This window comes from Nocardia sp. NPDC047654, assembly GCF_043205035.1.
In the GTDB taxonomy this organism is placed as follows: Bacteria; Actinomycetota; Actinomycetes; order Mycobacteriales; family Mycobacteriaceae; genus Nocardia.
The window spans coordinates 1-115343 of sequence record NZ_JBIDDF010000008.1 but is presented as its reverse complement, the minus strand read 5'-3'; the positions used below and the strand labels follow the sequence as shown (position 1 = coordinate 115343).

The window sequence follows — 115343 nt, the reverse complement described above, 5'->3', positions numbered from 1 at the left end:
GCGCCTTGGTCTGCTCGTGGGCAACCATCTCGGCGGTCGTCTGCACCGGGGCGACGGGAACACCGAAGTCCTGCAACCGTTTCCGCCAGTATTCGCGCGGGCGCTCTGCCATCCGATCACCGATCAAGCGGTCGATTTCCGCCCGGTTGACCAGGCGAGCCGCGTTCGTGGCGAACCGATCGTCACTCGCCCACTCGGGCCGGTCCAGCGCCTGGCTCAGGCGGGCGAACAAGCCGTCGTTACCGCAGCTGACGATCAGATCTCCATCGGCGGCGGAGTACGCGCGGTGCGGGACGATGAACGCGACACCCGAGCCATGACGTTCGCCGGGCGCGCCGTCGGCGTTGTAGCCCGCGACGCCGATCGACATCCACGCGATCGCCGTTTCCAGCAGCGACGCGTTCACCGCGGCACCGTCCAGTTTGGAACTGCGCCGATGCAGCGCGGCGAGGATGCCGATGGCCGCCCACATCCCGGTGCCGAAGTCGATGATCGACACGCCCGCGCGGACCGGTGGTCCGTCGTGCTCGCCGGTGATGCTCATGATGCCGGAGAACGCCTGCATCAGCGGGTCGTAGCCGGGCAAACCGTTCATCGGCCCGTTGTGCCCGAACGCGCCGACCTCGCAGTGCACGAGCTCGGGTTTGGTCACCCGGAGACTTTCGGCGTCCAGACCGTACTTCGCCGCCGAGCCCGGTCGCAGATTGTGCAGGAACACATCGGCACGTTCGGCGATCAACTGGTGCAGCAAGGCGAGCTGATCGCGATGCTTGATGTCGATGCTGATGGTTCGCTTACCCCGGTTGAGCGCGTGGAACGCCGCGCCGCTACCCTTCCACATGCTCGGGCCCCAGCCTCGCGAGGAATCCCCGGTCGGCCGCTCGACCTTCCACACCTCGGCGCCGAGTTCGGCGAGGATCTTGCCGGTGAACGGCGCCGAGGCGCTGTCACCGAGTTCGACCACGACGATTCCGGACAGCGGAAGTTCGTTCTGCATCGGCTGCTCCTGCCCTGGTCGTGATCGATCGTGTGCTGTCATGGTGCACCCTCTACCCGGGGTTCGCGGCGGTGAAGACGGGGATGGTCTGGACACCGCGTTCGACGAACCGGACGGTGACGTCCTGGTCGATCGCGATGGACTCGGGGTCACCCTCGATCTGGGCGAAGAGCATGTACCCCTCGGCCATCTGCACGAACCCGACGGTGTACGGCGTGATCGACGCCCACACCGGGGTCGGGCCGCGCATCACCGTGCTGAAGGAATAGACCGTGCCGCGCCCGGCTGACTCCTCCCAGTTCAGGGCGGCCGAAGCGCAATAGGGGCAGTACGAGTGCGCGGGCCAGACGGCTTCGGCACAGTCGGCGCAGCGTTGAAAGGTCAGGCGCTGCTCGTCCAGCGCCGCCCAGTACGGTGCGGCGTCGAGCAACTGGTACGGCTGTGGCCAGTCGTGGTGTGCGGTGGTCTCGCTCATGATGTTCTCCGATTCCGCTCAGGCCGCCAGCACCAGGACACTGCCCGCCGCCAGCATGCCGCCCGCGCCCTGGACCAGCGCGGTCTCCGGCTTGCGCGTCGGCGCCAGCCCCAGCGCCTGCCCGCGCAGCTGGCGCACGGTCTCGATGAGGGTGTCCATATTGCAGGAGATGCCGGGCTGGCCGAAGGACAGCCAGCCGCCGTTCGTGTCGGTGGGTAGGTCGCCGTCGACGCCGGTGCGACCCTCGCGATAGACGTCGATGCCCCGGCCCTTCTTCGCGAAGCCCAAGTCCTCCATGACGATCGGGCCCATGTGCGCGAAGTTCACCGACATCTGCACCATGTCGATATCGGAAGGGCCGAGTCCGGCCATCGCATAAGCCTGCCTGGCCGCCTCGATGGTGGCGGTATGGGTCAGGTTCGGCAGGGTGCCGAAGTCGGCGAACTTGCAGGTGCGCATGTTCATCCGGTCCGACAGGTACTCGTGAGTGGTGGCCGACCCGTACCCGTGCAGGTAGACCGGCTGCTGGTGGGGACGTAGATTGTCGGGCGCTGTGACGACCAGCGCGCCGCCGGTGCCACCACCCCAGGTGGAGCACATCCACCGCCGCAGCGGCGTCGCCACGTACGGCGAGGCGAGCACCGTGGCGACATCGATCTCGCCGTGCTTGGCCTTGGCCGCGTGCGGGTGGTGGGCGCCCCAGCGCTGGTTGGCGACGGCGACCTCGGCCAGATCGGCTTCGGTGATACCGAATTCGTGGAAGTACCGGCGCGCGGCCTGGGCGTAGAGCGACGGGATCGTCGGTCCGTACATCACTTCGAACTGCGGATCCGCGTCGGCCTCCGCGCCCATGGCGACCGCGTCGACGAACAACTCCGTCGCATCGCTCTGCAGACAGAGCACATACTCCGCATTGCCCGCGGCGATCATCTGCGAGGCCTGCGCGAGCGTGGCGGTCAGGCCGGCGCCGTGCAGGGTGAGTTCGCTGGTGAACGTCAGCGGCATCTGCATGTGCGAGGCGAAGATGTTGTTCCACTGCGAGCGCTTGTCGGCCCACGGCGAGCGACCGGTGAACAGGGCGTCCACCTGGTTCTTCGTGATCCCCGCGTCGGCGAGCGCCGCCATGGTGGCCTCGACGGCCAGCTGCAGAGGGTCCTTGCGATTCGCGCGCGTGGCATAGGCGTCGCCCATGCCGACGATCGCGGCGACGGGTTGTCTGGTCATGAGGTCAGCCCCGCGCCTTTTCGGTCGGCAGCGACGCGCCGACAAGGGCGTCGAGGTCCTCACGCTTACGTAGCATGAGCAGGCTCCACTCGCTGCGCTGGACCACGTCGCCGTGCTGGTTGAGCGCCTTCATCAGGAAGGTGATGACGCCGAACTTCTCGTCCTTGTCCTTCTTGGCGATGACTTCGGCGGTGACGTAGATGGTGTCGTTGATCAGCACCGGCTTCAGGTAGCGCAGGTTGTCGATGCCGTAGTTCGCCTGGATCGACGGACCGAACTGGATCAGGCCGGTCATCAGCGAGTAGGTCAGCGAACCCTGCACCAGGCGCTCACCGAAGCGGGTCTGCGCGGCGTAGTGGACGTTGGAGTGGATCTCGATCCAATTGCCGGTCAGCGCACAGTAATTCACCACGTCGGCTTCGGTGATGGTGCGTCCGCCGGAGCGGAAGACGGTGCCGACCTCGATCTCGTCGAGCGGCATGTCGATGCGGTTGTTGATGGTGGCCATCGAAGTTCTCCTGAGAGTGCTTGTGGGAGTTCGGATCAGAGGCGCATGGACTTGGCGATGATGGTGCGCTGGATCTGCGAGGTGCCTCCGCCGATGGTCGACTGCACGCTCTCGCGCAGGTACCGCTCCATGTCGGCCTCGGGCAGGTTGGCGTAGCCGCCGAGGATCTGCATGCCGTCGAGGGCGCACTGCTTGAGGGTCTCGGAGCCGTAGAGCTTGGCCATCGAGGTCTCGCGGGCAGCGGGCAGCCCGGCGGCCTTCATCTTGGCGGCGCGGTAGCAGAGCAGACGCGCGGCGTCGACGCGGGTCTGGTTCTCGGCCAGCATGTGCTTGAGCACCTGGAACTCGTAGATCGGCTTGCCGAATTGGATGCGCTCGTGGGCGTACCTGTTGGCCGCGCGCACCGCTTCCTGCGCGTTGCCGACGTACGCGGCGGCCACAGCGCAACGCTCCAGCTCCAGGTGGTCGGTGATGATCTTCCAGCCCTGGCCGACCTCGCCCAGCAGCGCGTCGGCGGGGACGCGGACCTCGTCGAGGAAGATCTCGGTGGTGCCGGTGGCGTGGCGCGACAGGGTCGGCAGCTTGCGGATGTCCAGGCCCGGGGTGTCGTTCGGGATCAGCAGGACCGACAGGCCGCCGTGCTTGTCCTCGGCGTCGGTGCGCACCAGCATCGCGATGACGGTGTCCTTGGCAGCGGCACCCGAGCACCACAGCTTCTGACCCGAGACCACCCAGTCGCCGTTCTCGTCACGCCGGGCGCGGGTCTTGGTGTTGGAGGCATCCGAGCCGGCGTCGGGCTCGGAGATCGAGACCGAGAAACGGATCTGGCCGTCGATGAACGGCTTGACGTAGCGCGCCTTCTGCTCGTCGGTGCCGTACTTCAGGATGTTCATCGCGGTGAACGTGGGGACCAGCACCGAGCAGGCGAAGTCGAAGCCGAACTTGCCCAGGCCCTCGGCCATCAGCGAGTAGTCGAAGATGTCGCCGCCGGAGCCGCCGTCGGCCTCGTCGATCAGGATGCCCAGCCAGCCCTGCGCGGCGATCTTCTCGTACGCCTCGTACGGGTACTCCCGTCCACTGTCGCACTTGCGCACATATTCCACGGTGATCTCGTTGTCCATGAACTTGTTCACGGTGTCGAGCCAGGCGGCCTGCGCCTCGTCCAGGAAGTTCGAATTCATTCTTTGTGCTCCGTATGCGATGGGTTCGGATAGATTTGTTCGCCGAGAAGAACGTTAATTCCGCTCGCCCGATGCGCCAAGTGATGATCTTCGAATTGCCTGTTCGACAGCTCCGAATCGCGGCCATATTCCCGCGAATCAGCAGGTCAGCGGCACATAATAAGCGACAATTCGAGGTTGACCAACGAGCATGGCGTTAGCAAGTGAAAAATTGCGAATCGACGATTCGAAGACAGCGAATTGAATAGCAGTAATAGCCCAACTATGGTCGGAGAACAATCGTCGCCGGACCACAACGGTAGCGCGGCGACGTTGCAACGGCCATTCGGGAGTCATCATGAGAAGTGTTCCTTTCTCGGCGCGGTACTGGAGTGCTGCCGAGACCCTCTCGGCGCAGGAGGCGCGCCGGGTTCAGGACGAGCGGCTCCGCGAGCAGCTCGCCTACCTGACCGCGAACAGCGCGTTCTATCAGGCGAAGTTCGCCGAGCACGGCGTCGACGTGGACACGATCGACACAATCGCCGACCTGGCCGATCTGCCGTTCACCGAGAAGCAGGAATTGCGCGACAGCCTCGCGTCCGCGCCGCCCCTCGGCACCCACGTCGCCGCCGCCGATGCCGACATCGTGCAGATTCAGGCTTCGTCGGGGACCACAGGATCACCGTCCTACGTGGGTCTGACGGAAAGCGACATCCGCACCTGGAGTGAGCTTGGCGCCCGCGCCCTCTACGCCAACGGCTTCCGGCCTGGCGATCGACTGTTACACGGCTTCGGCATGAGCAAAGGCTTCGTCGGCGGCCTGCCGATCGTGCAGATTCTGCAGTACATGGGCATCGTCGACATCCCCATCGGCGCGGAAGCAGGCGCCGAGCGACTCTTGCGCGTGCAGGCCGATCAGCGCCCCAACGCTCTGATCGGCACCCCCTACTTCCTCACCCATCTGGCCGAGCAGGCGCCGCAGATCGTCGGCCGCGCCGCCGCCGAACTGGGTGTGCGCGCGATCAGCGTGGGTGGCGAACCCGGCGGCGGACTGCCGGCGGTGCGCGAGAAGCTCGAGTCGCTGTGGGGCGCCACGGCACGGGAGATGTTGGGCGGAACCGATATCGCGTGCACCTACTGGGGCGAGTGCGAGGTCGGTGACGGTATGCACTTCCTGTCTCCGGATCTGATGGTCGCCGAACTCGTCGACCCCGAGACCGGTGACCAGGTGGCGCCCGTCGAAGGCGCCAGCGGTGAACTCGTCTACACCGCGCTGCGCCGCCAGGCCTCTCCCCTGCTGCGCTTCCGCACCCGCGACCACGTGGTCGTCACCGGCACCGACTGTGCTTGCGGCCGAACGGGTTACAAGGTGCGCTGTGTCGGCCGCACCGACGACATGCTGATCGTGCGTGGCATCAACCTGTTCCCGTCCGCGGTCAAGGAGCTGGTCATGGAACTGGCGCCCGCGACGACCGGCGAGATGCGCATACGCGCCGATTTCGAGGGCCACTCCACCCAGCGTCCGCTGCCCCTGGTCGTGGAATACGCACTGGACCTGACCACCGAACAGCGCGACGACCTGCGCGCCACCATCGAAGGCCGGGTGCGCTCAGCGCTCAACGTGAAGACGATCGTCGAGCTGGTGCCCGACGGCACCCTGAAGCGACCCGACCACGTCAAGGTCGCCCTCATCGAGCGGGTGCCGACCCCCTGAATGCGACATATGAAATATTTCCTCCCCGACCCGCACTATGATCGGAGACACCGGTCACGGCCCGACAGCGGAGGTGACATGGGCACGCTCAACCGGTTGCACCTGATCAGACAGGTCGACCTGTTCACCTTGCGCCTGTTCCTCTCCGCGATCGAGGAACAACAGATCGGCCTGGCCGCGATCCGTGAGAACATCGCCGCGTCCACCGCGACCAAACGCATCCAAGTCCTCGAGAACATCGCGGGCGTCAAGCTGCTCGAGCGCACCCCCAAGGGTGTGGTGCCGAGTCCGGCGGGTGAGATCCTGGCCCGCCACGCGCGGATGATCTTCGACAGTCTCGACGACATGCGCACCGAGTTCGCCTCACTGTCCGAGGGCGTGCAGGGCGAGTTGCGGATCGTCTCGGCCCGGTCGGTGATCGTGCCGTTCCTGGCCCGCGAGCTCGGCGAGTTCAGCCGCGAGTACCCGCTGGTCGACGTGGTGGTGCACGAGGTGGAGAACGCCGACATCGTGCAGGAAGTCGCCCGCGGCGAAGCCGACCTGGGCGTCTTCGCCTCGGCCTACGGTCTCGACCTCGACGGCGTGGAGGTGACGCCCTATCGGCGTGACCGCATCGTCGCCGTGGTGCCGCTCGGCCACCGACTCAGCAGGCTGACCAGCGTGACGATTCGAGACCTGTTGCCGGAGAACCTGATCGCACCGCGTGCGTTGGTCGGAGCGCTGCGAGCAGCGGCGCAGCGCATCGGCGAGAACTACGCGCCCAAACACGTCTTACGCAGCGGTGGTGCCGCGATCAGCCTGGTCAACGCCGGGCTCGGCGTCACCGTGCAACCGGAATGCCTGGTCGGGCACGAATGGACCGGCCGCGTCGCCGTGCTCGACCTCGCCGAGCCGTGGGCGGAACGGCGGATCCACCTCGCCACGGCCCGCGGCCGCGAATTCAGCCCTGCCACCAAAATCCTCATCGAACAGCTGCTGACCCGCCCTGTCGACGAGGACGAGCTCGCCGACGACCTCTGAGCCGCCGCGCAGCGCCGACACGGGGCCTTCGGTCTCAGACCAGCTCCCAGCCCATCGCGACGATGTGGGATCGGTCGTTGCCGGAGGATAGGCATTGGCAAGGCTGCGTGGGAGGGAGTTGTGATCGTCGGATCCCCCCTCCCTGGACCGCCGTGCCAGGAGGCCGCGAGCCGATCACCGCCATCGGCGACTCATCGCGCTGCCCGCACCGGCACCCGATACGACTGCACCGTTACCTTCGCGCCGACAGCCGGACAATTCCGGGCTCGGCGAGCGCGCTGCGGCCACGGCACCGTGCCGGTCGATCGAATGGCCATGTCAAGACAGTGATTCCGCCAGCGAAGGCGACAGACCATAGGACTTGGGCTCGACATATCCGTCGAATCCTTCCAGCCCGGCCTCGCGACCGATGCCACTGCACTTGAAGCCGCCGATGGGCGAGTGGAAGCCCACCGTATTGCCGTTCAATTCCACTGTCCCGGTGCGTATCCGGCGGGCGACCGCCAACGCGTGTTCGTCGTCGGCCGCGAACACCGATCCGTTGAGACCGAACATCGAGTTGTTGGCGATCGCCACGGCCTCGTCCTCGTCGGCGAAGGTGAGCACCGACAGCACCGGGCCGAAGATCTCCTCCTGCGCGATGCGCATATCCGGATGAACCCCGGTGAAAACCGTAGGCTCCACGAACCATCCCCGGTCCAGTCCGGCGGGCCTGCCGCCGCCGATGACGACCTTCGCGCCCTCGTTGCGACCGATCTCGAGATAGCTCTCGATCATCGCGCGCTGGCGCGCGCTGACCACCGGACCGATCTCGGTCGCCGCGTCGGCCGGATCACCGACCGGCATGGATTCGACCATCGCGACCAGCCGTTCGACGAGTTCGGTCTCGCGGGACCGGGCCACCACGATCCGGGTCTTGTTGCTGCAGGCCTGGCCGTTGTTTCGCATCGAGAGCTTGCGGATCTGGCCGATCGCGAGATCGAGGTCGGCATCATCGAGCACGATCGCCGCCGACTTGCCGCCCAGTTCCAGGGTGACGCGCCGCAGATCGCGTCCGCAGAGCTCCGCGACGCGCCGGCCGGCAGCGGTCGAGCCGGTGAACGACACCTTGTCGATATCGGGATGGGTGACAAGGTGTTCGCTGACCCCGCGGTCTGCGGGCAGGATGTTGACCACGCCGTCCGGCAACCCGGCTGCCTGCAGGATCTCGGCGAGTACGTAGGCGTTCAGTGGCGCCTCGGGCGCGGTCTTGAGCACCACCGCGCATCCGGCGAGCAGAGCCGGTCCCAGTTTGAGCATGGTGATCTGCAACGGCATATTCCACGGAATGACCGCGGCGACAACGCCGACCGGTTCCCGTGTCACCAGGCCTGTGCCGGTGGCGGAGCGCCGGATACTGCTCCACTCATAGCTCGGCGCCAGGCCGAGGAAGGCGTCCAGCAGCAGTTTCGCCCCCAGCGATTGGGTACTGCGCGACAGGGTGATGGGGCTGCCCATCTCGGTGGTGATCAGCTCGGCGATCTCCTCCTGCCGCTCCCCCAAACCGGCACTGACGCGGGCCAGTACGTCGATACGCTCGGCCAGCGATATCCGCGGCCACGGGCCGTGATCGAAGGCGTGCCGGGCCGCCGCGACGGCACGATCGACGTCGCTGGCGGCGGAGTTGGGCACGTGCGCCACGGTTTGTTCCGTATACGGCGAGATCACCGCGATCTGCTCGGTGGCGGTGGGATCGGCCCAGCGGCCGCCGATGAACAGCTTCGAGTAGTTGCCCTGATAGACCACGTTCTTCTCCTCGCACCGGCCGAAGCTTCGCTCCCGCCGGTCCTGTCCTGGAGCCGCCGTGTCCCGACACGGTGGGGCGGCTCGGTAGTTGCGCTGCGTGGCGCGCGGTCTCGGGCGTGTCGCAGCGCACACCCGAGGCGATATCGGTCGCCGGTCGTATTCGACTGCGACCTTCAGCCGATAGCGGTCACCGGGTGCCCAACCGGCGCATGACCGTCGCGAAGTCGTCGACGCTCTCGAGGTCGAACACCACTTCGACGATGCTGTCCATCCGCGACTCCGGAATCACCCCGTCGGCGTTGACCCGGAATTTGGCGATCAGTTCCGCGTCGGTCATCCTGGTCTCCGGATCCGGGGTCGGGCTGCCCTTCGGATACACCCGGTCAGCGACGAAAGTCGTTCCGCGGGCGTCTACTTCGATACGAGCGGGCCGCGCGGACGGATGCGCGGAGAGGGCCTCGAAATAGTCCGGATGCGGCTGGAAGGTAACCCGCTCCATAAGATCCATGACAGAACGGCTGAACACGAGCTCCGGATCGTGCCATGCCTTGCTCGGGGTGATGTTGTGCGCCCCGACGGCCAGACCGTGCGCGATGCTGAACTGCGCGTCATGGGTGTGTTCGATGACATCGCTCAACCACAGCGGATGCAGGACCGCGGCCTCGCCCCAGCAACGAATCGCCTCGATCTCCTCCGGCTTCAGATCGTTGTGCTCCACGATCTCGGTCAGCGCGTGCAGCGGCGCGTGCAGGATACGGCAGTGCGGATACGGCTTGAAGGTTTGCTCGGCGGGAAACAACCATTCGCTGCCGAGACCGGCGGTGATGTTCTGCGGTTCCCAGCGCCGGGTGCCGATGAAGCGCCGGTAGCCGAGGTCGGCGTCGTCGAGGACCGGCAGATCACCACGATGACCGAGCTTGGCCATGTAGGCCGCGGTCAGCGAGGCATTGGTGAGGGCGCCGGCCAGCGAGTATTTGATCGTCGCGGTCGGCGCGTGCGCGAGCCACGACCGCATCGAATTCACCGGAGAGGTGCTGGCCGCGATCGCGAGCGCGTTGGCGAGCACCTCGGCGGAATAGCCCTCGAGCTTTCCGATAGCGGCGGTGGCGCCGAAGATCGTGTTGCTGTACCCCAGCACCGGCGACAGGTTCATCTCGGTGTCGGTGCGGTCACGCAGATAGTCGACCGACTTGTAGAAGCGGAACGATATCTCGTGCGACAGCGCGATCGCGGCGAGCACATCCCGGCCCGAACGCTGCTGACTTTCGGCCACCGCCATCGTCTGCGGCAGCACATACGGCGTCACATGACCGGGCGGCAGCACCGCATCGAAGTCGAGGGCGTTGATCAATTCGCCGTTGGCGAAGGCGGCACCGAAGATCGACGTCCGGTCGGCGGTGCCGATGATGGTGGCGTCACCGTCGGCGCCACCGGCCAGTCGCCCGAATTCGATGCCGATCTTTCCCTTGTGCTGGTCGACCGCACCGAGGGCGCAGCCCATCGAATCGAGCAGGATGCGCTTGCATTCGACGACGACCTCTTCCGGCAGGCGACGAGAGTCGACCTCGGTGGTGAAATCGGCCAGTTGTTCGACGATGGTTCTCGACACCAACGGTGGTCCTTCCCTTGCTACCGCGCGGCGGTGACACCGATATAAACGATGGCGCTGATCGGGGTCGACGACATCCGCCGCTGGTCCGATTCGAGTAGGACCTTCGGCCGACTGGTGTCACCAGCGCGAGTTCGTGACATCGATGACAATCCTACCCAATATTAGACATTCTATATTGTGGACTCAAACCGGGCGTGCTGGGCACCCGAGTCCGCCGCGACAGCGACGACCGGGTCATCGACGGCCAGAAGCGCTTCATCACCAATGCCCCCGCTCGCCGATCTGTTCGTAACCTCCGCCCGCAGCGGTGTCCGGCCCAGACGGACCCGAAGGCACCCTGGAAGGACTCCGATCCGCTCGGGTACGCGGCGGCGTCGGCGGACGGCCGGCCGCGCGTTGACCGACTCGCAGGTGCTCAGGGAACGCCGGATGTACGACCAAACCGACGACCTCGCAGCTCGCACCGACGTCGTTTCTCCCCGCAACGGAGCCGCCCCGTCGATGGGTAGCGATCGAAGGATCGCCGCCCGGCCGACCTACGAGTGACGCATATTATGCGTCAAATTTTATGCATCCTGCGATTCGCTCCACGTCCATCGGGTAGGTCTCAGAGGGAGGAAAACCCACAAGCAGAAAGGTGTTACGCGATGACCCGCACAACGGCAAAGGTCAAGGACATACTGACCGACGTCGGCGCGAAGGCTATGGGAGCGGTCGCGCCGAACAAGGTCATCGACCCGATGGTCGAGTTCTGGGCGCACGGAAAGCGGAGTCCGGTGTATCGGCGTCCCGACGAGGTCGGGCTGACCTACGAGGATGTGTTCTTCCCCTCGATGGACGGCCTGACGCTGGAGGGCTGGTTCATCCCCGCCGACTCCGACCGGTTGATCATCCACAACCATTTCCTGCCCGGCAACCGCTACGGCTACGCCGGTCACCTCGACGGGTTCCAGGACTTCGGCGGGTTCGAGGTGAACTTCCTGCCCGAGTACAAAGTTCTGCACGACGCCGGCTACAACATCCTGTGCTACGACATCCGCAATCACGGCCTCAGCCCCGACGGACACGGCCGCACCGTCGGGATCGGTCTGCTCGAATACCGGGACGTGATCGGCTCGATTCGCTACGCGAAGTCCCGGCCGGACACCGCGACCATGACCACCGGACTACTGAGCGTCTGCCTGGGAGCCGACTCGACATTCGTGGCGATCGACAAGCATCCCGCTGAATTCACCGACATCAAGGCGATGATCGCGCTGCAACCCATCTCCGCGCGCGCGTTCGTCGAGCGCACCATCGTCGAGGGCGCGGGCATCGACAACGGTGTCGAGTTGTTCGACGAGGCGCTGCACGCGCGTACCGGCTTCCACGTGGACGAGCAATCGCCCATCCCGCGAGCCGCAGCGGTGCGGATGCCGACGCTGGTGGCGCAGGTGCGCGACGACACCTTGACCTACCCGTCCGATGTGCAGGCGATCTACGACAACATCGGTGCCGCCGACAAGAAATTGCACTGGATCGAAGGGACCGACCAACGCTTCCGCGGGTACAACTACTTCGGTGAGCACCCCGAGGTGATGCTCGATTGGTTCGACTCCCACATGAAGTAGACGCCACCGGCTCCGCACACGCGTAGCGGTGACTGCGGTGGAGGAGGCGCGCCGGTCAAGATCCGCCTTGCTCGGCCTCCTCCACCACCCAGGCCGCGATCTGAGCGCGCGAAGTGAAGCCGAGTTTGGTCAGGATGTGCTCGACGTGGCCTTGCGCGGTGCGCTGCGAGATCACCAGTTTGGCGGCGATCTGCTTGTTGGTGAGTCCTCGCGAGACGAGGTCGGCGACCTGCCGCTCACGTCTGGTCAACTCCGAGGAGCCCGCCGGGGCCGTCGCGCCGCCTGACCGTTCACCCACCGCGTACGCCGCGGCGGCGTTCATCCCCATCGCCAGGCCACGCCGCAATGCCGCCTCGAATCGGCGTTCACCGAGTTCGCGGCGCATGCGCTGTTCGCCTTCGCTGTGAAAACGCGCCATGTTGGGGAACACACTCGCGACGCTGCTACCGGCCGGCCAGGCTCCCTGCGCAGCGCCCATCAGAACGGCGCCACGCTCTTCGTCCCCGTGCTCGACCGTCCACGCCAGCGCCTCGAGGCCGAACGCGGCCACGAACGGGTTGTTCAGCCGCTGGTTGAGACGCAGGGAGTTCTCCAGCAGTCGCCTCGCACGATGCCGCTCGCCTTGTCGCCAGGCCGCGACGCCCAAGCCGCGCAGCGCCGCCGAACGATGCAGAATTTCGCCGCTTGTCTGCGTGGCGGAAAGAATCTGCTGATAGCACGTCGCCGCCCGTGCTGTGTCGCCGCCCAATTCGTAGGCCCAACCGAGCAACGTCAGAGCACTGAAGCGTAGATTGTCCGGCCCCTCCGGACCGAGTGACGTCAGGGCGCGCGCGAAGGCGGCGCGGGCACGGGCGGAGTCGCCCCCGGCGAGCGCGAGAGCACCCTCGGCGTAGGCGATGCGCGCTTCGACCACGGGGGTGGGCGATTGTTCGGCGAGCGCTCGTCCCTGCTCCAGCAGGGCGGTCGCCGCCTGGAAATCGCCTTGCGCCGCGGCCAGCTGACTGTCGGCTCGAAATGCGTTGACGCGATCGGGTATCGAGTGCGCGCGTGGCTGGGCCAGGACACGATCCAGCCAGGCCCGGCCTTCCCCGTACAGACCGCGGAAATTCCAGAACTCGAACAGCGCAGCGGCTGTGCTCATTCCGGCGTCGGCGGCTCCGTCGGCATCGTCGGACAGGAAAGACTCCAACGCTTCTCGAAGGTTGGGTTGTTCGCGATCGAGCCGGGCGATCCACTCCGGCTGCCTGGCGCCGACCCACTCCGATTCCCAATCCAGTGCCAGCTGCCGGTACCAGTTGCGGTGACGTCGGCGCAGATCCTTCTCTTCGCCGGACCCACCCAGTTTCTCCCGACCGTAGTCCCGCAAAGTCTCGAGCATCCGGAAACGTACGATGCCGTCGGTTTCCTCACGGAGCAGAATCGACTTGTCCATCAAGGACGACAACACATCGAGCGCGCTGTGTGCTGCGAGATCGAAGCCGCAGATCTGCTCCGCGGCGTCGAGCTCGAAGCCTCCCGCGAACACCGACAGCCGCGCCCACCACCGCCGCTCCAGCGCGGTGCACAACTCGTAGCTCCAGTCGACGCACCACCGCAGCGTCTGCTGCCGGGTCGGCGCCGTCCTGCTGCCGCGGGTGAGCAATGCGTACCTATCGTCGAGACGCCGCAGGATCTGCTGCGGCGACATCGTCCGTATCCGGGCCGCGGCCAGCTCGATCGCCAGCGGCACTCCCTCGAGCCGGGCACATATTCCAGCTACGGCGGCCTTGTTGTCCTCATCGAGTTCGAACCCTGCCACCGCCGCGGCCGCGCGATCGGCGAACAGCGTCACCGCATCGAAGCGAGCCAGCCCCTGCATCGACGGCTCCCGATCCGGATCCGGGACCGTCAGCGGCGACACCCGCAGCAGCACTTCGCCCGCGACATTCAACGGCTCGCGGCTGGTGACCAGGACCCGCAGGTCAGGACAGGCCCGCAGCAACGTCTCGGTCAGCTCGGCCACCGCGTCGACCAACTGCTCGCAGTTGTCGAACACGAGCAGGAGTTGCCGCGAACTGAGATACCCGACCAAAATCTCGAGCAACCGCTCGGCCGACTCGTCCCGCACGCCCATGGTCGCCGCCACGACCTCGACCAGCAGCGCGGGGTCCGAAACGTCGGCCAATTCGACCAACCACACCCCCTCGGGAAAACCACGCCGCGAATTCGACGCGGCTCGAAGCGCCAGCCGCGTCTTCCCGACGCCCCCGCTCCCGGTCAATGTCACCAGCCGCGACGCCGACAGCAGATTCCGCACTTCGGAGATTTCGGTGCGCCGACCGACGAAACTGGTCAACTCGAGCGGCAGATTGCCAGGCCCGCTCCGACCGACCGACGCCGACGCCGTGACGGATGTGCTCATCTCACGGCGCGTTCGCAGCGGGTCATCGTCGGTCATCGGTGCGAGTCGATCCGGACACCAGGCAATACGCTCACCTTTCGCCGATGCCCAGCGTATCGCCGCGGACCATCGCCGGGGCACAATCCAGCTACGCCATCCTTCCGTTGGAAAGCACGACCAAGATGGATCGGCCGCAGTGCCAGCCCTCCGGGAGGGGCGCGATTGGCTGGGATCGGTCGTCTGGCTATGCCGGTCGGGCAGTGACATCAGATATGCGCGCGTCGGAGTCAACGGTGCAGTCCGGAAATCTGTCCCCGCGGAGGCGTGCGTGGAACCGCACCCGGATCGGTGCGGCCCCGGACGATGGCAGTTCGCCTCGGTTCGTCGTGTACAACCACGGACCTTCGTCGAGTGCGACGCTGGCGATCATCGATCGCTTCACCGCCGCGCGCGGGTTCGCCGCGCAGTGCAGCACCCGCCACGAAACGATCGAATCCACGCCGGAGGATGGCACCCATATTCCAGCTCGGCGGAGCGGCACGACGAACACGTGCCGAACAGCGGCGCCAGTAGTCCGTCTCAGCGCCGGATCATCAAACGCGCAACGGGCGTCCTCGTCCATGGGAGCGGGCGCGCTTCAGGTCGGACTGGCGCAGGAAAGCCTCGTCTCGTGCACCTCATCCCCTCGCGACGGCTGATCGGCCGCGGGCATACCTACTTCTCGCCACTCCCCGCAGTTGCCTCACCAACACGGTGAAGATATTATATATTTCGCATAATGTCTCGCCAGCCGGTGGACCGCCGCCTACGCCCGACGACGGCCACATCGTCGAAGGACCCTGATATGAACGTATTGATCGAAATGACCACACTGTGCCTAACACGCCCCGCCCACGGCGCCGACACGGAATCGCTCGCGGCGTGGTACGCAGCTAAAGCCCGCCTGCACGAACATCTTGCCAGGCAAGGCGGGCCGGACAGCGCCAGAGAACGGGAACTGGCAGCCGCCGCCAAGCGGCACTCGCTGCGCCTTTCCGGTGCCTAGCGGTGCCTGGGTGCAAACTCTCCCACGCACGACATCAGTCGTCGACATAGTGTGAAGTGATGACCCACAAAACGCCCCACCTGCGCGAGCTGGGTGAATTCGTCAAAGCCAGGCGCGGCGAACCGGGGAGCACGTCCCATGAGAAACTCCGCATCCTCACCTCATGGACCGCCCCGCTCCCCCGTGTCTAGTCGGAGTACCGACCGGACTGACACAAGTCCACGAAGATCGAGTCGTCGCTCGCCTCCCCGGACTCGACTCGGCGGAACCGGCCCCGCATAGTTTATATATAATACTTCAACTCCTGGCGCCTAGTGGCGCGCCGGGCAAGCCTCCGGAGTAGAAGCAGTGACAGAGCGAATTCGCACGGACGTCAGCGAGATTCTGGACTACTTCGGCCTATGCGCGGACTGCCACTACCCCGCGTCCGCCTCGCTGCTGATACACCACTATTCGGATGGCAGTACGCAACGCGAGATCATCGCGACCTGTGGACTGCCGTGCGGCTGGCGCGCACCAGTATCGCCGACGAGGATGACCCGCCCACAAGGTTCACGGCCGATGAAGGAGTGAACCGCACCGGCCGCGCCAGAACGGCACGGGGCGTTGCCACTTCGCGCCGCGGAGACGTCGGCCATCGTCGCGGATCGAGCCGCACAGGGCGGCCCCGGCGACACCGGCGGTTCCGCATCGCATGGCCGCGCCGCCAGTGCGCATACGCGATATATTGTATCTGCGATCAGTGCTGCACGAAGCGGTGCCCGTAGGGTGGCGTAGCCGTGTGCCGCGAGCAGAGGAGGAGCAGCCGGTGAAGTCGAACGGGGCCGACATTCCCGCCCGTACCCGTGCCCGGCATCAGCAGTTGCCCGACGAAGTCGCGGCGTATGTCCGCGAACAGATTCTGTCCGGCAACCTGCGTCCAGGTGAGTTCCTTCGCATGGAGCCGATCGCCGAGGCCGTCGGTGTGAGTATCACTCCCGTCCGGGAGGGGCTGTTGTCATTGAGCACCGAGGGACTCATCACCCTGCTCCCACGCCGTGGCTTCGTGGTGGCCGCCTTCACCCGCCAGCACATCCGCGACCTGTTCTGGGCCCAGAGCCAACTGTCCGGCGAGCTGGCCGCACGTGCGGCCGACCGGATCACCCCACACGAGCTGGATCGACTGACCGATCTCGTGGCCGAGTGCGAGGCCGCGATCCAGCGTGGTGACGTGGATGAGATCGGCCGGCTGGGTCACGAGTTCCACCGCACGATCAACTTGGCCGCCGATTCCGATGGCCTGGCCCGGTTGCTGGCCAACATCGTCAAACACCTGCCGAACCATTTCTATGCCTCCATCGAAGCTCATGTGCAAACCGCCGCGCCGCAACATGAAGAGCTCATCGAGGCGTTGCGCAAACAGGATTCGCGTCGTGCCAGGAACCTCACCGAGGCGCACATCATCGAGAACGCCGACTACGTGATCGAGATGCTCGAGAAGCGCGGACTGTGGGCCGATGAGGTGGCCGCAGGCTGACCCGCACACCTCCGGACCTGATCACTCCGGCCGACACGGTCGCCGCCAGGCCGGCACGGGCACTGTCCAAATTGCTGGACATTTCGGCATCCGAACCAACTCTAATGTCGGTTCGAGCCCGAGACGCCACTTGTTCCACCGAGTGGACGTGACGGCTACGTGGGACGTGGCGCGAGTCGGCCCGCGGTACCGGTACCGCAACTCCTCGGAATCGGGACCAAGGGGTACGCGCGGCGCTGGACGCGATGGGAGTCACAAGTGTCAAGGAATCCGGTAACACGCGGCGGGGTAATCGAGGCGGACACCCCGGACACGCGTCCGCCGCTGTCATTCGCGAGCGATGCCGCCGACGAGGTCGGCCCACTCGCACGCAGCGTCATCGACTGCTTCACCACCGGCGTCGCACTGTCAGGCGGGATCGCGGGCGTCGAGAGGGACCGGATCACCCAGCTGGTACAAGAGTGCGTGCGGCTGGCGGTCGGTGCGGTCGACGAGGACGGGACAGAACAACTCGCGGATGCGGCCGCCACCTGGGCGCGCACCGGAATCCCGCTGGAAACGGTCCTGCGTACAGTTCACGAGACTCTGCGAGCGAGCATCGGACAGCTCGCCGTGAGCGGCCGCCACGGTGACGGATTTCATGCGCCGGACGGTAACGACGTCGCCGTAGAACACCTTGCGACCGCGGTGCTCGAGCTTCTCGCGCTGTTGGACTCGACGATCTCCTGCGCCTACGTCCGCGATCTCCGTACCGGGGCAGGACATGTTCACATGATGACAGCGGAGCGCTACATCGCGACGCGGACGTTGGCCGCGGCACTGCTCAGCGGACACGTCACGGCGGCCGCCGCACGCGAATGTGGCATCGAGATAGCCAGAGAATACTGGGTTCTCGCACTCGCGATCCCGCCCGAGCCCGATCGGCCGCGGCACAGCTCCCCGCCGCTGGTCGCCGACCGCCGCATCCCGGGCACCATCGAGGCGGAACTGGCCCGCCGCAGCGACGACCGATCATTGTCGATTCTGTCGGTAGGCGGCGGCACCGTTCTGCTGCCCACCGATATCCCGGACGGTCTACTGGACTCGTTGGTAGGCGACGCCGCCCACGCGGCGGGCGCGTCGATCACCGCGACCGTCGTCCGATCGGCAGCCCCCGATATTCCCGACGGCGCGCGGCAGGCCCATGATCTTCTCGACATGGTGCAGCAGCTCGGTATGACCGGCGGCGTGTATCGGATGCAGGATCTGGCCCTCGAGTACCAGCTGACGCGGCCAGGGCCGGGGCGCACACACCTGGCGGCGTTGCTCGACCCGATCGATGACCATCCGGAACTGCTGGCCACGTTGTCCTGCTATGTCGCCCACGGTTCGGACAGGCGGCTCACCGCGCGGGCACTATATGTACACCCCAACACCGTCGACTTCCGGCTCAAGCGGATCGCTCAGCTGACCGGCCTCGACACCGCTCCCTCCAAGGGGCTGTGGCACCTGCGCTCGGCACTCGTCGCCCACAGCTACCTGAAGACGGCCTCGAACAGCTAGGCAGTGTCTGTGGCCGCGGCGCGGCGGCCACCACGGTTTCCGCGATCAGGCGCCTGTATCGCCACGCCGAAAACGACAAGATCATCCACCCATCCGACAACTCCGCCGTCAAGGTGACCGAATCGCGGCCCTTATCCAGTTCACGGCACGCGCTATCGCTCGAGCAAGTCCACGACCTCGGACACATCGCCTCGACGACCGGAAACGACCGCCCGCTCGACGCGTTGATCTTGCGACCGCTCATCGAAACCGCCTGCCGCCGTGACGGTTTGATTCACCCTTCGATGAACGACCTCAACATCGCAGACTGCCTGGTTCGACTCCGAGAGAAGGGAGCACGATATCGAACGCCAATCGGCATCCCCTGTCGCCGAGCATATGGCAACATCTCAGCAACCCGAATCATGAGGTAACGTATGAACCCACATACGTGGCGAATTCGCTGCGGAATGGGTGTTCTAAGCTGGAATGGACGGCCTATGCCCGGGCAGTAGGGAGCGGATGAACATCGCCAAAGCGCCTCAGCCGGAATACCGGCAGGCCCGCTTCGCCGATATCGAAGACATCGCGGCCATCGAGGCCGAGGTGTTCGCCGAGCCGTACCTGTACCTGATGCTGCGCCAGCTGTTCGACCTGCACGGATCCGAATGGCTGGTCGCCGAGGTGGAAGGCACCGTGATCGGTTATGCGCTGACGCTGGAGAAGTCCGGCCGGGCATTGCTGTTCACCTTCGCGGTGGCCAAGAGGTACCAGGGCGAAGGGTATGGCCACGCCCTGCTGACCCGCACCTTGCAGACCTGCCGCAAGATCGGCGCCGAGGTGGTGTATCTGACCGTGCGGCCGGACAACCAGCTGGCGAGCAACCTGTTCAGGCGAGCGGGATTCGAATTCGTCGAGCGCGACGACCGGTATTTCGGGCCGGGTGAGCCGCGCGACGTTTTCGAGTACCGGCTGAAGGGCCGCCCGCTAGACTCGTGACATGGGGGAGATTTCGCCCTTCGTCGCATCCGTCTCGACCCGGATCACAAGGCGCGCGGACGAATACACCGCCGAGATCGATCGGGGTGACCGTCCCGAGCAGGCCGAGCTGGAGCGGTTCACCGCGCATGCCGAGGCGATCCTCGCCGACTACGACCCGCCCAGTGCGCGGCGGCACTCCGACTCTCTGGTATTCCGGCATCTCTACGCGGCCGCGCGGCACCCGGCGCCGGACGAAGCGGACTGGCGGGTGCCGAGCGCTATCCCGGCGGCACTGCTGGCCGCCGAGATCGAATTCCGCGGTCCGCTCCGGCTGAGCAGCCGGCAGAACACCATGCTGGCCGAGGAGTACGAACTGCTGGGCGCGCAACTGTCGGCGGCCGGATTGCCCGCTCATGCGGCGCTGGCCTACCGGCGAGGGGCGGCGCTGTACCGGATGAACGAGGACGACGAGGCCCAGGATCGCTGCGGTCTGCGATTGGCCCGGGCCCGCACCCTCGCGCTGCCGCCGGGCCCCCGGCGCTGGCCCGGGCAACTGTCGTACGTGCTGTGCGGCTACGGCTATCGGCCGTTCTGGCTACTCGGCTGGGTGGCCGTGCAGCTGGTGCTGTTCACCGTCGCCGCTGTGCTCCTGAGCGGAATCCCCTCGCCGGCTGCCACCGTCTACACGTGCGTGACCGGCTTCATCAATCCACTGGGGCCGGGTGACACGGAGAATCTGCGTCCGGCGGCCCGGCCGCTGTTCGCCGTCCAAGCGTGGACCGGCACGGTGTCGATGTCGGTGTTCTTCGCGCTGCTGGTGCGCAAGTGGTTCCGGATGTAACCGCGGCGGTCGCTACCAGTCGGTATCGAATGCCTTGTGCTGCAAGATATTCAGTGTCGCGACGGCGATCCGGTTCTGTAGCTGGGCGACAAGGGCGTTCCACTGCCGGGACAACCCGGGATCGACTTGCAGCTCTCGCCACAACGCACGCATCGACGCCGGGGTATGCGCTCCCGGCATCCACAGCCCCGCGAGGTCTTCGAGCACCGGGGCGAGGATGTCGGTACGTTCGCGGCTGCGCGAGGGGAAGCGCTGGGCCTCCGCCAGTGCGGCGGCGACGACGGTCAGCAGCCAATCGTGCGCGGCGAGATCCTCGCAGAATCGTTGCGCATCATCCAGATCCGCCTCGTCACGCACGATCATCCGGACCGTGCGAAGGGCGCCGTCATCCAGATGCAGCGCGGCGGCGGGGCCCGCGCTGCCCCCGACGCGGGCAGTCCAGCGCAGCCGGGTGGTACCCGCCCGCACCGAGGGCGTCTGATCCAGCCGGGGGTCGGCGCGCAGGCGATTCAGCAGGCGTTCGCTGATCGAGGCCAGATCCAGTGTGTCCACATCGGCCGGGCCGGTGAGATACCCCTCCATTAGGGCTTCACCGGCGGTGGCCCGTTCGGGAATGCGGCTGATGACCTCGGTCACGCCCTTCTGGCTGAGGTAGTGCGACCAGGTTTGCCTGCGCCGGCCCGCGGCGCGCACCACCCGGGTGCGCGCGGTGGATTGCAGCACGCGTCCGCCGGACAGGACCGCGCTGGTCGCCACGGTTCCGACGATGTGCGCGGTCTGCTCGCCCAAGGCCAGATCACAGTCGACGCCCACCGCGGTGGTCGGCGAGACCGCCAGCGTGCCCGGCCGCTCCCGCCAGCGCACCGTGCAGCCCGGCATGAGCGCCAGCAGATCGCAGGCCTCCGCGCCGGTCAGCGCGGTCGACGACGGCAGCAGGCAGGTGCGCACTTCACCGAGGACGACCAGAGGCGTGGTCGCGGCCATGTCAAGCCCCGTCGAGCAGCAGGTGGGAGAGCCGATCGCTGACCTTGCGCGGCACCGGCACCGGCGGCACCTCGCCCGCGCCGCGGGTGATGGTCTGCTCGACCACGTCGTCGTCGAGGTCGAGGTGGTCGAGCACCAGCCGTACCGCGTGCTCGATGCCGATGTACCGCTTGGGCAGCATCGATAGCGTCTTGTACGCCGCGAACGGCGCGGCGGACGGATTGAGCTGCACCACCGGCGGCAGGTCGGCCCAGCGGCGCGGCGCCGGATCCTCGCGCCGCCAGGGTTGCGGATCCACCACCGCGCCACCGTGATAGCGCAGCATGCCGAGCCGCAGCAGATGCCAGACGGCCGCCAGGAACGGGCACGACCAGCGAGTGACCGTCACCCCGTCGACGACGTGCCTGCTCCACAACTCCACGTCGAGGAAGATCGAATGCTCCCGGCGACCGAACTCCTCCGGTGGCCGATAAGTACGCCGGCGCATGGCTTGATTGTGTTCGTCCTCCGAGGACCGGCGTCCGTTGCACAGCCAGCCCGATTCCGCGGTCGGCGGCCTGCGGCCGGTACTCGGCGGCGCGGGCTCGGCGACGATGCGCGCGGCCACCATCTCCGCCACGGGAATCGGCTCACCCAACGCCACACCCTCGACGAACTTCGAGGCCCGCCAGCAGCCGGACTCGCGCGCCAGGTAGTCGATGACCAGTCCGGATTCCTCCGCGGCGTCCAGCAGCTTGGTGAGGATGGCGGAGGGATCGGTGTCGGGATGGAAGTAGTCGTCGATCAGATAGCAGGTGCTCACGCGGGCGTTCGGGCCGAACTGCACCTTGGCCGACTCGATGAAGGCCGACACCAAGGGCACGATGCGGCGGAACTCCGCGGTGACCCGCTCGATATCGGAGGTGATCTCGTTGAGGTAGAAGTGCCCGACCTCGATAGATAAATGCGACAACGGAACCGAAGCGATCCGAGGCTGCTCGGTCGCCTCGCTGTAGCCCTGTGTATCCCGCATCTACAGCCTCTCCCACGTGGCGATGTCGACCAGTCGGCGAGCCAGTTCGGTATAGGCCAGCGCGGTCTCGGCGTTGGCGATCTGGGCGTTCACGTCGGCGTCGAGGATGAGCTGTTCGCGCCGCTGCAACACCGGTTCCATCGGGGTGTCGCCCAGCTTCGCGGTCGCGCCGAGCCGTTTGGCGGTGGCCAGCCGCCGCAACGCGGTGTCCTGCTCTTGCAGCCACGCCGCCTGCGCCGGGCGCTGGGCCACCCCGTCCCAGTTGGCGTCGGGCACGGCGGTGCGCACATAACGCACCGAACCGAGCAATTCCTCCGGGTCGTGGCCGCATTCGGCGCCCGCCTTCAGCAGACCGTGCGGGCCGTACACCAGACCGGCGGCGGCCACGATGTGCTGGCGAGTCCAGCGGTGGAAGATCAGCCAGCGGGCGGTTCGCCTGCGCAACTGCGGCAACGCGGTGGCTTGCAGGGCGATCTGCAAGGCAGCCGACCGGCCCGCGCTGAGATCCACGATCACAACACGGAACTCCTGATCCAGCGCCACCAGCAGTTCGGCGCATCGCTCCACCACAGCGTCTTCGCCGGTGAGGAACTCGGCGCCGCCCTCGTCGCCGGGCAGCAGCACGAGCCGGCCGGAGTTGGGACCGATCCGGCGCAGGTCCGGCCGATCGGTCGCCGCGCCCACGTCGACGCGGGCCACGGTTCCACTCTCACCGAGCAGGTAGGAATGCACGCCGCCGCGCGGCACACCGCGTTCGGCCGCACCGATCTCGAACAGCGCACCGGCGGTGGGCGAGCCGAGGTCGAAGTCGGCGTAGGCGACGTCGAGGCCGGAAAGACACAGCCGGTAGGCGATGTTGCAACTGGTCACCGAGCGTCCGGTGCCGCCCTTGTCGGAGGTGGAGAACACCAGCATGCCTGCCCCTACCGCGTCGCGTCCCGGCGGGCGTACGCCAGTTCGTCGAGCTGGACCAACGCCTGGGTGGCGAGGCTGTACGCGGTGCCTGGACGCTCGCGCAACACCCGGCGGGCTCGGTCGAGCGATTGCCGGATCCGGTTGACCGCGGCCTGTTTCGGCGAGAAGTCCTGGCCCTCGACCTCCAGTTCCTCCTGATTGAGCAGATGTTCGGCCTCGCTGAGCAGGTCCACCGCGCGGGCGACCATCGCCTGAGGGGCCAGCGGAGGTTGCTCGAAGGTGCTGTAGGCGATGACCAGGCACTCCATCATTCGCTCCGTGACGAACCAGGACGGCCCTTCCAGCCGCGTGTCCGCCGCGCCGACCACGCGGCCGATGTCGTCCCACAGGCCGATCACCGGGCCGTCCCGCAGCACTCGCTGGTCGAGATGATCCATCGCGGCCTCGGCCAGCGCCATCAGCCGGTCGCGGGTGTCCACGTCGGTGCGCAGGCGCGCGGCCTGCAGGCAGCGTTTGAGCAGCATGGTCGCGAAATCCGGCACGTACCAGACCAATTGGGTTCCCGCAGCGGCGTCCTCGCTGCCCGCCAGGTTCAGTCGCACACCCGGATAGTGCAGCGGCGCGGCGGGATCACCCACGGTGAACCGGCTGGTGATGCGTCCGCGGCGGGCCAGTTGGTCGAGCACCGCCACCGTGCGGGTCAGATCCTCGGTGCTCTCCCGATAGACCAGGTCCTGGATCAGCATGGCGGTGACCACGAGACTGAAATACTCCGATTCCTCGCCGTCGGCGGTGCGCCACGGGATGTCCTCCAGCGGCCAGCGGCCGTTGCCGAAGCGAGCCACCCTCGACCAGTAGTTGCGGGTCAGCTCGAAGCGCAGTTGCAACGCGTCGGCGAGAGTGCGCTGCTCGTCGGTCAGCAGATCGAGTTCCCGGATGCGCTGCGACGACAGGTCGATGATGCCGTCGAGGGCGACAGCGGTGAAATACAGGTACGGACGGGGCTCGGCGTGCCCGGTCGCGCTGCTGACCCGGCCCGGCACGAGGTCGATGGGTTCGGCGCTGCGCACGATGCCCCAGCTCCAGCCGCATTCGAACAGCCGCCCGTCGTCGGCGATATCGACCTCGGTGGTCTGGCTGAGCCTGACCTCGTTGGCCGCCTGCACCCGCAGGCGTTCCAGCTGGGCCGACAGCCGTTCGATGATCTCGTCGGGCGGCGTGCGGGTCTGGTTGAGCATGTAGATGATCGACTGCCCGAACTCGGTGGTCGGCTCCGGTGTGTGGATGACGAAACTGCGGACCAGGCCCGCCATCGCGGCGGTGAGCCGCGCGCTGACCAGCTCGATCACCGCGGGGATCCGCTCGCGTAATTGCCTGGCCTCCAGCCGGACCTCGCCGCTGACGAAGCGAAGGAATCCGCGCAGGAACCGCAGCGCCGCGATGCACAGGCTCAGCGACATCGAGTAGGAGTCGACCACCTCCACCGCCGATTGCGCGTCGGTGAGCGTGCCGCCGTCGCCGGAGCGCAGGTAGGAGCCGCTGGCGAAGACCGGCTCGCCATCGGGTGCGGTGTAGCGGCGCAGGTAGTCCTCCACCAGGGCGACCAGAACCCCGCCGATGCGGGTCTCCTCGCCGAACGGGGCGAGCGCGGACCTGACGTCGGGACTCATGTCGTTCGGTTGGTCCAGCGCGAACGCTTCGATCTCGGTCGCGGGATACAACAGGCAGAGCAGCTGCTCGGCGTCGCTGATGGAATTGGCGCCGTCGCGTCCGCCCCAGATCCACGTTCCGTCCGGATAGGAACAGGCGAGCACCGCTCGCCACAGCTCGAGCAACTGCTGCCTCGGCCGAATCCTCATCTGCTGTCGGACCTCGCCCCCGCGTTCGACCGGCCGCGCCGGACGTCGTTACATAGAGTGTGCCCCGCGGACGTTCACTTGGCCAAGCACAGTTTACGGGGGCACGGGTTGCTGCGAGATGTCTTGCGGGCCATGTTCTTCGCGATCACGCGGCGAGAACGATCGCGGCCTGCGATCCGGCGTCACTCCCGTCCCGCGGTGAGGGTGGTGATCACCGCCCGGAACTCCGCGGTCTGGAAGGACAGATCCTCCGCGGTGGTCGCGTAGTCCAGGGTTGCCAGCACCGCGCGTTCCAAGTGCAGGTTCAGCAGGCGCTTGGTGCTCTCGACCGCTTGGCGGGGCAATTCGAGGATGCGTTTCGCGCAGGCCAGCGCCTCGGTGCGCGGATCGGCGACCACGTGGTTGACCAAGCCCATCTCGCGGGCTCGCGCGGCGGGGATCTTCGCACCGGTGAGCGCGTACTCCTTGGCCAGCAGCAGGCTGGTGTGCAGCGGCCAGGTCAGCGGGCCACCGTCCGCGGCGACCAGGCCGACCTGGACATGCGGGTCCTTCAGGTAGGCGGTCTCGGCGATGTAGGCGATGTCGCTCAGCGCGACCAAGCTGCAGCCGAGGCCCACCGCGGGACCGTTCACCGCCGCCACCACCGGCACCCGGCACCGGGCCATGCCGAGCACGATGTCGCGGCCGTGCGCGATCGTCTTGGCGCGCAGCTCGGCATCGCTGCCCAGCTCGGCGAGATAGGCGAAGTCCCCGCCCGCCGAGAACGCCTTGCCCGCGCCGGTGAGCACCGCGACGCGCGCCTCCCGATCGTCGGACAGGCGGGGCCAGAGCCTGGCCAGACCGGTGTGCAGGTCGTCGTTGACGGCGTTGAGCGCGTCGGGCCGGTTGAGGGTGATGATCCGGATCGGTCCGTCGGCTTCGACGTGGATCTCTTCCGGCAAGTCGTACATGGTCAAACTCCTAATCCGAGGATGCGCGAGGCGATGATGTTCTTCTGGATCTGCGAGGTGCCGCCCATGACGCTCTGGGCGCGGCTGTAGAAGTAGCTGCCGAGCAGTTCCGGATCGTCCGTACCGCCGACGGCGAGCGCGGCGTGCCCGACCGACTGGTCCACCCAGGTCATGAGCAGTTTGTCCAGTGATCCGTCGGGACCGTGCACCACGCCGTCCAGCTGTTCGGACAGCCGCCGCCGCACGTGCAAGCGCAGCATCTCGGTCTGCACCGCCGCCCAGGACAGTTCCTCAGGCGCGCGACCGTCGAGCCGGGAAGCCAACTCGCGCACCAGTTTTCCGTAACGGGCCGCGTACCCGAGGGTGGACGGCTCGCGTTCGTGCCCGACGACGGTCATCGCCAGCTTCCAGCCGTCACCGGGCTCGCCGACCATCTGATCGGCGGGCACCGTCGCACCGTCGAAGAGCACTTGCCCGAACTCCCTGGTGACGCCGCTGATCATGGCCAGCGGCCGCTGCTGCACGCCGGGCTGGGCCATGGCGATCACGAACGCCGAGATGCCTTTGTGCCGTGGCGCGTTCGGGTCGGTCCTGGCCAGCAGCAGACACCAGTCGGCGACGTCGGAGTAGCTGGTCCAGATCTTGTGGCCGTGCACAACGTAGTGGTCGCCGTCGCGGGTCGCGGTAGTGCGCAGCGCGGCGAGGTCGGAGCCCGCGCCCGGCTCGCTGAAGCCCTGACACCAGCGCTGGGTGCCGTCGATCATCCCGGGCAGAAAGCGCCGCTGCAGTTCCTTGCCGCCGTGGCGGCCCAAGCCCTGCACGAGGTAGCCGAGGCTGGGGCGCGGCGGCGCGCCGGCGAGCGCGAGTTCCTCGTCCACGATCACGTCGTAGACCGGGGGCAGCTCGTGTCCGCCGAATTCCTTCGGCCAGGACAACCCGAAGAATCCCGCCGCGTACAGCGCGCGATGCCATTCGCCCTGGCGCGCCCAGTAGGCGTCGCCCGAAGTCGGGAACTTCCCGGCCGTCTCGGCCAGCCAGGCGCGCAGCCGCGCGCGAAATTCGGCCTCCTGCGATGAATCACGAAAGTCCAAGGTCGATCTCCTCCAGGCGGACGGGGAACAGTTCGGTCGAGACCAGCGCGCGCCGCAGGTAGACGTGGGCGAGGCACTCCCAGGTGTTGCCGATGCCGCCGTGCACCTGGATCGAGGTCTCGCAGACGGTGCGGGCGGCCCGTGCGGTGTAGACCTTGGCGATCCGCGCGGCCTGTAGTGCTTGCGCCGGAGCCGATTCGTCGACCGCCCAGGCCGCGTGCCGCAGCACGCTGATCGCCCCTTCGATCAGCGCGCGACTCTCGGCCAGCAGATGCGCCACGGCTTGGTAGGACCCGATCGCGCGGCCGTACTGCTCGCGGACCTTCGCGTACTCGACGGCGAGATCTTGCGCGCCGCGGGCGACGCCGAGCAGGTCGGCGGTGGTCGCGGTGAGGGCCAGCGCGTGCCATCGGGTGGCCTCCTCGGCCGCGAGTCCCCCGATGTGCCTGCGCCCGTCCGCGACCGTCGCGGTGCGCCGGGTCAGATCCGCGCCGGGCAGTGTGGCACCCAGTGGTGCGGCCAGGACCTGCTCGCCGGCGACGAGCAGCGCCTCATCGCTGCCGCGCGCGTCGACGGCGCGGTCACCGACCGCGATCGTCCAGCCGCGATCGTCGGCGCCGCAGCGCCTGCGCAGGTCGTCGGCGAGCACCGGGCCGAGGAAGGCGACGTCGACCAGACCACGGCCGAACTCCTCGGCCACGATCGCGACCTCGACCCCGGAAGCGCCGTCGGTGCGCAGGGCGCGCCAGCCGGTGGCCGCGACCGTTCGTTCCAGGCGCGCGAGGCGGTGCTCGTCGTCGAGACCCGCGACCGACCCTGGGCCGAGGTCGTCGGCCAATTTCGCCGCTGCATCGCGCAATTGCCGCTGTTCACTCGACAGACGGACGTCCATAGCGCTCCTTGAGTACTCGGCGCAGCGCCTTGCCCGAGGGCAGGCGCGGGATCTCGGGCACGAACACGACGCGACGCGGCCGCTTGTACCGGGCCAGGCGCTCGCCGACCAGGGCGATCAGCTCGTCGGCGGTGACCGACACCGCGCAGGCCACCGCCGCGACGATCGCCTCGCCGTCCGCGGCGTCGGGCTCACCGAACACGGCGCAGTCGGTCACCTCCGGGTGACTGTGCAGCACGGCCTCGATCTCGGCGGGCGCCACTTGGAAACCGCGGACCTTGATCATCTCCTTGGCCCGGTCGGTGAGCCGGATCCAGCCTTCGGCGTCGACGTAACCGACGTCGCCGGTGCGGTACCAGCCGTCGTCGAAGGCGCGGGCGGTCTCCTCGGCGGGCAGGTAGCCGGCCATCACCGACTCCGCACGGCATTGGATCTCGCCGATCTCCATGGGCGGCAGGACTTCTCCGGTGTCCAGCGCGACCACCCGTACGCGCACGCCGGGTGCGGCCTTGCCCACCGTGTCCAGCCGCGCGTCCTCCAGCGGGTTGCACGCGATCACCGGTAACTCGCTCGCACCGTATGCGGGCAACCAGCGCACTCCCGTGCGCCGGGTGACGGTCTCGGCCACGGCGACCGTCACCGGCGTCGCGCCCCACATGATGTAGCGCAGCGAACTCAGGTCGTAGGACTCGAGCCGCGGGTGCCCGGCGAGGGCGAGAGCGATGGGCGCGACGGCCATCTCGACGGTGATCCGGTCGTCTTGGATGCAGCAGAGCATCGTCTCCAGGTCGAAGCGGCGGTGCAGGCGCATCCACGCACCCGTTCGCAGCGCGGTCACGATGTTGAGCAGCCCCAGGATGTGCGAGGGCGGCGTGGCGATCTGGATCCGGTCGCTCGCGGTGAGGCCGAGAACCTCAGTCCATTGGCGCACCGCGACCGCCAGCGACGCGTGGGTGTGCCGCACCGCCTTCGGCATTCCGGTGGTGCCGGAACTGAACACCAGCACGGCGTCCGAGGCGGGGTCCGGCGGCGCATCACCGCGACGGGCGGGGACGATCGGCGCGTCCAGGTGCCGCATCGGCAGCACCTCGGCCAGCACCGGATTGTCGCCGACGCCCTGGCTCGGCCCGGCGACCGCCACCGCGTGCGCGACCTCGTCGTGCTTCCATGCCGGACTGATCAGCACCGCCGCGGCGCCCAGCCGCCAGATGGCCAGCACCGCGACGACGAACTCCGGCCGGTTCGACGACATGAGCGCAACGCGGTCTCCGGCGCGCACTCCGCGCTCGGCCAGTTCGGCCGCAAGACCGGCCGCGAGATCGTCGAGTTCGGTCCTCGTGTAGGCCCGCCCCTCGAAGACGAGCGCGCTCGAAGCGGTGGTCGAGAACATTTGAGAGATCCCGTCTCGTGAGTGAGAATATAATTCTCATTCGGATAGAATCTTCATACCAGGAGGACGCGGTCCATGGCGAGACCCTCTTTGTTCCAGCGCGCGACCGTGACCCGGATCGTGAAGGAGAGCGCCGATGCGCGCACGTTCGTGCTCGCGCCGCACGACGGGCCGATCCCCTATCGCGCCGGACAGTTCTGCACGTTCAAGATCGCCGTGAACGGGACGGAGCTGTTCCGGTCGTACTCGATGTCCAGCGCGCCGGAGACCGACGGCGAATTGATGACGACGGTCAAGCGGGTGCCGGGCGGAGCCGTGTCGAATTGGATGCACGACAACCTGTCCGAGGGCGACGAGGTGGAGATGACGAAGGCCGCGGGCCGGTTCTGCCTGCGCGAGACCGACGTACCGCTGCTGGGCTTCAGCGGCGGCAGCGGCATCACGCCGATCCTGTCGCTCACCAAGTGCGCGTTGGCCACCACGCGGCGGCGGGTCCGGCTGCTGTGCGCGGACCGCGACGCCGATTCGGTGCTCTTCGAGGCGATTTTGACCGAGTTGGCGCGGCGCTACCCGGACCGGCTCGAGGTGGTCCGGCACTTGGACGCCGAGGGCGGCTTCCTCGACGCCACGGCGGTGTGCGCCTTCGTCGGGACCGATGGCCACGCCGATCACTACGTCTGCGGACCCGAGGCGTTCATGGAGATGGTCGAACTGGCGCTCCCGGGTCCGGGGGTGGTGTTCAGCGAGCGGTTCGGTGCACCCGCGCCCCTTCCCGACGCCGTGGACGACGCCCCGGCCGACAGCGTGACCCGCCCGTCGACGGCTCCTTCCGCACCGCCCACGGCGGCGGGCACCGTGACGATCATCCTCAACGGCAAGAAGAAGACGGTGCCACGCAAGGACGGCGAGACGCTGCTGGAGAGCGCCCGCCGGGGTGGGCTGACGCCGCCGTTCTCCTGCGAGGCGGGCAACTGCGCCACCTGCATCGCCAAGGTGACCACGGGAAGCGCGACGCTACGCCAGAACAACGCACTGACCGACGACGAACTCGACGACGGCTATGTGCTCACCTGCCAGGCCGTCCCGGACACCGACTCGATCACCGTCGACTACGAGTGAGCGGCGAGGCGCGTCCCGCGCAGTCGGGTTCCGCCTCGACATCGGCTGTGCCGCCGCGGCACCCGAGTGCGCTGTCCCGACACCCGACTGCGCCGTCGGCGTGGGACGAGCGCGCCGCGTCGAGTCGGCCAGAGCATGCGGCGCACGGTGCGCAATTTACGCAGCGTCACAACATGATCCGTGGTCGCGTCCACAGGTCCACGATCGGTTTACACATTCTTCCCGCGCGCCCGGGCGACACCTGCGACGGGGATAACGGCCGGGCTGCGGGCGACCGCGGGCGCGGGGTGCCGATGCTGGTGCCGGTCGCCCCCACCGAATCCGGCGTCGCGCTTTTCAGCCCCCGTGCTGGCCCAGTAGAGGCGGCGGCGCGTACTGCGGCTCATAGCCCGCGATCCGGATCGGGCTGCCGACGAGCCGGAAGTGCCCCGCCGTCACCACGGCCTCCGGGCTTGCCTCCAGCGCCTCCGGCAGGTCACGGACCGCGGCGGCGGGAATTCCGAGCGGGCGCAGCCGCGCTTCCCATCCGGTCGCGGTGTCGGCCGCGAGGGCGGCGGTCACCGCCGCCAACACCTCCACGCGACGGGCGACCCGGTCGGCCATCAGCTCGAACCCGTCGACACCCGCCTCCGCGGCGAAGGTCTTCCAGAAGCCGTCGTGGGTCACGAACAGCGCGAGATAGCCGTCGGCGGTCGGGAAGATCTGCGCGGGAACGTAGTACGAGTGCGCCCCGAACGGGCGGCGCTGCGGCCGCTTCCCCTCGTTGAGGTAGGCGGCCGCGTGATAGTTCAGCTGCGAGAGCATGACCTCGTACAGCGACACGTCGATCTGGCCGCCACGACCGGAGACGATCTGGGCCAGCAGTCCCAGCGCGGCCGTCAGACCGGTCGAGTTGTCCGCCGAGGAGTATCCCGGCAGCGTCGGCGGACCCGCGGGATCACCGGTGAGGGCGGCGATCCCGGCCGCCGCCTGGATCACGTAGTCGAAGGCCGGATCGTCGCCGCCGTACAGGCCGTAGCCGGTGATCGCGACGCAGACGATCTTCTCGTTCCACCGGCGCAACGCCTCGTAAGTCAGACCGAGCCGCCGGATCGCCGAGGGTTTGAGGTTCACCAGCAGCGCGTGTGACCCGGCGACGAGTTCGCCGAGCCGCGCTTGTCCCTGTTCGGTGCTCAATTCCACGCGGATGCTGCGTTTTCCGCGGTTCAGGCTCGCGAAATAGCTGTCGCTCACCTGACGGGAGATGTCGCCGCCCGCCGGTTCCAGTTTGGTGACCTCCGCGCCCAGGTCGGCGAGCATCATGGTGGCGTACGGACCGGCCAGCATGGTGCCGACCTCCAGGATCCGGATTCCGGCCAGCGGCCCGGAGCCCGGAGGGCTCACCGCGACTCCCTGGCCAGCTCGGCGATCATCTCCCGGGTACGGCGCTTGGACGCCACCAGTTCGTCCCGGGTTTCGCCGATCGGCAGCAGCCGCACCGAGACATCCGTGGCGCCCGCCTCCGCGTAGCGGCGCAATCCGGCCGCGATCTGCGCTTCGTCGCCGGCCAAGCACAGGTCGCCGATGTCACGGGCGTCGCCTTGGTCGAGCAACCGTTGATAGTTGGGGGAGATCTCGGCCTCGCCCAGAATGCGATTGGCCCGCTCGCGCGCCTCGTCCACCCGGCCGGGCTCGCACAGGCACACCGGCAGTCCGGCGACCACACGCGGAGCCGGACGGCCCGCATCGGCCGCCGCTTTGCTGATCTTCGGGACGACGTGATCGGCGATCGCGCGCTCGTCGGCCATCCACAGCACGGTGCCGTCGGCTTGCTCGCCCGCGATGCGCAGCATCACCGGTCCCAACGCGGCGACCAGCACCGGCACGGGCGCCACCGGCCCGAGATCGAGCGGGTTGTGCACGGTGAACGTGGCGTTCTCCACGTCCACCGAACCCGGTCCGCGCAGTCCCGCGTTCAGCACCTCGAGATAGTCGCGCGTGTAGGCGGCCGGTTTGTCGTAGGGCAGGCCGAGCATGTCCCGCACGATCCAGTGATGCGACGGCCCGACTCCCAGCGCCAGCCTGCCCCCGGCCGCGGCGTGCGCCGAGAGCGCCTGCCGCGCCAGGGCGATCGGATGCTGTGCTTGCAGTGGCACGACCGCGGTGCCCAACTCGATCCGCGACGTGCGCAGCCCCATCGCGGCGATCGTGATCAGCGCGTCGAAATCGGTGGGGATCTGCGGAATCCACGCCGTGTCCAAACCCGCCGACTCCGCCCACTCGATATCGCGCAGCATCCGTTCGAGCTTGCGCCCCGAATCGCCTTTCTCCGGCCCGATCATCACTCCGATGCGCACGATTCCTCCAAGCTGTCCGAAGTCGGCACCCACCCGGTCATGGGGCCGGGTGCCCGGTCAACGCGCGGATCTCGGTGACGAGCGTCTCCAGCGGAGTGCTCGTCGGAAAGACCGCTGCCGCACCGGCTTCCAGTAGCCGCGGTACGTCCGCCTGCGGGATGGTTCCACCGACCACCACCGCGATGTCGCCCGCGTCGGCGGCGCGCAACCCGTCCACCACCCTGGTGGTGAGCGCGACGTGCGCGCCGGAGAGAATGCTCAGGCCGACGACGGCCACATCCTCTTGCAGCGCGATGGCGACGATGTCCTCCACACGCCGGCGGATTCCGGTGTAGATGACCTCGAATCCGGCGTCGCGCAGCGTACGGGCGACGATCTTGGCTCCGCGATCGTGCCCGTCCAGGCCCGGTTTGGCGACCAGCACACGAGCGGGCATCAGAACACCACCGGCTGCTGGAATTCGCCCCACACCGACTTCAGCGCGGCGGTCATCTCGCCGACCGTGCAATACGCGTTCGCGCAATCGATGAGGCGGTGCATGAGGTTCTCGTCTCCTTCCGCGGCGCGCGAGAGAGCCGTCAGGGTCTCGCGGACGGTCCCGGCGTCGCGCTCGGATCGCACGCGGGCCAGCCGCTTCAACTGCCGTTCGCGCCCGTCGGCGTCGAGTTCGTAGGTGCCGATGTCCGGCGCGGGCTCGTCGGAGACGAACGTGTTCACCCCGACCACCGGGCGCTCACCCGATTCCACCGCCTGGTGCAGCCGGTAGGCCTCGTCGGCGATCAGGCCCTGCAGGTACCCGTCCTCGATACAGCGCACCATGCCGCCGTGCTGCTCGAGGTCGTGCATGATCTCGATGATCTTGGCCTCGGTGGCGTCGGTGAGCGCCTCGACGAAGTAGGAGCCGCCGAGCGGGTCGGCCACCCTGGTCACCCCGGTCTCGTAGGCGAGCACCTGCTGGGTGCGCAGCGCCAGCGTCGCGGATTCCTCGCTGGGCAGCGCGAACGGCTCGTCCCACGCGGCGGTGAACATCGACTGCACGCCGCCGAGCACCGAGGCCAGCGCCTCGTAGGCGACGCGAACCAGGTTGTTCTGCGCTTGGGGCGCGTAGAGCGAGGCGCCGCCCGCCACGCAGCCGAAGCGGAACATCGAGGCCTTGTCGGTGGTCGCGCCGTAGCGTTCGCGCACGATGGTGGCCCACCGGCGGCGTCCGGCGCGGTATTTCGCGATCTCCTCGAAGAAGTCGCCGTGCGTGTAGAAGAAGAACGAGATCTGCGGGGCGAACCGATCGATGGTCATCCGGCCGCGTTCGATCACGGTGTCGCAGTAGGTGACGCCGTCGGCCAGCGTGAAGGCCATCTCCTGCACGGCATTCGCCCCGGCGTCGCGAAAGTGCGCACCTGCCACCGAGATCGCGTTGAACCGCGGCACCTCGGCCGCGCAGAACTCGATGGTGTCGGCGATCAGGCGCAGCGACGGCTCCGGCGGCCAGATCCAGGTGCCACGCGAGGCGTACTCCTTGAGGATGTCGTTCTGGATCGTGCCGGTGAGCTTCGCGCGCGGCACGCCCTTCTTCTCCGCGGCCGCCACGTAGAACGCCAGCAGGATCGCGGCGGTGCCGTTGATGGTGAAGCTGGTGCTGATCCGGTCCAGCGGGATGCCGTCGAAGAGCACTTCGGCATCGGCGAGGGTGTCCACCGCGACGCCGACCCGACCGACTTCTTCGCTCACCTCCGGGTCGTCGGAGTCGTACCCGCACTGGGTGGGCAGATCGAGCGCGACCGACAGCCCGGTGCCGCCTTGCTCCAGCAGATACCGGTAGCGGCGGTTGGACTCCTCGGCGGTCCCGAAGCCGGAGTACTGCCGGAAGGTCCACAGCCGCCCCCGGTAGCCGGTCGCGAAATTGCCGCGGGTGAAGGGGTAGGCGCCCGGAGCGGGCGGCCCATCCCGCCGGGCGTCCGGTCCGTAGCTCGGCTCCAGCGGTATCCCGGAGGAGGTCTGCACTTGGTTGTTCATCGTTGAATACCGTACTTGCGAAAAATGAGAATGCCAATACCATTCGAGTGGTACCACCGGGTCGACGCGCCCGCAGCGACCGAGGAGAACGATGCCGGACCAGGACCCACAGCTGACCGATCGCACCGTGGTGGTGTCCGGCGCGAGCCGCGGCATCGGGTTGGCGATCGCCCTCGCGGCCGCCGCCGAGGGCGCGAACGTGGTGCTGCTGGCCAAGACCGCCGAGCCGCACCCCCACCTGCCCGGCACTGTGCATACGGCGGCCGCCGAGGTGGAAGCCGCGGGCGGACGCGCCGCCGCCGTGGTCGGCGACGTGCGCGACGAAGCGGACGTGCGGCGCGTGGTCGACACCGCGGTGCGGCGGTTCGGCGGCATCGATGTGTGCGTGAACAACGCCAGTGCGATCGCCACCGAACCGACCGAGCGGCTGCCGGTCAAGAAGTTCGACCTGATGCACGACATCAACATCCGCGGCATGTTCCTGCTGACCCAGGCCTGCCTGCCGCATCTGCGCGACTCGGCCAACCCGCACGTGCTGACCATCGCGCCCCCGATCAACCTGAACCCCCGCTGGCTGGGCGCCCACCCGGCCTACACCCTCTCCAAGTACGGCATGACGCTGCTGTCGCAGGGCTGGGCAGCCGAATTCGCCGACGCCGGAATAGGTTTCAACTGCCTGTGGCCGCAGACCTATATCGCCACCTCGGCGGTCGCGGCCCTGGCCGACGGCGAGCGGCAACTCGCGGCCGCCCGCAGCCCGCGGATCATGGCCGACGCCGCCGTCGCCATCCTGACCCGGCCCGCGAAGCAGGTCACCGGCAATTGCTTCATCGATGCGGACGCGCTGTCGTTCTACGCGGGGATCGACGATCTGTCCGGGTACGGCGGCGGCGAAAACCCCACGCCGGACTTGTTTCTCGACTGAACGAGCACTCGGCCAGCGACGGGTCGGCGACAGCACCGCCGTGGACGGCCGCCGATACGCCGTTCCCGTGGTCCACCGGCCTGCGGGCAGGTACGCCCGCACTCGGTTCGTGGCGTGTCCCGAGTCAACCGAGCGGCAGTCGTGCACGTCCTGCTCGACGAGCAAGGTGGCGCGTGAGCGGGGCGCGTCGAACGGAGCCGTGATCCACCGGACGCGCCTCCTACGGGCGGCGTCGACACTCATGGCGTCGATCGCGTACGTCAGATCCCGATGGGGTCACCGGTCTCGACGCGCATGACACCGGCATGAATGGGCCGCTCGGTCGCCGACAGCGGCCGCGCGGAGCCGCCGCACCGCACGGCGACGATCTCGGCGCCGACCGCGACGGCCGTCTCCTCGGGCGTCCGGCCGCCCAATTCCAGGCCGATCGGCGAGTGCAGCCGCCGCAATTGCTCCTCGGTGACGCCGGCGGCGCGCAACCGGAGCCGCCGGTCCCGGTCGGCCCGGCGCGACCCCATCGCGCCCACGTAGGTCACGGGCAGTCGCAGCGCTTCGGTGAGCACCGGGACGTCGAACTTCGGATCGTGCGTGAGTACACAGATCACCGTGCGCGCATCGACTCGCGTGCGTCGCAGATACCGCTGCGGCCAGTCCCGGACCACCTCGTCGGCGTCCGGCATCCGAGCGTGATCAGCGAAGGCGGGACGCGCCTCACACACGGTGACGTGGTACCCGAGCAGCCGGCCGACCCGGCACAGCGCGGTGGCGAAATCGGTGGCGCCGAAGATCAGCATGCGCGGTGCGGGGGCGAAGGATTCGACGAACACCGTGCGCTCCCGGTCCGCGCAGCCCACGACACGAACGCCGGTCGCGCCGAGGTCGAGCATCGCGCGTGCTTGGCGCACCACCGCGTCATCGAAGTCCGCGCCGGTCGCGGTCTCGGGCCCGAGCGCGACCACCGCCCCGGAGTCCAAGTCGCGCACGAATGTCATCGGACCGTCCGGATCGAGCACGGCCTCGACGGCCGGATACTCGCTCGGGGTGATCCGGTGTACGAAGATCTCCAGCTCTCCGCCGCAGGTCAGGCCGACCGCGAAGGCGTCGGCGTCGCTATAGCCGAACGTCCGGCGGACGGGCTCGCCGGACGCGAGCACCTCTCGGCACAGCTCGTAGACCGCACCCTCCACACAACCGCCCGACAGGCTGCCGCGCACGTTCCCGGATCCGTCCACCGCCATGGTCGCGCCGGCCGGCCGGGGCGCGCTGCCGGCCACGCGCACCACGGTGGCGAGCACGTACATGGCGTGCGCGGCATGCCAGCGCAGCAGGTGGGCAGCGAGTTCGCGCATGGTGAACCTCTCGGCGATCGTCGCCCCGCTCGGAGGCGCCTTCCGGCCGCCCCGTCCGGCGTATTCGCCTGCCGAGGCTGTGAGAATGCTATTCTCTTTCTATACTAGCGAGATAATCATTTTCGACATAGGCGGAATTGACAGCGTGCGAACCTCGATGCTAAACAGGTGCTCAGCATTCGCGAGCGGCAACCGATCGGCGCCCCGGCACGAGGCTTGCCCAGGCTTCGGGACCCCGCCCCGATGTCCGGATTCGCCGGGGCAACGACCGCCATGTGGGCGCGCCGCACGGCGCCCGAGGTGAACGGAGGACCAACCGGATGACTTCGCCCGAGCCGCCCCGCGGCCGATCCCGCTCGATGCACCAGCGAGCCCACCGATGACCCGGACCGAGTTCAGCACCACGACCGGTGTCGTCGGCACGCGAGTGCCGCGGATCGAGGACGCGCGCCTGGTGACCGGCAAGGGAACCTTCGTCGACGACGTGACCCGGCCGGGTATGGCGCACGCGTGCTTCATCCGCAGCCCGCTCCCCCGCGCCGCGATCGGCGACATCGATGTCTCCGCCGCACTCGAACTCGACGGCGTGCTGGCCGTCTACACCGCCGCGGACCTCAATTCCGGCGTCCACGAGATCTCCTACGCGCTGGACATCGTCGGCTTCCCGCCGGTGCCACGGCCGCCGCTGGCCGAGGAGGAGGTGCGGTTCGTCGGCGACCCGGTGGCCCTGGTGATCGCGGTCGACCGGTACGTGGCCGAGGACGCCGCCGAACTGGTGGTCATCGACTACGAGCCGCTGGAACCTGTGGTCGACTACGTCACCGCGGCGGATTCGCCGAACCTGGTGCACGCCGCGTTCGCCGGCAACTCCGCGGGCGAACTGGGCGGACGCCCCGCCGCCGATCTGGCGCCGGTGTTCGATTCGGCCGCGCATGTGGTGCGGCAGACGATCTTTCAGCAGGCGTACCTGCCGGTCCCGCTGGAGACGCGCGGGATCGTGGCGGACTGGTCGGCGCCGACCGCGGAGATGACGATCTGGAGCTCCACCCAGTCCCCACACGAAGTGCGCGGGTTCTGCGCCCGGCTGCTCGGCATCGCCGAACACCAGGTGCGCGTCATCGCCCGCGACACCGGCGGCGGATTCGGCCTCAAGCAGGTCCCGTTGCGCGAGGACGCCTGCGTCCTGCTGGCGGCACGCAAACTCGGCACCGCCGTGAAGTGGATCGAGGACCGCCAAGAGAACCTGATGGCCGCGGGCATGTCGCGCCATGAGCACGCCGACGTCGGGATGGCATTCGACAGCGAAGGAAAGATCCTCGCCGCCGCCATCGACCACGTGCAGAACGTGGGCGCCTATCCGACGCCGTCGCCGCTCACCGGCGGGGTCGTGGTCGGGATCCTGTTCCCCGGGCCGTACCGGATCACGGACGCCTCGTTCACCGCGAAATTCCGGTACTCCAACACCGTCGGCCGCCTCGCCTACCGTGGCCCGTGGCAGTTCGAATCGGTGGCCCGCGAGATCCTGCTCGACCACGCCGCCCGGCAGATCGGCATCGACCCGATCGAGCTGCGCAGGCGGAACATGCTGCGCCGTGACGAGTTGCCGTGGGCGAATCCGAACGGCATGACCTTCGACAACATCTCACCGCTGGAAACGCTGGAGCAAGCGGTCCGGATGCTGGATTACGAAGGCTTCCGTGAGATGCAACGCCGAGCCCGCGCCGAAGGCCGCTATCTCGGCGTCGGCACCTGCACCTATGTGGAGCCGACCACCGGCGGCAGCCCGTTCCTGAGCACCGAGGGCGCCACCATCCGCATCGAACCGTCCGGCAAGGTGAACGTCTACGTCGCGGGCGGCTCCGCGGGCAACAGCTTGGAGACCACCGTCGTCCAGCTCGCCGCCGACGCGCTCGGGGCGGAGCTGGCGGATGTGCGAACCATCCAGGGCGACACCGCGATCACACCGTTCGGCGGCGGTACCGGTGGCAGCCGGTCCGGCTCGATGACCGCGGGCGCGATCGCCCGCACGGCGTCGATGCTGCGCGAACGCATCCTGGCGATCGCCGCGCACCGGCTGGGCGCGAGCGCCGACGACATCGAGTTCAGCCGCAGCCGGGCCACCGTCCGCGGGACGCCCGACAAGAGCTTGTCACTGGCCGAGATCGCCGAAATCGCCTACTTCCAGACCGATTCGCTGCCGCCCGGGGTACCGCCCGGGCTGGAGGCGAGCGGACGCCACAAGACCCCGCAGCTGGCGATCTGGGCCAACGCCACCCACGTGTGTACCTGCGAGGTCGACATCGAGACCGGACGGGTGAAGCTGCTGCGCTACATCGTCAGCGAGGACTGCGGTCCGATGATCAACCCCAACGTCGTGGAAGGCCAGATCTACGGCGGCACCGTGCAGGGCATCGGCGGCGCGCTCTACGAGCATCTCGCCTACGACGAGAGCGGCAATCCGGTGGCCACCACCTTCCTGGACTACCTGCTGCCGACGGCCACCGAAGCGCCGACGATCGAGGTGGGACACATCGAGACCCCGAGCCCGGGCCCCGGCGATTTCAAAGGCGTCGGCGAGGGCGGGGCCATCGGGGCCACCCCGGCCGTCCTCAACGCCGTGATCGACGCGCTGGCGCCGTTCGGAGTGGAGATCTCGAAGCTGCCGCTGTCCCCGGCCACGATCGTGGCACTGCTGGACGAGGCGCGTGCCGCCGGAAAGGGTCCCGAATGAAGCCGGCGAGCTTCGAATACCACGCACCCGCGACCGCCGAGGAGGCCGTGACCCTCCTGGCCGATCTCGGTGACGAGGCCAAGATCATCTCCGGCGGGCAGAGTCTCGTTCCGATGCTGGCGTTGCGGCTGGCCGTCTTCGAGCATCTCGTCGACCTGCGCCGCCTGGACGAACTGCGCGGCATCGCGACCGAGGGAGATTCCGTCCGGATCGGCGCGGCGACCACCCACGCCGAGGTCGGCCGGTCCGAGGCCGTTCGCCGAGGAGTGCCGCTGCTCGCCAGGGCCACTCCACTCATCGGGCACTTCCAGATCCGCAACCGGGGAACGATCGGCGGCGCGATCGCGCACGCCGACGCCGCGGCCGAATACCCCGCGGTGGCATTGACTCTCGATGCCCGCATCGAGACACTCTCGCCGCGCGGCAGGCGCACGATCCCGGCAGCCGAGTTCTTCACCGGCATGTGGACCACCGACCTGGCGCCCGACGAGCTGGTCACCGCGATCGTCTTCCCTGTGTGGCACGGCCGGTGCGGCTTCGCCATCGAGGAATTCACGCGCCGCAGTGGGGATTTCGCGATGGCTGGCGCGGCCGTGGCGGTCCGGCTGGACGCGGATTCCCGCGTCGAGCGGTGCGCGATCGGCTTGTTCGGCCTGGCACCGACCCCGCTGCGGGCAGCGCGGACCGAAGCCGAGCTGATCGGGCGTCCCGTCGACGCGACGCCGGAGGAGATCGGCCGCAGCGCGACCGCGGGACTGAACGCGATCTCGTCGGATGTGCACGGCTCCGCCGACTACCGGCGCAGGGTCGGAGCGGCAATGGTGGCGCGCGCATGGCGGCGCGCCGTAGAGGAGGCCGGGAATGACTGACGTCGACATCGAGGTGCGCATCAACGGCGCTCTCCGCCGGGACCGCGTGCCGCCCCGGCTCACCTTGGCCGACTATCTGCGCGACAAGTGCGGCCTGACCGGCACCCATCTCGGGTGCGAACACGGAGTGTGCGGGGCCTGCACGGTCATGCTCGACGGACAGGCCGTACGGGCCTGCCTGGTGTTCGCCGTGCAAGCCGACGGCGCCGAACTCACCACCGTCGAAGGCATCGCCGGACCCGACGGCGAACTGTCGCCGGTGCAGGCGGCGTTCCGGGAAAAGCACGGGTTGCAGTGCGGCTTCTGCACCCCCGGCTTCATCGTGTCGGCCACGGCGTTCCTGCGCGACAACCCCGATCCCTCCGAAACCGAGATCCGCGAGGCCATTTCCGGGAACCTGTGCCGGTGCACCGGATATCAGGGCATCGTGCGCGCGGTGCGCGCCGCCGCCGATTCGATGAACGCCGCGACCGGGACCCGCGAGGCACGCGTGAGCACCGAAGGACTTCCATGAAACTCGACAACACGTTCACCATCCCCGTTCCGGCTGCGCAGGCCTGGCAGGTGCTGCTGGATCTGGAGCGCATCGCCCCGTGCGTTCCCGGCGCCATGATCACCTCCCGGGACGGCGACGACTTCCACGGCACGATCAAGGTCAAGCTCGGACCCGTGGGGCTGAGCTACAGCGGCGTCATCAAAGTGGTCTCCCAGGACGAGGCCGCCGGTATCGCCGTGCTGGAGGGGCGCGGGCGCGAAACCCGCGGCAACGGAACGGCCAAGGCCACCATCACCTGCCGACTCGTCGAATCCGACGGCAGCACAGACGTTTTCGTGGACACCGATCTGGCGATCACCGGCAAGCCCGCGCAATTCGGGCGCGGCGCGCTCGCCGACGTGGCAGGCACGCTCATCGGCCGGTTCGCCACCAATCTCGCCGACGAGATCACCGCTTCGGCCACCCCGGAAGCGGACATCGTCGAGGCGGTCTCGAAAGCCGGCGCCGTCGCGACACCGGCCGCCTCCCCTACGGCGACCGCGCCACGCAAGCCGGCCGAGCCGATCGATCTGCTCCGAACCGCCGACGCGAGCAGCGCCACGCGCCTGAGCGGGCTGGCCTTCGCCGGCGTACTCGTCCTGCTGCTCGCCCTCCTGCTGCGCAAACGCTCCGCCCGATCGGCGCCCTGCTGAACCGGCATATCGCGCGCATCCGCCGGATGCGGCACATCCACATCGACACGGGCGCTTTCGCCGTGGACTACCAGGCGGGCGCGGCGCAGATCGCGGACGTGGTCGCCGAGTTGGGCGCCCACACCGGATTCGTGATCACCGTCGACGACAACGTCCGCCCCGGCCTGCCTCCCCTGCCGTGCGGGGAACTCTGGGAATAACGAGGCGTGGAGTGCCCCTTGCCCACCCTCGTCGTCACGGATCTGCACATGGTGGTGTGCTGTGCGCTGTGCACTGTCTCCTGTGCGCGGTGCTGGGCTGCGGTGTGAGAAGGGGAGTCGAACCCCTCGCACTGCCCATCGTGCGCCGGAAAGTGGCCGGAATATCCCGTCCGGCCCCGGGTTCGTGCACGCCTCCGCGACGACTACCTGCTCCACTCCCTCAGGTCAGTCCAGCAGCTCGACCTCCCAGTTGGAGCGCTGGATGCGCACGTCGAGTTCACGCAGCTCCCTGGCGAGGTCGTCGGCCTGCCCGCGCAGTTCGGCCACCGGCAACGCCGACAACATCTTCAGCTCCGACCGCAGCTGGCGCGCGTACCCCGGCTGCCCCTTGCCCGCCGCCGCGTCGGCGGCGGCCGTGACCAGGGAGTGCCGCAGGCGCAACGCGTCCCGGCGGGCCAGTGCGTCGGTCAAGGTGCCGTCGGTTCCGATCCGCGCCGCGGCGTTGGTGCGATTGATGCGCCGGATCAGCGTCTCGTACTCGCCGAGCGCCTCCTGCGCCTCGATGAGCAGTGCCGCCGCGTTCTCGGCGGGCTCCTCCCCCTCCTGGAATCGCGCATTGCTCACCACGCGAGCGCGCAACTGCTCGATCCGCCGCACCGCATCCGCGCGCAACGTCAACGCCTCCGCCAGCTTCAAGTCCCTTACCTCCCCGATTTCGACTAGTGCGGGTCGAGTATGTGTCATTCGGCGGCACGAGTCACGCGAATTAGCTACCGCCACGGGCACATCGAATTCGCGCTCACCGTCGCCACGTGCGTGGCCTCATCGCGCCGGAGCCGATCGCCGAGACCGCGGCGGTCAGTGCGGCAACATGTCGGTCCAGCCCGGGCCAGGCGCGGACGCCAGGTCGCTCTGCTGGTAGAGACGGCCGTCCGGGCCGAGGTAGTTACCGGTCCGGGGGTCGTATCGGGCGATGCCGATCGAGGGGCCCGCGGAGTCCGCGGGAGCCGACGCGGGCGCGGCCGGTGGTGGCGCAACCGGGGACCAGCGTGAATTCGGGGGAACGCCTTGGCCTTCCAGGCCGGGTCGCGGGGTAGGGGCGGATCGCCCGCGGAGACGGTCAGCGCGGCCCAATAGGTCAGCGCGAGGTCAGCGCGCGCGCACGCTGTACGGCGACGTGCATGTCGGCGGCTTTGTGAGCGACCGCTTGGAACGCGCCGATCGGCTCCCGAACTGGCGGCGCACGCCGACATGCTCGACGACCAGGTCCAGCACCCAACTCCAGCAACATCCGATCGTCCTCCTCGACGACTGTCCGGGAAACCAGTTCCCTCGCATCGTATTGAGAATATGGTTCTTCATTCAAGATAATATAAATTTCCCTTCTCAGATGCTAAGCGCCGGAGGCGAAGAATGAGGATTCCGAACGAGCATCATGCGGCGATGCGTGGTCCGCGGCGAGTGCGGGCGAGTCTGCGCGCGGGACGCGGCGACCATGACTGACGTGGAGGGGCGGCGCGAGCCTGCCTGGAAGCAGCGCGCCGTGGAGCGGTCGCTGCGAACAGCGAAGCTGCGGGCCGGGCAGCGCGTGCAACGGTTCCTGGACGCGGCGCAGGCGATCATCACCGAGAAGGGCAGTACGGATTTCACCGTCCAGGAGGTCGTCGACCGGTCGCGGCAGTCGTTGCGCAGCTTCTATCTACAGTTCGACGGCAAGCACGAACTGCTGCTCGCACTCTACGAGGACGCGTTGGGCCGCACCGTGGAGCAGATCCGGGCGGCCACCATCAACAGCGGCGAACCACTGGACCGATTGCGGACGGCGGTGGAACTGCTGTTCCAGTTGTGCCGACCGGATCCGGACGCGCGGCGGCCGCTGTTCACCGAGTTCTCACCGCAGCTGCTCAGCTCCCATCCCACGGAGGTCCGGATGGCGCATGCGTCGCTGTTCGCCCTGTTCACCGAGCTGATGACGGACGCCCAGACGGCGGGAAGACTCACCGCCGCCGCCAATCCACGCCGTCTCGCCGCGATGATCATGCATACGGTGATGTTCACCTCGCAGCCGGCGAACGCGGATCCCGACGCGAAACCGCTCACGCCCGAGGAGGTCTGGACCTTCTGCGCCCACGGCATCACGGGCCGCCTCATGCCTGAGCGAGAATGATATTATCTTAAGGAGATAATTTGACTTGCACTCCCGGTGGACCCTGGCGGTTCGCGCCATACTTCGAGGAGGTCGGCCGGTGGCTTACGTCATCACCCAGAACTGCTGCAAAGACGCCAGTTGCGTGGCCGCATGCCCGGTCGACTGCATCCGTCCCACCGAGGGGACCGACGCACCCGGCACCCAGATGCTGTACATCGATCCGGAGACCTGCATCGATTGCGGCGCCTGTGCCGATGAGTGCCCCGTCGACGCGATCTACTCCGAGTACGACCTTCCGCCCGAATCGGAACGGTTCAGGGAGATCAACGCGGCGTACTTCCGTCGCCACCCCTTGGAGCCGGGGGTGATCGAACCGCCGAGCACACGCGCGCCGATCGCTCAGGGCACCCTGCGCGTGGCGGTCGTCGGCGCGGGGCCCGCGGCCTGCTACGCCGCGGCCGAACTCCTCGAGAGCGGCGTCGAGGTCGACCTCTTCGAGCGGCTGCCAACGCCGTTCGGCCTGATCCGGGCCGGAGTGGCGCCCGACCACCAGCGCACGAAGTCGGTGGTGCGAATCTTCGATGCCGCTTTCGCCGACAATCGCTTCGGCTGCCATCTCAATGTGGAGATCGGACGGACGCTGACCCATGCCGATCTGCTCGCCCACCACCACGCGGTGATCTACGCGGTCGGTGCCTCCGCGAGCCGCGATCTCGGCATCCCCGGCGAGCACCTGCCCGGCCACCACGCGGCCGCCGATTTCGTCGGCTGGTACAACGGCCACCCAGACCATGCCGCGCACCGATTCGACCTGTCGTCACGCCGGGCGGTGATCGTAGGAAACGGGAACGTCGCACTGGACGTGGCCCGGGTACTGCTGATGACGCCGGAGGACCTCGCCGCCACCGATATCGCCGAATACGCCTTGGAAGCCCTGGCGCACAGTCGCATCGAGGAGGTCGTCGTCCTCGGGCGCCGCGGTCCGCGCGACGCCGCGTTCTCGGTGGGCGAGTTCCACGCGCTCGGACACCTCACCGGTGTCGACGTGATCATCGAGGGCGGCGACCTCGCCGCGCACCCGGACGACGACGTGGAGACGGCGCTCAAATTGGAGATCGCGCGCGAATTCGCCGCGCGCCCCGCCACTTCCGGCAACAAGCGGATCGTATTCCGGTTCCTCACCTCGCCCGTCGAGATCGTCGGCGGCGAACGGGTTGGGCACTTGTGTACCGTCCGCAACCACATCACCGCCGAGGGAGCGTTCGTCGCGGCCTCTTCAGACGGCGACACCGACTCGATCGAGACCGCACTGGTGCTGCGGTCGATCGGCTACACGGGAAGTCCGGTCGACGGCCTGCCCTATGACGCGCGCACCGGCACCGTGCCCAACGAGCGGGGCCGTGTCATCGACGGCACCGGCGCCGCGCTGCCCGGCGTCTACGTCACCGGATGGATCAAACGCGGGCCACGCGGTGTGATCGGCGCCAACCGCGGTTGCGCCGCGGAAACCGTCGCGGCGCTGCTGGCCGACTTCCACAGCGGAGCCCTGTCCAGGGAGGTGGCCGACCGGGCGGCTTTGCGCGCACGGCTCGCCGAGCGGGGCGCCGACGCGGTCGGCTGGCCGGGTTGGCGTGCCATCGATGCCGCGGAGCGCGAGCGCGGCGCCGCGGCCGCTCGGCCCCGGGTCAAGTTCTTCTCCGTCGAGGAGATGCTGGCGGTGGCACGGCGATGAGTCACCGGGGGCGACGCCTTCGACGCGCCCCCGGTGGATCCAGTCCGCCGCGTCCCCGTCGCCGCGGGCGCGCCACACCGACACGGCGAGCGTCGAGACATCCAGCGCCTTGCCGAGTCGGATCTCCCCGTTGGCCGCCCGGGCCAGGAACGCTTGCACGACCGTGTCCGGATCGTCGCTCAGCTCGTACACCGCCGAATACCGGTGCGCGGGCGCCTCGCCGTTTCCGCCGGGCAGGGCGGCGGGCACGATCTCGAACCGTTGCCCGCTCGACACGCCCGGCACGTCGACCACCTCCGCGAGATGCTCATTGTCGTACCACTCGTTGAACGCATCGTCCTGGCCCTCCACGGCGTTGGAGAACACAAGCATCTTCGATTCCGCCACGTTGCGCGTCCTTCCGCTCCGCCTTCACACCGGCCGCCCGCCGGAACCGTGAGGCTATGAGAAAATCCGGCCCGCCGTCAGTCGCTGGCCGGGAGGGGCTTTGCTTCCTTCAGCGCCAACGGCGTGGCGCCTACGCTGAGCGTGCCGATCCCGGGCTTCGTCACGAGGATCTCCGCGCCGGAATCGTCGACGTAGCGCTTACCCATCAGATTGCCGTCGGTGTAGCCCGCGGCCGGCTCGGCGCCCGCCGCGCGTTCCGCGCCGATCGGGATCATCGGAACGCCCCCGGCGCGAAGGTCCGCGAGACTGTCGGCCGCCTTCACCACGATCACCTCGGTGTCGCACACCTGGCTGCGCAGGCGAGTGCCGTTCTTGACCATTGTCATCCTTTCCTGACGGTGACTACGTATTGACGGCGACATCCGCCGCGGGCTGCGGGCCGTACTCGTCGACGAGCGCGCGGCGCAGCACCTTCCCGGTCGGTGTCGCGGGCAGCGAATCCCGGAACACGACCCGGTCGGGCGTGCGGGAGCCGCGCAGCCCGGCCCGGACGTAGTCGCGCAGTTGCTCCGGGTCCGGAGCGACGCCGTCGGCGGGCACCACCACCGCCACGATGGTCTGGCCCCACTGCGCGTCCTCCACGCCGATCACCGCCACCTCGCGCACCGCCGGGTGCTCCACCAGCACATCCTCGATCTCGGCAGGCGCGATGTTCTCGCCGCCGCGGATGATCGTGTCGTCGGAGCGGCCGCCGATGAACAGGTAACCGTCCGCGTCGAGCATCGCCACATCCTTGGTCGGGAACCACCCTTCGTCGTCCAGCACCGAGCCGATCCCGGTGTACCGGCCGGACACCTGAGGCCCTCGGACGAACAGCTCCCCGGTCGCACAGGCGGGCAGCACCCGGCCGTGATCGTCCCGGATCTGCACCTCGATGCCGGGCACCGGCTGCCCGACCGAGCCGAGCCGCCGCGCGACCGCCGGGTCTGCGCAGTGGTGCGCGGCCCGGTGCTCCTCCGGTCCCAGCACCGCGATCGTGGAACTGGTCTCGGTCAGGCCGTAGGCGTTGACGAAACCCACTTCGGGCAGCAGGTCGAGTGCTTTGCGAACCAGCGGTAGCGCGACTTTGGATCCGCCGTAGGCGAGGGTGCGCAGGGTGGGCAACCTCGCCCCCGAGCGCTCCAATTCGGTCACGATGCGATCGAGCATGGTCGGCACCACGGTCGCGGTGGTGACCGACGCACCGGCGACCAGCTCGATCCACCGCGCCGCGTCGAAGTTGCGCAGGTACACCATCGTTCGGCCCGCGTACAGGTTGGACAGCGCCGCGCCGATACCGGCGATGTGGTAGGGCGGCACGCAGATCAGCGCCGCGTCCGCGGGTTCGGCAGAGTCGAATTCGACCGTCCCGGTGATGTAGCTGACCAGGTTGTTGTGCGAGAGCTCGACCGCCTTGGGCTTGGAGGTCGTCCCGGAGGTGAACAGCACGACGGCCACCTGATCCGGATCGGGCGGCTCGGCGTCGGTGACCGGATCGACGGCGGCGGCCGCCGCCCCGGCCAAGGCGGACGAGCGCATGATCCTGGCGCCGGAGGTCACCACGATGTCGTGGTACTCCTCGTCGCAGACCACCAGCGGATCCTCCAGCCGAGCCATCAGTTCGGCCAAGGAGTCGGCGGCGAGCCGATAGTTCAAGGGCGTGAACGGAATTCCCGCGCCCGCCGACCCGAAGATCAACAACGGCAGCAGGTGTCCGCCGGTACCCACGTAGGCCACGCTCCGCGCGCCGGAGTTCGCGATCACCGCGGCCGCACCCCGCACACGCGCGCTCAGCTCGGACGTGGTCCAGCGCACCTCGTCGCACACCACCGCGAGCCGGTCCGGGTTGCTCGAGGCAGCCATGTCCAGCAAGAGCGAAACGCTCATTCCGCACCCTCCGCACGACAATATTGTCATTCTCCAATTTGGAGAATAGCATATTCGCACTAGATGACCGGGCGGCCGAGGAGCCCTTTCGCGGCCGCCACCGGCAAGGATGCCGACGCACGAGGAAGGCCGAAGACTGGTGTTCCGAGTAATCGAGGCGACCTCCGCGCCGGACGCGGGGATCGACGCGGCACCACCGGGAGTCGTCGTGGCGGTCGGTACGAACCCCACCGGGCCCGCGGCCGAGCACTGGCTGGAACACGCCAGTTTCACCCTGACCGAAGCGGAGAGCGACGATCCGCGGGTCGTCACCGTCGCTTCGGTCGAGGAGACCGTGGCCGAACTGCGCGAACGCATCGAGCGCCGCCCCATCGCCGCCACGATCTGCGACGACGTCCTGCGCGCCGCGCAGACGACGGACGTGCGGACCGGCCTGCTCACCGAATCGCTGGCGTACTCGACCCTGCAAGGCGGGCCGGAGTTCCGCACCTGGCTGCGGGAACGCGGACCGGCGGCGATCCGGCCGGAGGAATCCGGCCCGCTGGAAGTCATCCGCAGCGGCCACACGGTGACGATCCGTTTCGACCGGCCGCAGCGGCACAACGCGTTCGACAACCGCACCCGGGCCGCCCTGCTCGACGCACTCGCGATCGCCCGGCTCGACCCTTCGGTGCGGGTGGTCGAACTCGGCGGCAACGGTCCGTCGTTCTGTAGCGGCGGCGATCTCGCCGAATTCGGCGCCTTCACCGACGTGGCCGACGCGCATCTGGCGCGCACCCGCCACAGCCCGGCGCTCGCGTTGCACGAGGTGACCGAACGCCTCGGCCGCGACTGCCGCGCCGTCGTCCACGGACGGGTCCTGGGCAGCGGATTGGAAATGGCCGCTGCCTGCGGCACCGTCGTCGCCGACCCCGACACCGAATTCGGCCTGCCCGAACTGAACTCAGGACTCCTCCCCGGGGCGGGCGGGACGGTCAGCGTCACCCGCCGCATCGGCCGCTGGCGGACCGGCTACCTGGTGCTCAGCGGCCGCACCATCTCGGCCTCGACCGCGCTGGCCTGGGGGCTGGTGGACGCCGTCGCGCCGCATCGGCACACTCGACGATCGTGACCACCCTCTCCCCCGAGGCCGCGTGGGCCGCAGGCGGGCTGGCTCGGCTGACCGGGTTGCCCGACGGCCCACCCGATTTCACGCGCGCCGGAATTCTGTCCCGGGCCGTCACCGTCGCCGGCGGATTCACCGCGCACACCGGGGTCCGTATCGACGTTCCCGTCGAACTGGGTGGGCGGGCCGCGCTGTCGGGAGCCTCGCGGCGCGGACGCGTTTCGGTGGGTGGCGCGAGCCGCCTGCTCGCCACCCGCGACGGCTGGTGCGCTCTCACTTTGTCACGTGCCCCCGACCTCGAAGCCATCCCGGCGTTGCTGGAGACGGCGGCGCCGCCGGAAGACCCGTGGGCCGCGGTGGCGGCGTGGGCCGCGCACCGCCCGTCGGCGGCGGTCACCGAACGGGCGAGGCTGCTGGACATTCCCGCCGCGATACTCGGCGAAGCAGTCGCGGCGCCCTCACGCGTCCGCCCGCTGGGTGAGCCCAGCCACCCGCGCCCCGTCGCCGAATGCCTGGTGGCCGACCTCACCTCGATGTGGGCGGGTCCACTGTGCGGCAGGTTGCTGGCCGCGGCGGGCGCCACGGTGGTCAAGGTCGAGAGCCCGCGCCGGCCCGACGGCCCACGCTACGGCTCGCCCGCGTTCTTCGACTGGATGAACTCTGGAAAGCTATGTTACGCAGCGGATTTCGACGCCGACGGCGCGGCACTGCGGGAGCTGCTCGAGGCCGCGGACGTGGTGCTGGAGGGTTCCCGCCCGGCCGCCCTGATGCGCAGGGGGCTCGGTCCCGATCGCATCGCGCGCCGCCCCGGCCGGGTATGGCTGCGCGTCACCGCCTACGGCACCGACGGCCGGGACGCCGACCGCCCTGGATTCGGGGACGACACCGCGGTGGCCGGTGGGCTGGTCGGCGTCGGCGATGCGGACCCCGTCTTCTGCGCCGACGCGATCGCCGATCCGCTCACCGGGTTGGAGTCCGCACGCGCGGTCGCCGAGTCGCTCGCCCGCGGCGGAGGCGAGCTGATCGAGGTGTCCATGGCCGCCGTCGCCGCGACGTACGCGGCGGCGCCACCGTGCCCGGCCGACGCGGCGTACGCCGCCCTCGCACCGACGCCGCCACCCCGCCCCGCTTCGCGCGCCTCCGCGCTCGGCGCGGACACCACGGCGGTCCGGCAGGTCGTCGCGGCGCGACGGTCACGTGAGGATTGATCCGCACGCGCGGACCGGGGGACTGACCGAAGGTGACCGACCGCGGCCCCCTGCGCCTGCGCAAGGTTGACAGCGCATGGCGGATCTCGGCGTTCGACCCGGTCCAGCCGGTCACGACCGCATATGGAAATTTCATTCTCCTTTTACAAGAATCGACATACAATTTAGGCATGCCTGACCTCTGGAGCGAGCTGCTCACCTCCCTCGACCTGCGCCAGCGGCCGACGTCACCGTCATCCGGAGCGGAGCGAACCCGGCCAGGGACCGGCGGCCGCCGCCGCGAGACGCTGACCGTGTACGAGGGTCCCAGCCAGCGGCTCGACCACGGTTGGCTGTACGGCGGGCAGCTACTGGCGCAGATCGTGCGCGCGGCCATGTGCGCCTGCCCCGCCAAGGCGGTCAAATCCCTGCACGCGGTGTTCGCCCACGAGGGAAAGGGCGACTCGCCGGTCTTCTACATCGTGCAGCGCCAGCACGAAGGCCGCTCGTTCGCCGCGCTCACCGTCACGGCCCGGCAGAAGCGGGACGTCGTCGCCACCGCGGTCGTCTCGATGCATGCCCATGAGGACGGTCCAGAGCACCAGACCGTTCCGGCCATCCCGGCTGTGCCCGGACCGCGGCACCGCACCGACGTGCCGATCCTGCCTTGGGAGACCCGATCGACCACCGACCTCGATTCGACCGACGCGCATCCGCCCGACTACGAGCTGTGGATGCGAACCCCACGGGTACCCGAGGGCTTGCACGCCGCTTTGACCGCCTACGCGACCGACCTGAGCCCCATCGGAACGGCGTTGCGCCCGTTGGAAGGATTCGGCCAGAGCGGCAACGGCACCGCGTTCACCTCGGCGACGATCACCCATTCCATCTGGTTCCACCGCGCGTTCCGCACCGACGAGTGGTTGCTGTTGCGCCACCACAGTCCACTCGTCGCACACGGCCGCTGTTTCGGCAAGGGCGACGTCTTCGGCCGAGACGGGACGCTCGTCGCCTCGTTCGCGCAGGAGGGCCTGCTCAGGTTCCGGCCGTAACCCCCCTCTCCGACTACGGAATGGACGCCCCCATGGACCCGAATCGCCGGCCGCACGGTCACGACGCCACGCGAGGCCCCTATCGGGTCATCCAGTGGGCAACCGGCGGCGTAGGGGCGCACGCGTTGCGCGCCGTGCTCGATCATCCCGACCTCGTGCTCGCGGGTGTTCGGGTGCACGATCCCGCCAAAGCAGGCGTCGACGCAGGGGTCCTGTGCGGATCCGGCAGCACCACCGGCGTCGCCGCGACCACGGACGTCGACGAGATCCTGGCACTCGGCGCCGACTGTGTGCTGTACATGCCGCGCCTGTTCGACGTGGACGACGTCTGCCGTCTCCTGGTCGCCGGCGTCAACGTGGTCACCACGCACGGCGATCTGCGGCACCCCGACACCGTGGACCCCGAGGTATGCGCGCGGATCGAGGCGGCGTGCTGGTTCGGCGGGGCCTCGATCCTGAGCACGGGCATCGCGCCGGGTTTCGTGACCGAAACGCTTCCCGTCGCACTCAGCTCGATCCAGCGCAGGATCGACCGGCTGACGATCGAGGAGAGTGTCGACCTCGCCCGCCCGGGTACGTCGCGATTGCTCGTGGAGACAATGGGTTTCGGTACCGCGCCCGCACCGTTCGACGAACAGCGCCTCGCCCACGCCACCCGCACTTTCGGTCCGTCGTTGCGGCTCGTCGCCGACGCCGTCCGCCTGCCCCTCGACGCGTTCGAAGTGGTCGGCGAGGTCGCGCTCGCCGAGCACGACGTGCCCCTGGAGTTCACCACGCTGGCGGCGGGAACCGTGGCCGCACAGCGCATCACGGTCTCCGGACGGGGCGGCGGCCGCGTCCTGCTGCGCTTGCGGTCCACGTGGCACTGCACCTCCGCACTGCGGCCGGGCTGGCCGGTGCGCGAGACCGGATGGCATGTAGCCATCGACGGCGAGACACCGATCGAGATGGATCTGCGCTACCCGGCGGACCCGAGCCGGATGAGCGCCATGTCGCCGCGATACGCGGCCAACCGCGCGGTCAACGCCGTCACCTACCTCTGCGCCGCGCCGCCCGGGATCCGCACCACGCTCGATCTGCCCCCGTTGACCGCCAACCTCGGCTGATTGCGGCTCGTGGGCGCGAACAGCCGCACCGGCGATGCATGCGCGATCCGGCGGACATGTCCACACTCCACCTGATCGGAACGCTACTTTCCAATAAAGAGAATGATATTCTCGCAACATGGAAGAAGGCAGCGCGCCGACTGCGCACAGCGAAACCGGTTTCGCACGAGGACATTCCGTGCCCTTCGGGCATACCGAGGGTTCACCGCGCCGCCCCGAAAGCACCCGGGCGGGTGCACCGCGAGCCCGTGACCTCCGCGCACGCTTATGGAAACACGACCGGCCGAGGAAGGCCACGCCGGACACCGACGCTCCGCTGCGCGTGACGGTGCGGGAGGTGCTCGACTACTTCGCGAAATGCCCCGACTGCGGATACCCCGCCCAGGCGTCGGCGACCGTGCGGGAACTGCGCGACGGCCGGGTCGAGACCGAGGTCAGGCCCAGTTGTGGGCTTCCATGCGGCTGGCAGGGGAACCCTCAGATCTCCACGAGCCCCACCGATCCGACTCCGGCGCGGCCATAATCCGAGTCCCGGGCCGGGCGGGCGAATCCGGCTCCGGTCCGCACTTCTCGCGTTCAGCCAGCCGTGACGAGGTCGGTGCCACCCCACCGTCCGGTCAGTAGCAGTTCCCCGCTGCGGAACACCTCGGCAGCACCGACGTCGGAGGCGGGCACACCCGCCGCCGTCAGCGCACAACTCTTGAAAGCCTGCGCCGCAACGCTCAGCGGGTGACGCACCGCATCGAGCCTGCGGTCGAGTTCCTCGGGTAACCCCTCGCCCCACAGGGCGACTTCGATCAGCCCGTGGTCCAGGCAGTCCAGCACTCCCTGCCGGACGCGAGCGTCGGCGGCGAACAGCTCCGGGGCCACCGCCACCGCATGCGGCCAGGTGTCGTGCACGGGCGTGGCCAGCGAGCGCTCGAGATCCAGGACGGTGGCGCCGAGGATTTGCAGCGCCCGCGCGTCGGAGCAGTCGGCGAGCAGCACAGTCACCTCCCAGCCCGCCATCGTCCGGTCGCACAGCCAGCCGCCGGCATGGCGCACCACATCGACGGCGTTCGCCGCGACCACCGCCAGCCGGTATCGCAGCAGATGCTTGCGCGCGTGGGCGCGCCACCCGGTGACCGAATGCGCTCCACCGAAGCCCCGGTCGACGGATTCGAAGTCTCGAGCAGCCATGCTCACCCTCCCTGCACTGGGCCATCGGCCGATCTCCGAGCGGCGGGGTGATGCCCCGCGGAGGCGGCCGACCACCTTCGGTAACACACTCTCGCCAAATGAAAGGTATCTTCTCTTCAAGAGAGAATCAATACTCGACGACGCCCGGAGCGGCGGGCGGAAGAGAAGGCGGACTTCGCCGACGAACACCCCTGCGTCCTTCGCGACAGTCGGCGCCGAACAGCCGCTTCCCCCGTGCGTTGACTGTGGTCGAAGAGTTTGAAAATGTAGTACTCACATTGGAGAGTTACATTCTCAGCGAGGATAGGAGAAGGCGATGAAGGTGAGCCCACTTCCGGAGGGCCAGTGGGACGACACGGTGAACGCCGCGTTATCCCGCATGCTGCCCGCCGACCGCCGCAACCCCACGGCGGCGGGAAACGCCCTCGCGACCATGGTCCGCCATCCGGCCCTGACGAAGGCCTTCCTCGGCTTCAATGTCCATCTGCTGTTCGGGTCCACGCTGGCGCCACGGCTGCGCGAACTGGCCATCCTGCGGGTCGCCCATCAGCGCGGGTGCGAGTACGAGTGGCATCACCATGCCCGAATGGGCGCCGAAGCCGGACTCACCGAAGGTGATATCGCCGCGGCCCGGGGCGAGGCCGCCGCCGACGACGATTTCGATCGCCTGCTGCTGCGGGCCGTGGACGAACTCGGCGAGAAGTCGGCGCTGTCCGATGAAACATGGGCCGCCTTGGGCGAACGTCTCGACGAGCGGCAACGCATGGATCTCGTCTTCACGGTGGGCGGCTACACGACGCTGGCCATGGCCTTCAATACCTTCGGCGTCCAAGTCGAACACTAGCGCTCGCCGTCGTTGCCGACCCGGCACTTCCGTGTGGAAGGACCGGGTCGGCAACGGTTTCGAGGGTCAGCCGCGCGGCAAGCCGAGCACGCGCTCGGCGATGATCGTCCGCTGGATCTCCGAGGTACCGCCGGCGATGGTGCCCGCGAAACTCCGGATGTAGCGCTCGAACCAACCGGCGGAGAAGTGGTCCAGATTCAGGAAATTCGGGCGGGAGCTCATCGCGGGGTGGGCCAGCCCGTCCACCCCGGCAGCGTTCAGCGCTTGTTCCGACGCTGATTGCACGGCTTCCGACCCCAGCACTTTGAGAATCGAGAGGGCGGGTACATCCTGCTCGCCGCGCGCCTCCCGCGCCAGGGCCGCCGACCCGAGCAATCGCAGGGCGTGCGCGTCCATGACCAGCTTCGCGTACGCGTCGCGGTCGAACACGGTCCGGGGCCGGAAGTCCCCGAGCAGATCCTCCAGCCGGTCGGCGTATCCCAGCCATAGCAGCGTGCGTTCGTGTCCGAGCGAGCCGGTGGCCACCGACCAGCCCTGGTTCGGCGCGCCGATCAGGTTCGCCGCGGGCACCCGGACACCCTCGAAGTAGACCTCGTTGAAATCCAGATCGTCCGGCGAACACACCGAGGGGAACGGGCGTCGCGTCACCCCGGGCGAGTCGGTAGGAATCAGCAGGACACTGATGCCCCGGTGCTTCGGCGCCGTGGGATCGGTGCGCACGAAAGTCAGCAGCACGTCGGCCGCATGGGCGCCGGAGGTCCACACCTTCTGGCCGTCGACGACGTAGTCGTCCCCGTCCCGCACCGCCCTGGTGCGCAGCGAGGCCAGGTCCGACCCGGCTCCCGGCTCGCTCATGCCCAACGCGGCGGTGATCTCGGCCCGCAGGATCGGCACCGCCCAGCGCCGCTTCTGCTCCTCGGTGCCGAACGACAGCAGCGAGGCCGCGACGATCCCGACACCCTGCGGATTGAAGCTGTGGTAGATCCGCCGCTTGGACAGTTCCTCCAGATGCACGTACTGCTGGAGCACCGTGGCGTCGCGCCCGCCGAATTCCGGCGGATTCGCCGGAAGCAGCCAGCCGTTGTCGAACAGCAGGCGTTGCCAGCGCCGCGCCCACTCCGGCACGTGCGCGCTGGAGAGGGAGCGCTCCGTGGCCTCGGCTTCGCTCGGCAGATAGGCGGTGAGGAACGCGACGAATTCGGCGCGGAACGCCTCGACGTCGGGATCAAAGGTGAGCTGCACGGTACTCCTCGGCGATGAGCGCCCGGTGTTCGGCCGCGCCGCCGAGCATCAGCTCGCCGGCCTTGGCCCGCTTGAGCGCGAACTGTAGGTCGTTCTCCCAGGTGAATCCCATGGCGCCGAACAGCTGGAGCCCATGGCGGAAGACCTGCGCCTGGCACTCCCCCGCGGATGCCTTGGCCATGGACGCCGCCATCCGCCGCCGCGGGTCGTCCGCGGCAAGGCACAACGCGGCGAAGAACCCCAGCGCCCGGGCGCGCTCGATCGCGATGTGCATATCGGCCGCCTTGTGCTGCACCGCCTGGAACGATCCGATCGGCCTGTCGAACTGGCGGCGGCCGCGCACGTGCTCCAAGGCGAGATCGAGAATGCGCTGACAGGCGCCGACGGTGGTCAGCGCGAGCCCGGTGAGCGCGTGCTGACGGGCGCGTTCGGGATCGGCCCCGCTGCGGTCCGCGTCGGTGACCCGGACACCGGCGAACCGGACCTCCGCGACGTGCAGCACCGGATCGAAGACCGACGTGCGGTCGGCGGTCACCGCCTCGGCGGGCACCACGAACACACCGGCGTCGGTGACCACGGCGAAACGCTCCGCCCGGTCGCCGTCGACCACGTTGCGCGCGGTGCCGTCCAACCGCCATCCCGAGCCGTCGCGCCGGACGGCGACGCCGGAATGCACCGCCGTGCAGGGTCGTTCGATCCGTCCCGCGCCCGGGACGAGCGGAGCGAACTGGGTCATCGACGCCAGGAAGGGAGTGGGGTCGGTGGCGCGTCCGAGTTCTTCGAGCACGATGGCCAATTCGACGCCGAGGGCCGGATCGGTCAGTTCGGTCCAGCCGACGTCGACATAGGTCTGCCACAACGGGCCGGGTTCGAGGTCCTTGTCCACGATGTCCCGGATCAGGGCGGGTGGACACTGCTTCGCCGTGACCTCACGCGCCGTCTCGCGCAATAGTCGCTGGTCGGCGTCGAACTCGAACAGCATCTCGACTCTCTTCCCTGTCGCAGCATCGCTTACCCGTCCCGAGAATAGCATTCTCATTTTGGAAAGCGACACTTCGGAACGGGTGTCGATCCGCGGTCAGACCGCGTGCGCCTCGGAGACACGGCCGGTCGCGCGGACGAGCGCCGAGTTGACGTCGCGGACGAAAGTCAGCAGGATGAGCAGGGTCGCGTCATCTTCCGGCAGGCCTCCATCGAGCGCGGCGAGCTCACCGAACAGCGGGGCCACCGCCACCTCAGCCCGCACCGCGACGAGTTCCACCCGGACCCGCCGCCGGTCTTCCGAATCCCGGCTCCTTCGCACGTATCCCGCGCGTTCCAGCCGGTCGATGACGGTGGTGATCGCGCCGCCGCGGGTGATGCCGAGCCGATCCGCCAACTGCCCCGGGGTGAGCGGCCCCAGCATGCTCAGCAGGTTCAGCGCACCGAGATCGGTGACCGTGATGCCGAGCCGCGCGGCGACAGCCGAATGGAACACCACCGTCTGGGTCGCATGCCTGCGCAACTCCTCACGCAGCGCATCCATGGTCTCCTCGCGCGTGCTCGGTGCCGACATCACGTCTCCGTCATCCAGATTCTCTGATATCGAGATTCTCTACAAGAGAGAATAGCCTTTCATGCGACGGTGCGGTTCGCCGAGCGGCCCTTGCGGATGACCTCGAAGAGCGAGGTAATCGATCAGAGCGGGTGAGCGCCGAATCCGCTCTGTCGCCGGGTCCAGCCGCCCGGCGGCCCGAGCATCCATCGAGCAGCCGAATTCGCCGGGTAGGCAGGAGCCCGGCACCGACGACAGCGAGGTTCGTCATGCACAAGAAGTTGCGCGCTGGGGCGACAGCCCTGATCATCGCCCCCGCCATCGCCGCCGCTTCGGCCACGGCCACCGCCGAACCCGGGCCCCCACCGGAGCGACAAGAAGTTATGGCCGGGTTCTCGGCCCCGCCGTGCTTACCCTTGATCCTTCCGCCGGCCGTGAACGTCAACGCGTTCCTGATCTGCCTCGCGTGACGTTCGGCGATTTCTCGCCCGGCACCCAGCGATATCAGCTGGGCGGCGTGTCCGCGCTCGCACGCCGCGCCCTGGCACGTCGTTTGCCCTCGTGCATGGCCTGAACCCGGGCGACTGGAATCGTGTGTCCCTCCTCGACCAGATCCGCAGGAAGATGCTGCGGGGCAGGCATCTCCGACTGCCACGGATCGTTGTCGCCGAGCAGGTCCGGCACGGTCCGCACAGTGAAATCAGTCGGCGTCACCTCGTCGAGGTCCGACCAGCGCAGCGGGAACGACACGGTGACACCCGGACGGATACGCGGACTGTAGGCGGCGGCCACGGTGGCACCGCCCGCACGGGTGGCGTCGAGAAAGACCTTGCCGTGGCGATCTTCCCGGATGAACGCGGTCGTGCCGACCGACGGATCGATCCGCTCGGCTCGCGCCGCCACGGCCCGCGTCGCCGCGGCCGCGTCCTCGACGTCTATCCCCGGGACTACGGGCACGAACACATGTAATCCCTTGGAACCGCTCGTCTTCACCGCTCCGGACAACCCGTCCGCGGTCAGCGCTTCCCGGATCAGTCGGGCACCTGCCACCACGTCGGCAAAAGTCTGTCCCGGCGAGGGATCGAGATCGAGCACAAGATGCGTGGGTTCCGGTGCGGATTCCGCGAGGAACAGGGTCGGGTGGTATTCGACCGCCCGTTGATTACCGAACCAGATCAGGGTCCGCAAGTCGTCACAGAGCGCGTAGGAGACCTCCCGCCGCGAACTCGCCGCCCAAACCTTCGTCCGCGCCACCCACTCCGGCGTGTACTTGGGGAGGTTTTTCTGTGTGAACGGCGCTTGTCCCGGCCGCACCCGTACCACCGAGAGCGGCCGTCCGCGCAGCACCCTCAGCAACCGTTCCCCGGCGAACTCCAGATAGTCGACCAGATCCCGTTTGCTCGCCTCAGCCTCGTCGAACAACGGCTGATCGAGATTGGACAGTTCGACCCCGTGACGCAGCTCGCCTCCCGCCATCGCTCCACCCTTCCCCACCACCGGGCGCCGGTCAATCACCGGGACGTGGCGAACTGGTTTTCCCACTCGTTGCTCCGCATTCGCGCAACTTCCGATGCCCGAGCTGGGTGAGCGCATGAACGGCCGGAAGTTGCCCTGCTCTTCCGGACACCAACGGGCGAGGCGAGATGCTCGCCTCACGCTGCATGGCCTCGCGCCGCAGCCCAGAGACCCCAGTCGCTTCAGGTGGCTGTGGCCGGGAGGCCCGGGGTCGCCGCGGTAGGCGGCTCCCGGCCTTCGAGGCGGCTGAGCTCGGCAATTGACTCGGCCGAACATCTCGCGTTCGTCATTTCGATGTGGCGCGAAACTCGCTCGGACGTACGCCCCGGTTCCGTTTGAATGCCGCGCTGAAACCGAAAGCATCCGCATAGCCGACGGCCTTCGCCACCTGTGCCACGGTGAGAGTGCGGTCGGAGAGGAGTTCCTCCGCATCGTCCATCCGGCATTCGGTCAGATACGCCAGTGGCGATTGGCCCATCACCTCGGTGAAACGCCTCGCGAACAGTGCCCGCGACACCCCCGCCGCGGCCGCCAGGGACGCCACGGTCCAGCCGGCGGAGGGTTGCCCGTGCATCGCCTCCAGCGCAGGCCCGACCACCGGGTCGGCGGGTCCGCGATACCATCCCGGCGCCTCGGCGGCCTCCTTTTCGAACCAGTCACGCAGTGTGCACACCAGCGCCCAGTCGAGCAGGCGGTCCATCAGCGCCTGGGCTCCGGCCGGCCGCGCGGCCGCGTCCGCGGCGACGGATTCCATCCAGGCGCATACCTCGACGTCGTCCGACACCACCAGAACGGGTGGCACCGCGCGCAGAAGCCGTTCATGACGCCGGCCCGAGGCCCGATAGGCACCGACGATCAGAGCCGTCTCGCCGGCCGGGTCGTTACCCCACCGTCCGCCTTCCAGACCGGCCTCGCATTCCGCATCCGCCGCGAAGCAGGCGACCTCGTATTCGGCGTGCGGCAGGTCGGCCGAATCAGGTCGGTCCGCGAGGAGGAACGGTTCGGGACCGCGCACGATCGCGGTGTCTCCGGCCGAGATCCGTTGCTGCGCACCGCCGGAAAGCAGCAGCGTGCCACCGCCGCGCAGCACCGTCACCATGGTCAACGGCGCACGGTCGGCGAAGCGTATGGTCCACGGCGCCTCCAGAACCGCGTGGGTGAGTACGGCTCCTTCGGCACGTATGCCACCCAGCAATTTACTCAAAGGATCCACGCCATGAGAGTAGACGAACTCCTATCGAATGTAGATCTTTACCCATAGATCGTCCACCGAATCGGGTGTGGAATACAACTCGACCGCACAATCGATCGTCCGGATACCGGACCGCAATGGAGGACCACGTGCCGAGCAACTCCATCGACGACGCTTCGACCACTCCCACCGCGCTGGTCGTAGTCGCCCACCCCCGCCCCGACTCACTGACCGCCCATATCGCCGCGCTGACCGTCCGCAGACTCACCGCCGCGGGCTACCGGATCGACCTGCTCGATCTGCACGCCGAGGGATTCGATCCCCGCATGACGGCCGCCGACCTACCGGACTGGAACAACCGGGACAAGACCTACTCCCCCGAGGTCGAGAACCATATGCGGCGCATCCTCGCCGCCGATGTCATCGTCGCGGTGTTCCCGGTGTACTGGATGCAGCTACCCGCGATCCTCAAAGGCTGGATCGATCGCGTGTGGAACTACGGATTCGCCTACGGACGCAGCAAACCCCGGCTCGCGGGCAAGCGGATGCTGTGGCTGGGCCTGGCCGGCGCGGCGGACGACGACGGAGTCGTCGACCTCATGCAGCAGGCACTGAGCTCACAACTCGACGACGGAATCGCCTACTACTGCGGCCTGACACAGTCGACGGTGGGACTGCTGCCAGGAGCGGAAGAAAAACCGCAGCGCCTGGACGCCAACGGCAATCTGCTACTCGACAACGCGCTCACCGGCGCCGCGCGCGACGCCCACTTCGCCGCGCTGGAGGACCGGGCCATGCGCTTCGTCGACGAATTCCGCGCCGGCGACCGGGTACCGGCCTGAACCTCGACACAAGAGGAAGAGCGACGTGCCTCACCGCCGCATCGGCGCTGATCGATGCACCGGACCTCGGCCCCCGTGACCGGCGGGGACCACCTCTCGAGTTGCTCCATCCCGCGACGTGAGCGCGCCGAGCTGCCCCGGGACGCAGCCGGTGGACGACGCGCCCGCGCCTCGGCATACGGCGGCGGCGCAGTTCCGGGAAAACGGTCGCGCCGTGGCGGATCGGGTGGCGGACCAGGTACCGGGGCAACGACATCGAGCGCCCGCATCGGCTGGCAGGATGGGTTGATCACCATTCACACCGGAGAGGGCGCAGATGACCATCCTGGTAACCGGGGCCACCGCAAACATCGGCCGCAAGGTCGTCGACCACCTGCTTGCTCTGGGAGCCAACGATATTCGCGCGCTCACCGCCAACCCGCGGAAGGCCGCACTCCCCTCCGGGGTGCAGGTGATCGAGGGTGACTTGCGACGACCGGAGGCCCTGGCCGCGGCGTTCGCGGGTGTGCACCGGATGTACCTGGCACCGGCACCGGACAGTGTCACCGAGGTGCTCGCGCTGGCCCGCGCGGCCGGTGTGCGGCATGTCGTCGACCTGTCCGGTGAACCGGAGAGCTGGTGGGGCAGCGTCTGTACGGCTGTCGAGGACAGTGGCCTGGCCTGGACCCACTTGTGGCCCGGCGATTTCATGGAGAACACCATGACCTGGGCGCACCAGATCCGCGAATCCGGCGCCATCCGGGAGCCGCGGCCCCACGCGGCGAGCGCGCCCATCGCCATGGACGACATCGCCGCCGTCGCCGCCACCGCCCTGCTGACCGACACCCATCTCGGCCGCGCGTTCCCGTTGGCGGGGCCGGAGATCCTCACTCGCGCCGAGCTGGTCCGGCACCTCGCCGACGCACTCGGCCGCGACATCGTCCTGCACCGGTCCTCGCGCGAGGAGGCCATCACCGCCCTGGCCCCCACCATGGGCGACAGCGCGACCTGGTATGTCGACAACGTTCTCTGCGGCTTCGACCCGGACCCCGCGACGCTGCCCATCACCAGCGTCCGAGACATCACCGGCCGACCCGCGACGACGTTCGCTCGTTGGGCTGCCGCCAACGCCCCGCGCTTCACCGCCGACTGAAACCACGCTCGCGCGTTCGCGCCCACTCCGGAGCGCCTCGCCATCACGGCTTGGTGGCCCACAGGATGACATTGGTGCCGAAGAACTTCCCGGTCCACCCGATGTCGTGAAAACCCAATGCACTCAACAGGTTCGCGACTCGCTGTGGCGATTCGAACGCGCGCGTGCTGGATTCGAGATAAGTGTACGACGACCGATCCCGCGCCACTACCCGCCCGAGCAACGGAAACAATGACGCCCATTTCCCACTTCACGACAGGCTTCATCAGTCCACCCGGGGGCAGGTTTCGAGGATGACGACCCGCCCGCCAGGCTCGAGAATCCGGTGCTGTTCGCGAAACACACGCGCAGTCGAGGCCGACACGGCCACCCACTCACCTGAGTGCCGTCGCTGTATCGGATGAATTCGCTTCTCTCGCCGAGACCGTGACGACGCGGCGGTGGCCGTCCATCCGCGGACGCCGATGGCCAGGGGTACCGGGACGGTGAGGACCCCGGACACCGGCTCGAACACGAGACCGAATGCGGTGAGAAGAGCGGTTGCGCGCCCGAGTACGCCGCTCCAGTGCGGCGGCGACCGCACCGGCAGCACCTGCGCGAATTCCGGCTGCGGATGCGCGGCCGCCGCCTCCTGACACCGGATATTCAGGGTTTCTGATCACGACTGTTGTGCGTTCGATCGCGCTGTTCGACCTGGCCGCTGTTGCCGAGATCGGCGGGGCGTAGCCGGTGTGGCAAGGCGTGCGCGAACACCGCGGGGGCCTGGATCGGCGCCGGCGTCATTGCCCTCGGGGTCTACGGGTTCGTCGCCACCCGAATCGCCTGCAACACACCGGCGATCTTGCTGAGATCACGTCGTTGTGACACTGTCTGTCCTGTCTATCTCTGTCTATTGTGATCGGGGGTTGAGTCGTGCCAGAGTTCAACGGGCACAACGGCGCCGGGCAGCTCAGTCTGAGCACAGCGGCCGCGCGCAAGCTGTCGTCGACAACCAAGTCCGTACCGCAGATGCAGGGCATCACCCCGCGCTGGCTGCTCGACCAGTTGCCTTGGGTGGAGGCCAGGGGTGGTGCGTACCGGGTCAACCGGCGGCTGAACTACACGCTGGGCGACGGGCGACTGACCTTCCACGCCACCGGCAATGCGGTACAGGTCATTCCGGCCGAGCTGACCGAACTCCCATGGCTGCGGAATTTCGCCGATACCGACGTGTTGCAAGCCCTTGCCGACAGATTCACCCAACATGAATACGAACCGGGGGAAGTGTTGGTAGCGGCAGGCACTCGAGCCGACCAGCTCCATCTGCTCGTACACGGACGGCTCACCAAACTCAGCGAAGGCGCGTTCGGGGAAGAGTCGATCCTGGAAATCATCGCCGACGGTGACTATTTCGGCAACGAAGCATTGATCGGCCCCGAGAGTGCCTGGAATTACTCGATCAAGGCCACCACAGCCTGCACGGTGATGTCATTGCCGAAGTCGTCCTTTCAGGAGCTGCTCGAACAGTCCGAGGCACTGCGCGACCAGCTGGAGCGCTATCAAGCGACCAGAGGAAAGTCGCAGAACGCTCATGGCGAGGCCGGTGTGGAGGTCATGTCCGGTCATCGCGGTGAGGTTCCCATCGCAGGCACATTCGTCGACTATGAACTCAAGCCACGCGAATACGAGCTGAACATCGCGCAGACCATCCTTCGGGTGCACACTCGGGTCTCCGACCTCTACAACGAACCGATCGACCAGCTCGAGCAGCAACTGCGACTGACCATCGAAGCGGTGCGGGAGCGTCAGGAGTACGAGCTGGTCAACAACAAGGAATTCGGCCTGCTGCACAATGCGGACTTCGGCCAACGGATCTACACCCGTAGCGGCCCACCCACTCCGCACGACATGGATCAGTTGCTCAACACCGTCTGGAAGAACCCCGGTTTCATTCTCGCCCATCCGGATGCCATTGCCGCCTTCCGCGACGAGTGCACCCGACAGGGCGTTTCCCCGGAAACCATCCACGTCCCCGGCGGTCGACTGTCCGCATGGCGCGGTGTGCCCATCTATCCCTGCTTGAAAATCCCGATCAGCGATCGGCGCACCACGTCGATCATGGTGATGCGCACCGGCGAAGCGGAACAGGGCGTCATCGGTCTGCGCAAGACCGGCCTGGTCGACGAATACGAGCCCGGCCTGAGCGTGCGGTTCATGAGCATCGACGAGAAGGCGATCATCAACTACCTGATCACCTGCTACTACTCGCTGGCCGTGCTGGTGCCGGACGCCCTGGGCGTACTGGAGAACGTTCAGCTCGGGAGCGCCCATGGCCCCCACCGCTGATGCGGACCCCTTCGCGCGCGCCCGTGAGCTGATCACCCCCGGCCTACAGGCAGCGGTGGACCAGATGAACCCAGCGACGCGCCAGGTCATCGGTTACCACTTCGGATGGTGGGACGAACAGGGCCGTCCCCGGGCAGAAGGTGCGGGCAAGGCGGTGCGGCCCACTTTGGCGATGCTCGCGGCGCGGGCCGTAGGCGGCACCGCCGAACGCGCGACCAACGCGGCCATCGCGGTCGAACTGGCGCACAACTCCTCATTACTGCATGACGACGTCATAGACTCCGACCGCACCCGGCGCCACCGCCCCACCGCGTGGACGGTCTACGGCATACCCGCAGCCATCCTCGCCGGTGACGCCCTGATAACGCTGGCTACCGAGGCTCTCATCGCCGACGGGCCGCCGCTGGCCACCGAGGGGGTGCCTCGACTCAATGCGGCACTGCTGCGGGTGGTTGACGGCCAAGTCGCCGACACGGCGTTCGAAGGCCGGTCTGACGTGCGGCTCGACGAGTGCATCGAGATGGCAGGCAACAAGACCAGCTCATTGTTCGCCGCCGCGTGCGAGCTCGGCGCGATTGCCGCCGGAGCCACGCCACAACGAGTCCGGCAGCTACGCCAGTTCGGCGAGCACCTCGGCCTCGCGTTCCAACTCGTCGACGATCTCCTCGGCATCTGGGGCGATCCGGCCACCACCGGCAAGCCCGTACTGTCCGACCTACGTGCCCGCAAGAAGTCACTGCCAGTGGTGGCCGCCCTGGTTACCGGCAACAGCGCCGCCAGGCGGTTGGCCCAGCTGTACAATCGCGCCGATCCGCTGAACGATGCGGATCTTCGGACCTGCGCCGAGCTCATCGAGCAGGCTGGGGGACACTCCTGGGCACGTGCGGAAGCGCAGCGCCAACTCGATGCGGCCCTGGAATGTCTACGGGCGGCGAATCCGGAGTCGAAAGCCGCAGCGGAACTAATGTCCATCGCGCACCGGCTCAGCACTGTGCCCAACACGACTGGGCCTGGTACGACGGCACCGGATATCACGGACATCACTGAGGCGATTCCCGTGCGCCCCACCGGTTTCGGCACTGCCACCGCACGGCAAGCTGTTGGCAGGCGCGCGACGGTGACTACCTCTGCTCTGTAGTTCGGCGGGGGTTTCGTTGATCGGGCCGATATCCGCTCACGCACGACCCCCATCGCGCTCGACGACATGGAAGGAACGCAGATGGCTCCGAGTGTTGCGGTCATCGGCTCCGGTGTGTCCGGTATGACCGCGGCCTACTTGCTGCGCAACAAGTTCGAGGTCACCGTGTTCGAGGCAGGCTCCCGACTGGGCGGTCACGTCGACACCGGGCATCCCGAACCCGGCCGGCCTGCGGACATGGCGTTCACGATTTTCAGCACCATCCACTACCCGAACTTCACCCGGCTGATGAAGGACCTCCGAGTCGCGACCAAGCCAGTGGACGTGTCCACGCAGGTGACGTGCTTCCACTGTGGATTCGCCCACCGTAGCGACAAACCCATGGAGCCGGCCGGCCTCCCGCGCCGCCCACCTGGCGTCAGCGAACACGTCTGGCACCGATGCGTCGAGGACTCCAAGCGATTCGTGTCGCACCTGCGAAAGGCCATTCACGCCGAGCCGGACACCACCCTCGAGCAGTTTCTGCTCGAGGAAGAGTTTTCCACTTACTTCGCTCAGCACTTCGTCTACCCCCGGTTGCGGGTATGGCTCCTGTCGGATCTCAGGAACACTCCCATCGGGTATCTGACCAACGTGCTGGACCGCTACGGGCTCCTCGGCGGTGCCGAGGCATTCCGATCCTGGTACGTGCTGCCCGAAGGCAGTGCGGCCTACATGGAGCGCATCGCCGCTACCGTGACCTCGATCAAGACCTCGACACCGGTACGCGCGGTCAGCCGTACCGGCGACGGAGTCGCCATCCGGGACGCCGCCGGGAACGTCCACCACTTCGACAAGGCCGTGATGGCCGTGCACTCTCTACAGGCGCTCGCCTTGCTCACCGAACCCACCGCCGAGCAATGGTCCGTACTCAGCGCGTTCGACTACACGCCGACCGAGGCGGTGCTGCACACGGACAAGAGCATGCTGCCCAGCGGATCAGGCAGCGCCGCTATCTCGATCCAACTGTCCTGTGCTGACCCAGATCTGCCGTTGTTCACCGCCCACGCAAACCTGAATCGAATGCGCGGTGAGATATCGTCCACGACGTACTGGGCGACCTACCTCACCCCCCTCACTGCGGTGAACCCGGCCAGTGCGCTGACCCGTGAGGTATACCGCCACCCGACCCTCACCCTGCAGTCCGCCGCGGCCCAACGCCGCCTGCCCGCGCTGTCCGATCACGTCCTCGCCTTCGCGGGCTCCTACCACGGCGACGGCTTCCACGAATCCGGCTGCACCTCGGGAATCGCGGCGGCGGAGGCACTCACCGGCAAGGACGCCGCAACCCTGTTCGAGGAAGCGGCGTTCAAGCAAGCAGCATCCACGAGCGTGCACACCGCGATTCGAACCTCGGACCGGTCCCGGCCCCAGCCACAGGGCCGCGCGGGACACCTCCTGTCGACAGGCCACCCTCCGATAAGACACCTTCGACCGCCCGGCCTCGACGTCCTTCACTTCTCCGGGCGCCGCGCCCTTGCCGCCATCCCCGACGCCGGCCACCGCGCGGTGGTCGCCAGCGTGCTGGACTCAGGCTTGGTCGACGAAATGATCGCCCGCACCGCGGGTTTCGACCCAACCGTCGACCTCGCACAGGTCCGCGCCAACGTCGACCTGCTCACCACCGAGTTCGCGGCCTTCGGCATCACCATTCCCGCTGCCACCACCAGGGACCTCACGCTGATGCGCGCCCTGCTGGTGCCCGTTGCCGACGACGCGCTCGCCCTTGCCCTCGACCGCATCTGGGTATTCACCCTCGACGCCGACGATGTGTGCTGCCACAACCCCGTGGAAGCCGAAGCCATCATGCGGGACGGTATGCTGACGGGGCGGTCCGCATCATCGCCGTACACCGGATACATCCAGCACATGTTCACCGAAGTCGCGCGGTTCTGCGATCCGACATTCCTCGCCGTCTACAAGACCTTCTTCTACAACGGGATTACCGGCGTCCTCATGGAGGCAGAGTTCACGCCGGGAGTGTCGGACGAGATCGACAGTGACTTCGTCCGCACTTTCAACGGCTACGGCCAGTTCTGGTTCACCTCACTTCAGTTCATCGACCCCTGTTTGAGCGCCCACCGCAATCGTGCATTCTGGTCGGCGGCCCTGAGCTCCTGTGACGCGTTTCTCAGCGATATGAATGACGTCCTGTCCTTCTACAAGGAGGCGGTGCATGGCGAGGACTTCGTCGTCAGCAGGATCTATCGCCGCTCGGTACAGGAGAACATTCCTTACCTCGCCGCCTACCGCCGGAGCTTCGACGGCGGCCTGGCCGCCTACCGTCGAATACTGGATCTCGCCACCGACGAGCAACGCCCGCACCTGGACCGCTACATGACCGGCTACGTGTACTGGCACTTCCACAGCCGTCGCTACCGCTGGCAGGACATCTACCCTGGCCTGCCCCCGATCGACCTCTGCGATCAATCCGATTCAGCGCCTCATCGATGAACAAGGAATCGCGATCATGCTCATCATCGCCTTCAAACCCGGTCACGACGGTGGAATAGTCGCCGTTGAGAACGGTCGCTTACTGTATTCGCTCGAATCGGAGAAGGATTCTTCTGCCAGATACTCTTTCTTGACTCCAGAAACGGTGTTGGGAATGGCCGAACGCCTCGACAGACTACCTGATGTCATTGCGGTCGGAGGTTGGCTGAGAGTCGGGGAGGCGAGATTCGGCATCCAGAACGAGCTCAATGCCGGTTATTATGGAGCCGAGCAGATGATAACGCGGCCGAGCCGATTCTTCGGGAAAGACGTCACATTCTTCTCCTCCTCTCATGAGCGTTCTCATATTATGGGCGCAATAGGCATGGCCCCGCCGCAGCGTCATCGCTTCCAGGTTGTCCTGGTATGGGAAGGGGTTACGGGTGCATTCTTCTTGGTCGACCACGGGTATCGGGTCGTGAAGAAGTTCGAGGTCATGGAACAACCCGGTGGCAAGTACGCTGCCCTGTTCGCCATACTGGACCCAGATTTTCCAGCTACCGGCGGGGAGCCCCGCATGAGCGACGCCGGCAAGCTCATGGCACTCGCCGCTTACTCCGATGCCTCAGCTGCCGATCAGGAGATCCGCAGTGCCATCGATCGTGTCATGAGCATGACTCACGCTTATCCAGTGCCCAAGAGCGACTTTCGTGACACTGTCTTGTTCAATGCCGGAATCACGTCTCCAATTGGCACCATGGCCGCTGCCGTTATCACTGAACGACTCTTTACCGCCTTCTCCGATGTGGCGTTGCGAGATATCCCTGCCGGTCTTCCGTTGCGTATCTCCGGCGGCTGCGGTTTGAACTGTGAATGGAACCAGCAGTGGCGCCAATTGGGTCACTTCTCCGAAGTGTTCGTTCCACCCTGTCCCAACGATTCCGGTTCCGCGATCGGTACGGCTATCGATGCTCAAGCTGCGCTGACAGGTAGTCCATTCATAGAGTGGAGTGTCTATGCCGGCTCGGATTTCGTCAACGACAAGGCTCCGAATCCTGCGCAATGGCACCGACGCCGACTGGACTACGCAGCCCTCGCTCAGGTACTGACGGAAGGTAGAATCGTAGCCTGGGTTCAGGGCAGATGGGAGATCGGACCACGCGCACTGGGTAACCGCTCGCTTCTTGCCGATGCGCAGAACCCTGCCAGCAGAGACCGTCTCAACGTCATCAAGCAACGCGAAGACTATCGGCCGATTGCCCCAGTGGCCCGCGTCGAAGACCTAACCGCCGCTTTCGATGCCGATTTTGAAGACCCATATATGCTGTATTTTCGGCGAGTGCGTGACCCAAGACTGAAAGCTGTCACCCATGTTGATGGTTCAGCCCGCGCCCAGACTGTATCCGGCCTGAACAACCCGCAGCTACATAAACTCCTCTGCGCTGTAGCCGCGCAACAAGACCTGGGTGTTCTGTGCAATACGAGCTTGAACTTCAACGGCCATGGATTTATCAACCATATGTCCGACCTTGCTGAATATTGTGAGAGTCGTGGCGTTACCGACATGGTCGTAGGTAATGAATGGTTCGAGAACATTCAGCAATTCACCAGTCGATCGTCGACATGAAGAGAGTGTCAGAATTTTTGTGGGCGAAACGGTGAAACGTCTTGCCAACCTTCGGTTATCCGCTCACCGTAGAACAGGGCGAGCGTGTCGAGTATATCCTTCCATCCGCTGATCTTTCCAGTGATGTTCGGCCGGTTCTTCAACGGATTCCGTATGACGAAGTAGAGCACTTTCAGTGCCGCTTGTTCATTGGGGAAATGCCCACGCCGGCGGGTGGCTTGCCGGAACACGAGTTTCCGGATAGGCGCCGGGAACTTCAGAAACGGCGTGAATTGCTCCCAGCTGTTGCGCCAGACCGCGATCATCGCCGGGTATTTCGGTTCCCATTCCGCGACGAACTCGTCGAACAGTAATTGGCGGCTTCGACAGTGGGAGCGGTGTAGATGGCCCGGAGTTCGGTAGTGATCCGACTCCAGCACTTTCGAGAAGTGTATTTCAGGCTCGCGCGCACGAGATCGACCACGCATTGCTGGACATCGGCCAGCGGCCATGTGTCGTTGATTTCGGTGCGCCGCAGCCCGTAGGCGTAGATCGTCTTCAACACCACCGCGTCCCGGGCCGCACTCAACCTGCCTTTCACCCCGCGTGCGATGATCTTGCCCGGCCGGGCATCCCCGGCGAGACCCAGCCCGGCTACTCGGCACGGATCCAATGAAGCCGATTGACGAGGATCTGTTCACCGACGGGCGTGGGTGGCGTCCGCAAGACCAGCCGGTCGCCGGATATTTCCACCGAGCGCCGCTGCTCGCTGCCCACCCAGTTCGGGAACACGCTCATTCGCAGCACATGCACGACGGTGTCGCCCTCCAGGCGGTACTCCCCGCAGTACGCGACGTAGGTCGAATAGGCTTCAGCGCGTTCACTTTCGGTGCCGCCGAGCGCGACCGATGTCGACAGTTCGCGACGGTCGGCCTTGGCGATTTGACCGGTCATCCATCCGCCGGAGGTATAGACCAGACACCCTTGGGGGTCGTCGCCGAACGGCATCGTCACCGCGCCTGCCTCGTCGGTGGCGGTCCACGCCGTCAACCGCCACCGCCCCACCAACTCGCCGGCAATCATGCAGCCGATGCTAGGCGCCCGTAACGCCACTTGCGACCGGAGTAGGCGCACCGTGCCCTCGGTCCCGGCGGACCCGGCTGTATCGCCAGAACTCGCGAGCAAATTACTTCACCGATCTCGACGCCCTCGCGACCGCGATCATCGACGAACTCGGCACCGAGGTTCTGTATCCGCGCTCGCCGAGGCAACGCCTTTCGAGGTGACCCCGTTGCGGTTGTCACCCGAGTGGTCGACGCGACGGTCGAAATCCTCAGCTTGTCGGCTACCAGGATTCGATCAGCGGGACATCCTGCCGGCGCTGCTGCCATTGTTCGGTGAGGCGGCCGAGTCGGCTCGGGGCGGCGATACCGCGTATGCCCGCGATCTTGTCGCCGCGGATCTCCAGGATCGTGACGCCCAGGATTCGGGCGCCGAGTGTGAAGAGCACGGCCGGGCAGCCGTTGATCACGGCGGCGTGGATAGCGGGAGAGCCGCCGGCGAGTTTGCGTTTGGCCGCGGACGGTTTGAAGCCGGCTCGCACCGCACGGGCGATCTGCCCCGGGTTCGGGTAGCGGATCAGCTTCTCGGCCATGCCTGCGGCGCCGTCGGAGACGCCGCTCGCGTCGTCGGTCAGCAGCGCCACCAGCCGTTCGGTCCGACCCGAGGAGGCGGCGGCAACGAACGCCTCGACGATTCGACGCGCGGAGGCCTGATCGACCTCGGTACGTTTGCCGGCGGCGGCGATTCGACGCCGGGCTCGGTGCGTGTGTTGCTGACTCCCGGACTCTGTGATGCCGAGAATCTCGGCTATCTCGGCGTGGCTGTACGCGAAAGCCTCGCGCAGAACGTAGACAGCTCGCTCGGTCGGCGACAGGCGCTCCATGAGGGTCAGCACCGCCAGGGTCACCGATTCGCGCTGCTCAGCAGTCTCCGCAGGGCCCAGCATCGGGTCGCCGTCGAGCAGCGGTTCGGGCATCCAGGCGCCGACCGCGCGCTCGCGCCGCACCTGCGCCGAACGAAGGCGATCGAGGGCCAGATTGGTGACGATCTTGGTCAGCCAAGCTTCGGGGACCTCGACGTACTCCTGGTCGGCGGCCTGCCACCGCAGGAACGCGTCCTGCACCGTGTCCTCGGCGTCGGCGGCCGAGCCGAGTAACCGGTAGGCGAGCGAGGCCAGCCGGTCCCGGCTGGCCTCGAAACGCGTCACGGTGGCGGTGTTCATGCGCCCGACCTTATGCGGTGAGCACTTCGGGCGAGCGCTCTCGGCTGGTGGCCGAGCGGTGCCGGCGACTCGGCATTCCGTAGGTCGGTCGGCTGATAGCCCAAGCGCTGATCGCCACGATCGCCGACTTGACTCGCGCCGCAGGCCTGCCGCACAGGGCCCCGGACTTCGCGCGCCCGGCACCGTCGACAAGCTGGAAGATCGCGTCCTTACGTCCGAGGCTGATGTGGTTGCCGACATAGCGCAGCGCGGTGGCCTTGATCTTGCGGCCGGTCAGATCCCCGACGATCGCGGCCGCCGCCTGCGTGCCGGTGAATCCCGCCGAAGCACACGACATCGGCAACGGCTGACCGTTCTCACCGATGACGAAGACGCTGTCACCGGCGACGTAGACATCCGGGTGCGAGACCGACCGCATATGACGGTCTACCGTGATCCGCCCGTCGGCTTCCACCGCGAGACCGCTGGCGGCGGCGATCGGGTGGACGGCGAAGCCGGCGGTCCACACGGTCGCATCCGCGGCCAACACGCTGCCGTCGGCGGCGACGGCCTTCGTCTCCTCGACACGCTCGATCTCGGTGTGCTCGTGGACCGCGATGCCGAATCGATCGAAGGAACGCAGCAGGTGACGGCGCGCCTTCGGACCCAGCCAACCCCCCAGTTCGCCGCTGGTGACCAGGCTGACCCGAAGACCCGGACGGGCCTCGGCGATTTCGGTGGCGGCCTCGATCGCGGTCAGGTTACCGCCGACGACCAGCACCTTCCCGTTCTCGCCCAGCTCATCCAGGCGGGCGCGCAGGCGCAGCGCGGACGGCCGTGCGGCCACGTGGAAGGCGTGCTCGGCGACGCCAGGCACGCCATGGTCGGCGGCGGTGCTGCCGAGCGCGTAGAGGAGGGTGTCGTATCCGATCCGGTCGATGCCCTCGCCATCGGCCACCGTGACGGTCCGCCGCGCGACGTCGACGTCGGTGACCCGCGCCACGCATAGTCGAATTCCGGTGCCCGCGAACACCTCCGTTAGCGGTCGATGGGGTAGATCGTGCCCCGCGGCGAGCTGGTGCAGGCGCAGCCGCTCGACGAAATCGGGTTCGGCATTGACGACGGCGATCTCGAAATCGTCGGAGTGCAGCGTGCGGGCCAGATATCCGGCGGTGAAGGCTCCGGCGTATCCGGCTCCGAGAACGACGATGCGGTGCTTCATGATTCGCTCCTGTCTGGTTCGCGTGCTTCCTGAACGCGACAGCCGCTGAATTCCTGACAACCACCAAAGTGATCCGCGTCACCAGATGTCAGGAAATTCGTTGCCATGCCGTCATGTCGACGAACCCCCTGCAACGAAGGAGCGGACATCATGATCCCCGCCCTGTGCACCGGCTTCGGCCGCGGCGCCGGAATCTTCCTACTCGGCCGCGAAGGCGCTCACTTCGAACTGAGCCGTGGCACGAATCAGCTTTTCGAGGAGTAGACATGACCCCGCAGACAACGCTCACCACCGATACGTCGCCGTCGCCGTGGCCGACGGTGGCAGCGACGGTCATCCTTCTCACGGTGATCACCAGCGTGCTGCTCACCGCCTTCGCGTGGCCGTCGGTGCGATCGTCAGTACACGATGTGCCCATCGCCGTCGCCGGACCGCCCGCTGCGGTCGCGCAGCTACGCACGACACTCGATCAACGCCTGCCGGGCGGCTTCGACATCACCGAAGTCACTGCCACCGCCACCGCCGAACAACTCATCCGCGACCGAAAGGTCTACGGGGCAATCGATCTCAGCTCCGGCGCCCCGCAGATCATCATCGCCTCCGCCGCCGGTACCGCGGTCGCCCAAACCCCGCAGACCATCGCAACCGGCCACACGCAATCCGGGAATCCCGGGAATCCCACCACTGTCCGCGATCTCGTTGCGCTGCCCGTCGACGACCCACGCGGCGCCGGCCTGGCCGCAGCGTCGCTGTTCCCCTCACCCGAGCGCATCCTCGACCTGTCCGATGAACAATTCCGGCAGGTCGGCGCCGCGTTCCCCAAGTGTGCTCTGCGCGCGGCCGCCCGCGCGTTTCTGGCCCAGGGATCGCGGTGGGAGAAGCTGCCGCCTGCTGAGCTGGTCACCACGCTGCAAACCATCGACCGCGCCGGTGGATGGACTGCGCGGACCGCGGTCGCGGACTACACCAACGACTTCTCCTTCTACGACTACTCCGACATCGCCGTTCAGCCCGCCGCCCGGCGGCTCAATCCAGACCGGCAATGGCCACAAGGGGCGCGGGCCTTCAAGGCCGCGTGGGAGGAGCTGGCCGGAGATCAGCTGTCCGCGTGGACTCTTCTCACACTGGCATGGGGGATCAACAATGGGAAAACACTCCAACGTGCAGGCGTCTGCTGACCTGATCGCCGGCTACGACCCGCGACACCGGTTCGATCTGCTGCTGGTGAATGCGCCCTTGCGCGACTACGCGATGCGGCCGCGAGTCAACGACTTCACCCTGCCCGTGCTCGGCATGGGCTACATCGCCACCTACGCCGCCCGCCACGGCTACAACGTCGGAGTTCTCGATGCCGAAGCCACGGCCTCGGCATCCAGGACACGATCGCGCTGGTCAACACCGCACGCGTCCCGCCGCGGAAGCCGATGCCAAAACCCGGATACTCGACGCCGCCGCCGAGGCTTTCATGACGCACGGGTTCTTCGGCACCACGATCGATGCCATAGCCGACGAAGTGGGCGCCACCAAAGGCTTGATCTACTACCACTTCCGGTCGAAGTTCGACATCTTCCTCGCCGCCTACGAGGAGGGCATGCGCCGAGCTCGCGCACAGGTCGAACCGCACGCGCAACTATCGGGTAACGGATACGAACGATTGGTGGCGATGTCCAACGCGCACGTCGTGAACCTCATGACCGACCTCGGCTACCACCATGTTGTCCACCAAGGAGTGCGCGAGCAAAGTTACGCGGCGCTCAAGCCGCGCCAACGCGAGGCGCTTGCACGGTTGAACGAATTACGACACAACTACGAACGCCTTTTCCAGACAGTCCTGACCGAGGGCACAGTCGACGGGTCACTGCGCCCTGTCGAGCCCCGGCTGGCCGCGCGCACACTGCTGAGCAGTCTTAACGCCGTGGACATTTGGTATCACCCCGGCCGACGCCAGTCCGATACGGACATCGCGGCGCTGGCCGAATCCATAGTGGACTTGATCGTGAACGGTCTCGCCGGCGCGACTCACTGATCGTCACTCGCGTCCCCGTTCGCCGCATCCAGCCCGCCTGACGAACACATCCGGCTTTCGAACCACCGGCACCACCTCCACCGGCAGCATCGACGGCCCCGCACGCCGGAGCAAGCCGACACCCAGCTAGGCCTTCGCGGACCGGCTCGAGGAGTCGGGTTGCCCACGATCCCTGGACCGTGCGGAGGGCTCGCACACCCGAGGCTGTTCGAGACCGACCTCCACGATTCTGGGCGGCGCCTGGCGCGTGCAATCGACGCGTGACCATCGCAGGCGCCGGGCACCCTCCCGACTGCAGTCGGCGATACGCACAGCGCTCGTCGCGACGCAGTCCGCAGCGTTCGGTCCGGCATGCGGCTCCCCCTGACCGGGAACGTCGACCTCGAGCCGCGGTGGGCCTCGGTGCCAGGATGACGCGATGAGCACCGTGTCAAGACAGCCGGTCAGCGAGGAAACCGTGTATCTGTTCATGGATTACGGACAGTTCCGCATCGACGGGGGTGTCGAGAGTCCGGTCGAGGAAATTGAACTCCTCGACCGTGCGCTGGCGGCGCATCCTTTCGCCTCCGACGGGCTCGCGGTGGTGGTATTGAGCCCGCACCAGAACAACTTTCACATGCCGGTGACGGTCCAGGTGTGGGAGGAGCGGCCGCCCGACGATCGTGCCGAGTGGCAGCAGGTGTGTGAGACGAGGTTACGAGTCGGACCGGAGGGCATACTGTGCCTGTCGTCGCCGACCGACGGCGCAGTCGACTGCCCGGTTTCGCAGGGCGAGTATCTGATCGAGATCAGCGGCCGCGGATTCATCAACTACGGCTGGCCCGGGTCGACCGAACCCGGCGATGTGTGGCGTATCCGGCTCTGGCCGGACGACGGCAGTAAACCGCTACCAGCCCTGCAGTGGGACATGCCCGGATACGGTGTGCCCGATAATGTCCCGCTATCGCACGTCACCGCGTCGATCGACGACGCGCAGGAATGGGTCGTCGTAGTCGACGATGAAGGCTCTCGCCGCCTGCACATCAACGAACTGCCGCAGCAAGCGGCCGCTTTCGACCGGCGGCGCTGGGGCGGGGAGCCGATACCCCGGCTCGAAGATCACCCGGGCGCGGAAGAGTTGGCACGCCATGACCGCGCGATCGCCGAGGCCGTCGCCGCAATGGCTGATACCGAGTTGCGGCGCCTGGCGCGCTGGGCGGCGAACCAAGCCTGCACGAAAGCCGGGCTCACCGACCGGCCGTGGGTGCGACCCGCCTTGGCGGCGCTGCGGGACGGCCGACCGCTACCGCCTCCCTTCGACGACGTGGACTCGGCCATGACCCGGCTACACGACGAAGACTTCGGTCCGGCAGATGATGAGCACGTGGGCACCATCGAAGCAACGACGGGCCCCGGCTCGGCCGGTGCGGCGACAAGCTCCTTCGATCTGGGCCCAATCCACCGCCCCTCCTTCGCGCTGCCCACCATCACCGACGCGAACCAACCCGACGCACTCGATGCCGCTATGACAACCCTGTACGCCACTGCATTGGTCTTCGGCCCCGAGGTCGACACGCTATTCGCCGCAGTCAGAACGGAATTCGGAATCCGGTGAGCTGGGGTGGCGAGGACTACCTCCAGGTCGTCGGCGGCGGCGGCGAGATCAGCTGCTCACATAATTCGCCGGCCTCACATGGCGCTGGCCCGCCAGCAACTAAGCCGCTGGCCGGTTCGCCGTCGCGGTACTGCGCTCGGTATGCAGCTCGATCGCGTGGCCCGAGCTCACTGTGGCTCAAGCGAGCGCCGATGCGTCACAGTAGTAATCGAGGGGAACCTGACCGAGGAGATGGACGGGTGTTTATCAACCGTGATGTACAGCGAGTCTTCCCAAGGGTGGGGCGACTGGGGCTCCCAGCAGAATATTGCGGCTCGATGATGGGCGGTATGAGCGGCAGCGATGACCTCGTTCCCACCGGGTGGATCAGTGCGAATCCGGCCATGGATCGTCGGTGACGAACGTGCGGGTGTTGTTGGCGGCGAGCGGGTCGCGTGGGGACGTCGAGCCTATGGTCGGTCTCGCGCTGTGGTTGCGCGAATTCGGAGCACAAGCGAGGGCGTGCGCGCCGCCGGACATCGCGGCGCGATGCGCTGAGCTCGGGTTGCCGCTGGTGCCGCTGGGTCCACTGAAGTCGGGTTCGCGAGGCGGGAGGCTGTCGCCGACGGAGCTGTCGCAAAACGTAACCGACTGGCCCAAGGTGCAGTTCGACACGATCTCCACAGCGGCCGCAGGATGCGACCCGAGAAGCAGCCCGAGACACACGGCAGGCCAGCCTGGGATCCACGCATTCGGCACCGACGGCAACGACATACTCGTCAAAAACATCTCCAACTCCCCCACCGCTGCCGGGTCCAGTAGACGATCTTCCTGTGCCACTACCTGCGCAGTCGTGAATTGCAGCGGGAGATCAACAGCGGTTTGAACGTCCAGGCCTCGATGGTGCTGCCGGACAGGGCGCGGTCTTTTCCGCCCGGCATCCCCCTTCGAGGTACAGGTCAGAGCGCCTCGACCGCCTCCGGTACAGGTGGCGCCACCGTTGGTGAGGGTGCCGTCGATCGGTGGGCTACCGGCCTGGCCGTGCGGGCCGCTCAGGCCGAAGGTGGGGTGGGCAGGCAGGAAAGGCAGGTCGATCGAGAGGTCGTAGACGGTGAGACCGAAGAGATTGGTTCCGGACGGGATGTCGCAGCCGACATCACCGTTGGACCGGATAGCGCAGATCGAACTCGCGTACGCCGAATGCACCGGCCGCCAGCTCAGCCACCAGGGTGATCGGGAGCAGTAGCACTCCGGTGGCGATGCCGACCACGACCTTCAAAGGAGACGTGCGCTTAGTTGGTGCCGCGTCGGCGCCGCGCCGCCCGCAACTCGGGGTCGAGACGTTCACGCATGAAACCGTCTGCCCCTGGGCCGGCGAGGAAGGCGAGGTCGACGGCCGAGAGAGGGCGCCCGCTGCGCTGGTCCACAAGGCCGGGCATGATCTCCTCCCCGGTGTCGCGATCGGTCAGGACCACGCTCGGCGCATCCGATCCCGTGTGTTTGCGGCCCCAGGCGTACAGGGCGACGAGGACCGGGGAAAGGTCTCGCCCCTTGTCGGTGATGACGTACTCGTAGCGGGGCGGGGACTGGCTGTAGCGCCTGCGTTCGAGCAGCCCGGATTCGACCAGAGTACGCAATCTCCTGGTCAGCATATTCGGGGCGATGCCGAGGTTGCGTTCGAACTCGTCGAATCTGGTGAACCCGTCCAGCGCATCGCGCACGATCAGCAGCGTCCACCAGTCGCCGACATACTCCAAAGCGCCCGCAATCGGGCACCCCATCGCCTGGAAACTCGTTCGCCGCACCTGCTGATCCTTTCGCCACCCACAGTGACCCTACAGTAACTTGCATAATAGTAGTTACTGGTTCTAGCGTGGGCGTCGCAGCCGGACCACGAGCTGCCACATCTCACCCTGGTGAACGACCGGAAGGCGCACTTGTGACTTTCTCCTCCGACAGCCCCCGAACCACCACGCTGGTCATCGGTGCGGGCGGACGACACGGCGGCACCGGCTCACATGTCGTGCGGCGTCTTCGTGAACATGACCACGCGGTCCGCGTGCTGGTCCGCGCTGATGACGAACGCGCACAACACCTTCGCGCTCTCGGCGCGCAAATCGTCGTGGGCGATCTACTGGATCGCCGGACGCTGGATGCGGCCGTGCGGGACGTGGACACCGTGTATTTCACCTATCCGGTCGCTCCCGGCATCGTGCAGGCCGCCGCCAATCTGGCCTCCGCGATCCGGCACGCCGAGACCACGCCGCGACTGGTCGTGATGTCCATGGCGGTCTCGGCCCCCGACAACCCCAGTGGGCTGGGACGCGCGCAATGGGCCGCCGAGCAGGTGCTTACCTGGGCGGGACTGGAACCGACGATCTTACGGATCAAGGCCCTGTTCTACGAGAACATCGTGCTGTTGCACGCCGGATCCATCCGCGAGACCAGAAGCTTCGCCAACAGTTTCGGCGATGGTGCGGTGCCGTGGATCAGCGGTGTCGATGCCGCCGATCTCGCCGTGGCCGCGCTGACCGACCCGGTCCGATACCCTCGCGGCACCACGCTCTACCCGCAGGGGGCGACCGTGCACAGCCACGCCGAGATCGCCGCTCTCATCGAAGCAGAAACGGGAACACCGGTCCGATACACCTCCATCCCTGCCGGTCAATGGCAGCGCGAACTGGAAGCCCTCGCGCACAACGGCACCGAACCATCCGTCAATCCAGCTATGGCGCAGCATATTTCGGCCATCGGCGCGGTGTTCTCCCAGCTGCCCTCGGCCCCGCCGATCGATACCACCGCACTCGCCGAGGCCATCGGCCGTTCGCCGCAGACGTTCGCCGAGTTCGTCCACGAACACGGTCACCAATTCGTTGCGGCCCCCGGTCGTTGATCCACATCGGATCCGGGCGTGTGCGCACTGAGAGTTGAACGGCGTGCGACCGCCGCGGAGGGGCTGCCCCCTGCTCGACACCGCCGTCTGACCGCTGGTCGATGGATGCAGTGGGGTCGCCCGCGGCCCGCGCCGCCGTCAGCGGCTCGGGCCGCGGGGGGCATCGCAGCGCGATCGTGGGCTCTGCGCGATCTCGCTACGATCCGGAGCACCTCGGTCAGCCAGTACGGTGCTCGTCGCGGTCGAGGTGGCGGTAGCTGGTTTTGCATGACACCCCGAAGGTTCCGGCGATCTGAGTGAGGGTGTATCTGCGCTTACCGCGAACGTCGAGTTCGTCGTACATCTCCCGCACCTCGAGTACCTGCAGCTCGGTCAGCGCCGGTGGCTGAGCTCCAGACCTCCCGCGGGCGCGGGCCGATTCAAGACCCTCCAGAGTCCCCTCGCTGATCAAGTCCGCAGTCCTCTCGTCCATGGCGGCGATGACGTGGAACAGGAACCGCCCGGCCGACCTCGTGGTGTCGATGCCCTTTTCGAGCACGAAAAAGTCGATGCCACGCTCATCGAGCTGGGCGGCCAGCTCGGTCATGTGCCGCACCGACCGGAACGGACGCGACAGCCGCGTGATGACCAGCTCGTCGCCACGGCGCAGATGCTCGAAGCACTTGTCCCATTCCCGGGCGGCGTGCCAGCTTGCCCGACGCCTTGTCCACCCAGATCCATTCGAACCCCGCGGCCGCAAGCGCGTCGATCTAGGAGTCATCCTTTTTGCCCATTGGCGATCGTGACCTGGATCGAGAGAACCTACCACCGCAAACGGCGACAACGCGGACTCGGCAAACTCACCCCCATCGAGTTCGAGACAATCAACCAGACCGCACTCGCGGCCCGAACCCATCAACCCCGCGAGTCAACCAAAGCCGGGGCAGTCCCCTACATCTACCCGCATCACCGCGACCGCGGCCTCGAAATCCGCCGGTCAACGACTCCGGATCCCCGGTCCGGGGCGTCGACCCCAGCCAGAGCCGTGGTGATGCGTTCGGGAATCGCGGTCTGGATGCGTTTGTGGCACAACAGACTCCGGTTCGACGCCGCCGAGTAGGCGCGGTCGGCGATCACCACCTCCGGATTGCGTCGCGGCGCCCCACCGGCCAGTCGCGGCACCACCACCGCGTCGAGCAGCGGCGGCGAGTCGTTGGTTTGACCGGGCGTAAGCAGCACGGCCAGGCCGCGACCGGCGCCGTCGGCGGCGAGATGGATCTTGGTGCTCAGCCCCTCGCGAGAGCGCCCGATGACATGGTCGGCCGGTTCATAACCCGGTCACCGAGTCGGCGGCCGCGCCGGCGCCAGCGCGTCGCGCTCGGTGATCTCACCATCGGTTAGGTGAAAGACTCGATGCGGACGGAACACATCCCCTGCCAATGACGCCCTAGGGTCCGTCCTCAAAGCCACATGAGCAGGGTGGCCAGGTCTAGCATGCCTCGGTAGGAGGTCGCGGTCTTGTCGTATCGGGTCGCGATGGCCCGATATTGCTTGAGCCGGTTGAAGCAGCGTTCAACGACATTGCGGCGCCGATACGCAGTCCGGTCGAAGGTCGGTGGGCGACCACCAGCACTGCCCCGGCGACGACGGTTGGCCTGCTGATCGCTGCGTTCGGGGATCGTGGCGGTGATACCGCGCCGGCGGAGGTGCTCGCGGATCGCGCGAGTCGAATAGCCCTTGTCGGCCAGCACCCGCCGCGGCCGCGTCCAGGGCCGTCCCCGACCCGGACGTGGCATCCGGATCCCGGCCAGTACCTGGGTGAACATGGTGCAGTCGTTGACATTGCCCGCGGTCAGCACCCCGCTCAGCGGGCGTCCGAGCCCGTCGCAGGCCAGATGGATCTTCGTGCTCGGCCCGACACGGGAACGACCGATAGCATGATCAACTGGTTCGCTGTGTTCGCCGCCGGATCCGTTGTCCCCCTGCGTGAACCACACGCGCACGCCCCGCCAGCGGAGTGCTGGTGGGCACGCACGATCGTTGAATCCACCGACACCTCTCGATCGAGTTCGGCGACAGCCTCGGCGACCACACGCACCTTCGCCACGAGCATGCCCAGGGTTCCGTTGCGCGACCACCGCCAGAACCGGTTGTAGACCGTTTTCCACGGCCCGTAGCGTTCGGGCAGGTCCCGCCACGCCACCCCGGTCTTGGCCTTACAACATGCCGTTGATCACCCGCCGGTCATCCACGCGCGGACGGCCCTTCGCTCCCGAGACCGGCAGCAGCGGCTCGATCACCCGCCACTGTTCTTCGGTCAACTCGTGCCTACGCACCACAACCGAGAATCACACCACATCAACCCCGCCAACTTTGAGGACGGACCCTAGGCGCGGCGCTCGGTGTGGTCAGGGACGATTTCGGCGGTCGACGACCACCGGGACCGATACGATCAAAGCCAATCGCGGCAGCAACGTATCGAGGGGATGAGGCATGGCCGATCTCGCATCCGTCTATGACGCAGAAGCTCAACTCGCTCCTGAGTGGGGTGAGTGGGCCGACCTGCGTCGTTGCTACACCCAGATCGACACACTCTTCGACGAAACCCTCCCCGCGGTCCCGGTCGCCGAGGACTTCACGACCGGTGAGAGCGTGCCGCCACGGCCCCCGGCCGGACGCTATACCTCCTACATGCTCGAATGGGTGGAGCACGGTGCGTTCGCACTGTTCCCGACCCGGGAAGCGCTGGAAGACAACGCCGTTACCGCTGACCAACTCGTCTGCTACCTGACCGAGTACCTGGTCCGCAACGCTGGCGGACTGATTGTGAACGTGCCCGCCAATGGCAGCCCGGTGTACGACGGGATCGGGCCGTCGGTCTGCTACGACTACACCTCCGAGGTGGACAACCCGGTGGACATGCTGCTGACGATGATCGAACACGGTGAAGGTTTCACCGACGATATCGCCGACCGCATAGACGATTACTGCGATTCGGGAGCGCACCCACGCTAGCGGGCACCCTGTGCGGCGGCGGGGGGACGGTCGAGGATGTCCGAGGAGGACGAGAGACGCCGCCGAAGCGAACGATCCCGCAAAGCGCGCGCCCGTGGCCGCCACTTCCATCGAGGGATGGCGCAGCAACGCGGCGAAACCCGCGCGAACGGGTGGCGCCACGAAGCGAAGATCGAACTCGGTAAAGGCAAGGGAAACACGCGAGTTCACGACACCGCCCGAGTCCTCGAACTGTTCGAGATGACCGTCGGTTATCCGCATGTGTTGTGGAACAGAATGGTCATTCCTCAATAATTGAACCTCGATCAAGGTTGAGGTCAAGCCGAACCTGCACGACGTCTCATCTCATACAGCTGCCGATGACCTCCCCGTCGGCTCGTGGCCTGTCCCAGCAGGCGATCGTGGATGCGACGTCAACAGCTAGTTGAGGGAAGCAGCGAATTGAGCGACCCGGCCACGGTTCATAATTGATCAATTCTCAACACGGTGATGCGGTCGGTGATCGATCGAAGCAAGGCTTGGCGAGCACCGTGCAGCATCCCCGGTGCGCTCTACTGGTCGGGCTGTGGGGACCGCCCGGACAGGATCCGGTTCAGATCGACGCGCAGCGGGGCTTTGGCGGCTTGCCCGCCTGCGGTCGGTAGTTCGGTGAGGATGCGCTGGGCGAGCTCGCGTACTCGCACGTTGATGTGCTGCGAGCAGGACCGCAGCAGCTCGAACGCTTGCTGCTCGCCGATCCCGTAGACCAGCATCAGCATGCCTTTGGCTTGCTCGATCACCGTGCGGCCGGCCTCGAACGCGAACCGATCGGCTTCGTCTGGTGTCGAGGCTCGTTGGATGTCCACATCCCCACCTCTACCGGATTCCGGCGTGAAGAACACCGCACCCACCATGGAGAAAAACTGCACTCCATGATGTAGACATCCTGTGAAGGACGGTATACAGTCACTGTCGTTGGAGATGAAGAGTCTGGTTGGCCGGGGCAGGTGAACTGCCCGGAAAGCAAGAACTACCGTCCCCTCCGGCGGAGAAGAGAATCCGGTGCAGTCGGCCGGGCCGCCGGAGGGGACGACGAAATTACCGCAGGCAGATTCGTCGATCCGGGAGGTGGTCGCTGAAGCAGTTGCCTACACCTTGCGCGCCCGGGAAGAAGTGCCGGGCGCGGTGTTCGACGTCGGCTCTGCGGGTCGGCGATTGGAATTGATATCAAACCCCCTCGATCCCGGGCCCCGGCGCACTGTGCGCCGGGGCCCGTCGGCGTTGACCCAGAGGTGTTGTGCAGCAACCGAACAAGACCCCACCGACCCCATAGATCCCAACGACGCTTCCAGTGCTGCCGCGGACCGGCTCGATGACGAGGACTATCCCGCCTACAGCAGGGGCAGGGCCGCGGAAATCCTCGGCGTCACCCCCGCCTTCCTGCGCGGCCTCGACGCCGCTGAACTGCTGACACCGCAGCGCTCACCGGGCGGGCACCGCCGCTACTCCCGCTACCAGCTGCCTATCGCCGCCCGCGCCCGCGCGCTGGTCGACTCCGGGACACCGCTGGAGGCGGCGTGCCGGATCATCGTCCTGGAAGACCAGCTCACCGAAGCCCTCGAACTCAACGCCGAGCTCTCCCGCCAAGACCCACCCGCACCGGGCCCCGGCAGCTGAACCCTTACCCGTCGGCGGCGGCGGGCGCCGAGTTCGGCCGACACCGTTTGCCGCCGCCGTGGTAGTTCACACCCCAGTATTCGGTCTATCTGGTCACCGCCCAGCGGATGCGGTTGTTCGGGCCGTCAGCGATGAGAACACCACCGGCCGGGTGAACGGCGATCCCGCTCGGATCGCTCATCGTCGCGGAGGTCGCGGGGCCGTCGTCGCCGGAGTAGCCGGGGACTCCGCTGCCGGCGACCGTGGTGATGGTCCCCCGCCGATCGACCCGGCGTATCCGATTGTTGTTGCTGTCGGCGATATGGAGGTTCCCCGACGGTTCGACGGCGACGGCTTTCGGACAGAACAAGGTGGCGGCCACCGCTGGACCCGAGTCGCCGTCATCGCCGTAGGCCCCGTTACCCGCGACCGTGGTGATGATCCCTTGTGGATCGACTCGGCGAATCCGACTATTGCCGGTGTCGGCGATGAAGAGGTTGCCGTAGCCGTCGACCGCCACCCCTTCCGGATACCTGAGTTCTGCGTCAGTGGCCTTACCGCCGTCCCCGGAGAACCCGGCGGCGCCGGTCCCGGCCACTGTGGTGATGGTCCCCTGCGGATCGACCCGGCGAACCCGGCAATGGCTGCTGGCGGAGAAATAGAGATTGCCCGCGCCGTCGACGGCCACCCCGGCCGGATAACCGATGTCCGCGGCAGTGGCCGTACCGCCGTCCCCGGAGAACCCGTCGTCGCCGGTCCCGGCGACCGTGGTGATCATCCCCTGCGGATCGACCCGGCGGATCCGGCAATTGCCCACGTCGGCGATATAGAGATTGGCGGAATCATCAACGGCCACCGCACCCGGATACTTGAGGGCCGCGACAGCGGCGTGACCGCCGTCCCCGGAGAACCCGCCGGTGCCGGTCCCCGCCACCGTGGTGATCATCCCCTCGGGATCGACCCACCGGATCCGGTGGTTGCCGAGGTCGGCCACATAGAGGTTGCCGGCGGCATCGACAGCGACCCCATACGGGTTGAACAGCATGGCTGTCGTGGCCGGCCCGCCATCGCCGGAAAACCCGCCGGTGCCGTTACCGGCCACGGTCACCATCAGACTTCTACCGAAGTCCACGGTGGACGGGTCCAGGTCGTAGGACGAGTCCCCCTGCGTGGACGGGTCCAGGTCGTAGGACGAGTCCCACTGCGCGGGCAGGTCCAGGCCGTAGAACAAGTCCTCCGGCGTGGTCAGGTCCAAGCCCAAGGACGGGCCCCACGGATTCAGGCTCAGGCCCGGGCCACCCAGCGTTTCGTGGGTGGATATTTGGTGAACGTTGCTGGGCCCTGTCGTCGAGGCGTGCACGATTTGCCCCGAGCTGTTGATAATGCCGTGTCCATTGGGATCGGGGACGCGCACCTCGGGAACCGTGGACTCTTCACCGTTGACGACGACGAAGACGTGAAACGTGCTGCTCTTTCCGGTCGCCGGACTGATCAGGGTGATCTGGCTGTCGCTGTCCACTGTGAAGCTTTGCGCGTCCCACTTCTGATAGTTCACATCTTCGAAGAAGACGCGACTTGCACCCGTGAACCCGGACCCGTAAACGACCACCTGGGTACCGCCACTCGATAGTGCCTGATGGGTGCCCAAACTCATGATTTTCGGCATCGACCTGACCCCTCTCTCGCGCGCCCGGCGGCTCCGGTGCGACCTCACCAAGGGTGGCAGCACCACCGCGGCCCACGTGGGCGAATGGGGAGGTAGAGGCGCATCCGTTGCACCCCGACGGCTAGTGCTGCGGCTCGGCGGGCCGCAGCCACCGTGGGTCAGGCCGTGGCGGGCCCGACCCGCAGGTACCTGTAGACGGTTTCGCGGCTGACGCCGAACTCTTTGGCCAGCGCCGCTTTCGACACTCCGGCGGCCGCGCGGGCGCGCAGCTGGGCGGCCTGCTCGGCGGTGAGGGCCGGTTTGCGGCCGGTGTAGGCGCCGCGAGTCTTGGCAGCGGCGATGCCCTCGCGCTGGCGTTCGAGGATGAGGGCGCGTTCGAACTCGGCGAAGGCACCCATCACGCTCAGCAACAGGTTCGCCATCGGCGAGTCCTCGCCAGTGAAGGTCAGCGACTCCTTCACGAAGTCCACCCGCACGCCCTTGCCGGTCAAGGTGCGCACCAACCGGCGTAGGTCATCGAGGTTGCGGGCGAGGCGGTCCATGGAGTGCACGATCACAGTGTCGCCATCACGCACGAACGCGATCAGCTCATCCAGCTGCGGGCGGGCGGTGTCCTTCCCGGAAGCCTCAGCGGCGGATTAAGGACTGATCGCAACGAGGAGAAACCTGTGAGATCGGCAGTGATGTCGTGACCACCAATGGTCGACGACTGGACAGCATTCCCGCGAAGCACGGTGTTGTCTGCCCAGTCGCTGTTGCGGGATCACATCATGGGCATGTTCGGGAAAATCATGTTCCACGCGTTGCGCGCCATGTCCACGAACTGCATCCACATCGGTGACATCATCACCGTCTCACCTCCTAACACCCAATAACTGGGCATTCACCGGCTACCCCCATAAGACATCACGAACACCCCCTGCCGATCGTTCAACGGTTCATCGATCCTGGATACAGATCGATCGGACTGCTAGGGCCACCCCGTCAGGACCGGTTCCATTCGACGCGCGGCACGCCTCCTGCCGACTTGCCCGCCCGCCGTACCGCAGACGTGTTACCGACCGGTAGGTGTGGGTAGTCGGGGAGTGGTGCATCGTTGCGCCGACCCGATGCTGTCACACACCGGAGGGACGAGATTCGCATGAGCACGCCCGACACCACCACGTTGCTGGCGCAGTTGCGCGCTGTGCTGGCTTTGACCAACACCGAGATCCAGGTCGCCGAAACCCGTATCGCCCAAGCGCGGACCGAGGCGGTGCGCCGGGAGCTGTCGGAGAACGCCGACAACGCCCGTGCCCGTGCCGAGGCCATCGAGACCGCCATCCGCGATCTGGGCAGTGTCCCTGAAGTGGTCGGTCCGTTCCTCGGACGCGCCGCCGCGGCGGTCAAGGCGATGGCCGAACAGGCCCAGCCGTTCGACGAGGCCCTGCTGGGTGACCTCGCCCTGGAACACCAGCTGCTCGATCGCGCCCGCTACATCAAAGCCCTGGCCACCGCCGCCCATCTACGCAAGGTGGTGGCCTTGGCGGATCGGTTGATCACCGCGCATTCGGCGACGGTGGACTGGCTGACCACCGTCCTGGCCGAGGACGCCCTCGGTGGGCCGGCCGCGCTGCGCCGCACCCCTTTGCAGGCGGCGACCGGGACCGCGGTAAAGCTGTTCAACCTCCCGGTCTTCTGGTCGACTCGTGGCCTGGACCGGGCACTGGACACCGTGCGCGCCACCCCGCCCGCGCTGGGCGGGCTGCTCGCCCAAGGCGCACGCGCGGGTGATGTCGCGGTCAAAACCCTCTCCGCGTCCCGCGACGCCGCCTTGGAGACCGCCGAGCAGGTCACCCGCCGCGAAGGCGCCGACACCGCCGCCGACGCCCTGCGGTCGATCCGCACCAGCACCGGCGTCCTCGAACCCCACGAACTGCCGGTCGCTGACTACGACGAGCTGAACGTCTCCCAAGCCGTCGCCGAGGTCAAAGAACTCACCGACCCCGCCGACATCCGGGCGATCGTCGCCTACGAGGAAGCCCACAAGAACCGCCACGGCGTGGTCTCCGCCGCCCAAACCCGCCTTGCCGCGATCGCCCAAGAAGTCGCCGGCCTCATCTGAGCCGGTCCCGGCAGCGGCGAAGTCGTCGCCCACCACAACAATCAACCCCGCGTCGGCGCCCTGTGCCCGCACCCGCACCCGCACCCGCGCCGGTGCAGGTGCAGGTGCAGGTGCAGGTGCATGCTGGTGTAAATCGGCGCGGGGTATTGGAACCGCATGGCCGCATCGACGTGTCGTAGCCCTCGCGTTTATGCGCTGGCCGGGGGTCGCGGCGATGTTGTCGATCATCGCTGTCTGTTGGCGGCCTGCGGGGGTATCCACTGCTTGCATCAGGCTCGGTCAGTCCAGATTCGAGACTCGACACTGTCTGGAGGCGGGTGTATGTGTGCTCATATCGCGGATACCCCTCAGGGAACGGACCCGGGACCAGGGAAGTCGTTCGAGTACGACGCCTTCATCTCCTACACCCACCCGGATCGGCCAGTCGCGGCCGGGATCCAGAAGGGTCTGCACCGCATCGGGCGGCGCATGGGCCGGTTGCACGCTTTGCGGGTGTTTCGTGACGCCACGGACTTGACTGCCAGCCCTGATCTGTGGGGCAGGGTCACCGAGGCGATGGGCCGCTCCCGGTAGCTGATCGTGGTGCTGTCCGCCGGTGAGTGGGTCGCCGACCTGCTTCCCGGTGGCCGGATCCCACACCTGGTGGTACCGATCAGCACAGAGGCACGGTTGCGAAGCCAGCAGCAAGGGCCCGCAGCGCAGTGGGTATGTAGCGCTTCTACACCACGGTTGTCGCTCCAGGCCAACTGTCGCCGCAGTATTCCCGTGCCGTCGCTGCGAGGTACCTACAATGATCGTGTGACGACATTTCGTCGCGATAGCGAAGTCGAACTCGGCGACTACGTCGGAGCGATCGCCGCCCGGATGAACGAGCGGGTGACGGAAATCGGCGCGATCATCCAGCGCAAACTCGAGGAAGAAATAGCCGAACTGCGCGAGGACACGCATTCCCTGGGACTGCTCGGGGCCAGCGTGGAAGCGAATGTCGAGACACTGTTGCAGGGGCTACGCCACGATATTCCGGTCGCGCGCGTACAGGCGCCGACGGCGGCGATCGAATACGCCAAACGTCTCGCCCAGCACGGAGTTTCGCTCAATGCGCTGATCCGCGCCTACTGGGTGGGGCAGCGACGGATGAGCGAACTGGTGTTTGCGGAAGTACGCGCCGCCGACATCACCGCGCAGCAGCGTGTCGACGTCCTGGAGACCATCACTACGACGCTGTTCAACTACATCGACTCGATCACTCGGCAGGTCGTCGCCGCCTACCAGGGCGAGCGGGAACAGTGGTTGGAGAATCAAAACAGTATCCGCACACTCCAGGTCCGCGAAGTGCTCACCGAGACGAGCGCCGTCGACGTCGACGCGGCGACCGATTCGATCCGCTACCCGCTGCGCTGGCATCACCTCGCGTTGGTGCTGTGGTATTCGGAGCTGAGCACCGAAGGTGACGAGCTCCCCCGGATACAGCGGTTCGTGCGGGAACTGGCCGAAGCGGCGGAGACGTCGGCGCGCCCGCTGTTCGCCGCCGTCGACCGGGTCAGCGCATGGGCCTGGCTGCCCTACCGGTCGGTTCCCGCCGACCCGGTCGGCGCCGTACGCAGGTTCGCACGCGACCGGGCCGACACTCCCTGCTTCGCGATCGGCACACCCGGCGCCGGTGTCGAGGGCTTCCGGCGGTCACATCGGCACGCTCAGGCCGCCCGCGCGGTCGCGCTCACCCGCGGCGCGGACGATCCGATGGTCTTCGCCGCGACTGATCCGGGACTGTCGGCCGCGGCGCTGCTGGGTGGCGACATGGCCGAAGCGCGGGACTGGGTGAGCGAGGTACTCGGCGATCTGGCTTCGGACAACGACAACGACGAGCGGCTCCGCGAGACCCTGCGGGTGTTCCTGCGCACCGGATCGAGCTACAAGGCCGCGGCCGCGGAAATGCACCTGCACTCCAATTCCGTGAAGTACCGGATAGCGCGAGCGGTCGCCCGGCGGGGCCGACCGGTAGACGACGACCGGCTCGAAGTCGAGATGGCGTTATTGGTGTGCCAGTGGTACGGAAGCGCCGCGTTGCGCCGGGACCCGGCGTAGCGCTTCGCCGATGACAAACGTGCCGTAAGACTTCGTCCTCTTGAAACGAGGGCGTGATCTCCGCGCCGATCTACTGTTCTGGCGTCGATCCCGAGCCAACCGCACAGCAGGGCCGTGGCCTCATCCAGGAGAATTAATTGGTTGTTTTCATTCCGGCGGAATCACCATCGCCACGATCGGATACACCGGCCGCCCCCTATACCGCCCCGGCAATGAACAGCTCTGAGAATTCTCCCTCACCGAATGTCGAGCACGCGTCCGACGATATCCTCCCCCTCGGAGCGCCCGCACTGGTTCTGGGCGTCATACTGCTCGGCGCCGGGTTCGCCGCGCTACTACCGGCCAGGAGTTGGTTACGCGACTACGGCTGGCTGGTCGTCCCCGCATACCTCATCTACATGAGTCTCGCCGGTTCGCTGAGCGTGTGGGGTCTCCGATTGGCCCGCAGGCAGCACACCCGAGTACTTCGCAGCGACACCGACCAGCAGGACTCCACAGCGAGTTGCGTCGCGGAATGCGCTCGCCCGAGCGCCGAAATGCGTCCGAGGTTCGTGCCGCAACGCAGCGATCAGACAGGGAATGTGACGCCGGTCAACTCCTCCGAAACCTGCCACAAGCGTTGCTGAATCGCCGTGTCATGTGATTGGGCGCTGGATTCGACGAGCTTCGGGTAACCGCGGGTCTCCAGGAATCCACCCGGTCCGTAGTACTGACCGCCGAGCACGCCGGGATCGGTGGCTGCGCGCAGGACCGGCAAGGCGCCCATCGCTGGGGTCTGCGTGACGATGGGCGCGATGACAGGCACGAGCGCACGCAGCGCGGTGGGCATGTTGCGCATCAGGTCGGTGTTCGCGGCACCGGGGTGTGCTGCGACCGCGATTGTTTTGCCGTTGCCGGTCAGGCGGCGTTGAAGTTCGTAGGTGAACATCAGATTCGCCAGCTTGGACTGGCCGTAGGCCGCCACTCGGTTATAGGAGCGTTCTGCTTGGAGATCGTCGAAGTCGATCCGCGCCCGGATTCGATGTCCGACACTGCTGACCGTGACCACCCGCGAGCCCGGCACCGGCAGCATTCTGTCGAGCAACAAGCCGGTGAGCGCGAAGTGTCCCAGATGATTCGTCCCGAATTGCAGCTCGAACCCGTCGCTGGTGGTTTGTCTCGGCGGGTACATCACTCCGGCGTTGTTGATCAAGAGGTCGATCGTGGCGTGAGCGGATTTCAGCTGTTCGGCAGCAGCGCGTACGGATACCAGCGAGGTCAGGTCCAGCGGTTGGATGGTGGTGTCCGCGCCAGGGACCGCACTGGCAATACGGTCCGCGGCATGCTTGCCTTTGTCCATATCGCGCACCGCCAGGACGACCGACGCGCCGTGCGCCGCGAGCGCTCGGGCCGTCTCGAACCCGAGTCCGCTGTTGGCGCCGGTGACGACTGCGAGTCGTCCCTTCTGGGCTGGTATGTCTTGCTCGGCCCACCTGTTCGCCATCTTTCCTCCCAAGGGTCGGTCGGTCCGTCGGGTCCGCCGACGAGCCCGGCGGCGTGGAACGCACACTCACACCGTCGCGCGCCCGGTGCGGTTGCACAAGAGGTGGCAATTCCCCACGCCCAAGAGGACGGCAGTCGGCCCGCGCGGCGCAGCCAAGTCAGGGTTCAGGCCTCGCCCATGCCGATCTCGGCCGCCCTGGCAAGAAATCCGTAACATTTTTGCGTCTACGCAGGTGGACAAGATCACGATTGCGCTCTTGCGCCGACATGCGTCCGCAGCTCATGCTTCATCAATAGACGCAGGTTGAGGGCGATCAGAAGGTTCGCAGTGTCCAGGGCCGACGCTGCTGTGGACTGGTGCCAGCGCACTCGTGGATGCGAACACACCTCGATGAGGGGCCTCGCTCGGATCGCTCTCACTTCGTGGTGGTGAACCGGTGTTGTCGAAGCGGAGCGGAGCGACACGGACCTGCGAGCCGCCCAGGGCTCGTTCGCTGCGGATGCAACGCCCCGAAGCGTGCCCGTCAACCACTGAAGCAAATCTCCGAATGCGAAGGACCAGGCAATGTCCACCATCCACTTCAAGGAAACGACGAACTCGACACCGGAGCAGTTCGTGGCAGCGCTCACCGATTTCGGGCCCGGCCGCTCCCAGGTGTTCGGCAACAGCGCCGACGAATACCTCGAGGTGCACAACCGCGGCAGCCGTGAAGCCGACGTCACGGAAGGCTCACACGGCATCTGGGAACGCCTGCACTACGACTGGTCGAACCCCGAACGTGTAGTCATGACGACCACCGACTCGAACGTATGGGGCGGCCACTCAGGTCACACCTACACCTTCCAGCGCCGGCCCGACGGGAAGACCGATCTGGATGTCGTCATCGTGCGCGAGGGCAAGAACCTCAAGGGCCGGGTCCTCGAAGTCGTGGTCGGGACCGTCGGCAAACGCGTCCTGCGACAGGCCCTCGACAAGACCGTCAAGGCTGTCGAAACCCGCGACAACGGCGTCTGAACGACTTACCCGACAGTCCCCCGCTGGTTCGGTCCGTCGTGTGTGAGAGTCTTGCGGCCCACGTTGTGGGCAGGAAGGCTCGATAGCGATGAGCACCAGGAAACGGCACACCCCTGAGCAGGTGGTGCGGAAGTTGACCGAGGCGGATCGGCTGCTCGGAGAAGGGTAAGGACGTCGCCGATGTGTGCCGGGTTCTGCAGATCACCGAGGCCACGTACTACCGGTGGCGCAACCAGTTTGGTGGGTTGAAGGCTGATGACGCCAAACGGTTGCAGGACCTCGAACGAATCACCGAGGTTTCCGCTGACTTCGGTGTCCCGATGATCGCAAGCAAAGGCGTCACCGAACGCTGAAATGAACCGTCGACTTCATCGGGGGTCGAGCCGCAGATCGTCGGCTTGGTCGAATTTCGCGAGGTCACGGCCGATGGGTTGCGTCACCCGAGCTGGCCAGGTGTGCGGCCGGACAAACCGCCCCGCACAGTCACCGCCCCGGTCACTGTGCTGCCGAGCTAGGGTTTCGTTTCCGACCATTCACTCGGCAGAGTGCGTCACCCACTCGAGGGCCGTGCCGCCCATCTCCTCGAACGCGCGGCAATTGGCTGGCCGGTCGTCGATGAGGAGCGCATCCGACCAGGCCAGTCCGGTCCTCTTCAGCCGAGGCCCGAAGAAGTATTCGGGGTCTTCGACCTTCAGTACTCCGATTTCGCTGGAGCTGAGTATGTCATCGAATTTCGCGGCGATGGTCTGCATTCTGGCTGGTGTCGCCGGTCGGTGATCGGTTCGCGCGGCGGCGGTGCGGAATGTGCTGGAGAACTGGTCGATGTTGTCGGTGGCCAGGACGACAGTCGTGTGGGACCGCGCTCGATGCAGGGCGTTGATGAGCGGCTGGTCGACGGGCATTGCGGCGCTGTCGTCTACGAGCTGGGTCAGCAGGAGGTCGACGTCCAGGTCACGGTGCTGGGTGGCGAGGTGGGTGAGGATATCGCGGGAGGTCCGTGTCCCGCACAAGTCGCGGCCCTCGCGGTTGCCGGGTGTGAACAGTCGATCCAGCTCGCGAGTGAGGATCGTGTGTGAGGAGTGACCGGGGTTGTCGGTGATGCTGTGCCAGAACGGCTTTCGGCACAGCACGCCATGCCAATCGCAGAAGATGACTCGCGGCTGGTCGCGCAGCCGCATGATCTTCTGAGCGACCCCGCATGTCCTTCGGTACCGGGACGGAAGACCGGTCGGCGTAGCGCGCATAGACAACCTCTTCGAGCGCATCAGGAAATTCCTTCCTTGGGCATCGTCGGTTGGGGTTTCCGCACATTGGGTACGCCACACGACGCTGACCTTCGTCGAGCGCGAGTTCGGAATGGCGGTCTCCAGCGCGTACGCCGGCCACCAAGTCAGGCCCGGGTCGGGTCCTACCACCCTCACCTACACCAAAGCCAGCCTGCTCGACGTCGTCGAGGCGCTCGTCGCCTTGACCGGCGAGGCCCATCCACTGCTTCCCATCGGCACGCGACACCCACTGTCGTCCAACGGTTGGCGCAAGCCCGGCGAGACCGACACGGTAGGGTAACGTGCTATGAACCCACTTTTGTGGCGAATTCGCTGCGGAATGGGTGTTCTAACGTCCGGAAGCTCCTTTTCGAAGGTAGCTCGGAGCCGGCCGACGAAGTGGTGTGTGCCATCCCTGCGATAGCTGAGAAATATCCGATAGCGATTCACGTACCCCCGGCCTTCCCCCGCAGAAGAGCTGCTACCGAGCCCTCGACACATGGCGAGATCTTGAACGGCCATCATTATGGCGTAGCCGAACAGAGAATGTCGGCCGGTGGCGATTTTTCCGCCATTTCTCCAAGGCCCGAAACTACATCTGTGTCCCGACCGCGGCGGCGGTGAACTTACGCCGCTCGCCGCTTCTTCACCCGCGTGTGACCGTCCAGCGAGAGGATGGGCCGGTGTGGCGGATATGCGTGGCAGGGGTTCTGGCGGCCGGTGTCCTGACGGTCGACGTGGCCCCGGGAGCGGCCGATGGTCCGGCCGCGTTCGACCTGCAAGCCCATCGGGGCGGGTTGGGGCTGGTGGCGGAGAATACGTTGCCCGCGTTCGCGAACGCGTTGGAGCTCGGGGTGAGCACGCTGGAGTTGGACGTGCAGATCACCGCGGACGGCTATGCGGTGGTCACGCACGATCGGGATCCGAATCCGGCGAAGTGCGTGGACACCACACCCGCCGTTCCTGGCGACCCGAAGTTCCCCTATGTCCCGGGAACCACCTACATCCGGGATCTGACCCTGGCTCAGGTCCGGACGATCGACTGCGGCTCGGTGCCGTCCGCCGAGCAACCCGAGCAGCGGAGAGCGCCGGGAGCGCGAATACCGTTGCTTGCGGAGGTTTTCGACCTGGTGCGCGCGTATCGCGCCGATCAGGTGAAGCTGAACATCGAGACCAAGGTCGAGGCAGCCGCCCCCGAGCAGACCGCGCCGCGTGACCAGTTCGTGGACGTCGTGGTGGCGGAAATCCGCCGGGCGGGAATCGGGCGGCAGGTCACCATCCAGAGTTTCGACTTCGGCACCCTCGTACGGCTGCGGGAGGTGGCGCCCGACCTGCCGATCATCGTCTTGACCGATGGTCAGCCGAAGTTGCGTGCGGGCGAACCCGGCGGCTCCCCCTGGCTGGGCGGCATGGATATCGACGACTTCCCGGGATCGTTGCAGGAAAAGTACGTCGCGGCGGCGGCCGCCATCGGCGCCGCCGCGGTCTCGCCGGTGCACGGCACTCCGCAGAACGCCACCGTCACCGCTCCGGACTACCAGCCTTTCACCACGGTGGACCTCGTCCGCGCCGCTCACCGCCGCGGCATGCGGGTGGTGCCTTGGACGGTCGATGACCGGCCCACCATGAACGCCCTGCTCGACCTCGGCGTGGACGGCCTGATCACCAACCGACCGGACGTGCTGCGCGCGTTGCTTTCCGACCGCGGGTATCGCCTGCCACCGGCCGGTCACCGCCCCTGACAGGTCCGTCGACCGGACCGCGGGGCGCTGCGTCGGTGCCGTCGCATTCGCACGCCGCGCCCGCTCAGCGGCCGGACCGACAGGTACCGGTGGTCAAGAAAGCGTTTTCAGCAGCTCGTCGGCCACGCCTGCGGAGGATGCCGGATTCTGGCCGGTGATCAGAGTGCGGTCCACGACGACCTTCGGGGCCCACGGATCGCCCTCGCGGAAGTCGGCTCCGATCGCGACGAGCCGGTCCTGCAACAACCATTCGGCCTTGTCCGCGAAGCCCGCCTGGGTCTCTTCGGCGTTGGTGAAGCCGGTCAGGGCGTAGCCCGCGAAGATGTTCGCTCCGTCTGCTCCCTTCGCGGCGAGTAGCGCCGCGGGCGCATGACACACCACCGCCAGCGGCTTGCCGGATGCCAGAATGTCGGCGAGCAACCGACCGGAGTCGGCGTCGACGGCGAGGTCTTCCATCGGCCCGTGCCCGCCGGGGTAGAACACCGCCGCGTAGTCGGCGAGGTCCACCCCCGCCAAGTCCACGGGGTTGTTCAGTTCGGTGCTCGTGCCGATCACGTGCGCTCGATGGTCGGCGTTCTCCTGACCGCCGTTGGCCTCGGGCGCGAGGCTGCTCTTGTCCACGGTCGGTACGACGCCACCCGGGGTGGCCACCACGATCTCGTAACCCGCCGCTTTCAGTTTCTCGAAGGGCACCACGAATTCCTCGGCCCAGAAGCCGGTCGGGTGCTGGGTCCCGTCGGCCAGAGTCCAGTGATCGGCTCCGGTCATCACGAAAAGGATTTTCGGCATGGTCTGTTGTCTCCTCGTCCGGAACCCGGTCGGCCGGGTTCGGTCATCGAGTCCTGTCACGCTGGTCCGAGTGCTGCCGGACGCCGACCCCGCACGCCGGGATCGTCAGCGACGACACTGTCCACGCTAGCCTTCCCGATCTTCGGGATACCAAAAGACCGGGTTCGCGGCCATTCCTGTTTCACTTTTCGCGCCGACGCGGCGATGCGGCGATGCGGCGGCCCCGATCCGGGAGGTGCGTGCCACACAACGCCACACCCCCCGCCTGACCTGGGGTTGTATTCGGGCCATACTGGACCGGTGACTGAGATGGGACAACGCGAGCGGGAGACTGCACGCAGGATGCTCGGCGGTTGCCCCGATATCGGCAGCTTTCGATTCTGGTTCGCAGACCAGCGGTGGGAATGGTCCGAGGAAGCCGCAGGGATCTTCGGGTACGCCCCGGGCGAGGTCGAGCCGTCCACCGAACTCTTGCAGACCCACCAGCACCCCGACGACCGCCAGCGGGTCGCCGAGGCCCTCGCCGACGCCATCGAGACCGCGACTCCGTTCTGCACCCGCCACCGGATCATCGACACCGAGGGCGAGACGCACGACGTGATCGTCATCGGCGACCAGCTGTTCGACGAGCAAGGCACTGTGGTCGGCTCCGCCGGTTACTTCATCGACGTCACCCAGACACTCGAGGGCAACCTCCAGGAAGCCCTCGACGACCTGCTGCCCGACGTGATCGACGCGCGCGCGGTGATCGAACAGGCCAAGGGCGTCCTGATGTTCGTCTACGGCGTCAACGCCGATCAGGCGTTCCGGGTGCTGCGGTGGCGCTCGCAGGAGACCAATGTCAAGATCCGCACGCTGGCCGAGCAGCTCGTCACCGACGTCGTCGCGATGGGCGGTGCGCTGGTTCAGCAACGCACCCGCTTCGACCATCTGCTGCTGACCATCCACCAGCGGGTGGCGCCCCCGGAACCCGTTGCGGACTAGCAACGATTCCGCCGCCTCGCCCACGACGCTACGGCCCTCGCTTCCGACCACTATCGTGTACGCACTGTCAGTGATCGGAATAGTTGAGGAGAACCGATATGGGACGTTTTGTCCCTCGTGTGTTGACCGCAGCGGTTTGTGTGGGATGGGGCGGTATCTGCATGGCCGGCCTCGCGCCGACCGCCGCGGCCGCGCCCTCGATCTACGAACCGAGCGTCACCCCGTGCGGTCACCTGTTCACAACCCCGCTCGAACCCGGCCGCCCGGGTACGAGCACCTATTGGAGCCCGTTCGGCACTGCCGACATCGTCTGCTATGACGTCGGTTCGCTGCCGGTGACCTACTACCAGCGTGACCCCGCGGGACAGTGGCACGTGATGAACCAACTGATCCCGGGCAACTACTTCATCAACATCTTCGGCTACGGCCACCTGCCCGCATAACGGTCGACACCCCCTGTGCCAGGCCTGGGTCGCTGATCAGCACCGCGGGCCTGGCAGGTCGGCGCACAATCGGCTCCCTGTCGGCGAGGGTGCTGGATGCGATGTCCGGCATGGTCGTTCAGGACCGCCCGCCCCGGCGAGATCCAGATGCTCACGTACTACCGGTTTTCCCGGTTCCGGGCGACAGACTTCTCGGTCCTCGTCGTGGGCGGTCGAGGCGCCGGGCCCGGTAGCGTCTGTGACGTGGCGGCGGTAGCCGGCTCGAGCACGGCAGCGGTCGGGGACTCGACGGTATGCGCCGACGCGCCGCCGAGCTGGGCGGACGATTCGAGGCAGGCCCTTCCACTGCTGGCGGCTTCCGCGTCGCGGCATGGCTTCCGGTCCAGTCGTAGCCGAGATGAGCAGGTTTCGGATCGGACCGCATGGCACCCGAGGCGAGATCCGCGCTCGGCGTTGCACCGATCACGTCGCGGCCGACGCCATCACCCGCTGACCGGTAGTCCTTTCGACGGTGGTCTCCGACTTTCGACAGAGGCCAATACACCCCTGCAAGGGGATGTTCCCGCGGCGGCCACAGGAAACACTGGAATCACGTCATACGGGATCCCGTGGCGTGAATGCTCAGCGAAACAAGGAGTCGACCGATGCAACAGCAGGAATGGCGGGGGACGGTTGTCGAGAAGTCGCGCGGGTTGTTCGACGGGGCGAACCTGTACCGGCGCTTGACCGTCCGGCTATCGGACGGCAGTACCGTGAAGGTCCGGGTCGACCGGAAACTGTGGAGAACAGTGCAAGCCGGTGATTCGGTGACCAAGCACGTGGGAGCCGATCCGGTGAAGGACTGACGCGCCCGCAGGCCGGATCAGCACACTCGGAGGATTGGATGCTCGCCATGAATCGGCCGCCGCGACAGGCGGGCACCCGGCAGACCGGACGGCGGCGGGGATGACCGTCACCGTACTGGTCGCCGATGATCAGGCTCTGGTCCGCACCGGGCTCCGGATGATTCTGCAAGCACGCGAGGACATCCGGGTCGTCGGCGAGGCCCGGGATGGGGAGGAAGCGGTACATCTGGCCGCGCAGACACTGCCCGACGTCGTGCTGATGGATCTGCGGATGCCGCGCGTCGACGGTGTGCAGGCGACGCAACGCCTCGCGAGGTCGAGGTCCTCACCCTCATAGCGCAAGCGGCCTCCAACGCCGAGATAGCGGCGAAACTGGTTGTCACCGAAGGCACGGTGAAGACCCATGTCTCGGCGATCCTGCGCAAGCTCGGCCTGCGGGATCGAGTGCAGGCGGTGGTGCTCGCCTATGACATCGGCCTGGTCCGGCCCCGGCGTTCCTCGAGTCCGTAACGCCGGGGCAGTGGAAGCGTTCTCGACGCCGTCTTACCGGCCCTGCCACCGATCTCCGCGAGGCACAAACCGCCTGGCCAGGGCGTAACTTGCCGCCGATCCATGCCGGATCCTGTCGTTATCTACCCGACCGATTGTCGTCGCAGGGACGCCTTTCGTCGTAGCGCCGACATCCAGGGTCTCGCATGCGCGAGACGACGTCGCTACGGACCGCGTTGCTCAGCCTATGCTCGCCGATTCTTCCGCGCGAAGCGCGGCGATCGTCGCGCGCAGGGACTCCGCGGTCGGTGTCGGTTCGATGCCGAAGGCCGCGGTCGCGGCGGAGGAATCGATGACGAACGGGCGATCGAACTGGTAGCGCAGCTCGCGGGCGTTGGGATCGAACAGCCCTGCGGCCCACAGCATCGCGGCGGGCATCCGGCTCACGCGCGCGGGCGGCGCGTCCGCCACCGTCGCGGCCAGTCCGGCCAGTTCACGGATGGACATGGGCGGCGCGGTCGGCGTGTGCCATGCTCGGCCCCACGCACTTTCGTCGGCGGCGACCGCGACCAGCGTGCGAGCGGTGTCACCCACGTCGGTCCAGCTGTGCGCGGCGTCCGGATCGGCGGGGAACTGCGCGCGGCGCCCCGAGAGCACGGCGGGCAGCGCCACCATGGTGAACGCCGATTTCGCTCCCGCGCCGAGGTAGTCCGATCCGCGCACCTCGGCGGCGCGGACGCGGCCCGCGTCGTGCGCGGCCAGCGCCTCGGCCCATATTTCCGCCCGAACCCGCCCCTTCACGCTGTTGGGGCGTAGTTCGTGCCGCTCGCTGATCGGGCCGTCGACCTGCCCGTAGCCGTACAGGTTCCCGACGCTGAGCAGCGCGGCGCCGGTCGCTTCCGCCGCCCGCAACGCGGCGGCGGCCAGCGGCGGAAAGTCGGTCGCCCAGCGATGATACGGCGGCTGAGCGCACTGGAAGACGACCTCCGCGCCCTCGCAGTGCGGGATCAATGCCTCGGAATCGGTGGCGTCGGCGGCGACGCGCTCGATCAGCGGGTGGTCCGGACCGCTACCGCGCCGGGTGATCACACGCACCCGGCTGCCGCGTGCGGCGAGCAACTGGGCCGTGGCCGTTCCGACCGGACCGGCTCCGATGACGACGTGCAGGGACATGGCATTACCAACCTGTCTGACGCTCTTTATAGAGAACACTGCTCTCTCATTGACAGCTAGAGCCTAAGTCAGAACGCCTATCCGAGTCAAGAACACTGTTCACAATCCGTGCGGATGTTCTCCCCTCCGTCCTTTGTTCCCTACACTGGGAGGAATGTCCGCCCAGTCACTGCGCGCCCGCGTCCGCTCCGAGATGATCGAGGAGATCAAGGCGGCCGCGCGCAAACGGTTGGCGGTGGACGGCGCGAACTTGTCCCTGCGCGGGGTCGCCCGGGACATGGGGATCGTCGCCTCGGCGCTCTATCGGTATTTCCCGAGCCGCGACGACCTGCTGACCGCGTTGATCATGGAGGCCTACCAAGCGCTCGCCGCCGAAGCCGAAGTCGCGGACACGAGGCTGCCTGCCGCCGATCTGCGCGGCCGGTGGATGGCGGTGTGCTCGTCCGTGCGGGGCTGGGCGCAGGCTCATCCGGCCGAATACGGCCTGCTCTACGGCACTCCGGTGCCCGGATACGACGCTCCGGACGACACCGTGGCCCCCGCCGCGGCCGTGGTCTTCCGGCTTGTCGCCATCGCGCAGGCGGGTGCGGAAAAGCTGACGCCGCCGCCGCTTTCGTCCGCGCTGCCCGCACCCGTGCACGCCGACCTGCGCCGGCTGATCGAGCAGCAGTCCTCCGACTTGCCCGAGGACGTGCTCGACCGGGTCTTCGCGGCGTGGACCCAGCTGTTCGGCCTGCTCAACTTCGAGGTCTTCGGGCGGCTCAACGGCATCATCGATGCCCGCGCCGACTACTTCGCCCACCACATGAACGTGATGGCCGATCTGGTCGGCCTGCCGTAACCCCGGATTCAGGCTCTCACGACGTACTCCGCACCGTCGCAAGCGTCCCGGCCCCAAACGAAACCGGCTCCGCATGCCCCGACCGGCTCACCTGCGGCGATCACCTGGCGGCGTGTCCGCACCGGAGTGCGGCTACCGCGATCCGGGCAGCGCTACGGTGACAGCACCGAGATTCTCCGCGTTCCATTCGCCCGACGAAAATCACTCATTCGTGGAGGAACATTGCCGAGCTCGTTCACCCGCAGGGGTTTTCTCTCCAGTGCGGCCACCTCGGCGACGGCCGCGGCCGCCGTCTCGACCGGAGCCGCTCCGGGCAGAGCGCGTGCCGACACCGATCCGGACAAGCCGAACATCCTGGTGATCATCGTGGATGAGATGCGGACGCCCGTGTGGTTTCCCGATCAGCAGACGTTGGACACCGTCCTGCCGAACATCGCCCGGATCCGCCGGGGCAGTGTGTCGTTCGAGAATCACTACACGGCGGCCAACGACTGCACGCCCGCTCGCGGCTGCCTGCTGACCGGCCTCTACGCGCAGCAGACCGGGGTCATGGTCGTGTCGGAGTCGACCTTGTCGCCCCTGTTCCCGACGTGGGGATCGATGCTGCGCGACCACGGCTACGACACCACGTACTGGGGCAAGTGGCATCTCGGCAGCTACCCGGATCGCACGCCGGGCGCGCTGGAAGCCTACGGTTTCCACGGCGGCACCTATCCCTCCCCGAACGGCGCGCCGGGGCAAGGGCTGCAAGCGGACCCGAAGATCGTCGACCAGTTCGCCGACTGGTTCCACAACGATTCCGGCGCCGCGCCATGGTGTACGACGGTGTCGCTGGTCAACCCGCACGACATCCAGTGGTGGCCGCGCTGGACCCGGCGCGACCAATTCAACGCCGACATCCCGCGGTGGATGAACGAACTGCCGCCCAACTTCGAATCCCTCGAACAGCTTTCGCGCAAGCCCCGCCTGCAGATGGCGCTGGTCGAGGTCTCGGCGGTGGCGTTCGGGGTGGCGCCCTACGGGACACCGGAAGCCATGCAGGCCTGGATCGAGATGCGCAACCTGTATCTGTGGGCGCAGCAGCAGGTCGACATCCAGATCGGCCGCGTGCTCGACACCTTGCACTCCCGTCCCGATGTCGCCGCCAACACCGTCGTCGTCTTCACCTCCGACCACGGCGATTACGCCGGTTCCCACGGCCTGCACGGCAAAGGCGGCGCCGCCTACGACGAGGCGCTGCGGGTGCCGCTCTACGTACACGACCCGCGCGGATACCTGAGCCCGGTGGACGGCACGACCACCAGGGACCAGCTCACCTCCAGCGTCGACTTCACTCCACTACTGCTCACCATCGGCACCGGCGGCAACGAATGGCGCGGTGACGGACGCTACGAACATCTCAGCGGACGCTTCGACATCGCCGCGCTCTGCCGCGACGCGGGCGCGGCGGGCCGCCCGTGGGTCGCACACACGACCGACGAGGCGTCGATCGAGGAAGCCGCGATCCTGTTCAACCAGGACGCCCCCGGCCACGTCGCGATGGTGCGCACCGCCGAGGCGAAGTTCGCGTCCTATTCCCAATGGGTGCACGGCCGGATCCAGATCGATCCGACGCGCGAGCAGGAGTTCGAACTCTACGACTACAGCACCGACGGCGGCCGGCTCGAACTCGACAACCAGGCGGCGACCGGGAATCCGCTGCGCGGCGACATGGAACCGCTGCTCGACAACGTCATCCGCACCGAGATCCAGCAACCGCTGCCGCCGTATCTGCGGGCCGCCCAGGACGAAGGTATCGGCGACTACATCTCGGCGCAGACGAACATCTTGGTCCAAGCCGAACGAATCGGCAACGCCCTGCTGGATGCCGTGCCGAAACCGTCCTGACTCCTACAGCAGACCCCGTAATTGCAGGTCCGTCGCGTATTTCTCGATGAGCTCCCGGGATATCTGCGGAATATCGTGCTCGGCGCCGATTTTCGCCGCTCGGACGGCGGAGCGGAATCTCTCCGCGGGAAGTGCCGAGCCGCGAACGGCCGGGGCCGGTCGCCGATACGCGTGCAGCAGGGGCAGCACGGAGGCCTGGCGCTGCCATTCCGGGAGCGCGCGCAGGGCGGTCTCGAACCGGGTGAACCACTCCTGGTAGTCGGCGATCCGCTCGATCCGGTGGCCCGCGGCGATCAGCCAATCGACGAACTCGTCGAGCGAGCGGCCGTCGTCGTGCGGGTTGAGCACATCGAAACTCTGGAAGCCGGTGCCGGCCGTCGCGCCGAGGGCGGTGATCGCGTCCGCGGTGAAATCGGCGGGCAGGCCGTCGTAGTGGGCGCGCGAGCGGTTGCCGTCGGCGTCGGTGCGGTAGAAGGAGAACGGCGCGATCCCCGTGACGATCAGGCTCAGCAGCAGCCGGGTGAAGATATCCGGCACATTGAGCTGGCCGGCGTAGCGCCGGTCGGCGAGGATCATGTCCGACCGGAACACCGCCACCGGCAGTCCGCACAGGTCGTTGGCCTCCCGCAGCAGCACCTCACCCGCCCACTTGCTGTTGCCATAGCCGTTGGCGTAGCTGTCGTCCACCGCGCGGACCGGGCTGATCTCGCGAATGTCCCCGTCCTCGGCGAAGACGGCCGGATCGATCTGCGCGGCCACGGCGACCGTGGACAGATAGGTGAACGGCTTGAGCCGCGTGGTGAGGGCGAGGCGGATCAACTCCGCGGTGCCGACCACGTTCGGGCCGAACAGTTGCCGGTACGGCAGCACGTGATTGACCAGCGCGGCGGGATGCACGATCAGGTCGACGCGGTCGGCCAGCCGATCCCACGTCCGATCGTCCAGGCCGAGGTTCGGCTCCCCGATATCGCCGGGGATCACCTCGAGGTGCGCGGCGGCCAGCTCGCGGAATTCCCGGACCAGCGTGGGATCTCCGGTGTCGAAAGCGCTGTCGAGGCGTTGGCGCGCCGCGGCGGCGTCGGAGCCACGGACCAGGCAGACGAGTGTGCCCGCGGTGTCGTGCATCCGCCGCAGCCACTCCAGGCACAGGAAACGCCCGAGATAGCCGTTCGCGCCGGTGAGCAGCACCGTCCGCGCGGTCTCCGTGGGGCGCGGCAGCGACGGCGCCGCGGCGAGCGTGCGGGCGTCGAGGAACTTGTCGAGCGTCAGATCGGCGGCACGCACCTGCGGCCCGGCACCGTGCACCGTGGTGTACGTGGCGCCTCGTCCGCCCGAGACACGCACGGCCGCGATGTAGTCCGCCACCTCGCGCAGATTGTTGGCCGGGCTGATCACCACCGACACCGGCACCTCGACATCGAAGATCTCGTGCAGCAGGTTCGACAGCGACAGCGCCGACAGCGAATCACCGCCGAGATCGGTGAAGTGCGCGTCGGGACGCAGATCGGCGTCCGCGCAGCCCAGCACGGCCTTCGCCGCGCGGCTCACCGTTTGGAGCACGGGCAGATCGACCGCGGTGCGGCGCAGATCGAGCAGTTCGTTCGCCTGCCCGGCGTCCAGGTCGGCGTACAGCTGCCGCAAGCGCGGCTCGTACCGCTCTTTCAGCTTGGGGCGAAGCAACTTTCCGATGCCCGACAGCAAACCGTTGGCGGTGGTGAACGGCTCGGGCTCGATCAGGAAATCGCGCGGGATCTCATAGGATTGCAGTTCGGCGTCCTTGGCGAGTTGTCGCAGCGATTCGCTCAGCGCCGTCTTCATCTTCTCGAGGTCGCCCCAACCGAGCACGTCCACGGTGGGCACGATCACGGCCAGGAGATACGCACGTTCGCTGCTGCCGTACACGAAGATCTGCTGGATCAGCGGACTGGTCGCATAGATCGCCTCCAGGTGCGAGACCGCGACGAATTCACCCTGGGAAAGCTTCAGCACGTTGTTGCGCCGATCGACGTAGACCAGGCGATCCGGGGCGAGTTCGGCGACGATGTCGCCGGTCTTGTAGAAGCCCTCGTCGTCGAAGATCTCGGCGGTGAGCTCCGGCCGCTCGTAGTAGCCGGAGATCAGGGTGGTGCTCTTCAGCAGCAGCTCACCACGCGGATGCGGTTTGTCGGTCCGGAAGTAGCCCAGCTCGGGGACGTCGGCGAGCTTGTAATCGAGCACCGGCGGCCGCTGCACCCGTTCGTCGATGACGACGACGCCGCCCGCCTCGGTGGACCCGTACCCGTCGTGCAGTTCCAGCTCGAGCACCGACTCGACGAACGATTTCATCTCCGCCGACACCGGCGCGCTTCCGCAGATCGCCATGACCATGCGTCCACCGAGGAAGCGCTCGCGCAGTTCGGTTTTCACCTGCGCTTCCAGCGCGACCCGGTCGACGCCCGGCCCGTCGCGCCGATCCACCTCGCCCCGGAAGCGCTGGAAGATCATGTCGCACACCCGTGGAACGAAGAACAGCTCGGTGGGCCGCGCCAGCGCGATGTCGTCGAAGAGCGTGGACATATCGCTCTCGGCGGTGAAATAGGCGGTGCCGCCGCGGGCCAGTACGCCGGTCAGCGACCCGCGACCGGCCACGTGGCTCATCGGCATGTAGTTGAGGTTGATCGCGGCGACATCGCGCCGGTTCACCCATCCCCTGGCGACCAGCCGCTGGGAGTACATCGCCCCCTTGGGGGTCCCGGTGCTGCCCGAGGTGTAGATCAGCAGCGCCAGCGGGTCCGCACCCGGCTCGGCGACGAACAGCGGCGCGGGCGGCAGCGACCTACCTCGCGCGAGCACCTCCTCGAGCGGTTCCACGAGCACGGAGCTGCCCGCCTCGGCCAGGCGGGCGCGGGCCGCTTCGAACGCCGAGCGCTGGTCGTCGTCACCCGGGTGGTAGTCGAAGACGATCAGCCGTTGCGGCCCGGCCTGCGACAGCGCACACGTCACCGCGGCGTCGAGCAGCTTCGGCGTCGCGGCGAGCACCCGCGGCGCGGTCTCCCCGACGATCGCCGACAGCTGGGCGACCGGCGCACTGGATTGCAGCGGAACCGCGACCAGCCCCAAGTGGATGCAGGCCAGGTCGAGAGTGGTGTAGTCGCTGCTGGTGAAGCCGAGAATGCCGACGAAATCGCCCGCTCGGAGCGGCTCGCGCGCATCACCGTGCCATGCGGCGGCCACGGCGCGCACGCGCTCCCACAGCTCGCCGTAGGTGATCGTGTCGAACTCCGGCAGCAGGCTCAGCGTCGTGCGGCCGGTCTCTCCGGTGCGGAGTTCGGTCGCGCGCGTGCCGAGGGCGGGCCGGTCGGCGTAGCCGACCATGACCGTCTCGACGATCTGGGCGAGCCCCGCGCCGGGCTCGCGAAGCTTCTCGGCGACCTCCGCACGCGGGGTGGCGTCGCGAATGTCGTCGTTTTCGGCGTACAGCCGGGTGATGCGGCGCATGAGCCGCTCCCCGCGTGTTTCGAGTGCCACGACGACCTCCTTCGTCCGGAACGCGCGTTCACCAAACACGTTAGCTCGCCTAAGTACTTCGGGCGGGCGATAGCGGAGGTAAGCGTCTGTGACACCGGACACAGTGCCGGATATGTCCCAAAATGGTCCGGTATTCCCTTGCGGCACACGCTCAGCCTGGTGCTGCCGGTACCAGTGTCAACGGGCTCCTGTTACCGGTGCACGCCGCACCGCATGCTCGGAGCATGACACAGACCATATCGCCGGGTCCGGCGGCGGCAACGACGCCCGCCGCCGCTCCGGCCGCCTCACCCGCCGCGCTGGGAGCGCGGCACTCGCTCGCCGTCCTGGCCGTCATCCTCACCGGCCAGTTCATGGCGGTGCTCGATTCCTCCATCGTCAACGTCGCGATCCCCTCCATCCGGGGTTCGCTGCACACCAGCGGCGCGGCCCTGCAGCTGATCGTCGCCGGCTACGTCATCGCGTACGCCGTCCTGCTGGTCACCGGCGCACGGCTCGGCGACCGGTTCACCCAGCGCCGCACGTTCGTCGCCGGACTGGCGCTGTTCACCCTCGCCTCGCTGGCTTGCGGACTGGCCTGGAACGAGACCTCGCTGATCGTCTTCCGATTCGCCCAGGGCGTCGGCGCGGCCGCGATGGTGCCGCAGATCATGACGCTCATCCAGCGCACCTTCACCGGTCATGCCCGCGCGCGGGCGCTGAGCGTCTACTCGGCCATCATCTCCGGCGGCATGGTCGCCGGGCAGGTGCTGGGCGGACTGATCGTCAACGCGGACCTGTTCGGCAGCGGCTGGCGCGGAGTGTTCCTGGTGAACGTGCCGATCGGCGTCGCGCTGCTGGTCGCGGCGCCGCGCATGCTGCCGCCCTCGGCCCGGCGCCTGGAGCGGCGGCTCGACCTGCCCGGGCTGGCCACGCTCACCGCCTCGGTGCTGTTGCTGGTGTTGCCCCTGGTGCTCGGGCGCGAGCTGGATTGGCCGATGTGGTCGTGGATCGCGTTGATCGCCAGCGCGATCGGCTTCGCGCTGTTCGTGGTGATCGAGCGAATCGTCGCCTCCCGTGGCGGCGAACCCCTGTTCGCGCGGGCGGTGCTCACCGCGCCCGGCCTGGTCTCCGCCGCGGTCGCGTTGTTCGTGATCATGGCGACCTTCGGCGGCTGGATGTTCGTCATGGCGATCCACTTGCAGAGCACGCTCGGCTACAGCGCCCTGCACGCGGGCCTGCTGTTCGTCCCGCTCGGCGTGACCTTCGCCGTCGCCAGCCTGAACTGGGAGCGCATCCCGGCTCGTTTCCACCCGGCGATGATCCCGCTGGGGCTGGTTCTCGGCGCGGCGAGCATGGTGACCCTCGGCGCGCTGCTGCGCGACGGCGCCGAGGTCGGTCCGCTCGCGCTGACACTGCTCGGCTTGTGCGGCGCGGGCAACGGCATCGCGTTCAGTCCGCTCATGACCCGCACGCTGGCCAAGGTCCCGACGACTTCGGCCGCGGACGCGAGCGGCATCCTGGTGACCAACGTGCAACTGGGCATCGTGGTCGGGATCGCCACCTTCGGCTCGCTGTTCCTCGGCCTCGCGGGCAGCACGGTGACCAGCGCGGCGCACGCGCTGGGCGGCACCGCGATCGCCGAGGGCAGCACGGTCCTGGTGGCGGCGGCTTTCGCGGCACGCGCCGCGCGGTAGCCGGCCCGCCGTTCGACGACCTTCGAATCATCGCGAGTCAAACCATCGCGAATCGCCGCCGCCGCCGCGCATCCTCACCAATGGGTGCGCCGTCGGTGGCCCGAACCGGATCGTGCCCGGCTCGGGCCACCGCTCCCGGCGGCGGCTCGGTGGCTCGCGGGACGAAAGAAGGTGTCGGATGGGCGTTTTCGCGCTCGGCGTAGAACTCGACGGAGAGGGGTTCCGCCCCGAGGCATGGCGGCGAGCCACGCACACACCCGACCGCCTGCTCACCGCGGACACCCTGCGCGCGCGGGTGGCCGCAGTCGAGAACGCCGGATTCACACTGGCCACGTTCGCCGACTCGATCCTGCCGGAGCACCACATTCCCGGTCGCATCGACGCGGTGACCCGGGCGTCTTTCGTGGCGGCCACGACCAGCACGATCGGCCTGGTGCCCACCGTCGCCACCACCTACGCCGAACCGTTTCACACGGCATCGCAGGTGGCGTCGCTGGATTACGCCTCGCGCGGGCGGGCCGGATGGATCGCCGAGCGCGTCGACGACCCGCGCGCCGCCGCCACCTGGGGGCGCCGGCCGGTAGCAGGGGACGCCGACCTGGCTCGCGAGCAACGGGATTCGATCGAGGTGGCCCGTCGCCTGTGGGATTCCTGGGAAGACGACGCGGTGATCCGCGACTACACCAGCGGGCGTTTCCTGGACCGGAACAAGCTGCACTACATAGATTTCCAGGGCGAGACCTTCTCGGTGAAGGGCCCGGCCATCGTGCCGCGCCCGCCACAAGGTCAGCCGGTGGTGTTCGGCGCCGAAGGCCCGGTCGACGTCCGGTTCGTCGCCGCCGATTCCGTCGCGGCGGCCGCCGAGTCAGCGGCCGCGGCGCGCTCGGCCGGGGATTCGCTGGTCTTCGCCGAGGTCGAGGTCACCCTGGATGTCTCCGGTGTTCCTGCCGCGCAGCGATTCGGCGAAGCCTCCGCTTCGCCGGGCCGACTCGGGTTCTCCGGTTCGGCCCGGGGATTGACGGATCTGCTGACCGATCTCAGCGACCACTTCGACGGCGTGCGGCTGCACCTCGCGGTGATCGACGAGGACCTGCCCGTGCTCGCGCGCGAGGTCCTGCCCGCCCTGTTGCGCACCGGGGTCGCGCATCGCCCTGTTCCCGGTTCGACGCTGCGCGCCAACCTCGGCCTGACCCGCCCCGCCAACCGCTACGCGACCACACGCTGATCGTCAGGAGATCGTTTCCGTGACCGACTTCCCGCGCCCCGACGCACAAGTGCACTTCGGCGTCTTCTTCCAAGGCGTGAACCACACCACGATCTGGTCCGACCCGTCCAGCGGCTCGCAGATCGATTTCGAAACCTTCCGCCGGGTCGCGCAGACCGCCGAGCGCGGCCTGTTCGACGCCTTCTTCCTCGGCGAGGGCCTGCGCCTGCGCGAACAGGACGGCTCGATCCTGGAACTGGATATCGCGGGCCGCCCCGACGCGATCACCCAGCTCGCCGCACTGGCGGGCATCACCCGGCACATCGGCCTGGTGGCCACCCAGAACACCACCTACAACGAGCCCGCCGACCTGGCTCGCAAACTCAGCGGCCTGGATCTGCTGTCCGGCGGTCGCGCGGGCTGGAACGCGGTCACCACGGACAACGCGTGGACCGGCGCGAACTTCCGGCGCGGTGGATTCCTCGATCACGCCCAGCGTTACGAGCGCGCCGCGGAGTTCGTCGCGACGGTACGGGCGATCTGGGACGCCTGGGACGACGGCGCGATCGCCACCTCGCAGCACAGCCCGTCGTGGGCGCGCGCCGAGGCCATCCATCCGGTCGTGCGCACCGGCCCGCACTTCGACGTGACGATCACCCCCACGCTGCCGCGCAGCGCTGGAGGCCATCCGGTGATCTTCCAGGCAGGCGACTCACCCGCCGGTCGCGATTTCGCCGCCGCGCATGCCGATGTCATCTTCTCCAGGCACGGAACGCATTTCGACGACGCACTCGCCTTCGCCACCGACATCCGCGCACGCCTGCGCGCGGCGGGCCGCCCGGACGACGACATCCGAATTCTGCCCGGCACGCAGATCATCCTCGCGGAGAAGGAGTCCGAGGTGGAGGAAAAGGTGCGCTGGGTGAAGAACGGCCAGTACACCGGCCAGACCGCTTTGTCACTGGCCGGTCAGATCTGGGGCCGCGACCTGTCCGGACTCGACCCGGACGGCCCGCTGCCCGCGGACGATCCCCAGCCACGACCGATCTCGGAAACCCGCGGCGCCCCCCGCTCCGGACAGGACCCGCTCACCATCGCCCGCGAATGGCGAGCCAGGGCCGAGGCGGAGAACCTCTCCCTGCGGGAAGTGGTGATCGCCTCCACCGAACGCTCCGGCTTCGCAGGCACCCCCGCCCAGGTCGCCGACGAACTGGCCCGCTGGGTCCGCCACGGGGCCACCGACGGCTTCAACATCTCCCCCTACCTGGTCCCCACCGGCCTGGACGAGATCGTGAACTGGCTCGTCCCCGAACTCCAGGATCGCGGCGTCTACCGCACCGAGTACACCGGCACCACCCTGCGTGACCACCTCGGCTTACGCGAGCCCCTCACCCGGCGATCCTGACGCCGACGTCGTCGAGCGGCACATCGCCGAGAGGATGCGCCACGCGTGCCGGGCTTGGGAGGCCGACCGCTCATGAATTGCGGGCCGAAGCGAGCGGAGCCGCCGTCCCCGGGTGGACGACGGCTCCGATTCTCGCGACTGCTTCAGAGCACGGCTTCGATGGCCGCGACCAGTTCCGGCGCCTCGGGGGTGGTGCGCGGGCGGAAGCGGCCCGCGACCTTGCCGTCGCGGTCGATCAGGAACTTCTCGAAATTCCACTGGATGTCGCCCGCGTTGCCTTCGGCATCGGGGGTCTCCACCAACTGCTGGTAGAGGGCGTGGCGCTGGTCACCGTTGACGTCGGTCTTCTCCAGCAAGGGGAAATCGACGCCGTAGGTGGTGGAACAGAACTCCTGGATCTCCTCGGCGGTGCCCGGCTCCTGGCCCATGAACTGGTTGCACGGCACGCCGACCACGCTGAGACCGCGCGGACCGAAGGACTTGTGCAGCTCGACCAGACCGGAATACTGCGGCGTCAGGCCGCATTTCGAGGCCACGTTGACCAGCAGGACAGCGCGGTCGCCGACCAGGTCGGCCAGCGTCGTCGATTCGCCGGACAGCGTGCGTAGCGGAACTTCTCGAAGACTCATGCGTATCCGTTCTCGATGCCGTGGATCCACCCCGACGGCCACGCTACCGGATCGGCGGAGGCTGTGACCGTTGCGGGCGCGGCGGTTCCCGCAGGGGAACCGCGCTCAGCGCAACCTGGTTCGGCGCATCAGCCGCAGCGACGTCAGGGTCATCTTCAGCTGCTTGTCGTAGGGCTGACCTGCCCGCGCGGCGAGCACCTGTTTCTTGAGCACGCCGACGTTCACCGTGTCGGTGTACTTCAGCAGGCCCTGGTCACCGTGCCGGGTGCCGACACCGGACTGCTTCACGCCACCCGATGGCGTGCCTTTCGCGGCGTAGGTCGCGACGAAACCGTCGTTGATGTTGATATTGCCCGCCTGCAACCGGGCGGCGATCCGCTCGGCGTGCGCGAAGTCCCGGGTCCAGACGCTGGCGTTCAAGCCGTAGTCGGTGGCATTGGCCAGGCGCACCGCCTCCTGCTCGTCGTCGAACGGGTACACGGTGACGACCGGGCCGAAGGTTTCCAGCGTCGCGTGGGTCATCTCGGGGGTCACCCCGGTCAGCACGGTAGCCTCGTAGAACGCCGGACCGACGTCGGGCCGCGCCTGCCCGCCGACGTGCACGGTGGCCCCCTTCGATCGCGCGTCCTCGACGTGGGCGGCGACCCGTTCCAGGTGCTGCGGGGAGACGAGGGAGCCGAACTCCGGCGTGTAGTCGTAGGCCGCGCCGATCTTTCCGTTCAATTCCGCCGCGGCGGCGACCAACCGGCGGAGGAACTCGTCATGGATGGAGCGGTGCACGTAGATCCGCTCGATGTGCATACACGCCTGCCCCGAGTTGGCGAACACCGCGAACACCGCGCCGGGAACGACCTCGTCCAGGTTCGCGTCGGCGAGCACGATCATCGGATTCTTGCCGCCCAACTCCAGGCTGCACCCGATGAGGTTGCGACCGGCCTGCTCGCCGACGATCCGGCCGGTGGCGGTCGAGCCGGTGAACATGACGAAGTCGACGTTGTCGATCAGGGTCGGCCCGATATCGGGTCCTTCACCACAGACCACCTGCACCAGACCGCGGGGCAACCCCGCCCGGTGCAGCAGCTCGACACCGAAGAGCACGCACAGCGCGGTCTTGTTGTCCGGCTTCAGCACCACGCCGTTGCCTGCCATCAGCGCGGGCATGGCGTCGGACAGCGCGATGGCGAAGGGAAAGTTCCACGGCGCGATCACCGCGACGAGCCCTTTGGGACGGTGCTGCTCGGTGGAGGTGGTCAGCAGGGGCATCGGGCCGCCGCGCCGCTTCGGCCGCAGCACCCGGCGCGCGGTCTTGAGATAGTGGCTGACCACCATGGGCACGTCGCAGGATTCCTCGACCGCCATGCGACGGGTCTTACCGCATCCGATCTGGATGAGATCGGCGATGGTCTCCACTTCGCCGAGCATCAGCTCGTGCAGCCGCTCGAATACCCGCAGTCGTTCCCGCAGTGGCTGCGCGGCCCATTCCGTCTGCGCCGTCCTGGCCTTGGCGCACGCGCGCAGGACGTCCTGCGGGGTCGACTGCGGAAGCGCACCGACCGGCGCGCCGGTGTAGACCTCGGTCATCTCGAACGGGGCCGCGCTACCGTCCGCGGCGACCAGGCCGGTCAGCCGGGTGATCAGCTCCCCGGTGATCCTGGCGGGCAGGGCGCCCGCCGCCTTGTCGGTGTGTGCTGTGCTCATCGGATCATCTCCATGACGTCGGACATCGCCGCAGGTGCCGGGCCGGACAGTGCGCCTGAATTAGAACACGTTCCGGTTTCGGATTCATCGTATTCGTCCCCGCCCGCCCTGCCTACCCGCCGCGCGCGAAGAATTCCGCTCACTCGTCCGCGGCGATCGTCAACGCCTGGGTGGGGCAATAGCGGACCGCGCGCTGCACGTCGGCCCGTGCTCGCGGGTCGGCGACGGCATCGAGGATCTCCACTTTGCCGCGCTTGGGGACGTGGAACACCTCGGGTGCCTCGTCCTGGCACACGGCATGTCCCTGACACAGATCCAGATCGGCCAGCACTCGCATCGTCGCTCCTTACTGTTCGTTCGATCCCGGGTCGTCCGCGAGCGGACGCACCGGCGCCTCGGGCTGCACCTCGACGAGCACCAGGTGTGCGCCGCGCGGCGTGGACACCACCGCCACCACCGCGGCGGCCAGGTCGCCGGCGCGCAGCATGTACGGGTGCCTGGCGAAGCCCCAGGCCTTCCAGTCCTCCAGCACCGGGCCGACGATCTCGGGCGTGGAGTCCATGCCCATACCGGTCAGGGTCGGGCCGGGCCGGACCTGCGACAGGCGAATGCCGGTGCCCTCGAGCTCCATGCGCATCTGCGTGGCCATCGCTTCCAGACCCGCCTTGGCGGCACTGTAGGCGCCGGTGCGCGGACGCGGTTCGGATGCGCAGTCCGAGCTGATCAGCACCACGTCGCCGCGCTGCCTGCGCAGCATGCCGGGCAGCACCCGGTGCACGAGGCGCTGCGCGCCGACGAGATGCACCTGCACCTGGCGCACGAACCGTTCCGGATCCATCGCGAATGCCTGTCCGAACTCGATGTCGCCCGCGCTGGACACCAGGATCTCGGTGGGGCCGAGCGCTTCTTCGGCAGCGCGCACGAACTCGTCGACCGAGTCGGGCTCGGTGACATCGAGGCGGTGGGCGAAGGCTTCACCGCCGTTGGCGCGGATCTTGTCCGCCAGTTCGGCGCACTGCTCGGCGCGGCGGGCGCCGAGCGCGACCGGGTGACCCAGCTCGGCCAAGGCCACGGCGGTGGCCGCGCCGATCCCGGAGGAGGCGCCGGAGACGAGCGCGGGCCTGCGCTCGGGATGGGGTGCGAATCTTGGCATTATCGGGTCTCCACGGTGATGGGAAGGTGGGCGAACCCACGCACATTGGACGAATGAACACGTGCGATCCCGGATTCGATGACGTCGTAGGACCGCACTCGGGAGCCGAACTCGTGCAGGGCGACGGTCGCTTCCAGCCGCGCCAGGTGCGCACCCAGGCAGAAGTGCACTCCCGCACCGAAACTCACCAGCCCGGATTTGTCGGCACGATCGATACGGAAACTGTCACCGTCGTCGAACACCGCGGGATCACGATTGGCCGAACCGATCAGCAGCAGCACCTTCGCTCCCGCCGGGATCACCCCGTCGTGGTAGGCGAGGTCTTCCGTCGCGGAACGCGCGATCATCTGACTGGAGGTGTCATAGCGCAGCGTCTCCTCCACCCAATCACCCACGAGGTCGGGATCCGCGACGACCTTCGCGTACTCCCCCGGGTTACGCGCACCCCAATACAAGGCATTGCCCAGCAATTTCGTGGTGGTCTCATTCCCTGCCACCACCATCAAGAACAAGAAACCGATGATCTCCTCATCGGCGAGTGTGTCACCGTCGATCTCGGCATCCAGCAACGCCGAGGTCAGATCATCCCGCCGGGCACGCCGACGCTCGGCCACCATCTCGGCGTAATAACCCAGCAACTTCATCGACGCTTCCGCCGCCGCCATCGGGACATCCAGCACACTGTCCTCCCGGTGCACCACCAGATCCGCCAACCGGCGGATCTCCACCCGATCGCCCGCCGGAACCCCCATCAGCTCGGAGATCACATCCATCGGCA

General features: G+C 67.5%; 102 protein-coding genes and 6 pseudogenes (1 of these 108 running past the window's edge). 53 read left to right on the top strand and 55 right to left on the bottom strand.

Features of this window, described 5'->3' with window-relative positions:
- From ACGF7Y_RS21580 to ACGF7Y_RS21555, 6 genes are all read right to left on the bottom strand, one after another.
- On the bottom strand, positions 1–997 hold the 5' portion of the coding sequence (locus tag ACGF7Y_RS21580) for a CaiB/BaiF CoA transferase family protein (protein WP_393236326.1). 182 nt of this gene lie to the left of the window's left edge; only the first 997 of its 1179 coding nucleotides appear in the window; it begins with the start codon at positions 995–997; its stop codon lies off the left edge, out of view.
- Positions 998–1049: 52 nt separating this feature from the next.
- Positions 1050–1472, bottom strand: a complete 423-nt coding sequence (locus ACGF7Y_RS21575) for a Zn-ribbon domain-containing OB-fold protein (RefSeq protein ID WP_195152255.1) — start codon at positions 1470–1472, stop codon at positions 1050–1052.
- An 18-nt stretch (positions 1473–1490) separates the two neighbouring features.
- Entirely contained in the window at positions 1491–2696 is a 1206-nt protein-coding gene (locus ACGF7Y_RS21570; RefSeq protein ID WP_393236324.1) for a thiolase family protein, read from the bottom strand.
- A 4-nt stretch (positions 2697–2700) separates the two neighbouring features.
- Complete coding sequence (locus tag ACGF7Y_RS21565; protein WP_393236322.1) at positions 2701–3204, bottom strand: MaoC/PaaZ C-terminal domain-containing protein; 504 nt, start codon at positions 3202–3204, stop codon at positions 2701–2703.
- Between the two features lie 35 nt (positions 3205–3239).
- Complete coding sequence (locus tag ACGF7Y_RS21560) at positions 3240–4385, bottom strand: acyl-CoA dehydrogenase family protein (protein WP_393236320.1); 1146 nt, start codon at positions 4383–4385, stop codon at positions 3240–3242.
- 138 nt (positions 4386–4523) lie between these two features.
- Complete coding sequence (locus tag ACGF7Y_RS21555) at positions 4524–4724, bottom strand: hypothetical protein (protein ID WP_393236319.1); 201 nt, start codon at positions 4722–4724, stop codon at positions 4524–4526.
- On the opposite strand from ACGF7Y_RS21555, the gene ACGF7Y_RS21550 reads away from it, so the two are divergent.
- Positions 4723–6078 carry a phenylacetate--CoA ligase family protein gene (locus ACGF7Y_RS21550; protein ID WP_393236317.1) on the top strand — a complete coding sequence of 452 codons (1356 nt, stop codon included), beginning with the start codon at positions 4723–4725 and terminating at the stop codon, positions 6076–6078. The genes ACGF7Y_RS21555 and ACGF7Y_RS21550 overlap by 2 nt on opposite strands.
- Positions 6079–6156: 78 nt before the next feature.
- Positions 6157–7098, top strand: coding sequence for a LysR family transcriptional regulator (locus ACGF7Y_RS21545; RefSeq protein WP_393236315.1), 942 nt, complete (start codon positions 6157–6159; stop codon positions 7096–7098).
- Positions 7099–7416: 318 nt separating this feature from the next.
- Here the strand turns inward: ACGF7Y_RS21545 and ACGF7Y_RS21540 are convergent, their stop codons facing one another.
- On the bottom strand, positions 7417–8883 hold the full coding sequence (locus ACGF7Y_RS21540; protein WP_393236313.1) for an aldehyde dehydrogenase: 1467 nt from the start codon (positions 8881–8883) through the stop codon (positions 7417–7419).
- Between the two features lie 187 nt (positions 8884–9070).
- Positions 9071–10492, bottom strand: a complete 1422-nt coding sequence (locus tag ACGF7Y_RS21535; protein ID WP_393236312.1) for an MmgE/PrpD family protein — start codon at positions 10490–10492, stop codon at positions 9071–9073.
- Positions 10493–10674: 182 nt separating this feature from the next.
- Between ACGF7Y_RS21535 and ACGF7Y_RS21530 the strand changes: the two are divergent.
- Positions 10675–10801: pseudogene (locus tag ACGF7Y_RS21530) on the top strand (acyl-CoA dehydrogenase); the annotation flags it as partial.
- A gap of 398 nt (positions 10802–11199) precedes the next feature.
- Positions 11200–12105 carry an alpha/beta hydrolase family protein gene (locus tag ACGF7Y_RS21525; protein ID WP_393236485.1) on the top strand — a complete coding sequence of 302 codons (906 nt, stop codon included), beginning with the start codon at positions 11200–11202 and terminating at the stop codon, positions 12103–12105.
- A gap of 55 nt (positions 12106–12160) precedes the next feature.
- On the opposite strand, the gene ACGF7Y_RS21520 is transcribed toward ACGF7Y_RS21525, so the two are convergent.
- Positions 12161–14542 (bottom strand): ATP-binding protein, encoded by a 2382-nt coding sequence (locus tag ACGF7Y_RS21520; RefSeq protein WP_393236311.1) that lies wholly within the window; start codon positions 14540–14542, stop codon positions 12161–12163.
- Positions 14543–15329: 787 nt separating this feature from the next.
- Here ACGF7Y_RS21520 and ACGF7Y_RS21515 point away from each other — a divergent pair.
- The 5 genes from ACGF7Y_RS21515 (at position 15330) to ACGF7Y_RS21495 (ending at position 20389) form a co-directional block, all read left to right on the top strand.
- Positions 15330–15530: a hypothetical protein gene (locus tag ACGF7Y_RS21515; protein ID WP_393236310.1), complete on the top strand. Its 201-nt coding sequence runs from the start codon at positions 15330–15332 to the stop codon at positions 15528–15530.
- Positions 15531–16338: 808 nt separating this feature from the next.
- Complete coding sequence (locus ACGF7Y_RS21510) at positions 16339–17046, top strand: GntR family transcriptional regulator (RefSeq protein ID WP_393236309.1); 708 nt, start codon at positions 16339–16341, stop codon at positions 17044–17046.
- Between the two features lie 258 nt (positions 17047–17304).
- On the top strand, positions 17305–18588 hold the full coding sequence (locus tag ACGF7Y_RS21505; protein ID WP_393236307.1) for a PucR family transcriptional regulator: 1284 nt from the start codon (positions 17305–17307) through the stop codon (positions 18586–18588).
- A 501-nt stretch (positions 18589–19089) separates the two neighbouring features.
- A complete protein-coding gene (locus tag ACGF7Y_RS21500; RefSeq protein ID WP_393236306.1) occupies positions 19090–19566 on the top strand; it encodes a GNAT family N-acetyltransferase in 477 nt (158 codons plus the stop codon).
- A gap of 1 nt (position 19567) precedes the next feature.
- Positions 19568–20389: a hypothetical protein gene (locus ACGF7Y_RS21495; RefSeq protein WP_393236304.1), complete on the top strand. Its 822-nt coding sequence runs from the start codon at positions 19568–19570 to the stop codon at positions 20387–20389.
- A gap of 12 nt (positions 20390–20401) precedes the next feature.
- Here the strand turns inward: ACGF7Y_RS21495 and ACGF7Y_RS21490 are convergent, their stop codons facing one another.
- From ACGF7Y_RS21490 to ACGF7Y_RS21455, 8 genes are all read right to left on the bottom strand, one after another.
- The gene (locus ACGF7Y_RS21490) at positions 20402–21373 is read right to left on the bottom strand and encodes an SCO2521 family protein (RefSeq protein WP_393236302.1); all 972 of its coding nucleotides are present in this window, start codon (positions 21371–21373) and stop codon (positions 20402–20404) included.
- Between the two features lies 1 nt (position 21374).
- Positions 21375–22385 carry an SCO2522 family protein gene (locus tag ACGF7Y_RS21485; protein ID WP_393236300.1) on the bottom strand — a complete coding sequence of 337 codons (1011 nt, stop codon included), beginning with the start codon at positions 22383–22385 and terminating at the stop codon, positions 21375–21377.
- Positions 22386–23300: an SCO2523 family variant P-loop protein gene (locus ACGF7Y_RS21480; protein ID WP_393236298.1), complete on the bottom strand. Its 915-nt coding sequence runs from the start codon at positions 23298–23300 to the stop codon at positions 22386–22388.
- 8 nt (positions 23301–23308) lie between these two features.
- Positions 23309–25159 carry an SCO2524 family protein gene (locus ACGF7Y_RS21475; RefSeq protein ID WP_393236297.1) on the bottom strand — a complete coding sequence of 617 codons (1851 nt, stop codon included), beginning with the start codon at positions 25157–25159 and terminating at the stop codon, positions 23309–23311.
- Between the two features lie 182 nt (positions 25160–25341).
- Positions 25342–26109 carry an enoyl-CoA hydratase/isomerase family protein gene (locus ACGF7Y_RS21470; protein WP_393236295.1) on the bottom strand — a complete coding sequence of 256 codons (768 nt, stop codon included), beginning with the start codon at positions 26107–26109 and terminating at the stop codon, positions 25342–25344.
- Between the two features lie 2 nt (positions 26110–26111).
- Positions 26112–27200 carry an acyl-CoA dehydrogenase family protein gene (locus ACGF7Y_RS21465; RefSeq protein WP_393236294.1) on the bottom strand — a complete coding sequence of 363 codons (1089 nt, stop codon included), beginning with the start codon at positions 27198–27200 and terminating at the stop codon, positions 26112–26114.
- Positions 27187–28092 carry an acyl-CoA dehydrogenase family protein gene (locus ACGF7Y_RS21460; protein ID WP_393236293.1) on the bottom strand — a complete coding sequence of 302 codons (906 nt, stop codon included), beginning with the start codon at positions 28090–28092 and terminating at the stop codon, positions 27187–27189. The genes ACGF7Y_RS21465 and ACGF7Y_RS21460 overlap by 14 nt, the downstream gene beginning before the upstream one ends.
- Positions 28070–29482, bottom strand: coding sequence for a class I adenylate-forming enzyme family protein (locus ACGF7Y_RS21455; protein WP_393236292.1), 1413 nt, complete (start codon positions 29480–29482; stop codon positions 28070–28072). Before ACGF7Y_RS21455 ends, ACGF7Y_RS21460 begins: the two co-directional genes overlap by 23 nt.
- Positions 29483–29557: 75 nt before the next feature.
- Between ACGF7Y_RS21455 and ACGF7Y_RS21450 the strand changes: the two genes are divergently transcribed.
- The gene (locus ACGF7Y_RS21450; protein ID WP_393236290.1) at positions 29558–30601 is read left to right on the top strand and encodes a 2Fe-2S iron-sulfur cluster-binding protein; all 1044 of its coding nucleotides are present in this window, start codon (positions 29558–29560) and stop codon (positions 30599–30601) included.
- Positions 30602–30937: 336 nt separating this feature from the next.
- Here ACGF7Y_RS21450 and ACGF7Y_RS21445 read toward each other — a convergent pair whose 3' ends face one another.
- From ACGF7Y_RS21445 to ACGF7Y_RS21430, 4 genes are read right to left on the bottom strand one after another with little or no spacing between them, the layout of a single operon-like run.
- Positions 30938–31984: a CaiB/BaiF CoA transferase family protein gene (locus tag ACGF7Y_RS21445; protein ID WP_393236288.1), complete on the bottom strand. Its 1047-nt coding sequence runs from the start codon at positions 31982–31984 to the stop codon at positions 30938–30940.
- Positions 31981–32937, bottom strand: coding sequence for an LLM class F420-dependent oxidoreductase (locus ACGF7Y_RS21440; protein ID WP_393236286.1), 957 nt, complete (start codon positions 32935–32937; stop codon positions 31981–31983). The genes ACGF7Y_RS21445 and ACGF7Y_RS21440 overlap by 4 nt, the downstream gene beginning before the upstream one ends.
- Before the next feature lie 37 nt (positions 32938–32974).
- Positions 32975–33373 (bottom strand): cobalamin B12-binding domain-containing protein, encoded by a 399-nt coding sequence (locus tag ACGF7Y_RS21435; RefSeq protein ID WP_357042412.1) that lies wholly within the window; start codon positions 33371–33373, stop codon positions 32975–32977.
- Positions 33373–34950, bottom strand: coding sequence for a methylmalonyl-CoA mutase family protein (locus tag ACGF7Y_RS21430; RefSeq protein WP_393236284.1), 1578 nt, complete (start codon positions 34948–34950; stop codon positions 33373–33375). Before ACGF7Y_RS21430 ends, ACGF7Y_RS21435 begins: the two co-directional genes overlap by 1 nt.
- Positions 34951–35041: 91 nt before the next feature.
- Here ACGF7Y_RS21430 and ACGF7Y_RS21425 point away from each other — a divergent pair, with 91 nt between their 5' ends.
- Entirely contained in the window at positions 35042–35875 is an 834-nt protein-coding gene (locus ACGF7Y_RS21425) for an SDR family oxidoreductase (RefSeq protein ID WP_393236283.1), read from the top strand.
- Between the two features lie 260 nt (positions 35876–36135).
- Here the strand turns inward: ACGF7Y_RS21425 and ACGF7Y_RS21420 are convergent, their stop codons facing one another.
- Positions 36136–37224 (bottom strand): XdhC family protein, encoded by a 1089-nt coding sequence (locus ACGF7Y_RS21420; RefSeq protein WP_393236282.1) that lies wholly within the window; start codon positions 37222–37224, stop codon positions 36136–36138.
- 379 nt (positions 37225–37603) lie between these two features.
- Here ACGF7Y_RS21420 and ACGF7Y_RS21415 point away from each other — a divergent pair, with 379 nt between their 5' ends.
- The 5 genes from ACGF7Y_RS21415 to ACGF7Y_RS21395 are packed head-to-tail and all read left to right on the top strand — an operon-like array spanning position 37604 to position 42212.
- Entirely contained in the window at positions 37604–39955 is a 2352-nt protein-coding gene (locus ACGF7Y_RS21415; RefSeq protein WP_393236281.1) for a xanthine dehydrogenase family protein molybdopterin-binding subunit, read from the top strand.
- Positions 39952–40824, top strand: a complete 873-nt coding sequence (locus tag ACGF7Y_RS21410) for an FAD binding domain-containing protein (protein ID WP_393236279.1) — start codon at positions 39952–39954, stop codon at positions 40822–40824. The genes ACGF7Y_RS21415 and ACGF7Y_RS21410 overlap by 4 nt, the downstream gene beginning before the upstream one ends.
- Entirely contained in the window at positions 40817–41338 is a 522-nt protein-coding gene (locus ACGF7Y_RS21405; RefSeq protein ID WP_393236277.1) for a (2Fe-2S)-binding protein, read from the top strand. Before ACGF7Y_RS21410 ends, ACGF7Y_RS21405 begins: the two co-directional genes overlap by 8 nt.
- Positions 41335–42012: an SRPBCC family protein gene (locus ACGF7Y_RS21400; protein ID WP_393236275.1), complete on the top strand. Its 678-nt coding sequence runs from the start codon at positions 41335–41337 to the stop codon at positions 42010–42012. The genes ACGF7Y_RS21405 and ACGF7Y_RS21400 overlap by 4 nt, the downstream gene beginning before the upstream one ends.
- A 26-nt stretch (positions 42013–42038) precedes the next feature.
- Positions 42039–42212 (top strand): hypothetical protein, encoded by a 174-nt coding sequence (locus ACGF7Y_RS21395; RefSeq protein WP_393236274.1) that lies wholly within the window; start codon positions 42039–42041, stop codon positions 42210–42212.
- A gap of 225 nt (positions 42213–42437) precedes the next feature.
- On the opposite strand, the gene ACGF7Y_RS21390 is transcribed toward ACGF7Y_RS21395, so the two are convergent.
- Both ACGF7Y_RS21390 and ACGF7Y_RS21385 read right to left on the bottom strand, forming a co-directional pair.
- Complete coding sequence (locus ACGF7Y_RS21390; protein ID WP_393236272.1) at positions 42438–42908, bottom strand: DIP1984 family protein; 471 nt, start codon at positions 42906–42908, stop codon at positions 42438–42440.
- A 404-nt stretch (positions 42909–43312) separates the two neighbouring features.
- Positions 43313–43490, bottom strand: a pseudogene (locus tag ACGF7Y_RS21385) (acyl-CoA dehydrogenase family protein); the annotation flags it as partial.
- 217 nt (positions 43491–43707) lie between these two features.
- On the opposite strand from ACGF7Y_RS21385, the gene ACGF7Y_RS21380 reads away from it, so the two are divergent.
- Both ACGF7Y_RS21380 and ACGF7Y_RS21375 read left to right on the top strand, forming a co-directional pair.
- On the top strand, positions 43708–44379 hold the full coding sequence (locus ACGF7Y_RS21380) for a TetR/AcrR family transcriptional regulator (RefSeq protein ID WP_393236270.1): 672 nt from the start codon (positions 43708–43710) through the stop codon (positions 44377–44379).
- Positions 44380–44458: 79 nt separating this feature from the next.
- Entirely contained in the window at positions 44459–46093 is a 1635-nt protein-coding gene (locus ACGF7Y_RS21375; protein ID WP_393236268.1) for an FAD-dependent oxidoreductase, read from the top strand.
- A gap of 464 nt (positions 46094–46557) precedes the next feature.
- Here ACGF7Y_RS21375 and ACGF7Y_RS21370 read toward each other — a convergent pair whose 3' ends face one another.
- Both ACGF7Y_RS21370 and ACGF7Y_RS21365 read right to left on the bottom strand, forming a co-directional pair.
- Complete coding sequence (locus ACGF7Y_RS21370; protein WP_393236267.1) at positions 46558–46860, bottom strand: hypothetical protein; 303 nt, start codon at positions 46858–46860, stop codon at positions 46558–46560.
- A gap of 22 nt (positions 46861–46882) precedes the next feature.
- The gene (locus ACGF7Y_RS21365; RefSeq protein WP_393236265.1) at positions 46883–48406 is read right to left on the bottom strand and encodes a class I adenylate-forming enzyme family protein; all 1524 of its coding nucleotides are present in this window, start codon (positions 48404–48406) and stop codon (positions 46883–46885) included.
- 139 nt (positions 48407–48545) lie between these two features.
- Here ACGF7Y_RS21365 and ACGF7Y_RS21360 point away from each other — a divergent pair, with 139 nt between their 5' ends.
- The 4 genes from ACGF7Y_RS21360 to ACGF7Y_RS21345 all read left to right on the top strand — a co-directional run bounded on the left by ACGF7Y_RS21360 (position 48546) and on the right by ACGF7Y_RS21345 (position 52856).
- A complete protein-coding gene (locus tag ACGF7Y_RS21360) occupies positions 48546–49517 on the top strand; it encodes an enoyl-CoA hydratase/isomerase family protein (protein ID WP_393236264.1) in 972 nt (323 codons plus the stop codon).
- Positions 49514–50719 carry a CoA transferase gene (locus ACGF7Y_RS21355; protein ID WP_393236263.1) on the top strand — a complete coding sequence of 402 codons (1206 nt, stop codon included), beginning with the start codon at positions 49514–49516 and terminating at the stop codon, positions 50717–50719. The genes ACGF7Y_RS21360 and ACGF7Y_RS21355 overlap by 4 nt, the downstream gene beginning before the upstream one ends.
- Positions 50720–50889: 170 nt before the next feature.
- A complete protein-coding gene (locus tag ACGF7Y_RS21350; protein WP_393236262.1) occupies positions 50890–51750 on the top strand; it encodes an acyl-CoA thioesterase in 861 nt (286 codons plus the stop codon).
- Between the two features lie 32 nt (positions 51751–51782).
- Positions 51783–52856 (top strand): dihydrodipicolinate reductase, encoded by a 1074-nt coding sequence (locus ACGF7Y_RS21345; RefSeq protein ID WP_393236260.1) that lies wholly within the window; start codon positions 51783–51785, stop codon positions 52854–52856.
- Positions 52857–53432: 576 nt separating this feature from the next.
- Here the strand turns inward: ACGF7Y_RS21345 and ACGF7Y_RS21340 are convergent.
- Positions 53433–53945, bottom strand: a complete 513-nt coding sequence (locus ACGF7Y_RS21340) for a hypothetical protein (protein ID WP_393236484.1) — start codon at positions 53943–53945, stop codon at positions 53433–53435.
- A gap of 406 nt (positions 53946–54351) precedes the next feature.
- Between ACGF7Y_RS21340 and ACGF7Y_RS21335 the strand changes: the two genes are divergently transcribed.
- The gene (locus ACGF7Y_RS21335) at positions 54352–54879 is read left to right on the top strand and encodes a carboxymuconolactone decarboxylase family protein (protein WP_393236259.1); all 528 of its coding nucleotides are present in this window, start codon (positions 54352–54354) and stop codon (positions 54877–54879) included.
- A gap of 66 nt (positions 54880–54945) precedes the next feature.
- Here the strand turns inward: ACGF7Y_RS21335 and ACGF7Y_RS21330 are convergent, their stop codons facing one another.
- The 3 genes from ACGF7Y_RS21330 to ACGF7Y_RS21320 form a co-directional block, all read right to left on the bottom strand.
- Complete coding sequence (locus tag ACGF7Y_RS21330) at positions 54946–56121, bottom strand: acyl-CoA dehydrogenase family protein (protein WP_393236257.1); 1176 nt, start codon at positions 56119–56121, stop codon at positions 54946–54948.
- Positions 56105–57103 carry an acyl-CoA dehydrogenase family protein gene (locus ACGF7Y_RS21325; protein WP_393236256.1) on the bottom strand — a complete coding sequence of 333 codons (999 nt, stop codon included), beginning with the start codon at positions 57101–57103 and terminating at the stop codon, positions 56105–56107. The genes ACGF7Y_RS21330 and ACGF7Y_RS21325 overlap by 17 nt, the downstream gene beginning before the upstream one ends.
- Positions 57104–57199: 96 nt before the next feature.
- Positions 57200–57676 carry a MarR family transcriptional regulator gene (locus ACGF7Y_RS21320; RefSeq protein ID WP_393236254.1) on the bottom strand — a complete coding sequence of 159 codons (477 nt, stop codon included), beginning with the start codon at positions 57674–57676 and terminating at the stop codon, positions 57200–57202.
- A 248-nt stretch (positions 57677–57924) separates the two neighbouring features.
- Here ACGF7Y_RS21320 and ACGF7Y_RS21315 point away from each other — a divergent pair, with 248 nt between their 5' ends.
- Positions 57925–58125, top strand: coding sequence for a hypothetical protein (locus ACGF7Y_RS21315; protein WP_393236252.1), 201 nt, complete (start codon positions 57925–57927; stop codon positions 58123–58125).
- 34 nt (positions 58126–58159) lie between these two features.
- Here ACGF7Y_RS21315 and ACGF7Y_RS21310 read toward each other — a convergent pair whose 3' ends face one another.
- Positions 58160–59131: a DNA polymerase domain-containing protein gene (locus ACGF7Y_RS21310; RefSeq protein ID WP_393236251.1), complete on the bottom strand. Its 972-nt coding sequence runs from the start codon at positions 59129–59131 to the stop codon at positions 58160–58162.
- A 325-nt stretch (positions 59132–59456) separates the two neighbouring features.
- Positions 59457–60383, bottom strand: a complete 927-nt coding sequence (locus tag ACGF7Y_RS21305; protein ID WP_393236249.1) for an AraC family transcriptional regulator — start codon at positions 60381–60383, stop codon at positions 59457–59459.
- Between the two features lie 128 nt (positions 60384–60511).
- Here ACGF7Y_RS21305 and ACGF7Y_RS21300 point away from each other — a divergent pair, with 128 nt between their 5' ends.
- Complete coding sequence (locus ACGF7Y_RS21300; RefSeq protein WP_393236248.1) at positions 60512–61204, top strand: NAD(P)H oxidoreductase; 693 nt, start codon at positions 60512–60514, stop codon at positions 61202–61204.
- 316 nt (positions 61205–61520) lie between these two features.
- Positions 61521–62336: an NAD(P)H-binding protein gene (locus tag ACGF7Y_RS21295; RefSeq protein WP_393236246.1), complete on the top strand. Its 816-nt coding sequence runs from the start codon at positions 61521–61523 to the stop codon at positions 62334–62336.
- 43 nt (positions 62337–62379) lie between these two features.
- On the opposite strand, the gene ACGF7Y_RS21290 is transcribed toward ACGF7Y_RS21295, so the two are convergent.
- The gene (locus ACGF7Y_RS21290; RefSeq protein WP_393236244.1) at positions 62380–62568 is read right to left on the bottom strand and encodes a class I SAM-dependent methyltransferase; all 189 of its coding nucleotides are present in this window, start codon (positions 62566–62568) and stop codon (positions 62380–62382) included.
- Positions 62569–63248: 680 nt separating this feature from the next.
- Here ACGF7Y_RS21290 and ACGF7Y_RS21285 point away from each other — a divergent pair.
- The 4 genes from ACGF7Y_RS21285 to ACGF7Y_RS21270 all read left to right on the top strand — a co-directional run bounded on the left by ACGF7Y_RS21285 (position 63249) and on the right by ACGF7Y_RS21270 (position 69898).
- On the top strand, positions 63249–64661 hold the full coding sequence (locus ACGF7Y_RS21285; protein ID WP_393236242.1) for a family 2B encapsulin nanocompartment shell protein: 1413 nt from the start codon (positions 63249–63251) through the stop codon (positions 64659–64661).
- On the top strand, positions 64645–65799 hold the full coding sequence (locus tag ACGF7Y_RS21280; RefSeq protein WP_393236240.1) for a polyprenyl synthetase family protein: 1155 nt from the start codon (positions 64645–64647) through the stop codon (positions 65797–65799). Before ACGF7Y_RS21285 ends, ACGF7Y_RS21280 begins: the two co-directional genes overlap by 17 nt.
- An 81-nt stretch (positions 65800–65880) precedes the next feature.
- On the top strand, positions 65881–68292 hold the full coding sequence (locus ACGF7Y_RS21275) for an FAD-dependent oxidoreductase (RefSeq protein WP_393236238.1): 2412 nt from the start codon (positions 65881–65883) through the stop codon (positions 68290–68292).
- A 16-nt stretch (positions 68293–68308) separates the two neighbouring features.
- Positions 68309–69898: a carbamoyltransferase C-terminal domain-containing protein gene (locus tag ACGF7Y_RS21270; protein WP_393236236.1), complete on the top strand. Its 1590-nt coding sequence runs from the start codon at positions 68309–68311 to the stop codon at positions 69896–69898.
- Between the two features lie 8 nt (positions 69899–69906).
- On the opposite strand, the gene ACGF7Y_RS21265 is transcribed toward ACGF7Y_RS21270, so the two are convergent.
- The 5 genes from ACGF7Y_RS21265 to ACGF7Y_RS21245 all read right to left on the bottom strand — a co-directional run bounded on the left by ACGF7Y_RS21265 (position 69907) and on the right by ACGF7Y_RS21245 (position 73362).
- Positions 69907–70317, bottom strand: a complete 411-nt coding sequence (locus ACGF7Y_RS21265) for a transposase (RefSeq protein WP_393236234.1) — start codon at positions 70315–70317, stop codon at positions 69907–69909.
- Positions 70200–70442: a transposase gene (locus tag ACGF7Y_RS21260; RefSeq protein ID WP_393236483.1), complete on the bottom strand. Its 243-nt coding sequence runs from the start codon at positions 70440–70442 to the stop codon at positions 70200–70202. Before ACGF7Y_RS21260 ends, ACGF7Y_RS21265 begins: the two co-directional genes overlap by 118 nt.
- Before the next feature lie 89 nt (positions 70443–70531).
- Positions 70532–70960, bottom strand: a complete 429-nt coding sequence (locus tag ACGF7Y_RS21255; protein WP_393236232.1) for a lipocalin-like domain-containing protein — start codon at positions 70958–70960, stop codon at positions 70532–70534.
- A gap of 262 nt (positions 70961–71222) precedes the next feature.
- Positions 71223–72161, bottom strand: coding sequence for a sigma-70 family RNA polymerase sigma factor (locus ACGF7Y_RS21250; RefSeq protein WP_393236231.1), 939 nt, complete (start codon positions 72159–72161; stop codon positions 71223–71225).
- 10 nt (positions 72162–72171) lie between these two features.
- Positions 72172–73362 (bottom strand): NAD(P)/FAD-dependent oxidoreductase, encoded by a 1191-nt coding sequence (locus tag ACGF7Y_RS21245; RefSeq protein WP_393236230.1) that lies wholly within the window; start codon positions 73360–73362, stop codon positions 72172–72174.
- A gap of 266 nt (positions 73363–73628) precedes the next feature.
- Here ACGF7Y_RS21245 and ACGF7Y_RS21240 point away from each other — a divergent pair, with 266 nt between their 5' ends.
- From ACGF7Y_RS21240 to ACGF7Y_RS21230, 3 genes are all read left to right on the top strand, one after another.
- Entirely contained in the window at positions 73629–74540 is a 912-nt protein-coding gene (locus tag ACGF7Y_RS21240; protein ID WP_393236228.1) for a hypothetical protein, read from the top strand.
- Positions 74541–74710: 170 nt separating this feature from the next.
- Positions 74711–75388, top strand: coding sequence for a TetR/AcrR family transcriptional regulator (locus ACGF7Y_RS21235; RefSeq protein ID WP_393236227.1), 678 nt, complete (start codon positions 74711–74713; stop codon positions 75386–75388).
- Positions 75389–75806: 418 nt separating this feature from the next.
- Positions 75807–76982 carry a hypothetical protein gene (locus ACGF7Y_RS21230; protein WP_393236226.1) on the top strand — a complete coding sequence of 392 codons (1176 nt, stop codon included), beginning with the start codon at positions 75807–75809 and terminating at the stop codon, positions 76980–76982.
- 1271 nt (positions 76983–78253) lie between these two features.
- Here ACGF7Y_RS21230 and ACGF7Y_RS21225 read toward each other — a convergent pair.
- Complete coding sequence (locus ACGF7Y_RS21225) at positions 78254–78766, bottom strand: helix-turn-helix domain-containing protein (RefSeq protein ID WP_067806026.1); 513 nt, start codon at positions 78764–78766, stop codon at positions 78254–78256.
- A 134-nt stretch (positions 78767–78900) separates the two neighbouring features.
- On the opposite strand from ACGF7Y_RS21225, the gene ACGF7Y_RS21220 reads away from it, so the two are divergent.
- The gene (locus ACGF7Y_RS21220) at positions 78901–79854 is read left to right on the top strand and encodes an NmrA family NAD(P)-binding protein (protein ID WP_393236224.1); all 954 of its coding nucleotides are present in this window, start codon (positions 78901–78903) and stop codon (positions 79852–79854) included.
- Between the two features lie 217 nt (positions 79855–80071).
- Here the strand turns inward: ACGF7Y_RS21220 and ACGF7Y_RS21215 are convergent, their stop codons facing one another.
- From ACGF7Y_RS21215 to ACGF7Y_RS21205, 3 genes and pseudogenes are all read right to left on the bottom strand, one after another.
- On the bottom strand, positions 80072–80614 hold the full coding sequence (locus ACGF7Y_RS21215; RefSeq protein ID WP_393236222.1) for a recombinase family protein: 543 nt from the start codon (positions 80612–80614) through the stop codon (positions 80072–80074).
- 185 nt (positions 80615–80799) lie between these two features.
- A complete protein-coding gene (locus ACGF7Y_RS21210; protein ID WP_393236482.1) occupies positions 80800–81144 on the bottom strand; it encodes a transposase in 345 nt (114 codons plus the stop codon).
- Between the two features lie 149 nt (positions 81145–81293).
- Positions 81294–82172, bottom strand: a pseudogene (locus tag ACGF7Y_RS21205) (IS5 family transposase).
- 154 nt (positions 82173–82326) lie between these two features.
- On the opposite strand from ACGF7Y_RS21205, the gene ACGF7Y_RS21200 reads away from it, so the two are divergent.
- Positions 82327–82848: a hypothetical protein gene (locus ACGF7Y_RS21200; RefSeq protein WP_393236221.1), complete on the top strand. Its 522-nt coding sequence runs from the start codon at positions 82327–82329 to the stop codon at positions 82846–82848.
- 117 nt (positions 82849–82965) lie between these two features.
- The gene (locus ACGF7Y_RS21195; protein WP_393236219.1) at positions 82966–83142 is read left to right on the top strand and encodes a hypothetical protein; all 177 of its coding nucleotides are present in this window, start codon (positions 82966–82968) and stop codon (positions 83140–83142) included.
- Positions 83143–83399: 257 nt separating this feature from the next.
- On the opposite strand, the gene ACGF7Y_RS21190 is transcribed toward ACGF7Y_RS21195, so the two are convergent.
- Positions 83400–83693 (bottom strand): ANTAR domain-containing protein, encoded by a 294-nt coding sequence (locus ACGF7Y_RS21190; RefSeq protein ID WP_393236218.1) that lies wholly within the window; start codon positions 83691–83693, stop codon positions 83400–83402.
- 463 nt (positions 83694–84156) lie between these two features.
- On the opposite strand from ACGF7Y_RS21190, the gene ACGF7Y_RS21185 reads away from it, so the two are divergent.
- Entirely contained in the window at positions 84157–84504 is a 348-nt protein-coding gene (locus tag ACGF7Y_RS21185) for a MerR family transcriptional regulator (protein ID WP_393236481.1), read from the top strand.
- 85 nt (positions 84505–84589) lie between these two features.
- On the opposite strand, the gene ACGF7Y_RS21180 is transcribed toward ACGF7Y_RS21185, so the two are convergent.
- Positions 84590–86137, bottom strand: a complete 1548-nt coding sequence (locus ACGF7Y_RS21180; protein ID WP_393236217.1) for an NHL repeat-containing protein — start codon at positions 86135–86137, stop codon at positions 84590–84592.
- Between the two features lie 170 nt (positions 86138–86307).
- Positions 86308–86778 (bottom strand): annotated as a pseudogene (locus tag ACGF7Y_RS21175) (recombinase family protein); the annotation flags it as partial.
- Between the two features lie 512 nt (positions 86779–87290).
- On the opposite strand from ACGF7Y_RS21175, the gene ACGF7Y_RS21170 reads away from it, so the two are divergent.
- The 3 genes from ACGF7Y_RS21170 to ACGF7Y_RS21160 all read left to right on the top strand — a co-directional run bounded on the left by ACGF7Y_RS21170 (position 87291) and on the right by ACGF7Y_RS21160 (position 90338).
- On the top strand, positions 87291–88253 hold the full coding sequence (locus ACGF7Y_RS21170; protein ID WP_393236215.1) for a ferritin-like domain-containing protein: 963 nt from the start codon (positions 87291–87293) through the stop codon (positions 88251–88253).
- Positions 88254–88574: 321 nt separating this feature from the next.
- The gene (locus ACGF7Y_RS21165) at positions 88575–88826 is read left to right on the top strand and encodes a hypothetical protein (RefSeq protein ID WP_393236213.1); all 252 of its coding nucleotides are present in this window, start codon (positions 88575–88577) and stop codon (positions 88824–88826) included.
- Between the two features lie 291 nt (positions 88827–89117).
- Positions 89118–90338, top strand: coding sequence for a PucR family transcriptional regulator (locus ACGF7Y_RS21160; protein WP_393236480.1), 1221 nt, complete (start codon positions 89118–89120; stop codon positions 90336–90338).
- 568 nt (positions 90339–90906) lie between these two features.
- Here the strand turns inward: ACGF7Y_RS21160 and ACGF7Y_RS21155 are convergent.
- Positions 90907–91821, bottom strand: a complete 915-nt coding sequence (locus ACGF7Y_RS21155; protein ID WP_393236212.1) for an SDR family NAD(P)-dependent oxidoreductase — start codon at positions 91819–91821, stop codon at positions 90907–90909.
- A 564-nt stretch (positions 91822–92385) separates the two neighbouring features.
- Between ACGF7Y_RS21155 and ACGF7Y_RS21150 the strand changes: the two genes are divergently transcribed.
- The 3 genes and pseudogenes from ACGF7Y_RS21150 (at position 92386) to ACGF7Y_RS21140 (ending at position 93350) form a co-directional block, all read left to right on the top strand.
- A complete protein-coding gene (locus ACGF7Y_RS21150) occupies positions 92386–92835 on the top strand; it encodes a hypothetical protein (RefSeq protein WP_393236210.1) in 450 nt (149 codons plus the stop codon).
- An 88-nt stretch (positions 92836–92923) separates the two neighbouring features.
- Positions 92924–93122 (top strand): annotated as a pseudogene (locus tag ACGF7Y_RS21145) (transposase); the annotation flags it as partial.
- A gap of 102 nt (positions 93123–93224) precedes the next feature.
- On the top strand, positions 93225–93350 hold the full coding sequence (locus tag ACGF7Y_RS21140; RefSeq protein WP_393236479.1) for a hypothetical protein: 126 nt from the start codon (positions 93225–93227) through the stop codon (positions 93348–93350).
- 18 nt (positions 93351–93368) lie between these two features.
- Here the strand turns inward: ACGF7Y_RS21140 and ACGF7Y_RS21135 are convergent, their stop codons facing one another.
- Positions 93369–94100: a hypothetical protein gene (locus ACGF7Y_RS21135; RefSeq protein ID WP_393236209.1), complete on the bottom strand. Its 732-nt coding sequence runs from the start codon at positions 94098–94100 to the stop codon at positions 93369–93371.
- Positions 94101–94798: 698 nt separating this feature from the next.
- On the opposite strand from ACGF7Y_RS21135, the gene ACGF7Y_RS21130 reads away from it, so the two are divergent.
- Positions 94799–95842 carry a glycerophosphodiester phosphodiesterase family protein gene (locus ACGF7Y_RS21130; RefSeq protein ID WP_393236207.1) on the top strand — a complete coding sequence of 348 codons (1044 nt, stop codon included), beginning with the start codon at positions 94799–94801 and terminating at the stop codon, positions 95840–95842.
- A gap of 93 nt (positions 95843–95935) precedes the next feature.
- Here the strand turns inward: ACGF7Y_RS21130 and ACGF7Y_RS21125 are convergent, their stop codons facing one another.
- Entirely contained in the window at positions 95936–96631 is a 696-nt protein-coding gene (locus ACGF7Y_RS21125; RefSeq protein ID WP_393236205.1) for a type 1 glutamine amidotransferase domain-containing protein, read from the bottom strand.
- 309 nt (positions 96632–96940) lie between these two features.
- Here ACGF7Y_RS21125 and ACGF7Y_RS21120 point away from each other — a divergent pair, with 309 nt between their 5' ends.
- From ACGF7Y_RS21120 to ACGF7Y_RS21105, 4 genes and pseudogenes are all read left to right on the top strand, one after another.
- The gene (locus tag ACGF7Y_RS21120) at positions 96941–97615 is read left to right on the top strand and encodes a PAS and ANTAR domain-containing protein (protein ID WP_393236478.1); all 675 of its coding nucleotides are present in this window, start codon (positions 96941–96943) and stop codon (positions 97613–97615) included.
- 161 nt (positions 97616–97776) lie between these two features.
- On the top strand, positions 97777–98058 hold the full coding sequence (locus tag ACGF7Y_RS21115; RefSeq protein WP_393236203.1) for a hypothetical protein: 282 nt from the start codon (positions 97777–97779) through the stop codon (positions 98056–98058).
- A gap of 644 nt (positions 98059–98702) precedes the next feature.
- Complete coding sequence (locus ACGF7Y_RS21110; protein ID WP_393236201.1) at positions 98703–98903, top strand: hypothetical protein; 201 nt, start codon at positions 98703–98705, stop codon at positions 98901–98903.
- A gap of 100 nt (positions 98904–99003) precedes the next feature.
- Positions 99004–99413, top strand: a pseudogene (locus ACGF7Y_RS21105) (response regulator transcription factor).
- A 219-nt stretch (positions 99414–99632) separates the two neighbouring features.
- Here the strand turns inward: ACGF7Y_RS21105 and ACGF7Y_RS21100 are convergent.
- A complete protein-coding gene (locus tag ACGF7Y_RS21100) occupies positions 99633–100565 on the bottom strand; it encodes an NAD-dependent epimerase/dehydratase family protein (RefSeq protein WP_393236199.1) in 933 nt (310 codons plus the stop codon).
- Between the two features lie 154 nt (positions 100566–100719).
- Between ACGF7Y_RS21100 and ACGF7Y_RS21095 the strand changes: the two genes are divergently transcribed.
- The gene (locus tag ACGF7Y_RS21095; RefSeq protein ID WP_393236197.1) at positions 100720–101406 is read left to right on the top strand and encodes a TetR/AcrR family transcriptional regulator; all 687 of its coding nucleotides are present in this window, start codon (positions 100720–100722) and stop codon (positions 101404–101406) included.
- 222 nt (positions 101407–101628) lie between these two features.
- Positions 101629–103293: a sulfatase-like hydrolase/transferase gene (locus ACGF7Y_RS21090; protein WP_393236195.1), complete on the top strand. Its 1665-nt coding sequence runs from the start codon at positions 101629–101631 to the stop codon at positions 103291–103293.
- Between the two features lie 3 nt (positions 103294–103296).
- Here the strand turns inward: ACGF7Y_RS21090 and car are convergent, their stop codons facing one another.
- On the bottom strand, positions 103297–106770 hold the full coding sequence (gene car, locus ACGF7Y_RS21085; RefSeq protein WP_393236477.1) for a carboxylic acid reductase: 3474 nt from the start codon (positions 106768–106770) through the stop codon (positions 103297–103299).
- A gap of 254 nt (positions 106771–107024) precedes the next feature.
- Here car and ACGF7Y_RS21080 point away from each other — a divergent pair, with 254 nt between their 5' ends.
- From ACGF7Y_RS21080 to ACGF7Y_RS21070, 3 genes are all read left to right on the top strand, one after another.
- A complete protein-coding gene (locus ACGF7Y_RS21080; RefSeq protein WP_393236193.1) occupies positions 107025–108476 on the top strand; it encodes an MFS transporter in 1452 nt (483 codons plus the stop codon).
- A 178-nt stretch (positions 108477–108654) separates the two neighbouring features.
- Positions 108655–109701, top strand: a complete 1047-nt coding sequence (locus tag ACGF7Y_RS21075; protein ID WP_393236191.1) for an LLM class flavin-dependent oxidoreductase — start codon at positions 108655–108657, stop codon at positions 109699–109701.
- 19 nt (positions 109702–109720) lie between these two features.
- Positions 109721–111085 (top strand): NtaA/DmoA family FMN-dependent monooxygenase, encoded by a 1365-nt coding sequence (locus tag ACGF7Y_RS21070; protein ID WP_393236190.1) that lies wholly within the window; start codon positions 109721–109723, stop codon positions 111083–111085.
- 143 nt (positions 111086–111228) lie between these two features.
- On the opposite strand, the gene ACGF7Y_RS21065 is transcribed toward ACGF7Y_RS21070, so the two are convergent.
- From ACGF7Y_RS21065 to ACGF7Y_RS21045, 5 genes are all read right to left on the bottom strand, one after another.
- The gene (locus ACGF7Y_RS21065) at positions 111229–111714 is read right to left on the bottom strand and encodes a glutathione peroxidase (protein WP_393236188.1); all 486 of its coding nucleotides are present in this window, start codon (positions 111712–111714) and stop codon (positions 111229–111231) included.
- A 105-nt stretch (positions 111715–111819) separates the two neighbouring features.
- Positions 111820–113412 carry a succinic semialdehyde dehydrogenase gene (locus ACGF7Y_RS21060; protein ID WP_393236187.1) on the bottom strand — a complete coding sequence of 531 codons (1593 nt, stop codon included), beginning with the start codon at positions 113410–113412 and terminating at the stop codon, positions 111820–111822.
- 139 nt (positions 113413–113551) lie between these two features.
- Complete coding sequence (locus ACGF7Y_RS21055; protein ID WP_393236186.1) at positions 113552–113749, bottom strand: ferredoxin; 198 nt, start codon at positions 113747–113749, stop codon at positions 113552–113554.
- A gap of 9 nt (positions 113750–113758) precedes the next feature.
- Positions 113759–114565, bottom strand: a complete 807-nt coding sequence (locus ACGF7Y_RS21050) for an SDR family oxidoreductase (RefSeq protein ID WP_393236184.1) — start codon at positions 114563–114565, stop codon at positions 113759–113761.
- Positions 114565–115343: cytochrome P450 (locus ACGF7Y_RS21045; protein WP_393236182.1), on the bottom strand; the 779-nt coding region annotated here is incomplete at its 5' end. The genes ACGF7Y_RS21050 and ACGF7Y_RS21045, both read right to left, overlap by 1 nt.

Bases quoted from the DNA above. Each gene is read 5' to 3' on its own strand.
- ACGF7Y_RS21230 (WP_393236226.1), top strand. From the start codon at position 75,807: ATGAGCACCGTGTCAAGACAGCCGGTCAGCGAGGAAACCGTGTATCTG.
- ACGF7Y_RS21430 (WP_393236284.1), bottom strand. From the start codon at position 34,950: ATGAACAACCAAGTGCAGACCTCCTCCGGGATACCGCTGGAGCCGAGC.
- ACGF7Y_RS21565 (WP_393236322.1), bottom strand. From the start codon at position 3,204: ATGGCCACCATCAACAACCGCATCGACATGCCGCTCGACGAGATCGAG.
- ACGF7Y_RS21570 (WP_393236324.1), bottom strand. From the start codon at position 2,696: ATGACCAGACAACCCGTCGCCGCGATCGTCGGCATGGGCGACGCCTAT.
- ACGF7Y_RS21325 (WP_393236256.1), bottom strand. From the start codon at position 57,103: ATGCTGTTCGAGTTCGACGCCGACCAGCGACTATTGCGCGAGACGGCG.
- ACGF7Y_RS21270 (WP_393236236.1), top strand. From the start codon at position 68,309: ATGCTCATCATCGCCTTCAAACCCGGTCACGACGGTGGAATAGTCGCC.
- ACGF7Y_RS21245 (WP_393236230.1), bottom strand. From the start codon at position 73,362: ATGAAGCACCGCATCGTCGTTCTCGGAGCCGGATACGCCGGAGCCTTC.
- ACGF7Y_RS21335 (WP_393236259.1), top strand. From the start codon at position 54,352: ATGAAGGTGAGCCCACTTCCGGAGGGCCAGTGGGACGACACGGTGAAC.
- ACGF7Y_RS21415 (WP_393236281.1), top strand. From the start codon at position 37,604: ATGACCCGGACCGAGTTCAGCACCACGACCGGTGTCGTCGGCACGCGA.
- ACGF7Y_RS21410 (WP_393236279.1), top strand. From the start codon at position 39,952: ATGAAGCCGGCGAGCTTCGAATACCACGCACCCGCGACCGCCGAGGAG.
- ACGF7Y_RS21315 (WP_393236252.1), top strand. From the start codon at position 57,925: ATGCACAAGAAGTTGCGCGCTGGGGCGACAGCCCTGATCATCGCCCCC.
- ACGF7Y_RS21215 (WP_393236222.1), bottom strand. From the start codon at position 80,614: ATGACTCCTAGATCGACGCGCTTGCGGCCGCGGGGTTCGAATGGATCT.
- ACGF7Y_RS21320 (WP_393236254.1), bottom strand. From the start codon at position 57,676: ATGTCGGCACCGAGCACGCGCGAGGAGACCATGGATGCGCTGCGTGAG.
- ACGF7Y_RS21475 (WP_393236297.1), bottom strand. From the start codon at position 25,159: ATGAGGATTCGGCCGAGGCAGCAGTTGCTCGAGCTGTGGCGAGCGGTG.
- ACGF7Y_RS21455 (WP_393236292.1), bottom strand. From the start codon at position 29,482: ATGTTCTCGACCACCGCTTCGAGCGCGCTCGTCTTCGAGGGGCGGGCC.
- ACGF7Y_RS21150 (WP_393236210.1), top strand. From the start codon at position 92,386: ATGTCCACCATCCACTTCAAGGAAACGACGAACTCGACACCGGAGCAG.
- ACGF7Y_RS21495 (WP_393236304.1), top strand. From the start codon at position 19,568: ATGGGGGAGATTTCGCCCTTCGTCGCATCCGTCTCGACCCGGATCACA.
- ACGF7Y_RS21295 (WP_393236246.1), top strand. From the start codon at position 61,521: ATGACCATCCTGGTAACCGGGGCCACCGCAAACATCGGCCGCAAGGTC.
- ACGF7Y_RS21115 (WP_393236203.1), top strand. From the start codon at position 97,777: ATGGCCGGCCTCGCGCCGACCGCCGCGGCCGCGCCCTCGATCTACGAA.
- ACGF7Y_RS21400 (WP_393236275.1), top strand. From the start codon at position 41,335: ATGAAACTCGACAACACGTTCACCATCCCCGTTCCGGCTGCGCAGGCC.
- ACGF7Y_RS21485 (WP_393236300.1), bottom strand. From the start codon at position 22,385: ATGCGGGATACACAGGGCTACAGCGAGGCGACCGAGCAGCCTCGGATC.
- ACGF7Y_RS21195 (WP_393236219.1), top strand. From the start codon at position 82,966: ATGGCGCAGCAACGCGGCGAAACCCGCGCGAACGGGTGGCGCCACGAA.
- ACGF7Y_RS21120 (WP_393236478.1), top strand. From the start codon at position 96,941: ATGGGACAACGCGAGCGGGAGACTGCACGCAGGATGCTCGGCGGTTGC.
- ACGF7Y_RS21490 (WP_393236302.1), bottom strand. From the start codon at position 21,373: ATGGCCGCGACCACGCCTCTGGTCGTCCTCGGTGAAGTGCGCACCTGC.
- ACGF7Y_RS21155 (WP_393236212.1), bottom strand. From the start codon at position 91,821: ATGGCGAACAGGTGGGCCGAGCAAGACATACCAGCCCAGAAGGGACGA.
- ACGF7Y_RS21515 (WP_393236310.1), top strand. From the start codon at position 15,330: ATGAACGTATTGATCGAAATGACCACACTGTGCCTAACACGCCCCGCC.
- ACGF7Y_RS21405 (WP_393236277.1), top strand. From the start codon at position 40,817: ATGACTGACGTCGACATCGAGGTGCGCATCAACGGCGCTCTCCGCCGG.
- ACGF7Y_RS21420 (WP_393236282.1), bottom strand. From the start codon at position 37,224: ATGCGCGAACTCGCTGCCCACCTGCTGCGCTGGCATGCCGCGCACGCC.
- ACGF7Y_RS21380 (WP_393236270.1), top strand. From the start codon at position 43,708: ATGACTGACGTGGAGGGGCGGCGCGAGCCTGCCTGGAAGCAGCGCGCC.
- ACGF7Y_RS21100 (WP_393236199.1), bottom strand. From the start codon at position 100,565: ATGTCCCTGCACGTCGTCATCGGAGCCGGTCCGGTCGGAACGGCCACG.
- ACGF7Y_RS21370 (WP_393236267.1), bottom strand. From the start codon at position 46,860: ATGGTCAAGAACGGCACTCGCCTGCGCAGCCAGGTGTGCGACACCGAG.
- ACGF7Y_RS21250 (WP_393236231.1), bottom strand. From the start codon at position 72,161: ATGAACACCGCCACCGTGACGCGTTTCGAGGCCAGCCGGGACCGGCTG.
- car (WP_393236477.1), bottom strand. From the start codon at position 106,770: ATGCGCCGCATCACCCGGCTGTACGCCGAAAACGACGACATTCGCGAC.
- ACGF7Y_RS21395 (WP_393236274.1), top strand. From the start codon at position 42,039: ATGCGGCACATCCACATCGACACGGGCGCTTTCGCCGTGGACTACCAG.
- ACGF7Y_RS21350 (WP_393236262.1), top strand. From the start codon at position 50,890: ATGCCTGACCTCTGGAGCGAGCTGCTCACCTCCCTCGACCTGCGCCAG.
- ACGF7Y_RS21170 (WP_393236215.1), top strand. From the start codon at position 87,291: ATGAGCACGCCCGACACCACCACGTTGCTGGCGCAGTTGCGCGCTGTG.
- ACGF7Y_RS21050 (WP_393236184.1), bottom strand. From the start codon at position 114,565: ATGCCAAGATTCGCACCCCATCCCGAGCGCAGGCCCGCGCTCGTCTCC.
- ACGF7Y_RS21425 (WP_393236283.1), top strand. From the start codon at position 35,042: ATGCCGGACCAGGACCCACAGCTGACCGATCGCACCGTGGTGGTGTCC.
- ACGF7Y_RS21470 (WP_393236295.1), bottom strand. From the start codon at position 26,109: ATGTACGACTTGCCGGAAGAGATCCACGTCGAAGCCGACGGACCGATC.
- ACGF7Y_RS21450 (WP_393236290.1), top strand. From the start codon at position 29,558: ATGGCGAGACCCTCTTTGTTCCAGCGCGCGACCGTGACCCGGATCGTG.
- ACGF7Y_RS21525 (WP_393236485.1), top strand. From the start codon at position 11,200: ATGGGAGCGGTCGCGCCGAACAAGGTCATCGACCCGATGGTCGAGTTC.
- ACGF7Y_RS21460 (WP_393236293.1), bottom strand. From the start codon at position 28,092: ATGGACGTCCGTCTGTCGAGTGAACAGCGGCAATTGCGCGATGCAGCG.
- ACGF7Y_RS21520 (WP_393236311.1), bottom strand. From the start codon at position 14,542: ATGACCGACGATGACCCGCTGCGAACGCGCCGTGAGATGAGCACATCC.
- ACGF7Y_RS21060 (WP_393236187.1), bottom strand. From the start codon at position 113,412: ATGAGCACAGCACACACCGACAAGGCGGCGGGCGCCCTGCCCGCCAGG.
- ACGF7Y_RS21545 (WP_393236315.1), top strand. From the start codon at position 6,157: ATGGGCACGCTCAACCGGTTGCACCTGATCAGACAGGTCGACCTGTTC.
- ACGF7Y_RS21280 (WP_393236240.1), top strand. From the start codon at position 64,645: ATGGCCCCCACCGCTGATGCGGACCCCTTCGCGCGCGCCCGTGAGCTG.
- ACGF7Y_RS21255 (WP_393236232.1), bottom strand. From the start codon at position 70,960: ATGATTGCCGGCGAGTTGGTGGGGCGGTGGCGGTTGACGGCGTGGACC.
- ACGF7Y_RS21160 (WP_393236480.1), top strand. From the start codon at position 89,118: ATGAACGAGCGGGTGACGGAAATCGGCGCGATCATCCAGCGCAAACTC.
- ACGF7Y_RS21095 (WP_393236197.1), top strand. From the start codon at position 100,720: ATGTCCGCCCAGTCACTGCGCGCCCGCGTCCGCTCCGAGATGATCGAG.
- ACGF7Y_RS21055 (WP_393236186.1), bottom strand. From the start codon at position 113,749: ATGCGAGTGCTGGCCGATCTGGATCTGTGTCAGGGACATGCCGTGTGC.
- ACGF7Y_RS21365 (WP_393236265.1), bottom strand. From the start codon at position 48,406: ATGAGCGTTTCGCTCTTGCTGGACATGGCTGCCTCGAGCAACCCGGAC.
- ACGF7Y_RS21435 (WP_357042412.1), bottom strand. From the start codon at position 33,373: ATGCCCGCTCGTGTGCTGGTCGCCAAACCGGGCCTGGACGGGCACGAT.
- ACGF7Y_RS21110 (WP_393236201.1), top strand. From the start codon at position 98,703: ATGCAACAGCAGGAATGGCGGGGGACGGTTGTCGAGAAGTCGCGCGGG.
- ACGF7Y_RS21200 (WP_393236221.1), top strand. From the start codon at position 82,327: ATGGCCGATCTCGCATCCGTCTATGACGCAGAAGCTCAACTCGCTCCT.
- ACGF7Y_RS21275 (WP_393236238.1), top strand. From the start codon at position 65,881: ATGGCTCCGAGTGTTGCGGTCATCGGCTCCGGTGTGTCCGGTATGACC.
- ACGF7Y_RS21075 (WP_393236191.1), top strand. From the start codon at position 108,655: ATGGGCGTTTTCGCGCTCGGCGTAGAACTCGACGGAGAGGGGTTCCGC.
- ACGF7Y_RS21345 (WP_393236260.1), top strand. From the start codon at position 51,783: ATGGACCCGAATCGCCGGCCGCACGGTCACGACGCCACGCGAGGCCCC.
- ACGF7Y_RS21240 (WP_393236228.1), top strand. From the start codon at position 73,629: ATGACCCCGCAGACAACGCTCACCACCGATACGTCGCCGTCGCCGTGG.
- ACGF7Y_RS21310 (WP_393236251.1), bottom strand. From the start codon at position 59,131: ATGGCGGGAGGCGAGCTGCGTCACGGGGTCGAACTGTCCAATCTCGAT.
- ACGF7Y_RS21560 (WP_393236320.1), bottom strand. From the start codon at position 4,385: ATGAATTCGAACTTCCTGGACGAGGCGCAGGCCGCCTGGCTCGACACC.
- ACGF7Y_RS21500 (WP_393236306.1), top strand. From the start codon at position 19,090: ATGAACATCGCCAAAGCGCCTCAGCCGGAATACCGGCAGGCCCGCTTC.
- ACGF7Y_RS21480 (WP_393236298.1), bottom strand. From the start codon at position 23,300: ATGCTGGTGTTCTCCACCTCCGACAAGGGCGGCACCGGACGCTCGGTG.
- ACGF7Y_RS21235 (WP_393236227.1), top strand. From the start codon at position 74,711: ATGCCGAAGCCACGGCCTCGGCATCCAGGACACGATCGCGCTGGTCAA.
- ACGF7Y_RS21165 (WP_393236213.1), top strand. From the start codon at position 88,575: ATGTGTGCTCATATCGCGGATACCCCTCAGGGAACGGACCCGGGACCA.
- ACGF7Y_RS21065 (WP_393236188.1), bottom strand. From the start codon at position 111,714: ATGAGTCTTCGAGAAGTTCCGCTACGCACGCTGTCCGGCGAATCGACG.
- ACGF7Y_RS21550 (WP_393236317.1), top strand. From the start codon at position 4,723: ATGAGAAGTGTTCCTTTCTCGGCGCGGTACTGGAGTGCTGCCGAGACC.
- ACGF7Y_RS21080 (WP_393236193.1), top strand. From the start codon at position 107,025: ATGACACAGACCATATCGCCGGGTCCGGCGGCGGCAACGACGCCCGCC.
- ACGF7Y_RS21575 (WP_195152255.1), bottom strand. From the start codon at position 1,472: ATGAGCGAGACCACCGCACACCACGACTGGCCACAGCCGTACCAGTTG.
- ACGF7Y_RS21125 (WP_393236205.1), bottom strand. From the start codon at position 96,631: ATGCCGAAAATCCTTTTCGTGATGACCGGAGCCGATCACTGGACTCTG.
- ACGF7Y_RS21180 (WP_393236217.1), bottom strand. From the start codon at position 86,137: ATGAGTTTGGGCACCCATCAGGCACTATCGAGTGGCGGTACCCAGGTG.
- ACGF7Y_RS21135 (WP_393236209.1), bottom strand. From the start codon at position 94,100: ATGCGCTCGAAGAGGTTGTCTATGCGCGCTACGCCGACCGGTCTTCCG.
- ACGF7Y_RS21555 (WP_393236319.1), bottom strand. From the start codon at position 4,724: ATGATGACTCCCGAATGGCCGTTGCAACGTCGCCGCGCTACCGTTGTG.